Consider the following 115,343-nt stretch of genomic DNA (forward strand, 5'->3'; position numbering starts at 1 on the left):
GTAAATACAAGAAAAAGGAGAGGCCTGCCAAAAATTAGAAATGTCTAACTTCTGGCAGGCCTCTAACTGTAGCGTATCTATAGAACCACTACAAATTACAGGTTATAGATCAACACCTCGTGCTTTTCTATTTCGTTTTGCTATCCCCGCTGGCGCGAGCTCACAGCTTGCGCCTTTTCTTTTCCACTCAGCTATACCTGCAGCACGAGTAGTAGTAAGAGCTATAAGTTTGAAGGTAATATGGCTCCTTACTTATTCGATTTTTATTCAATATTCCAATAGTTTGAAGCGTCACCTTCAAAAGCAGTCTCAAATTCTTCTTGTTCCCAATCTTCCTTATACCTACTTGTGTTACCTGGTATTAGGTGATCATTAAAGTAGTAAAATATGCTACTCCAATAACGCTTAACAAAATCACTCATATAAGATTCTGGAGCTAAGTTCAAGAAATCTTTAATGTGAAGAGGGCGGTGTAGTTTTACATCCTCAAAAGTATAGTTGTTCGTTACAAAAAAATGGCGACTATAATGATAGTCTTGTTTATAAACGACCTCGTCAAATTCTTCATAGTATTTGACTTTATAATCGCCAATGAATTTAACAGTTGTTCCTCTCCAATATTGTAGTGGAAGCAAATACTCAATCCTAAAATCTTTCAAAAAGAAAACAAGTGCATATAGCTCTTTTAAATCATATTCTCGATCAAGATAATTTATATCTACACATAACATTATTGGCCGCTTAGGGTTCTCCACTACTACATTGTCAGGAATTAAATAAGGGACATTCAAACTTTCTAATTGGCTCTTCAATCTCGTGAATGTTGAAATATTTGGGTTTACCACTAAATTATTATCCTTGATAAAACTCAAAACTTTGCTTTCCATCTGAATTATATTTTTCATCTAATATACTTCAATTACATTCAATACCAACCTTTCCAAGCTGGACTGTGCGAACTCTCAACTATACCTTCCCCCGCTGGCGCGAACTTGTAGCTCGTGCCTTTTCTTTTCCACGTAGATACCTTCAGCACAAGTAACAGTACGAGCTACAAGCTCGCACTAGCGCAATACTACTAAAACCCGAAAGCTATTCTTATAAGTATGAGCCTCGCATGAGCCGGAAGTATAAATTTCATAACCAGGAAGGGCTATACTTTGTCAGCTTTGCGGTGGTGTAATGGATAGACGTGTTCACGCGCGAGGAGTACTTTGCCATCCTTACCGACAGCCTAGACTACTGCATCATGACCAGCCATGTGCACCTCATCTACAAAGCCAACAACACTAGCATACTGCTGAAGGAGCTGAAAACCTATACTTCCAAACAACAAACATCCTCCTACCCACTTCAAAGGGGCAGTTTCATTCTAAAAACAGACTCCATAATTACTGTTATTCTGTAAAGAATCTTGGTGGAAAGTGTGTTATATCTTCAAAGGGAGAGTTTTGAATAGTCTATTATCGGTCTGTTGACATGTCTCTGTCGCGTTTTTAGCGGGGTAGCTACCCGGCACAGCGTGGGCTTGCGGGCTTTGTGCTAGTGCCTGCCGGCTGTAAACTCGAACAACAGCTTTACGGATCCGCCCCAGTCGTTGTGGCGCAGGCTGCGGCGTGCACCGGCTACAAGCTCCCAGTTGCTGTTACCGTTCAGCACGAAGCCCGGCGCCAGATACCATTCTGCTTCCTTGTCCTGGTAGGTGCCGTTCAGCTCCAGCAGCGGGTGCCAGTGCCCCGAACCGTATACGGCAGCAGCGTTGTAGAACCACTCATATTCCTGCTGCTCTATTTCGGTACCGCCATTCAGGTGCAGTTGTGCCTTGCTGCCCAGCTGCCGGGCATAGATCAGCATCGGAGAAAAGGAGGTATTCACGCCGTCCACTTCCTCCCCTGCCAGCGCAGGTTTTTTAACCGGAATTTCTACGCTCATGGCAAAGCTGGCCGCCTGCCTTGCCGTGTTAAACACGCTGAACATGGTGCCAAGCTCCAGGTCATTGATGTTGTAGCTCTTTTGCACCGGGCGGTGCTGGTAATGATGCCCGTATTCAGCCGATACCTGCCACCAGTCCATTATGCCGTACTCTACCTCAAAGCTGAGGTTATTGCCAATGTACTCGCTGTTGTAGTCATGGTAATAGTTCAGGGTAGACTGTATTTCATGCTGGTCCTGCAGGTATACCGGCTCCGCAAACGGAAACTCCTGGATGGGTTGGGCAAATGTTTCTTTTTCTTTCTCCTGCTCCTGCGCAAAGGCAGGGAAGCAGGCGGATGCGCAAGTAAGCAGGCAAAGTAGCAGGATTTTATAGTTTAGTTTCATGGTATAGAAGTATGCGCTTCTATAGTACAAGAGCTGAAAAGAAAATGTTGTCCACTGGCTACCGCTGATTCCCCGCTGGTGTGGGCCTGCAGTACGTGCCTTTTCTGTTCTGGCAGCTATACTTCTGCACGATGAGTAACAGTACGAGCTGCAAGCTCGCATTAGCAGAAGATGAATGAGTGATATAAACTATAAAACGGGGCTATCAGGTTATGCACCAGCCCCGCTTTTATTTATGCTATTCAATATGATCTCTTTCTGCAGCTTACAGCCCTTACACCTCCTGTTTCTGAGAAGCCAGTAGTTGATCGAGGTTTTCCATAGCCATGGTCAGGCCTTCTTTAAAGCCCATCTGGATGGTGGTTTCGAGTTGTGCCAGGTCATCAAATGTGATCAGGTTCTCTACTAAAGTAACCTCCTTTTTAGGTGTAAAGCTTACCTCCCACTTCGACTGCGGCATTTCTGTATTTACCACTCCTTCCGCGTCTGCAAAGCCATCAAGAGCGGTAAAGCTTTTTTTAGGGTCAATGGTCTTGTAAGTAGCCAATGCCCAATGCTCTTCACCTTCGGGGCCAACCATAGCGTAGTGCCAGTAGCCGCCTTCTCTGAAATCCATCGTTTTGGTGCGGGCTTTCCAGGGTTTGGGCGCCCACCATTGGTCCAGGATCTCACTTTTGGTGTACGCATCCCACACAAGCGGGAGCTCTGCTGCAAACTCTCTTTTAACTTTGATCGTTTTGTTTTCCTTGTTCACGGAGAACTCGAATTCCAGGTCCTTTTTCATGGCTTATTTTGATTTATGTTAGAAAATATAGTGTCGAGTTGGTTAAAACGGTCTTCCCAGATCTTCCTGAACTGTTCCAGCCATTTGTCAATTTCTTTCATCTTAGTAACCTCCAGCTGATAGTAAATTTCCCGCCCCTGCTGTTCCTGTTTTACAAGCTGGCATTCTACAAGTATCTGCAAGTGCTTTGAAACCGCCTGTCTGCTAGTGTCAAAATGGTCGGCTATGGCATTCGGCGTCATTGCCTGCAAGGCAATTAAACCAATAATGGCCCTTCTGGTAGGGTCTGCTATCGCCTGGAAAACGTCTCTTCTCATACCTCAATTAAAATACGCAACCGTTTGTTTGCTAATATACGCGCAACTAATCGGTTGCGTATAATATTTTTAAAGTTTTTTTTTATAACGTGCTGAAAATTAAGCCCCTGGTGCGATCTTATCCTACCACGATCGATTGAATAATGCGTATAGATCAGTTTCACAATTTGCAACAGCTTAAAACCCACCTCTATAGCGCTACGATCGCTAGCTCAAAACGCACGTTCTGGCTAGTCCAGAGGAAGGGAATCTGGCTGTAGATTGGTAAAAGGTACTGCGCACGAGCTAACTGATAGTGGTATAATTTATATCTTTCCTTTGGCACGCAGCTATTCCTTAAAAAGTATGGGACAAGATAAGGCTGCAAGCTCGCGCCAGCATTAGGCAAACAGTAAGTAAATAAAATAGGATGTGCTACTTCTGTCCGTTTACTTAAACAGCCCTCTTTTGAGCTACTACTGGAATTCTTGCCAACCTATACCGGCAGGTAAACCCGGAAGGTAGTGCCCACGTTTGCCTTGCTCTCCACCTCTATCTTTCCGTCTGCGTTCTCCACTACTTTTTTCACCATATAAAGCCCGATGCCGGTGCCTTCCACATGGCTATGGAAGCGCTTAAACAAAGTAAAAAGACCTTTTCTCTGCGCTGGGGTCATTCCGAGCCCGTTATCGGCGAAGGTCAGCACCTGGTACTGGTCAGAGAGGTGACAACTGATTTGCACATGCGGGGTTCGGTGTGGGGAGCGGTACTTGATGGCGTTGGAGAGCAGGTTGTAGACCACGCTCCGCAGGTTCTTGCCAGAGAAGCGGATAGCCACATCCGGCGCCACGTTCACCTCCAGCTTAGCCTTAGTCGAGCTTATCAAAGGAGCCATGTCCAGGGACACCTCTTCAATCACCTCCCGTACATTCACCAGCTCGGCGTTGAACTCATAGGCCTGCTGCAGCTTAGCCACCTCCGTCAGGCTGTCAATGGTTTTCTTGAAGCGCTCCACGGAACCCTTCATCATTTTCAGTATCTCCTCGTTATCACTTTTCTCATCACCTGTGGAAGTTTGCTCATCAGACAAGAGCGATAGCAGGCCCTCTATGTTGATGATAGGCGCTTTGAGGTCGTGGGAAGCAGTATAGATGAAATTATCCAGGTCATTGTTGATACTGACCAGGTGCCTGTTTTTTATTTCCAATGCCTCCTGGTGCTCCTTGCGTTCGTGCACGTCAGTGGCTGTTCCGAACCATCTGGTTATTTTACCCTCGCAGTCGCGCTGGGGAAGTGCGCGGCTCAGGTGCCAGCGGTGGCTACCGTCCTGCATCCGCAGCCTGTGCTCTATTTCGTAGGTCATGCCTGTTCGCACGGCATTGTCCCAGGCTCCTTTGGTAGTCTGCTCGTCCTCTTCCAGAAGCATGCTCTCCCAATGCCAGTTACCGTCCGGTAATTTTACGGCTCCTGAAAACTCAGATACCCGTTCGTTGTAGTAGGTTACTTTTCCGTCGGGGTTGGCCATCCACACGATCTGCGGCATAGCGTCGGCCAGGTTCTGCAGGTCGCGGGCACTCTGCTCGATCTTTTTTCGGGCCTGTACCTGCTCTGTTACATCATGGGCTACGTGTATCACGCCGGTCACTTCTCCCTCTTCAAGGAGTGGAGTGTACGACAGGTTTAAATAATGCGGGGTTACCTCGTCGTTTTTCAGCAAATGCACCAGCTGTTCATTTGCCGTAATGGTCTTTCCTGTTCCCAGCACCTCTCCCACGATGTCCAGCACGGCCTGATTCTCTACCTCCGGCAGCGCCTCCACCAGTTTCTTACCGATCACTTCGTCAGCCGACGCTCTGCCCATGATCTGCAGCATATGGGCGTTCACGTTCTCAATTACCATCTCGTTGCCCCGTGTAAAGGCAATAGCTACCGGTGCCTGTTTGATCATGTTCCGGAATCGGGCTTCGCTCTCCTCCAGTCGTTTTTGGGCCAGCACCTCTTCGGTCACATCGATGGCGGTATGGTAGATGCCGTACACCTCTCCCTCTTTATCGAAGAGCGGCTTATAGGTATAGTTGAAAAAAGCGGATACCAGGCGACCATCTACCTCCAGCTCTGCTTTCTCTTTTACGCCAGTATAGGTCTGGCCACTAACATACACATTCTCCAAAAGAGCCGGGAACGGCTGATCCTCCAGCTCCGGCAAGGCGTTGCGGAAGGTTTTTCCGACTACCGTGTTGTCTTTTCCCCAGTAGCCCAGCATGATGTCGTTGGCATACTGTATGGTCAGGTCTTTACCCAGGTACAGGGCAGTGGCAACCGGGGCTTCCTCGATCAGGGTGCGATAACGCCGCTCACTTTCAGCCGCCTTCTCGCGGGCCAGGTTTAGCTCCGTCACATCCGCCCCGGTATTGATGACACCGTATACCTCTCCGGCTGTATTAAACAGGGGTGTAAAGCTCAAATCAAAGAAAAACGTCCGCAACTCTCCGCCGACTACCAGGTCCAGTTCATGATTTTTGGCATGAAACGGTATGCCCGTTGTATAAACTTCTTCCAGCTGCTCAAACACATGCTGGTTCTCCAACTCAGGCAACACGTCTTTGTAAAGCTTGCCTACAATGTCGTTGCCTTTGCCCAGGCCATCTTTGAGTGCCTGGTTGGCAAACTGTATGCGCATCTCGCGGCCCACGTAAACGCCTATGGGGTGGTGGGAGCTTTCGATAAAAGAACGTAGCTGCAGCTCGCTTTCTTCGACCTTCTGGCGGGCCAGCACCTGCTCTGTAACGTCATGCGCCACGCAAAATACCCCGGCAGCTACTGTGTCGCCGGGGTTTGCATAGTAGAGCTGGTAGACAAAATTGTAGTAGCAAAGTTCTTCTTTCCCGTCTTTTATCAGTTTTGCGGGATACTCCTTACCGTAATACGGCTGTCCTGTTGTACGTACCTGGTCCAGTAGTTCAGGAAATCCCGCTTTTGCGATTTCCGGAATGGATGCCACTAAAGGCTTGCCGATCATGTCGGAGGCTCTGCCTAGTAGCCTCAGCATTTCATCATTGGCGAACTCGACTATATTTTCAGGCCCGGTGACAATGTAAACGGCCACAGGCGCCTGCAAAAACAGGCTGTATTTCTTTTCAAGCTCCCGCATGGCGATCGCTTTCTTCTCGGCCAGCACTTGTGCTGTAATATCAACTGGCGTGTGCAGGATGTAGAGCAGGTTGCCTGCCGCATCTACTATCGGCTTGTTGGTTGCTTTCCAATACCGCTCTTCCATAACGCCAGCTTCGCTCTCCACATCGTACCGCATGGTCAGTATCTGGTCGGGCACTTTTTCCTGCATCACCCGCAAGAGAGAGGCCCGTAATTTGGAAAGATTGGTTGCATTGGCAGCTTCAGGGTTCTCGGGATAAACCTCAAACACATTTTTTCCCACCACCTCGTGGCGCTGGTGCCCTGTTATGTGCAACTGCTCGTCGCTTGCGGCCAGTATGGTAAAATGGGGTCCGTTGGGTTGCAGCAACAAGAAATTGCCTGATAAGGAGTTAAAAACTATCTGAAAGTCCGGAGCCGGAATATCTCTACCGACAGAATTAGCTTGATGCATGCTGTAACTGATGAGTAATGTTGTAAGTTACACATTTATGCAGCAAGATTAATTCCGCTCCTATAGAATTCCTGATTCCCCCCGCGGGCATTAGCGTCATTACTTATCTACAAACAACCTGCTCACAACCCGGAAGCTGCTGTTAGAAGTATATTTGTTCATGAGCAGGAAGTATAAATTAAATAACTAGGATGGCCTATTCTTGGTGAGTATGGCAGTGGTGAAGGGTTACAAGTATTCACGCGGGAAGAGAAACTGCCCTGCTACCCGACAGCCTGGACTATTGCCGCCCAAAATAAAACCATGTAGAGTTGTGCCTGGTGCTGCCGTTTTTACCACAGACACTCGCGGGTCGTGGAGACGCCGCGAGGTCTTTTGAGCCACAGCTATTGGTAAAGCACCTGTGGGCCGCCTTTGTGTCGGAGCCGGAGCACCGGAAGTGTAGCAGCGGTGCAGACTTTAGCGCCGGCGCAGGAATGTGTCGCCGGTTCTGCCTTTACGCAGCAACACGCATCAAAACCATACTTCGGCTTTGGTGCGTGTTGCTGCGAATGCTCCTGGCCCATGCTTTTAAGTTATTGCTTTTGGCATTGTTCTGTATGCTGGGTGATAAGGAGCAGCTATACTTAGCCACGAACAAAACTTTGGGGCTTTACTGCAATACGTTAAAGTTGATCCCTGCCCGCAGGCTCAGGTTGTCTTTTAGATAAGGACTACCCAGTTGCCAGCCCTCTGTTTTCCCGGCTACTGTTACAAAAGTAGCCAAATGGCTACCCAGGCTATACTTCATGCTGAGCTCGGCAGCCCCGCCGAGCTTGCTGCTTTCATCGTAAAAGCTTTGCTGCGCCGGCTGCTTCCAGCCGTGCAGTGCTACGCTGGTATGCCAGCGCCCCTGCGTGCCGAGTGGAAGATCCGCCAGGCCCAGGTTCAGGCCTGGGTACGTGTGCTCACGGTTTCGGTAGGTGTGCAGACCCAGCAGCAAGTTGTATTGTTTATACTTTGCAGGCAGTTGCAGGGCCACATCGCTACCGAAATGCGTGGGCACATACTGGCCGAAGAAGTTAAAGGAAAGATCGGGGCTGATGCGGATGCGGTTTACAAAAAAGATAGCCGGGTTGGCAAAATTGATCAGCGAGAGCCGTTTCTGTTTCTGCAGGAAATCCTGTGCCTCCTCCGATAAATCGCTATAGCCTACCCTGCGGTTAACGCCCTCCCCTCCCGGAAACAGGTCGCGGCTGGTATACGGCTGGTCAGAGTTGAACATATCGTAAGCCCAGGCAGTAAGGTCAGAGCCGGCATAGTCGCGCTTGCGTGGGTCAGCATGCTCATGCTGCGGCGCGTCCCGTTTTACATCGTCGCTGGCCGGGCTGGTAGAGAACTTCAGGTAATCCCAGGTATAGTAGGCATTGTAAAGGTATAGCGCGTTTTTATAGTAGCTGCGCTGATGGTAAAAATCGCTGATAACGTTGGTCTGGGTGCTCAGGTTCTCCGACTGCACCCCGGCCACATACGAGTAGAGCAGCCCGTTCAGGTTGTTTGCCTTCAGGTTTGCAAGTGCTGCGTCCGTAACGCCATACACGGTGCCGTCCCAGCGGTTGGGCAGCCAGTTACCGTTTTTAGACGAAACGCCGTTCACGCCCAGCACTGCCCGGTGGTACTCCTCATGCGCCCACACGCCCAGCGGTATGGGTAGTTCGCTGCCATACTTTACAAAGCCCAGGCTGAGCAGGTACTTCACCGAGTTGTTGAGGAAAGCGCGGCCCTTTGTGCTGCCGGCATGGTCCACTTTTACCAGTTTGTCGCCAAGGCTATGGATACCCCAGAAGCCGAGGTCGTACAGGTTGTTGCTGAGCTCGGTGCTCTGCAGCATGGACGGGTAGCGCTGGGGCAGGTCGGTTTGCTGCGGAAGGTCCAGCAGGGATAGTGACAGGCGCAGCTTATAGGTAGCGGTGGTGTCCTGTGCCTGCAGGCTTCCGGTGGATAACAGCAGGCATAGCAATAGCATGAGGCAAGAAACTTTTCTCATAGTAATAGCTTGTAAAATGGAAGTACGATAATCTAACATGACGCAAAAGAATGCATCTGCAGGCCAGAAAGCGTCTTATCCGCTAAGTCTGGACAGGTAGTTTGAGAAAAAAATGCTTGCAGGCAGAAGAATTCAGGCAGGATGTGCCGCGGAGGCTTTCTCTTGTGCCGCGTAAGCGGTCGGGGTCATGGCGGTAAGCTTTTTGAAGACAGCGTTGAAGGTAGCTTTTGAATTGAAACCGGCTTCCATGGCAATGGCTAACGTGGTGTAGTGGCTGAAATCCGGGTGCACCAGGAGGCGTTTGGCTTCATTTACCCGGTACTCGTTCACAAACTCAAAAAAGTTTTTCCCCAGCCGCTCGTTTATTACCCGCGACAGATGGTGCTTGGCCATACCCATCGCCTCTGCCAGCTCCTGTATCGTCAGGTCGCTGTTCCGGTAAGGCTTCTGTTCCTGCATGTATTCCAGCAGTTGCAGCAGGTAGGCATCCACAGCCGCTTCGCTAAGGCCGGAGCGTTCATACTTTGCCGAAACCGCTACTGGTGGTGCCGTATCTTCTGTTGCTTCAGGTTCCGGTACCACGGCAGTGCGGGGAACAGCGGTCAGGGCCAGGGATCTCTGGAAGATGGCAGGCTGCGACAGGGCTTTGTACCCGATCCAGTAAATACAGATGATCACGCCAAGGTAATGATAATGGTAAAACCCGGTCAGGAAAGGCAGGTCCCATTTACGGGCGTAGAAGATCGTGACGCCAAAAAGGATAGTGAAAAAGACCAGCCGGATAAACTGCTTTAGCCAGCGCAACCGCACCTTCCTAATCTCGGAGAAGTTATGCAGTATGCGCTGCTCGTGCCTGCGGATCAGCAGGAGCGCCGCCAGGCCGTAGCTCAGGTGCAACAGGTTCAGGAGCTGGTTCAGCATGCCAAAATCATCCTCCGAGGCTTTCTCAAAGTCATCGAGGTAAGCCATTTTTGCTTCTGCCGACTGCAGGTAATAAGGCAGCAGGTAGAGGAAAATGAGAAAGAACGGCGTGAAGTGCAGCCATTCATACCTTCTCCAGGCAGGGTTCTCGCTCGTCAGTTTTTTGGTGAACAGAAACAACAGGGGGCCGAAAAGGGAAGGCAACAGCCACCCCACCTTGCTCAGGTGCGGAAAAGCCATGAAAAATTCGCGCGTGTCGAACCCTGCCAGTACCGACTGGAAAGAAACCAGCAGGATGAGCATGCTCAGCAGCCTGTTTGCCAGCACATTCTTCTTGCGCGTAAAAAGTATGGCCGACAGTAAAAGGCCCTGCACAGCTCCCGCTACCAATATTACCTGTAAAGCGAACAAAGACATAACCGAATAAAATAGCAATGTACAACTTTTGCCACACAATATCTTAATTATTAACCAGATACCCGCTGAACCTGTGGATGTGAGGCCAGCACAACAGGAGCGACAGAATTCCTGTTGTGTTGCAGTACGAGCTACAGGTTTACCCTATTACAGCATTTGCACCGGTAGTATAGCAGCCTGCTTTATGCTTGATTTCTTTTCTGCAGTCATACTTTCAGCACGCGTAGCAGTACGAGGCGCAAGCCTACACCAACAACCTGCCTTAAAGTATGATGGGGGTGCCTGTAGCAGGCACCCCCATCATACTTTTTACGTTGCCCCAGGCAAGCACATTTACTTCTCGTTTGCCGTCAGGTCGAATTGTATGTCCACCTCCGGCAGGATGTAGTGATCGCCCAACGCAGGATCGGCTGCATAGGTCATGCCCCATTTGGTTCTGTCCAGTTTAAAGCTTGCCTCCAGCTCCAGTTTGCCGCCCTGCAGGTTAATTTTGGCCGGGAACGAGACCGGGTGCGTCTGCCCAATCATGCTAAAGTCGCCGGTGACGGTGTAGTTGGCCCCCTCCGGGGCGCTGGCAAGCGGCTGCACCTTCGTGATCTTAAAGGAGGCATTAGGGTATAGCGCCAGGTTAAAGAAGTCGGGGCTCTTGAGGTGATCGAGCAACACGGGCTTCACCTCGTCAGGCAGGTCGAAGTTCTCGATGGTCGCAATCGGAATGGTGAAGGTGCCGGCAGTTACCTTTCCATCCACTACCTGGATATCCTGGCTTTGCACCTGAAAGGAGCCGTCGTGATACAAAACCGGGCTGTAGCCTGTCCATTTCACAACAGAGCTGCTCTCCTCCAGGGCAAAAGTGCTTTTGCTAACCTCTTCGTCTTCGCAGCTGGAAAAGCAAAAGGCACTAAAAACAACACAAGCAGCTAACATTACTTTTTTCATAGTTTTATTTTGTTTGATTTTTAAAATGGTTTGGATTTCATATTTGAAGAAGCCTGAGCAATGGCCTTCTGCGGCCGCTGACAGCTGTTACACTTGTGTTGGTGCCTGAAGATTTCTCCTGGCCTGTAGCAGGTGCCTTTGGTTGTGAGCTATCAGAAACTGCAGCACATCGCCCAGCTTCAGGTGCAGCCAGCTTAAAACAGAGGTCGGTATCCGGATGCGGTTTAAGCTGATGTGCCGGCAGCTCCTCAGGCACAGAAGAAGCTCCTCCTGCTGCCTGATAAACTCCTGAACCACAGCATAAGCGTCCAGGTCTGCAGGCGGCAGGTGCGCGGCGATGGCTTTATACTTTCTGTTACCTGTAGCAGGGTCCATCATGCGGATGAAGAACCGCCCAAGCCAGCTGCTCCTGCACCTTGACTCCACCGGCTTTCCCTTCTGCCGCCCGATCCCGGCCTTTATGCGGGGCAGGTAATAGTCGCCATAGCTGTTGAGGTGCGCCAGGCACGCGGCTATACTCCACCCTCCGTTGGCGGCAGGTTTTAAAAGCTCATCTTCCGGCAGGTTCTGGAATATGCTTACCGTTTCCTGCAGGTGCTGCTCCACCATGTCTTCCAGGCGCCGCAGCAGCTGCTCCTTGCTTACAGCCTTCATCTACCTTGCTTTTTTGGAGGGTATGGCTTTTCTGTTGGCCAGCGCCAGGGCCAGGGCAAGTATAAAAAACACCGACTCTGTCAGTAGCCATTGATTTCCGAAGTCGCCCAGGGGCCCTTCCGAGAAAATGGTGATGGTGCGCGACAAGGCATAAAAGCCCCAGAGCAGGCACAAAAGCAGCAAGCCGCTTTGGGTGTCGCGCAGCATCAGGTAAAGCAGGCTCAAAACAAGCGTCATCCCTACCCCACCATACACCCCGCGTATCGAGCTAAGGGCATCGGTATTGTTCAGCTGCACATTCACCAGATCCATCACAGACTGCGGGTTGGCAAAAGCCATCACACTGACAGATAGAAGGCTGAGCGCCGAGAGAAGTATATAGCCTTTGGAGGCCAGGGTCATGGTTCTTTGCGTCTTCATAACATACCTTGTTTAAGTTTCTGTTACAAAGATGGCGTGCCCCGGAAAGACTATTCTTGGTAAATACCAAGATTTCAGATGCGTACTTTATTGAGGAGCTTGCTGAAGTTAGTGGGGTCGATGCCCAGGTAATTGGCCAGGTACTTATGCGGCACCAGCTGCAGAATGTGGGGGCTGCGCTGCAGTAGTTTCCGGAACCGCTCCTCCGAAGTATAACACTGCAGCTCCACCAGGCGCTCCAGCAAACCGGACAGGCTGTGCGACAGACCTTCCCTTATCATGGATTCGATAGCCGGCCGGGTCTGCATGAGCCGTTGCAGCTCCGGGAAAGGCGCTCTCAGAAAAACGGACGGGGTTAAGGTTTCATAGAAGTAACGGGAGGGCTGCTGCAGCATAAAGGAATCAAGCACGCCGCCAAAAGACGGGGAATAAGTGAACACAAGCGTCGCTTCCCGGTCCTGGTCATCAAAATAATACACCCGCTGCACCCCATCCGCTACAAAGTACAGGTAATGCTCCACCTCGCCGGCCAGGGTAAGGGGCTCTTTTCTTTTGGCGGCATGGCGGGCCCAGACCCCAGCGAAAGCCTGCCAGTCTTCTTCAGACAAGGGACGGATGCCCGTTACCAGTTGCTTTAGCTTCTGAAGTTCTTCCATGGTACCTGCGGGTGTTGCTGTTGCAATTTAACGCGACCTGGGTAATTTGTGAAGTATAAATTCACGATACATCCATAGTTATACTTCCTTCTATCGTTTTGCAGTGGCGATCACAACTCCTCAGAGCGTCGGACTCTCGCTCTCGCCGGATCTTTCTTTCCCCTTAGGCATGCAGCCGGATTTGTGCTTCTAAAGGGATAGTATAAAGTATAGTTGTCACGATGCTGCACAATGGATATATCTGAAAGAAGCAGAAAGTGTTTCAGCAAGCAGCTTTAGGAACCGCAGGCTATTATGGATGACTACAGTAGTTGAGGAGAGTGGAAGGTCGGCACCTTTTCAGGTAGCGGTTTAAAGTTCTTCCGCAGGCAGGAGATACCTATGATTAGCGTCATCAACATACGAGGTATATAAACAAACATCCACCAGCTTAAAGGTGTTAAACTGGTGGATGTTTGTTTATACTGCAGCTAAGCCTACTTGATGTTATAAGTCGTTAATGGCATTTTACCGAGCGGACCGGCATCGGTCAGGATAAGACCTACTCCTTTGGCCCAAAAGTAATCAGTCGGTAAGTCGAGCTCAACTTCTTCACCCATGAAGATATAAGTAGAGTTCATCTGCACATGGATCACGTCTTGGTAGGTTTTACCCTCCACAGTCTTTGAAAGACCTTTTGCAATAATGGTAAAGGTCATTTTTGTTTCGATGCCATTGATGGTATTCGTTTGATACCAGGGTTTGCCTTCCGGGGTCTCCACCTTTAGAAAGTCGATCGCAATGTTGCCCATTGTCGGGTGCATTCCAACGGCTGTGTATACGTCCTTCTCTTTCAGAAAGTATGACTTCCAGGTCTCGCTGTCTTGCTTCGTCTCAAACTCGGAAAACGTCTTTCCTTCAATCTCTTTGGTATTGCCGGTGGCGGTGATGGTATAAGGCTTATCTCCCCCGTAAGTCCAGGTAGAGCCTTTCGAGTATGGCTGGTAGTCGAGCTCAGCAGTAGTAGGGGAAGGATCTTCTTCCTTATCACCGCAGGAAACCAGAATGCCCAGTAATAGACACCAGATAATCGCAAATCTAAGTTTGTTCATAGGTATATAGTTATGTTTAAATAAAACTACAAAAATAATTTTATTTGCAAGTAATTTTCTCACCTACCCTCCGCTGCCGTGAGTAGGTCGCCCGCGGGTTTTCTATTCTAATTATCTATAAATCCTGCATGAGCTACCATCCCGCACTAGCTGGAGTGTTAAAGAGCCTATAACTACCTGGTAGCTGATAGGATAAAGCCTCTTCTTTACCTTCAACTACAAGAGCTAAAACCAGAATTCACGAATATCTTATATAGGATATTGTTTAAACAGCGGTTATAGCCAAGTATAAGGCCGGATTGCCTTAGTAAAGAAAGAAGAAAACCGCCAAAGGCTGCCGTATAAGTACAGGCTAGTCATAAAACTTGTATTAATCAATCTTAATTTTATTCTTTTCCAATCCATGAAAGCACCAAACAAAGCATATTTGCGCGAAATTAGAAGAGAGTTCGGCTACATACCTACCTGGGAGCCAACCAAGAAGATCGTATTGGGTACGGTGGGTGTGTTCAAGAAGAACGTGTTCACGAAACTACACGAGCTGAAGGAGCTGGGTATAAACTTCGAGATAGAGACAGACCACGCCCCCGGCAACCTGGAGTATACTTCGCCAAACGGTTTCTCCATCACAACCAAAGCGGCTGGCGCACCACGCATCCCCGGCAGCAGCATCCCTGACGACAAGGCGGGCGTAATATTCGATTTCCACCGGGAAAACACGATCATCTTTAAGGTAAACGACGCCAACACGCCTGTTATAAAAAATTTAGACCATATCCAGCACGAGGTTATCCGCCTGTACAAAGAGGGCCGCTGGAACAGAGAGTGGGTGTTGGTGACCGAGGCTGTTTATGCTAACCGCTGCACCCTGCTTATTTCAACGCACCGCAACGCCAAGGCCGAGCTGATTGCCAACAACGAGTTTAACGTGGGAGACATAGACCTGACCAGCGAGGTTTTCCAGAACAACCAGCATGCCTTCCGGGGCCTGGCTGTGAACCTGGTGGCACAGCAGAATATTTCGCCGCTCTTTAAGCTGGTGCAGCTGAAGAGCAGCAAGCGCATTGCGCCGGTGCTACGCTCTATGGATGTGGAGCCGATGGACCTGGTAACGCCTGCCACCTCCGACCAGTTTAACCTGTACCTGGGCGAGGTAACGTTCGAGGAAATTGTGAAGCAGGAAGAGGAGTTGCTGGCGCCACAGGACGTGCTGCAGCGTGCCATGCAGATTGACCCGCGCCGCGAAACGCAGCTCAGCAGCAGAACGGAAGGACAGCTGCAGTATAACATGCACTAATACCGCATCCGAGGCAAGATTCCAGTTTAAGGAAAAGCCCCCGCCGCACTTTTGCGGCGGGGGCTTTTCTTTTTGCAAAAAGCTTGAGTTGGGTAACGAGCGGGCATAAGTATAACAGCGCCTGAGCCTGAGGCAAGGGTGCTGTTATACTTATGCTGGGGTGAGCTATTGGGCTACGCCATCATCCTTTATCTTGGTCCTGATCTGCTCGGTCATTTCAGGCGTAACATCCACCCCATGTACAGCCTTGGCGTGTTTCCCTGCCTGCTCCAATACTTCCTGCTCGGTGTTGGCCCGTACTTCGGCATTGCAATTAAAACCTACGTCACTACATTTTAATGTTTTCATGTTTATGGAGTTTAGGTAAAACGATAGTCCGAAAATGGTATGGGCAGGTTCATCATCACCAATGTCCCTGGTTTATGTATACCTTGTGACAACCAAGTAGTTACACTTTTAAAATATTTTATACGCTTATTCCGATGCCGCTGACGCACTTGCTGCTAATGTCTCCTTTTTCAGGACATAGCACCACCAGCCCAATCGCTATACTTGTTAAACTATACTTTAGGCGGGGAGGGTACTTCAGGCTGCTACCAGAAAGATTAAAGCTTGGTGTATAATTACCTCTAAAGTAGCATGAAGAAGCATAGGCCAGATGAACTTCAGTTTGTTAACACATGAAAATCATATACTTGTTTGTTATAACTAATATATCTTTATATTTTAAAGCACCTATATTTTTACACTTATGCATAAAAACCTAACGTTATGCCTCTTAGCTATAGCTATGAGCACCTTAAACAGCTGTGATACAGACAAAGACTCTCTACCATCACCAAAGCCTCAACCAGTAATAGTCTCTGACATAGATTTTCGGTATGACGTTTCACCTAAAGAAGTACAAGAGTATGAATTTATCTTATCTCAGAAGGATGGTAAAGTATTACTCGACACGATACTCACCTCTCAGGCAGATCACTCACTTCGAGTAGAATCCACCGATACTTTGTTTGATGTCACCACCGTTATTTTTAACCCGAATAGCGACAACTATTATATTAAAACATATAGGCAGATAAATCCAGATGACTGGTATTTACGTGAACTTTCATCGTCCAAAAAGTGGGGAGAGTCAGAAAGGTCCACTGTCGTTTATAATAATCTTCCGTCCTACGACCGAGAGCTTCTATTCATGACCCTGGAGCCCGGGTTCTGGCTAAGTGAATTTGTTGGTAATACACTATCAGTTGAATTTGACAGACTATTACCCGTAGATACGGCCTATCTTCTGTTGCCCTCTCTTGGAAAGTACCTGTTCACTAACTTAAATTCAAAACACACAAATATAGACTTTTCAGCAGCCGCTAACACCGTTAAGCGCAAGTTTAACAAACCTGCGGGCATTTCTAAATTTAAACCGTATTTGAAAGGCTTTCTTAAAGCAGGCAATTACGATAAAGAATTGTGGCTTTATATGCCGCTCAGCTATCCGAGTGAGGACTACGACCTGCAGTTCCCGCCAACAGGTATAGAGGAATTTGAACTTACGATGGGATATTTGGCTGCCGACAAAAGTAGTCACAATTACTATTATCGAGGGCCAAGTATTCCTACTGATATTGAGCTGCTACCCAAGGCAGATTTTACAGTTACAAAAGAAGGTGATGATGGTTTTACAATCACCTTCGAAGAAGAAAAGCCAACATTTTACAGAGCGTACGGGAATTTTACGCTTGACGGCACCACTTCGAGGTGGAGTATTTACTCCCCGGTTACACAAACAAATTTAGCTCCTCAAGCCTTTTTAACAAGCTTAAAAAGTAAAATGATGGAAGGTAAAGCCTTATCAGAAGTCACAGTTTCCTTTGTCAGCTCTTATAAGTTTGAAGGCTATACATATCAGACATACCATGATTATTTGGCTAATCCTGCTGAACTCGCAAAAAGGCAGATGAAACAATCCAGAGTAGTATCAAAGTCAGTGGAAGATCTATAAGTCGTATTGTAGCCGCCTTAAAGGCGGCTACAATACGACTTGGAGTGAGATGAAGGCCAGCGCTCTTTTTCCCGGCAGTTATAAAAAACATACAGTAGCATAACTTGCACTCGCCATTGTTCTTCGCGGGCTCCACCACAGGACGCTTCACCTGGAAAGTATAAATGCTCAGTTGCCATCATTCCGGCTCCCCCAGCCAATCGCTACCGCCTATCTACGCCTGTGCTCGCAATGGGCTATAAAAGAGACCTACCTATCCCTGAATGTTTCAACCAAAGTATACCTGGCAGGCGATGTTTTTTGTACGATGAGCCACAGCCACTTCCATACTTTTTGCACTAAACTATTTTCGTTTGGTTAAACCCTGCCGCCAGATGCACGTACTATGGGGGCAGAAACTGTTCAAAACATAGTAAATTCCCTATCGACACACTTCTCCTCTATTTTACTTATTTCACCCAAATTGTATTTTTATGAAAAAGCTGTTATTTATACCGCTGTGTTTTTCCCTGTTCTTTACTTCCTGCAACAACGACGACGATGAGACGGTTATCCCGGTAGTTTCGGAAATTGACGCAGACATGCGCGGCGACTGGACGAATACCTCCATCGAAAGAGTATACTACTCAGACACTGATACCGTGATGTATGCCGATACGGTAGAGCGCAACGCTAATTTTTACTTCGACGGGCAAAAGATGACTGTTACCCTGCCCGGCAGCTCGGACAAAGACGTGTGGAACTATAGCTTCCCGGACGGAAACGACTCTACATACATCCAACTGCAGCAGGGCTCCGTTACCAATGATTACAAAGTGACTACCATGTCGGACTCTGTGATGGTGTGGGTTGACGAATTGCCTTGGGAGGGTTACCCGGCAGAAGCGCCTGACGCGGAGAAGACAACCTCTAAAGTAGGCGTTTATACCTGGACATTTGTTCGCAAGAAATAATACGGGTATTTACCTAAGCAATATAATGGCACGGGCTTAACAGTCCGTGCTTTTTGTTTAATAGGCTCCCATAGCCAGGGGCATTTGTATCCTGCCGCACAAAGCTCCCGTTGTAGTTACAACACCACACACCTAACAAGCTATGAAACAACTTAATAGTATACTTGCCATTGGCATTCTGGCCTGCTCGCTGCTGCTTGGCGGCTGCCAGCGCAATGCTACCTCCTCCACCAACACCGACACCGAAAGCGCCGCCTATAAGAGCCTGGCGCCACAGCGCGTAGACATCCGGGGCTCCGTTGTAAGCAGGCACTACAACCAGGGGCAGGTGATGCTGGAGGTAGAGGCTTTCGGCAGCTCCCCCGATTCCCGCTACGACAGGGCCTATGTACTTGTGCTGCCTACCGCCCAACTCACGGGCACCGATGGGCGCAGCATCAGCCTGAACGAATTGCAGATGGGCCAGCAGGTGGCCATTCTGCTGCGCGGCGGCGGCCGCGGGAACTTTGTAGGAATTGGGGTGGCCCGCAAGCTTTGGGTAGAAGAACGGTATTAGAACCGCTGCCTTACACCATTCGCCCGGGCTGCTTTTATACTTCAAAAACGGGTAAAGTATGCTTTGTGTGTTATCATACCAGGATCGATTGAATAATGCGTATGGATCAGTTTCACAGTTTGCCAACAGCCTAAAACCCACCCCTAGAGCGCTACGCGCGCTAGCTCAAAACGCACGTTTTGGCTAGTCCACAGGAGGGGAATCTGGCTGTAGATTTGTAAAAGGTACTGCGCACGAACTAACTGATAGTGGTATCATGCGCTGGTTACGCTAACAGGTGCGGCCATACTTCCTGCGGCAGGTTACTTATCTTCAAGCTCATATTTCTTCCACCCCTCATACTTTGCTCCTATAGCTTTATAAAATTGATTTCCTGTACGGATTCGCTTCTTTCTGTCCGATGCCCAAAGCATTTAACCTTCCAAGGCACTGCTGAAATTTTGCTCCATTTTCTTAACTTCACCTCCATCTCATCTTAAACAAAACAACCTGTGCATGAAAAACTTTAAGCTTTTGTGCCTGATTGGGCTGCTTCTGCTCGCTCAGGCCTGCTCCTCCCCTTCCGGGCAAACCGCCTCCACTGAAAACCCCGCACCCGACCAAAGCAGTTTCCTGGACTACTCCGGCCTGGAGTCTGAGTTAAGCGGCGGCGCCCGCATGATCCGGATCAGTACGCCTAAAGGCGAGTTTGACGTATGGACGAAGCGCGTGGGCAACAACCCCACCATGAAGGTACTGCTGCTGCACGGCGGCCCCGGCGGCACGCATGAGGCGTTTGAGTGCTTTGATAGTTACCTGCCCAAGGCTGGCATCGAGTATTATTACTACGACCAACTGGGCTCCCACTACAGCGACCAACCAAACGACACCAGCCTCTGGAACATTCCACGCTTTGTGGAGGAGGTGGAGCAAGTGCGCAAGGCCCTGAAGCTGGACAAGAGCAATTTTTACCTGCTGGGCCACTCGTGGGGCGGCATTCTGGCCACCGAGTATGCCCTGAAGTACCAGGACAACCTGAAAGGCCTGATCATCTCGAACATGGTGTCGAGCATACCGAGCTATAACAAGTATGCCGATGAGGTGCTGGGGCCGCAAATGCCAGCCGAGGTGCTGACAGAGATCAAGGCGATCGAGGTTAAGAATGACTTTACGAACCCGCGCTACATGGAGCTGCTGATGCCGCACTTTTATACCAAGCACGCGCTCCGCATGCCGCTGGAGCAGTGGCCGGAACCGGTGATGCGTATGTTCAACCACATGAACCAAACGGTATACGTGCAGATGCAGGGGCCCAGCGAGTTTGGCATACGGGGCAACGCGTCGCTGCTGCACTGGGACCGGTCCAAAGACCTGCCGCAGATAAACGTGCCTACTTTAACCATCGGCGGCGAGCATGATACCATGGACCCTAAGCACATGGAGTGGATGGCCAGCCAGTTTCCGCATGGCCGCTACCTCTACTGCCCCAACGGCAGCCACATGTCCTTCTACGACGACCAGAAAACATACTTTGCCGGCCTCGTGGATTTTATAAAAGACGTTGACCGTGGCGAAGAAATGTAATCGGAAAGGCGGCCGATCCGCAAACTAAAAACCGCAAAAAACTAGTTTAGCAGCACAGCACAGCGCTGCAGGTTGACCTGCAGTTCGGCCAGTAAAACCAGGGTTTATCAACCTAACTCCTGACCTCACTGGTCACCCTATAACAGGAAGAGCCGCTGAAATCAGCGGCTCTTCCTGTTGTGGTTTATCAAAAGCTGGGACGCTTAATAGTCATTGGCCCAGCGGCCTAGGCCACGGCGGTCTTCGTCGCGGCTGTACCAGTTTCTTTCCAGCGACCTATCCTCTCTGTGGCTGTGGCGCGCGGTTCTGTCGTAATCGCCGGAGCCGAAATGGAAGTCGCGGTCTGTGCGGTTTTCGTAGTTGCTGCGGCCATACATGCGGTCGCGGTCATAAGAGCCGTAGGGCTGCCCAAAGCTGCTGCGCTCTCGGTTTCTGTCGCGGTCGTTGCGGTACATATCCTCGTTGCTGTAGCGCCCGCTGTAGTCGCGGTTACGGTTCCAGTCATTCTCATCGTTATACCTGCTGCCGGTGCTGTAGCTTCTTCCGCTTCGGTTCATGCCATAGTCGCTCTCTTGCCCGCCCTCGTGGTAAGAGCGCCTGGGGTGATAGTCGCCGTGGCCCCTTTCGTGCTGGTAGTGCTGCTCAAAATCGTCTGTCAGGTTGCGGGCGTGGTGGTAATGCGTGTCGTCGTTGCGATAACCTTCATAACGGTCATAGTCTAAGCCATACGCGTTGCGGTCATAGCGATCTCTTTCTCGTCTGTCCATAGTTCTTAATTTTGGTTTAGTGCGAAAAACATTTTTGTATATAAACGACATCACAGCCTTACGGTTTTATTCAGGGAGGCAGGAGAAGGTGAGGCAGCGGGGAAATAACGATAGCCAGCTTTAAAAACGCTTTAGGCAAACGGTTTCCAAAGTATAAAACAGCCACCTGCTTATCTTGCACCTCCGTTTTATACTTTTCCTATTCCTGTGGTTCTGTGTCGCGCACGCGGCCGGCCAGTATTTTGAACAGGATGTAGAGCACGGCAAAGACAGCCATGGCGATGAGGGCCCAGCGCTTTTTGCGGTTCATCTCGCGCCAGTAGTCGCGGTCTGCCTCGGCCTGCTGCAGGCGCTCCCGAATGGCCTGGTTCGCCAGCTGCTCGGTTTTCAGCTCCCGCGTCAGCGAGTCCACCTGCACGGTGTCGGGTAAGTAAACGATCCGGTTCAGGACGGTTTGGGCTTGCGAAGCTGCCGCAACAGCAGGAGGAAGTACCCAGCTCCGCACCGTTAGTGGGTCGGGCACAAGTTTGCCGGCAAGGGCAGGCCCGGAGCTGTACACAGCCGGTGGATAGAACCGAATGGCGGGGTAGCCCGTGGCGGCTTTTACCTGAGCAGGCACGGGAGGGTTGGCGCCGTTCTGCTCTTCGGCCCCGCGTTGTGTGGCACAGCTGCAAAGCAGCATCAACAGGAATATCCGTCTCATTGGCAAAGGGTATAGGTTTGGGCGCACGCTTAGCTTGTACGGCTAATTCGCCAGAACTGCTGCCTGCACGCCATAAAGCTTGTGCCCGCCCCACAAGGCAGCTTTCGCTGCGTATAAAGCATGGGTAGAGCCAATCGGTTTGTGGCGCAGCACGTATAGCCTTGCTTAGTACTCATGGACCTCTCCAAAAAAATCATGTATAACCTGAACAGCATTCTGATCGTGGCTCTTCTGTTCGTGCTGATCCTGCTGGCCAACGAAGGCGGCTACTGGCTCGGGCACTACTTCCAGACCAGGACCGACGAGGATGTGAAGAACCACACCAACACCATTCAGGCCGGTACATTGGGCCTGCTGGCACTTATACTTGGCTTTACCTTTAACATGGCCCTGCAGCGCTACAACTCACGCAGCGAGGCCGTGATTGACGAGGCCAACGCCATCGGCACGGCGCTCCTGCGCACCCAGCTGTTGCCGCAGCCCTACGACAGCCTGACGCATGCGCAGCTGCAAAAGTATATTACCTTGCGCCTGGCAGTCAGCAACACCGGCACCGCCTCCGTAGACGAGCTGCAGCGCCTGAACCAGGAAACCCGCAAGCTGCAGAATGAGATCTGGATTAGCGCCGTAAAAGCCGCCCGCCTTGACCCCAGGCCCGTTACCACCGGCTACTTCATCAGCTCGCTCAACGGCATGATCGATACCTACGGCTTGCGCAATGCGGCCCTGCAAATGCACGTGCCTGAGATCATCCTGTACCTGCTTTTTATCGTGTTTGCCATGTCCGGGGCACTGATGGGCTACGCCAGCGGCCTGGGCCGCAAAAGAACGACCCTTCCCACCATGACGATGTCTTTCCTGATCTGCCTGGTGGTGTTCATCATCATCGACCTGGACCGGCCCAAGCGGGGCATCATTAAAGTGAAACAGGAAAGCATGCAGCAGCTGCAGCAGGAGTAACATACTTGCTTATGCTTAAAAGTATACATTTAAGGGCTAAATAGCCAGTCCCTTTTACTTGCCACGCGGCAGCTGCCCGAGTTTTGATCTTCAGGCATATTTCAGAACTTTACGCATACAAGCACCACACCCCTACCCTGTACCGCATGAACCGCTTCTTTACGCCAGAACAGACTGCTGCTTTGCTGCAAACCCTCGAGCAAGCACACGTGCCCACCGCTTACGACCATGCCAAACACCGGCTGGCCCTGCTGGATGATAACGGAGAGGAGCTGGCGTTCCTACGGTTGCCCATTACCCAACAGTATGGTAACGGGCTTGCGGAAACAAAAAAGACGAACTACGTTATCCTCCTGATACAGGCGGGCAACTGCGCCATGGGCTATTTTGAGAATGGCGTGAACCTCGACCACAAAGTATACCGCTCTTACATGGTGCGCAAAAAGCAGGGCAAGAGCCAAATAAAGTACCTTAAGACAAAAGGGAAATCGAGGGCGGGCTCCAGGGTGCGCTTAGGCGAAACGGCGGAGTTTTTTGAGAACATCAACGGCCGGCTGCAGGATTACTTTGAGGAGCATGAAATTGACCGCATTGCCATCAGCTGCTCCAAAACGCTGCTGCCATACTTGTACAGCTCTAAAGTGCCCACCCCTTTCCAGAAGCAGGACCCGCGCCTGCTCAAAATCCCGAAGCACATCCACACACCCATTTACGAGGTGCTGCTGGACGCCAACCGGTATTTGCAGCGGGGCGAGTTGGTATTTGAAGAAGCACAGCTAAGTATGGTGGAGCGGCTTATTGAAAGTGCCCGGCTAGGGCCAGCCGATGCCGAAGAGGAGGAAGAAAATGAGTGAGGAGCCTAACGGTTTATACTTCCCGCCACGCTCCCCAACATGATTTATACTTGTATTAACTTAACCTGAGTTGCTTACTCTTCTTTCCGCAGCTTTTCCAGTTCCCGCATGTCCTCATCCGTCAAATTGATAGAGGCAGCTTTAACGTTTTCTTCCAGGTGCTTTACCTTAGAGGTACCCGGAATAAGCAGGATATTTGGGGATTTGTGCAGCAGCCAGCTGAGCGCCACCTGGTAGGGCGTCGCCTCATGCTTTTGCGCCACGCGGCTCAGCGGCTCCAGCTCCCCGATGTTGCCGGCGTTGATGGGGTTCCAGGGGATAAAAGCCATGTCCTGCGCTTCGCAATAAGCCAGCTCATCCTCCCACTTCCGGAAGTCCACGCTATACTTGTTCTGCACCGACACCACCTTTACATACTCCTGCGCCTTCTTTATCTGGTCCACATCCACCTCCGACAGGCCAATGTGCTTCACAAGCCCCTCTTCCTGTACCTGCTGCAGAAACTCCAGCGTTTTCTCATACGGCACCTCCGGGTCTACCCGGTGCAGCTGGTAAAGGTCTATCCTATCGAGCTTTAGCCGCTGCAGGCTGCCTTCCAACGCCTTGCGCAGGTGGTTGGGGTGCGCGTTAATGGGCCATACATTAGGGCCGGTTCTTGTTAAGCCGCCCTTGGTAGCGATCACCAGGTTTTTAGGGTACGGGTACAGCGCCTCGGCAATCAGTTCTTCGGAAACGTTGGGGCCGTAGCTATCGGCTGTATCAATAAAGTTGATGCCCAGTTCCACCACGCGCTTCAGCACGCGCAGCGCCTCGTCTTTGTCTTTGGGTGGCCCCCAGATGCCTTCGCCGGTAATGCGCATGGCCCCGAAGCCCATTCTTTTCACTTCCAGGTCGTTGCCAATCTTAAAGGTTTTCGGATTGGATACAGTTGTGTTATCTGCCATAGTTAATTTTCTTCCAGTAAGTTTATACTTTGATCACGCAGCATAAAGCCTGCGCTAAGAAAAAGGCCATGGCCCTTTTTGTAGTGACCATGGCCTGTTAAAGATCAGTCGGCTTTGCGGCGCAACAGCAAGACAGCGGCGGTGGTAACGGCCGCCATCACAGCCATTTTTTCCAACAGCCCTTTGCGGTTATACTTCCACTCGGCCTTCATGCCTTTTTCGGCAAAAATATTAGGCACATGCCCTTGCTTCAGGTCATCGATGATGCCTTCCACCTCATCTACCCTATCTGCCAGTATGAGCGGCAGCCAGTGCGCAAACCTGCCCTCGCCATACTTAAAGGCCAGCCGCCGCAGCTGTCCGCTCAGGCCCTTTGGCGGCATAGATGTGCCGAATACAGCCGTTACGTTTGGTCGTTCTATGGAGTGCAGCACCTCCATGTCGATGGGCTGCTGTGGCGGGCGCTCCCAGTTATACCCCTCGTGGGTTTCGTTTGAGCGCTTGCGCATGGGGTAAGTCGGGTCGTTTTTTGGGTCCGCGTCTATGCCCCAGCCGTTAATGGTGTTGTAGTCTATTCGTTTGTTTTCCATGATTCTTGCTTTTAAATTCTGGCAGATGGCGGAATCAGCACAGGCTTGATGCAGTTATCCAGTTTATCGGAGAAGATACGGTAGGCATCCGCCACCTCTTCCAGCGGTATGTGGTGCGTTATCAGTGGCTTGGGCTTGATGATGCCGTTCTGCACGTGCTCTATCAGCCTTGGCAGCAGCCGCTTTACCGAAGCCTGATTGCCCCGGATGGTGAGGCCTTTGTTCAGGGCGTTGCCAATGGGCACCAGGTTTCCGGTTGGCCCGTACACGCCCACCACCGACACGATGCCGCCCTTTTTGGCGGAGTTGATGGCCCACTGCAGGGCTGTGGCAGAGCCTGCCTGCATCAGGGTTTTGCGGCCGGTTATAGTCTGCAGCGCATCGCCGGCGGCCTCTGCGCCTACCGCGTCAATGCACACGTCCGCTCCCAGCGAGTCTGTTGTCTTTTTCATGAATACCACCGGGTCCTCAATAGAGCGGAAGTTGTAAGCTTCGCACTGCGCATAGTTGCGCACAAACTCCAGCCTGTACTCTTCCTGGTCGAACACGATCACGCGGCCAGCCCCGAAAAGCCAGGCACAACGTGCGGCCATAATGCCAATCGGCCCTGCACCGAACACAGCCACTGTATCCCCTTTCTGAATGCCGCCCATCTCGGCGGCCTGGTAACCTGTTGGCACCACGTCCGTCAGGAGCACGGCTTCGTCGGGGTCCATCCCCTCTGGCATCACTACTGGGCCCACATCAGCATACGGCACGCGCACATACTCAGCCTGGCCGCCGTTGTAGCCGCCCGCAATGTGCGAGTAGCCAAAAATGCCGCCCACGGCAGTGGCCTGCGGGTTGGCCTCGTGGCAGTTGCCGTACAGTTCCTGCTTACAGAAGGTACATTTTCCGCACGCGATGTTGAACGGCACGATGACCTGATCTCCAACTTTTAGGTTGTGCACATTGGGGCCTATCTCCTCTACCACGCCTATAAACTCGTGGCCAAAGGTTTCTCCTACCCGTGTGTCGGGCACGTTGCCGTTGTAGAGGTGCAGGTCTGATCCGCAGATACAGGCGCGGGTTACCCGAACGATGGCATCCTGCGGGTGCAGGATCTCGGGCATGGGTTTGTTTCGGTCCAGGCGCACCCGTTGGGGACCCCTGTAGTTCATTGCCAGCATATTAAGTTTGTCTCAAATTTTTAGTGGAACATAAAGCAGACGTTGCCGAGGCCTTTCATCTGCGTTTAAGTAGATACTTGTATGCCCCTTCAAAGTTTCAAAAATGGTACTACTATCAGATATACTTATACTTCAATAATTCTATACTTCAAGTATAAAACAAGCCCGGAAAGTGGGGAGGCAATTAGCAGCCTGGGTGAACTATACTTGCTCCAGGTATACTTGGAGCTGCCAAAAAGATATCGGCTAAAATCCAGCCGCCGCATCGTCACCGCGCGGGTCGGCGCCTCCCTCCAGCCTGCCATCGGGCAGCACCAAAATACCGGCGGCACGGCCAATGCCACCCGGCTTAGGCGCTATCTTATGGCCCATTACCCACAGCCCCAGCCCTGTGCCGAAGCCCAGCGCCCCCCACTCCGACAGCACCCAGTCGGGCTTCCATTGGTGGTGAAAGCGGCCGGCGCTAATGGCTCCCTGCATGCTAAAGCCGTGGCGGGTCACGTTCAGGATGATCTGGTATACGGTGGTGATGATGGTGGAGCCGCCCATGCTTCCCACGGCCATAAAGAGCTGTCCGTCCTTTTCCAGGATAGTGGGCGACATGGAGCTGAGCATGCGCTTGCCGGGTGCAATGGCGTTGGCTTCTTCTCCTATTAAACCGTAGCTGTTCGGGTAGCCGGGCTTCACGCTAAAATCATCCATCTCGTTGTTTAGCAGGAAACCGGCCCCGGCCACAAACACTTTAGAGCCGAAGCTGCTGTTCAGCGTGGTCGTTACCGAAACGGCGTTGCCGGCCGTGTCCACCACGGTGTAGTGGGTGGTGTGCGGGCTCTCAGCGGGGGCGGGCACGCCGGCAGACACATCTTCGCTGTCGGTTGCCTTCTCCAGCGACACCCCTTCCATCCTGCTCATGATGTAGGCGGAATCCAGCAATTCCGCTACCGGCACTTCGTAAAAATCAGGATCGCCCAAATGCTCCGCCCGGTCGGCATACACGCGCCGCTCCGCCTCAATCATAAGGTGCGCGGTCTTCAGGGTGTTCCAGCCCCACTCGTGCAGCGGGTAGTTTTCTGAGATGGTCAGGAGCTGCACCAGGGCAATGCCGCCGCTGGAAGGTGGCGGCATGGAGATAACCTTATACCCTCCCACTTGCCTGCTAATGGGCCTGCGCCACATGGAGCGGTAAGCCGCCAGGTCTTCTTTGCTGATGATTCCCCCGCCCCGCACCATCTCTGCCACGATAAGGTCTGCCGTGCGACCTTCGTAAAAGCCGGCGCGGCCCTGGTCGCGGATGCGGATAAGTGCTTGCGCCAGTTCCGGCAGCCGGATGGTGTCGCCCTCTTCCCAGTTCTCCCGAAGTATAAAGTCAGGCCGTTGGGTATTGTATTCCAGGAAATCCTCCTGCTGCCTGTTCAGCTTTGCGGCTTCCTTTGCTGTGAGCGGGAAACCATTGGAAGCCAACGCTATGGCCGGCTGCACGAGTTCGCGCCAGGGCATGCTGCCATACTTCCGGTGCGCCGCCACCATGCCATCCACGGTGCCGGGCACCCCGGCTGCCAGGTGCCCCTTCAGGCTCAGGTCCTCCACCACCTCCCCTGCCTCATCCAGGTACATATCCCGACTGGCGGCTGCCGGGGCCTTTTCGCGGTAATCCAGGGCGTCGGTGCGGCCGTCTTTTTGCCGCAGCACCAGAAAGCCGCCTCCGCCAATGTTCCCTGCATCGGGGTATACCACTGCCAGGGCAAACTGCACGGCAATGGCCGCATCCATCGCGTTCCCGCCACGCCGCATAATGGCTGCGCCCACCTCCGAGGCCAGCGGGTGCGCCGACACCACCATGGCCTGCTCCGTCACCAGCCCCCGCTCATGGAGGTCAGGCTCGGCGCAGCGGCACAAAAACAGGATCAGAAGCAGGGGTATAAAATTATTTCGGATCAAAACTTCTCTTTTATGGTCTCTCCTGCATACCCGCACACCCAGCCTGGGGTTATCCTTTGGTTTTTGATTTTTGGCTGAACAGGCGAGCGGCGCTAAAACCGTATCAGCGCTTTATCGTTTTTACCTAAACACAATGGCTACAACTATGGGCTTTAAGCTACCACCTGTACGATACAACGAAAAAGGAGCGCTGCGCACCGCTGGCTTTGAGCTGGAATACAGCAACCTGAGCGTGGAGGAGTCGGCCAGACTGGTGCAGCAGCTGTATGGCGGGCAGGTGCAGAAGGAAAACAGGTTTAAGCACAAAGTGAAAGGCACTGCCCTCGGAGACTTTACCGTGGAGTTTGACCTGCAGCTGCTGACCGAGAAGAAGTATAAAAGCGTGTTCGAGGCCCTCCACATTAAGGTTGAGGATGTTAAAATGGGCTCTGCTACGCTGGAGGACGAGGTGGAGGAAAAGCTGGGCAGCCTTATCTCCAAGGTTTTCCCGAACGAGATAGCCTGCCCTCCTGTGCCGATAACGGAGCTGGAGAAACTGGAAAAGCTGCGGGAGGCACTCTACCAACATCATGCGCAAGGCACCCAGGCCTTCCTGACGAATGCCTTTGGCACCCACATCAACGCAGAAGTGCCCGCCACCGATACCCAAACGCTGCTGACCTACCTGCGGGCTTTTCTGCTGCTCTACCCCTGGCTCCTGCAGAAAGGTCATACCGACCTGGCCCGTAAAGTCAGTCCCTTTATCAATGCCTATCCCGCCGACTATACAGAACTGGTGCTTCAACCTGCTTATACTCCCACCCTGCGGGAGATGGTGCAGGATTACCACGCCTACAACCCCGACCGCAACCGCCCCCTGGACTTTTACCCGCTCTTTGCCGCCCTGGATGAGGAGGCCCTGCGCCCGTACAGCAATCTGGGCAAGGTAAAGGCCCGCAAAACCTTTCATTACCGGCTGCCGAACAGCTCTGTGGCCCAGCCCGGCTGGACGCTTGCCGAGGAGTGGAACAATTGGGTAACGATAGAAGAACTGGCGCATGACTCTGAAAAAGTAGCCCGCTTGAGCCAGGAGTACCTGCAACTGAAACGCGACACCCTGGTGGGATTTGAGGGCAGATGGGCAAAACGAACCGAACAATGGCTGCATCACGGAGACACAAGTATAAAATAGATCGCAAGCGCCCCACCATAGGCATAACAGGTCCGGATAAAGGCGGCGGGGCAGCCTGGTTCTTCACCGCGCTCTCGGTGCTGCTGGCCGGCGGGTGGCCCGTGCGCATCACCCCTTCCCGGCCGCGCACCGCCGACGGCCTGCAGGCCCTCATCATCGGGGGTGGCGCCGACGTGGACCCCAGCACCTACGAGCAGGACCACATATTGAAGGATTACCTCAACAGCACCATCCGGAAGCCGGACAGGAGCTTTTTGAAAAGAGTCGGAAGGCTGGTGCGGTGGGCATACTACCCGGCGGTTTTTTTCGTGCGAAAGCTGCTCAGCCGTAAGCTTACGTTTGGGCTGGACAAAGCACGGGACCATCTGGAGTTTCAGCTGCTGGACCAGGCGGTGCGGAAAAGCTTGCCCGTACTAGGCATCTGCCGTGGGGCACAGCTCATGAACGTATACTTCCGGGGCACGCTTTACCAGGACCTGAACGCCTTTTATCTGGAGGAACCGAACCCTGCCAGCCTTTTTCCGGTGAAGAAAGTATACATAAAGCCGGGCAGCAAGCTGGCCCAGGTGCTGGGCACACAGCAGCTGGAGGTAAACGCCCTGCACAAACAGGCGGTAAAAGCCCCCGGACAAAGTATAGAAATTGTGGCGCGCGAGCCCAACAGCGTGGTGCAGGGCATTGAGCACACGGCGCAGGATTTTATGGTGGGGGTGCAGTGGCACCCCGAGTACCTGCCGCACCTGTACACGCACCGAAAAATTTTCAGGGCGCTGGTGCAACAGGCTGGCCAGGTACACCAGCAGATAGAGGAAAAAGACATGCAACACGCCCTGGCCCAGCCGCAGGCAACCGAATTGCAAACCCTGGAAGAACAGGCAGAAAAACACAGGTAGCCCTACTTGCCACAGCGCAGCTCAATGCCGGATAATCCGCCCGTCCTCCATCTCGATAATGCGGCCTGAGCTTTCGGCAAAGCCCGAGTCGTGGGTTACGATGAGCAGCGTCTGGTTGTGCACTTCCGTCAGTTCCTTAAATATGTTAAACACGACGTCGCTGTTGCGCTTGTCGAGGTTGCCCGTGGGCTCGTCGCCCATGATGATGTGCGGGTCGTTGATGAGGGCGCGGGCAATGGCCACACGCTGTTTCTCCCCGCCCGAAATCCTATAGGCCAGCTTGTTGGCCAGATGATCTACGCCCAGCATTTTCAGGCGCTCCATGGCCCGGTGCTCTACCTCCTGCTCGGTATACTTTTGCAGCTTCAGGCCGGGCAGCATCACGTTGCGCAGCACCGTAAACTCGTTGAGCAGGTAATGAAACTGAAACACAAAGCCTATCTTTTCGTTGCGGATGTTGGCCAGTTCCCGGTCAGTTCGCCCTGTCATCAGGTCCCGGTCAATCAGCAGCTCCCCCTCATAGTCGGTATCCATGGTGGAGAGAATGTAGAGCAGCGTGGACTTGCCGCAGCCCGACTTACCGATAACAGACACAAACTCACCTTTATTCACGCTAAACGTAATGTCGGTGAGCACCTGCACCGTTACCGGGTCATGAAACTTTTTATTGATGTGCCGCGCCTCAAGTATGATATCGCTCATGTATGCTCCTAAAGTATAGCCTTTTCTAAAGTATAGTTCTGCCGCTTCTTACTTACCCCTGATGATCTCCACCGGGTCCACCCGGCTTGCCTTGCGGGCCGGGAAAAAGCCAGCAAAATAGGTTGTGATGACGGAAAAGGTGCCGCCAATGAGGTAGAACACGGGGCTGTAGTTGATGGGGTACGTTTTGATGGTAGGCAGGGCGGCCGTGTTAAACGGAATGTTATCAATGATAACCGAGAATAAAAAGCCAAACACCAGCCCCACCGCGCCGCCAAAAACGCCGATGCTCAAGGCAATGACCAGAAAGATCCGGTTCACGTCGCTGCCCGAAAAGCCTGTGGCCTTCATGATGGCGATGGAGTCCATCTTCTCGTAGATCATCATGTTCAGAATGTTAAAGATGCCGAAGCCCGCCACGATCAGCAGCACAACGCCCACCGAGTAGGAAATAAGCGAACGGATGTTGCTGCCCGTCTCAAACTGCGAGTTAGCTGTCTGTATATCCTCTGCGTCGATGTCGAAGGTTTGGGCAAACTCCTTCCCCACCGCCGGCGCCGTCTCCAGGTCGTGCAGCTTCACCTGTATGTCGGTGATGTAGTTGGCAGGCTTGCCCAGCAGCTTTTGGGTAGTGCCGATGGAGGCGTAGCTCTGTACCTTGTCGATCTCCTGTATCCCGGACTGGAAATAGCCCACCACTTTCAGCGGGAAGCGCTCGCCCTGCGCGGTTGTTACCTGCACCACGTCGCCGACATCCGCCGCCAGTATCTCGGCCAGGCCTTTGCCCAGGATGATGCTGTTGGCGGTATTCTTGGCATCCAGGGCGTTCCCGGCCGTCACGTAGTCTCGGAAGTTGAACAGGCGGCTCTCCTCCTCCACGTCAATGCCGTTGATCACGCCGGTAATGTCGATGGTGCCCTCGTTGAAGAAAACCTGGGCAGTAAGCTTGGGGGCCACGCCCAGCACGCGGGCATCCTGCCGCAGCGCCTGCATGATGGGGCCGCTGTTGTAGATCTCCTGCCGGGTGATGCCCGATTTGATGGAGGAAATGAAGTTGTGGGAGTTCCGGAACTCAGCGGCCCTGTTTATGGGCTGGTCCAGGCTTGGCTTAATCTCATTGTAGAGGCGCACGTGCGGCGTCCGGTTCAGGATAAGGCCGTCCAGGAGGTCATTCAGGCCGTTCATAAAGCTCAGCAGCGTGATAAACATGGCGATACTGAACGTTACCCCAATGGCCGCCACCAGCGTTTGCCGCCACCGGGCCAGCAGCAGCGACCTGGCAATACCGATTATCAGCTTCGTGTTCATTGCGCCGGCTTCACGATCACGTCCTCTTTCCGCAGCCCCTCCAGTATCTCCACCTTCTGGTAGTCTTTCAGGCCGGTTTTCACCTGTTTCCTCTCCTCATCCTCCGTCAGCACATACGTCCCGTCCACCAAATACTCGCGCGGTATGGTAAGGGCGTTTTCCTTTTTCCGGATGATAATGTTGGCCTCGGTGGTAAGGTTCGGGAACAGCGAAGGCGGCGCCGAGACAAAACTGGCCTCTACGGTAAAGGAGCGGGTTCTCTCGTTCATGGCGGGGTTTACTTTGTATACTTCCGCCTCAAACACCTGCCCTTTGTAGCTGTCCATATTCAGGAGCACCCGCTGCCCCGGCTTCACCCGGGCAATGTCATACTCATCCACCTGCAGCTCCACTATAAACTCGTCGGCAGCGCCGATTACCGCCACCGGCGTTTGCGGACTCACCATCTCCCCTTCCTCCTTCAGCACGCTGTATACCTTCCCGCCCGTCTCGCTGCGGACGGTATAGTCCTCGGCCAGGTTCTGACTTATCTGCAGGTTTTTCTGTGATTGCCTGGCCGCCAGCTCCAGTTGCTTTTTCAGGTCCTGGTAGCGCAGCAAAGCTGATTTGTAAGCCGTCATGGAGTTTTCGTAGTTCAGCTCCCGCTGCTCCAGCTCCACCCGGGTACCGATCCTGTTTTTCCAGAGGTTGCGTTGCCTTTGCAGCAGCATTGAGTCGTTCTGCACCCTGCTTTTGGCCAGGTCGATCGTCTCCTGCAGTTCACTCAGCTTTTCGCGGTTGGCACTCACGCGGGCATACTCGGCGGCGATGCGGGCGTTCTCCGCACTGAGTCGGGCTGTTTCGTTTTCCACCTTTAACAGGGCCGCGCCCTTCCGTACCGTATCGCCCTCGGTTACCATAATCTGTTGCACCGTACCGCTCACGGTAGGGAACACCTGGTGCTGGTCCTTGCTTTTCACAATCCCTGACGCGTACACGGCCTCCGTGATGTCTTCTACGGTCGGTGAAGTCTGCTCTTGGTTGCGCTGGCAGGCTACCAGTATAAGCTGGGCGAGGGCGAGAAGTAAAAGAGGCGCTCTAAAGTTGGTGCATCGGGGGGTCATGGATAGCTACAGTTAGGTGTACATGCGTTGCCAGTGCGCGTTAAATTACTTTGTTTTACAGGTAACACAAAAGACTGCCGCCAAATAAAGCGTAAGGCACTCTGTTATACGTACCTGAAGCGCCGCGAGCGGGTGCTTTGGTCAGCGGCTCCCTGCCCTTTGCAAAAGATTGATGCCATTCCGGCCCAACCCCGGCGGCTGGTTTACCCGTACAACTAAAGAGCCGGGAAGCACCCGGCTGTGTAATTTTTACCATCAAAAAGAAAACAAGCTATGGCTGATACAAGAGATAACAGTTCCGATCGTAAAGGAGAAAACAAAAGAAACACACCACCCGCTGCTGGCGCGGTGAACAAAGGCACTGATGGCAGAAGAGATAAGGTAACGCCGCAGGACCCGCACGCAAACCTGTCCACCACCTCCCGTGGCGCCGACAGCACCGACAAGGAGTTCCGCAACGACCAACCCAACGCCAGCACGCTAAAGAGCCACAAAAGCAGTGCAGACATCAACAAGAAGAAGTAATTTTATACTTATAACCAACAGCAAAGGCCCGGAAACCCCGGGCCTTTGCTGTTTACAGGTTGTCCGTTCGGCTACTTTAGCTCATCCAGCACCTGGTACATTTTTTTAACCACCGAAGCGGCCGAGCCGTTGTAGTTGTTCACCAGAAACGAGAAAACGTACTCCCGGCCGTCCTTGCCTTTGTGGTAGCCGCAGTAGCCCTTTACGCCACGGATGGTGCCGCTTTTCATTTTCATGCCGTTGTACACGGGCAGCGACGTATAAAACCCCTGAAACCACGGCTGCGACCTGGCATGCTGCAGCAGTTGTACCTGGGCATGCGTGGTGACGCGGTTTAGCGGCGACAGCCCCGATCCGTCAACCATACTCAGCTCCGTTTCCGGGATGCCGCGCTGCTTCCAGTAAGCCCGAATTTCTTTTAGGCCGTTACCTGTCTGGCTGTCAGAAGTATGCTTATAGGCGATGGTTTTCGTCAGGGCCTCACCATAGAGATTTATACTTTTGCGGTTGAACCAATAAATGATGCTGTCCAGTGGCGGCGAGGTTACGGTGTGAAAAACGGTGTATCCGTTCGGCAGCGGATTGTTTTGCGCCGCGGGTTGCTGCGGCAGCTTGATCTTGAGCGTTTGCAGCGTATCGGATAAAGTGCCTATGAACTGGCGTGCCGCAGAGGGCATGGCACCCGATATTTTAAAGCTGCTTTCGTTTACCGGAATTGTGCCCCGAATGGTGGCGGTTGGGGTGCTGAGCGGAAAGTAGATGTAGGCATTGTCGCCGGTACCCGCTGCTGCCGATGTCAGCTCCGAGTGCAGGCCGTAGCCATTCAGTTCCGGCACCGTCTTCACCACCGCCACCGGGTCGCCAATGCGCGCGCCGGATCTCAGAATCACGTCGTACTGGTTTTCGCGCCAGTTCAGTTTGGCCGGCCCGGCCCCGTAGTAGTTGGCGATGTCCTGCCACATCCAGCCATCGGGCACGGTTTCATCGTTCCAGCCATTGTTGTCTATGGTCACCTGGCTAAACGATTTCAGGCCCGTCCGCTGCAGCGACTTGGTGAGCCCCGCCAGCACCTGGTCTTCTTTGGTTTGGTCCCAGCGCCAGCTGCCAAAGGTCGGATCGCCGGAAGGAAGTATGATCAGCTCGTTGTTGCCTTTGCTCTTGCGGTAGGCAAACTTTGTTTCATACTTAAAATCCCTGCCCAGCAGCTCGTAGGCGCTGATGCTGGTGATTATTTTCTGAGTAGAGGCTGGCGCCAGCCCCACCTGGCTGTTCCTTTCAAATACAACTTCACCGGTTTTCGCGTCAATGATGTAGAGCGAGGAAATGGCGTTCTGCAACTGTGGGTCCTGCTCAAACTTCTGGAAGGCAGCGGCTATTTTTGATGGCACCGTCTGCGACCAGGCAAGCGTATGGAGCATCAAAAAGGCTAGAAAAAGGGTGACTTTGGGTGTAGCGTGTTTCATAGCCAAAATTTAAGCATTTCAGCTGATTTATACCTATCCCGCGCCTGATTCAGCTCACTTATCCCTGCCAAAGACAAAAAAAAACAGCCGCTTGGGTTTAACAAGCGGCTGCTCCTGATTAAAGTATAAAGTATGAATTACCAGTTCTGGCGTCTGTTGCGGTTGCGCTCGTTATAGCGGCGCTCGTCCTCTTCCTTGCGGTAGTCCCTGTTGCCGTAGGCGCTGCGCAGGCGGTCTTCGTCGCGGTTGTTATAGCCTGTGGTGCCATAGCCAGTGCTGCCGAAGTCGCGGTAGCCGCGGTCGTAGCCGGTGTTTTCACGGCCGGGGTTTCCGAAGCGTTGGTTGCCCTGGAACCCTTCGTCATAGCGGCGCTGATAGCCTTGGCTTCTGTCTTCATTCACGTAGCCCCCGTCGCTGGTGCGCCCAAAGCTGTCGCTGAAGCGGTGTCCGCGGTTGCGCTCCGCATCGCCGTAGGCATTGTACTGCCTGCTGTCAGGCCAGTTACCCCTGTCGTGCTGCGTGATGCGCGGTCCCTCTTGGCCAGACATGCCATAGTAGGAATGGCCGTAGGCGGAGCCTCCGCCCCTATAGCTGCCGCCTTCGCCGTAGCGGGTGCCGCGGCTCATGTCGCCGTAGGCGCGCGCGGCATTAGAGGCATCATCGCCATGGCGGCGCTCGTCTCGTGCATACCTGTCGCTGCCGAAGTGCCCTCCCGGGTTATAGCGTGAAAGGCTGTTCCGGTTGCCGGTCAGCGGGTTGCCGTGCTCGTCGAAGTCGGCATAGTGATTTTTGCGCAGGTTGTCGTCGTTTTCATAGTCTCGGTTCATAGCGTCAGTTTTTAAGGTTTTATACTTTTCCTACTAACGCAGCGGGCCGACACTTGTTCTTTTGACGCCGCATCTGCCTAAACGCCAACAGGTTTATACTTGCCGCTATAGCTTGTGTAACTGGAAGTAGCCCAGGTGCAGATCGTCTTCTGCGGTGCTGTCGGTTTTGGTAACCTGCAGGCTATACTTCTGCTTCACGGCTTCGGGCAAAATATCCTCCACCTTGTAGATGTCATCCACATCCACGCCAAACTTATCATCGATGTGCGAGGTGGCGCCTTTAAAGCCGGTGTGCTTGTAAAAGGCTGTCTGTTTGGCCTGTTTCACGGCTCCGGCGGTATCTGGGGCTACGGCCAGCATCTTGTAATGGAACTCATCAAACTCACCCGGCTTATAGCCACCCAGGTTCAGGAAGAAAAGTTTATCCGCTGCCTCGGCTGCCTGCGCTTTGGGCACTACAGTTATACGATGGCCGTTTACCTGCGTCACTTCGCGCCAGGCATCTATGTGGATTTTGTCTTTAGCCTCTGGCCAGAAAGCCTTGATTTCCGGTACCATGTCTTTCACCGTCTCGGCCAGGCTGAAGAAGATGTCGTGCTGCTCGGTGTTTCTGCCGGGGGGCGTGCAGCCCAGCATCAGCATAAAGAGTTTAGGTGTTTGCATACGGCAAGATAGGCAAACCAAGTATAGCATCCACCTCAGCCAGCTACCCGCCTCAATAAATCATGTTTCGCTCGCCATTTCCGGGTAGTACATTTTTCCGAAGAATGGTAAAGTATACTTAATCAAACCTGAGGTTGGCAACCGGATTGGCGGAAGCAGCTTTGAGCGCCTGGTAGCTAACAGTTAGGAAGGCCACTGCCGCTGCCGTTGCCCCAGCTGCCAAAAACACCCACACCGGCATCTCGATACGATAGGCAAAGTTTTGCAGCCACTGGCTCATGGCATACCAGGCTAGCGGGAAGGCGATAAGTGCGGCAATGATAACCAGCACCAGAAACTCTTTGGAAAGCAGCGCCACGATGGAAGCGTTTTCTGCTCCCAGCACTTTGCGGATTCCGATCTCTTTTTTCCGGCGCTCTGCGGCATAGGCAGCCAACCCAAACAAGCCCAGGCAGGCCACAAAAATAGCGATGCCGGTAAATATCCAGAGCAGTGTTTTCAGCTTGTCCTCAGCCTTATACATTTTATCAAAGTTCTCATCCATAAACACATACTCAATAGGGTAGTCCGGTGAGAACTGGCACCATACTTTCTTTACCTGCTCAATGGTGCCGGCTATAGCTGAACCGTCCAGTTTCACGGCCACTTTCCAATAAGCGTCCGGAAAGATCTGCAGCACCGTCGGCTCCACCTTTTCATACAGGCTCTTGAAGTGGAAGTCCTTTACCACGCCAATGATCTTGCCTTCTTTCAGAGAATCTGTGAATTCTTTATTCCAAACCGGCCAAAGCAAAGGCTGTCCTATGGCTTTTTCAGGGGAACCGTAGCCCAGCTCTTTCACCGCCGTTTCGTTGATCATGAACGCATGGTCGGCATCAGTGGCATACTTTTTAGAGAAATCCCTTCCGGCAATCACTTTTACATCCAACATCTTAATGTAGTCAAAATCTACCATTAACATCGATGTACCGTGGTGTACTCTTTCACCGTTTTTAGGCACAATAATCCGGTCGCCAGCGGTGGCATCACCCGGGAAACCATATCCTATAGATACATTTTTTACACCTGGTGCTTTCGTTAATTCATTCTTAAAGGTCTCATAGTTCTCGAACATGTTATCGCCGCGCAGCTGGAAGAACATGATCTGGTCTTTGTTAAAGCCGAGGTCTTTGTCGTGCAGGTAGGACACCTGCCTGAACACTATGAAAGCGCAGATGATCAGAAAAATAGACAGGGCAAACTGTAGCACGATCAGCCCATGGCGCAGCCACTGTATCCGCCACACGCTGGTGTCTACCACCACGGCACTCTTCAGCACTTTAACCGGCTGGAAACCCGACAAAACCAGCGCCGGATAAAAACCCGCCAGGATGCCTACCACCACGGTTAAGGCCAGCAGCAGCAACAGCAGCGAAGGGCTGGTGAAGATATTGAAGGCCATTTGCTTGCCGGTGAAGGCATTGAGCGAGGGCAGCAGCAGCGAGGTTAGCGCGGCCGCGAAGATGACGCTGATGAGCGTGAGCAGCAGGGTCTCAGTCAGGAACTGCACTACCAGTTGGCTGCGGCTGGCGCCCACGGCTTTTCTTACCCCCACCTCCTTGGCCCGCTGCACCGACTTGGCCGTGGCCAGGTTTACGAAGTTAAAGCAGGCAATCAGAAGTATAAAAACCGCAATTACACTTAAGGCCTTTACATACGTGATGTTTCCCCGGATTGCCTGGTCATACTTAAAGCTGGCAGAATGCAGGTATACTTCCTTGAGTGGCTGCAGGAAGGGCAGGTAGTCGAAAGGCTTATTGTTGTCCGGATCGATCTGCTTTTTAACAAGATCACGGAATTTTGCCTGCACTAACGCTGGATCTGTCCCTGGCTTAAGCTTAACATAAGTATAAAACTGTTGCCAACCCCAATTATTCATCCGCTCTGCTGTAAACCCTGTAGCCTTCAGCGAGATCACAAAGTTTACCGGCAAATGAAACTTCTCTTGGGTAGTGAATACGCCTCTTACTATGTAGGGCTCCTTATTAACCATTACCTGTTTGCCTACAGGATTTGAATCGCCAAAGACCCTGTCAGAAAACTTATCTGATATGACGATGGAAGAAGGATCAGCCAGGGCTTTTTCAGAAGATCCATATTTAAATGGCAACTGAAATACTTCGAAAAAAGTAGGATCGGCATAGAAGCTCCCGTTTTCGTAGATCTTCTTCTCCCCTGCCTCTACCAGGTTGTTGGCATCAAACTGGACCATAAGTATCCGTGCGATCTTCTCTACTTCAGGAAAATTTTGCTCTAAAGTGGTTCCAAATGGCGGAGGCACAGGCGCTATACTTTCACTGGTTCCACTTTCTGATCTTGTGTTATAGATGCGGTAGATGCGATCCCCGTCAGGCAGGAACTTATCATACTGCAGTTCGTCGTGCACAAACAGGCCGATGAGCAGGCAGGCAGTAAGGCCCAGCCCCAAGCCGGCAATATTGATCATGGAGAAGGCCTTGTGGCGGATCAGGTTTCGGTAGGCGGTTTTAAGGTAGTTCCTTAACATAGTTTTACGAAATAAGAGCTTTGACTGTAACAGCAGTGTAAGCGCAGCCTGTTTGCGCCCATCCGCCACAAAGCTGGCTTGCACACGCAGTGCCAAAACAAAACAACCTTGTTAATCAGCGTTTTATAGCGTATTTATACTTATACGCCGTGCAAAATCGCGCAGCAGGTGTGCGAAATCGCACGCTTCTACTGCTGCAAAAGCATCTGCAGATGCTTGTAATCAGCAGGTTGTATGAGTGGCACAATTATAGTTTATTTATGTTCTATAAACATAAGTGTATGCAGTTAAAAAAGGCCTCTGTACTGGTAGTAGATGATGACACCGATGTGCTGACCGCTGTCCGGCTGCTGCTGCGGCCCCATGTGCGGGATATCGCGGTGGAGAAAAACCCAGATGCCCTCCCGGCCCTGCTCCGGCAGCAAGGCTTCGACCTAGTGTTGCTGGACATGAACTTTAAGAGCGCCCTGAACACAGGCAACGAAGGTTTGTACTGGCTCCGGAAAATCAAGGAGCTGAAACCCGAGGTGGCGGTGATCATGATCACGGCCTACGGCGATATCGACCTGGCCATCCGCTCTCTGAAGGAAGGCGCCGCAGACTTTGTGGTAAAGCCCTGGCACAACGATAAGCTGCTCACGGTTCTGGCTGATGCCGTGGGAAAGAAAAGCAAAGGCGGCACCGCAAGTGTGGCCGACACCACGACAGCTGATGACTTTTTTGGCGCCGAGCTTTTGGGTACCTCCGAGGCCATGCAGGATATTTTCCTTAAGATCCGGAAAGTGGCTCCCACCGATGCCAACATTCTGATTCTGGGAGAGAACGGCACTGGAAAGGAACTGGTGGCTAAGGCGATTCACCATTACTCCCTCCGGGCCAGCAAGCCTTTTGTAAAAGTGGATGTGGGCGCCCTGACAGAGTCGCTGTTTGAGAGCGAGCTGTTCGGGCACAAGAAAGGCGCCTTTACCGATGCCCGCGAAGACCGGGCCGGCAGGTTTGAGGCGGCCAATGGCGGTACGATCTTTCTGGATGAGATCGGCAATATTTCGCTGCACCAGCAGGCCAAACTGCTCAGCGTGCTGCAAAACCGGCAGGTCATCCGCCTGGGCACCAACGAGCCGGTGAACATAGACGTGCGCCTGCTCTGCGCTACCAACGTGCCGCTGGCCGAGCTGGCGAACGAGTCCCGTTTCCGCAAGGACCTCATCTACCGTATCAACACCGTGGAGATCACCATCCCGCCGCTGCGAAAAAGAGGCAACGACATTATACTTCTGGCCCGGCATTTTGCCACCGTATACGCCGATAAGTACATGAAGCCGGTGCCTGAACTCAGCAAACCCGCCCTCGAAAAGCTGATGACCTACCACTACCCCGGCAATGTGCGGGAGCTGCAGTATGCCATCGAACGCGCCGTGATCATGGCCGACAGTTCTGTGCTGCAGGCCGATGATATTCTTTTCTCGCCTATAGAGGCTGCCCCCGCGGAGGAAAAGCTGGCAGAGGAAAGCAACCTGGAGGAACTGGAGCGGACCACCATCAACCGGGTGCTGCAAAAGCACGGCGGCAACCTCACCAGGGCATCCAAAGAGCTGGGCATTACCCGCACCGCCCTCTACAGACGGTTAAGCAAGTATGGGCTCTAACGGTTTTGACTGGCGCATCGTGCTGCGGGTGGCCTTCCTCCTTATCACCCTGAGCACCCCGGCCATTGTCATCCAGCATGGTTGGTCGGAGGCGCTGGTGTTTATGCTTCCCATCATAGTCTACCAGGTGGCTGACCTGATCCGCTACGTCAGGAAGGCGCAGGAGGAGCTGAGCCAGTTCATTGAATCGGTGCACTACCGTGATTTCTCCCGCTACTACAACGAACACTATTCCAATGCCGGGCTGCAGCTGCTGCACAAGGGTTTTAATGAGATCAACGCTACCCTTAAAAGCATAAACAAGGAGAAAGAAAGCCAGCACCTGCACCTGCAGAAGATCATGGAGCTGGTGGAAACCGGCATCCTCTCTTATGATACCGACAGCGGCGAGGTGGTGCTGATGAACGACTCCCTGAAAAAACTCCTGCACCTGCCCTTCATGAAAACGATCCAACACCTGGAGAAGCGGGACCAGGAGCTATACCAGGCCGTGCAGCAGCTGCAGCCCGGTCGCTCTAGAATTGCCACGGCTTATACTTCTAACTTCGAGAAGAGTACCCTGAAAGTACTCCTCTCGGCCACGGCCTTCCGCAGCGAGGGGCGCACCTATAAGCTGGTGGCTTTCCAGAACGTGAGCGAAGCGCTGGACGAAACCGAATCCAGGGCCTGGCAGAAGCTGCTGAACGTGATGACGCACGAGATCATGAACTCGGTGGCTCCCATCGCCTCGCTGGCCGATACCTTGAAGACCCGCCTGCACGAAACGGCCTCCGCCGGGCCATCGGCACAGGACATGGAGGACTTTGAGGTGAGCGTGAGCACCATTAAGAGCCGGAGCGAAGGCCTGCTGCGCTTTGCAGAAGTTTACCGTAACCTGAACCGCATCACCAGGCTAAACCTGGCTGATGTGGCGGTAAAAGAGGTGTTTTCTAACCTGCAGCACCTGATGCACCCGACTATGGCGCAGAAAAACATAGCGCTGGAGATTTCGCTGGAGGACCCAACCCTGCGCCTGCAGGCCGACCGGAACCTGCTCGACCAGGTGCTGATCAACCTGCTGGTGAATGCGATGGAGGCGGTAAAGGAACAGCCCGAGCCAGTCATTGAGCTGTCGGCTTATACTTCGGGAGAGAACACGTTTATCAAAGTGGCGGATAACGGCATCGGGATGTCGCGGGAGGTGCAGGAGAAGATCTTTATCCCTTTCTTCAGCACCCGCCGGAACGGCACCGGCATTGGTCTGAGCCTTTGTAAGCAGATCATCATGCTCCACCGTGGCTCTATTCAGGTGCAGTCGGCGGAGGGGGCGGGCACGGCTTTTCTGCTGCGTTTTCCCAACAACCCATCGTTTATACTTTAGCCTATCGCAAGTTTATACCTGCTTGGCCATACTTTATTGACTACCTTTGCAGCAGCAACGCACACAAGTATATGAAGCTGATCGGAAACATACGCGACATCAAGCACGCGCGCGAGAACAAGAACCAGGACATTGAACTGCACATCAGCCGGGTGGAGTATATCACGCACAAAAAGGACGGCCGCTTTTTTCAGCCATTCGACCTGGAGGTGGAGCTGGAGGAGCCAATCATAATTACCGGCGACCGCCTGGCCCGCGTGCAGAACAAGCTGCTGGAAGAGGGAGAGTATGAGTTTGAGGTGTATGACAAGGAGGACGAGGCGTATGTGCTGAACCCTGACAAGCAGTTATCCCTAAGTATAGAATATGACTTTGATGCCGATATCACAATCCTTTCATCGCTGTATTATACTGTCACGGTTTCCAACGAGGAGTTTAAGGAGCTGAAAGCCAAAGCGCACAAAGACCGGAAAAAGAAAGGCCGCCGCTAAGTATAAAGTATGGGCACAGAAGCGCCGGCCAATGTCCAAACCCCTCCGTGCCCGAGACCTTAAAGGTTTATTTATTTGTCCGGCCCAGGTAGATGCCGTAGGCAATTAACCCGGCGGCGGCGGCAAAAATGATGTACTGCTGCTCCTTTACCGTGAGGTTTTTATAGAAGTCTATCCCGCTCTTGGGGTCCTTTATAATGTCGGCCAGCTGCGAAGGGTTTGAAATAAGGCTGCGGAGCGAGGTATTTGCTAATTCATTTTCCATGTGTCTTGCTTTTTTGAGTTTCCATACTAGATACGTCAGCTCTCGCACATTTGATATTGCCCCCCACGGCCTTAGCCTTTTTCAGTGCGGGCCAACTAATCCAGGCTCATACTTGTTATGCCTGCATAAAACGCCAGCTGGCTCAGGGCCAGGCCAGCGTCATACTTTACCAGCTACACTTATGAAGCTCCTTAGCTCAAATAACTATAAAAAAGAATTCGTAACGGCTTTTCCCGGCGACGATAGCGGCAACCTGACACCCCGCCAGACACCGGGCGTGCTCTACAGCAAAGTCATCCCCACCCCTGTTGAAAAAGTAACGCTGCTGGCCTGGTCTGCGGAGTTGGCGCAGGAGCTCGGCATAGCAAACCCGGACGACGAGCTGAGCCTGGCTATACTTGGCGGCAACCACGTGACCGATGCCATGTATCCTTATGCCGCCTGCTATGCCGGCCATCAGTTTGGCGGCTGGGCCGGTCAGTTGGGCGACGGTCGCGCCATAACCCTGGGCGAGTGGGAAACCCATAAAGGAAACTCCTGGGAACTGCAGCTGAAAGGAGCCGGACTTACCCCCTACTCCCGCCGCGCCGACGGCCGCGCCGTGCTGCGCTCCTCGGTGCGCGAGTACCTGATGAGCGAGGCCATGCACTACCTGGGCGTGCCCACCACGCGCGCGCTGAGCCTGGTAGCTACCGGCGAGCCTGTGCTGCGCGACATGTTCTACAACGGCAACGCGGCATTTGAGGCTGGCGCCATTGTGATGCGCGCGGCCCCGAGTTTTCTGCGTTTCGGCAATTTTGAGCTGTTGAACTCTCGCAAGGAAACCGACAACCTGCGCCAGCTTGTGGACTGGACCATCAGCCGCTATTACCCGCATATCCAGGGGGAGGATAAGATAATTTCCTTCTTTAAGGAAGTAGTAGAGCGCACCGCCCACCTGATGGTGGAGTGGCAGCGGGTAGGCTTTGTGCACGGCGTGATGAACACGGATAACATGTCCATACTTGGGCTTACGATCGACTATGGCCCCTATTCATTCCTGGACGACTACGACCCGGATTTCACGCCTAACACCACCGATTTGCCCGGCAGGCGCTATGCCTTTGGTAAGCAGCCCAGCATCGCCTACTGGAACCTGGGTTGCCTGGCAGCGGCCCTGCTCCCCCTGGCCGATAAAGACGCGCTGGTAGCCGCCCTGGAAACGTTTAAGCAGCAATACTGGCAAAAGTACTATGCCATGATGGGCACCAAACTCGGCCTGGACCAGGTTAGCCGCCTCGACACAGACTTGATCTTGCAGGTTGAGAAGACGCTGGCCACTCTCAAGCCAGACATGACGATTTTCTTCCAGCTCCTCATCGACCTGCCGCTGTACATGGGCAGTGCCGAAGAAGTGGCCGCTTATTTTAACGAGAGCCTGTATGAGGAGCTGACAGAAGCGCAAAGCGAGCAGCTTTATACACTGATTTCAGCATACCTGGAGCGGCTTAACAAGAACACCATCAAGCGGCAGGCTTCGCAGGAGTTGATGCGCAAAACAAACCCTCGGTTTATACTTCGCAACTACCTCCTGCACCAGGCCATCGAGCAGCTGAACGAAGGGAAAACAGAGCTTTTTGAGCAGCTGCAAGAGGCTCTGAAAGATCCTTACTCCACTAAGCATAACGCATTCTTTCAGAAGCGCCCAGAGTGGGCTACCCAGCAAGCTGGCTGCTCCATGCTGTCGTGCAGTTCGTGATCACGGCACATTTGAGTATAAAAGCCGCTGCAGGGTTTAAGCTGCAGCGGCTTTTATACTTAGAATCATATGGCAAATCAAACCAAACTATATTTCCTAACCTACAATATTTTAAACAGTTATGTAGCTTTTATTCCAGCAATAATTTCCACTCTTCATATCCATACGTTTACGATACATTTTAAAACATCTGCAATTAAACCTTTATAGTGGGTAACAGGTCAAACTACCCTTCGTATTGTAAGTATACATTAATAATTTAGACTAAATCAATAAATTGTTTTTTAAGGTTTAAAAATACAAGCTGTACGAAAGACAGGATTAGAGTTTATTCAAAGAAATAATTTGATAGAAAGTACTCTGTGAATTAAGTTTTACCACACAATCTTATGTCCAGACATAAGCGCAACCCATTAAGATACAACACAGCATACCCAGGCCATCACCCTCATCGATTTATAAAGTGAGTAGTAGCTGCTCATAAATAGATTTTTACCTCCGCTCAACCCTTTTTTACTATGCCAAGCTCAGAAAACAATATATTCTCATCCCTGCTGTACAAGTACCTGCCGTACTGGCCTTTGTTTGCTTTACTACTATTAATCTCATGCCTTGGTACTTGGGGTTACCTCCGCTATTTCGCCATTCCTTCTTATGAAACATCAGCTTCATTAATCATCAAAGATGAAAACAAAGGGGTCAACGATGCTAAAATGACAGAGTCTATTGATGCTTTCACCTCAAACAAGATTGTGGAAAACGAAATTAAGGTTCTTTACTCCCGCACATTGTTGAAAGAAGTTGTTGAAGATCTAAAGCTATATGCACCTGTGTTTGAAGAAGGGAAATTCAAAACTACATCAGCTTATATAACATCGCCTGTTCAAATAGAAGTTAAACACCCTGAGGCACTCAAGGAAACAGCAAAAGTGTACTTTCATTATAACAGGGCTAGCAAACAAGTAATTATCAACAATGACGAATATTCAACAGGAAAATGGGTACAAACCCCATATGGTATTATAAGGTTCTCCCTGAACACTAGAAAGGAAGGCATAGCAAAGCATCCCCTTTATTTTTCGTTAATTAGACCAAAAAAAATCGTAGAGTCTTTAGAGAAAAACATCAAGATAGAAGCTGAAAACAAACTTTCCACAGTTGTAAATTTCACGCTCTACGATCAAATCCCAGCTCGGGGTGAAGATATTTTGAATACCCTGATTTATACCTACAATAGCATAGCCATAAACGAAAGAAATAAACTTGCTGCTAACACGCTTGAATTTGTGGAAGACCGAATCAAACTTGTTGAAGAAGAGCTAAAGGACCTAGAAAATAAGGTGGTAAAGTATAAGTCATCAGAAGGAGTTGTTAATCTAAGTGAACAGGGCAAATTATATCTAGAAAGTGTAGAAGGCAGAGACCTAAAAATGAGTGATATTGATCTCCAATTGGCAGTTCTGGATAAAGTAGAAAATTATGTTATTGCAAAAGAAAAAGCTAGAGGCATTGTACCATCTACCTTAGGCCTCAATGACGCCGTCTTATCCCAGCTTCTGCAGAAACTGTATAACGCTGAGATAGAGTACCAGAAACTAAGAAACACAACTGCTGAGAACAACCCCATGCTTCTTACGCTGGCTGAAGAAATCCAGAATGTTCGTCCTGGAATACTAGAAAATATTCAAAACCAACGAGAAGCTTTGCAAGCCAGCCGCTCAAAACTTGCCTCCACTAACAGACGATACCAGGCTGAGTTGAAGTTTATTCCAAAACAAGAGAAGGAGTTGATGGAAATTAGCAGACAACAGGCTATCAAAAACAATGCGTATAGCTTCCTTCTTCAGAAAAGAGAAGAAACAGTGCTTTCTTATGCTCCAAATGCTGGAGACAGCAGAGTTGTTGACATGGCTGAATCGTCATCGCTGCCTGTTAAACCCAGGCCGCTGTACTTTTATTTGATAGCAGTAGCACTGTCTTTTGCTTTGGGTATCGCTTTTGTTACAAGTAAAGATTTGTTTAACAGGAAGCTATTATTCAGATCAGAAATTGAGGCTAACACAAATACTCCTATTGTGGCAGAGCTTTCTTTAACAAAACGCAGGAAAGGTAAATCTTTTGTTGAGCCTGCCGAAACATCTATTTTAGAACAGTTCAGAAAGCTAAGGGTAACCCTTGGCTTGTACGGTCATCATAACAAGAAAAGAATTATGATCACCTCTAACATTCCAGGCGAAGGTAAAAGCTTTGTATGCTCTAACTTAGCTTACATTCTGGCGACATCGGGTCAGAATGTAGTACTAGTAGATTTCGATCTTAGAAATCCCAATGCCTCTGTTCTCTTTGACATGTACAAGCAGGAGGGGGTAACCGAGTTTCTGCTTTGTAAGTCAACACCTGAGGCAATAGTCAAAGAAACAGGTTTTCCTAATTTAAGAATAGTACCAGCCGGCATTGCTATAGGTGACTACACAGACTTTATGTTAAATGGGAAATTTAGTGCACTTCTGGATTCTTTGGAAAAAGATTTCGAATATATAATAATAGATACACCTCCTGTGGACTTGGTTACTGATGCTTATTTAATTTCTAAGCATTGTGACATAACCCTTCTAGTGATGAGGCACGCCTATACTCCTAAAAACCTGGTGCAAGACCTGTCTCAAAACCATGTATTACAATCTCTAAAAAATGTTGCGATTGTCTTCAATGGCGTTAGGCCAAGGGGCTTTGTTAGAGGCCAGTACGGTTATGGTTATGGCTACGGAAATGTTAGTATGTATGATGACAGGACTTATCATGCACGAAGGGTAAAAGCAAGAGCATAAAGCTACTCCTTTATAATAGAAAACGACACCCTCGTTTACTTCTAACCTGGTACAAAGTATCTTACTTCCCCCAACTATGCTACGCTTTTCAGGAGGGCTGACTTCCTGTTGAGCAAGAAAATTAATTCTTAATCATCCAGTCCCGCTTACTGAATGTAACTGAGGTAGGCGAAGCCTTACCATAAGGTATTAAAAAGCAAAGAGTGATAAACATAACCTTATCTCCAAATGCAGGATAGAACTTTCAATACAGCATTAGAAATAGGGAGAGCAGAACCTGAGCTTAAACATGATGTTTCTTATGATCTTCTCCTGAGCACTATAGACGCATTTTTAGCTAATCAAAACATCTGCTATGCCATAAAAGAGATGTCTAAAAACTCCGCCGAAGAACAACGGGAAAAATGCATCGACCTGTTCGTTGCGTGCGGAGACTACAAGAAAGTTATCAATGGCTTTGGCAGTATATGTACAAGTATAAAATTCTATACGATACATGAAAACAACCTCTCGAGATCAGCGTCACAGTTCGTGCTGGTTTACCAAAAGCTTAATGATAATAGGTTTACTGCAGTTAAGCTATGCATATACAGTAGCTACAAGATCAATAATTGGCTATACTTCTCCTCGGAAGAATTGTTAAAGACACGAGTGTATTCGACAAGTAAAAATTACTGGACGTTGAATTACTCTAATAGTTTCATTTATACCCTGTCAAAGGCTATTGAAAACAAGCACGCAGAAGAAGAGCAATTCCAAGATCTTTGTGAGTGCTGCAAGAGGGCCAGTAACGGTATTAAGTCTCATCTAAGGAGATTCTTATGTGACGACAGCATCAACATGTTAATAAATGCCCTAAATAGCCAGAGCTCAGACTGTCTAAACGATAACGTGGAACTGTTATCAAAAAACTTAAGGAATACTGACGGGAACAAAATCAGTGATTTTTTGCCTAAAAGTATAGACTTAGTAAGATCCATCTTAAAACCTCCTGGTTTAGTTGTGGGCATACTGGGGAGAGATGGCTCCGGAAAGAGCACCTTTGTTAACGAGATCACCAAAACCTTAGGAGGCTGCTTTAGCAACACCATAACTTTTAAAAGACACCCAAAGATCTTTTACAAAGAGTTGATTTTTAAGAAGGGAGAAGACTATCACTTTTCTAAACCCCATCTATACAAAGAAAGAGGCTACATGGCTTCATTCCTGAAGCTAAACCTCCTCCTTGTTGAGTTTCTAGTAGGTTATTGGCTAAAGGTGTTTCCGTTAAAAAGGAAAGCCTTTCTGATACTTTATGACCGCTATTTCATAGATGTTCTGGCAGACCCTCTCCGCTATAGAATTAAAGGCAACAAACTATTCATCAAGATGATTCACTACATCCTTCCACAGCCGGATATATGGATCATATTAGACTTATCAACAGAGGTTTTGATGCAACGAAAGCAAGAACTCACTTTTGAGATGTCCGAAAAGCTTAGGCAGGAATACCTGAACCTTCAAAAAATCCTTCCTAACTGTATGGTAGTTAGCAATGAAAAAGAACTGCAAAAGACTGTTGATAATGCTACAGCGCATATTTTGTATACCATGAGGCGAAAGCTTCTAAATATCAGCTAATGAATTGTTATGGATATACGCCAGATGTTCCCGGATGAAAGAGGAAAGCCTACTACACGCCTAAAGCAGTGCCATGCAGTTTTGTTCAGGATGTTCAGAATATTCGATTTTTTATGCAAGAAACATAACATTGAATATTTTTTATGTAGTGGCACATTAAAGGCTGCTGTACTTTACAAAGGATTTAAGCCTTGGGATGACGACTTTGATGTGGGCATGACACGGGAAAACTTTGAAAAGTTTGAGCAGTACGCTGTTCCGGAGCTTCCTGATGACATCTTCTTTCAGACCCCCGAAACAGATGCCTTCTACCCTGCTTGCCATGTGGTCGAAGCTAAATTGAGAGACAAGTACAGCAGCTATGTACAAGGAGATACCCTGGTCAAATGGCATAATGGTTTGATGCTGGACCTATTGGTTTTTGACCGTGCTTTCTTGCCACACAATATATTCATTTTTCTTCAGAACAGAGTCCTAAGGGTTTTTCTGAAACACAAGGGCAACAAAGCAAGAGCCAGGGTACTTAAATGGATTGCAGAGCACACACCTTTTCAGTTAGTATATGCAAGCAGTTACATCAGCGTGCTCAAGACACTGATGAGGGGGAACAACTATTTTAGAGAAAAAGAGATTTCGGATTTGGTAAAGACACAGTTCGAGGATATGGAGGTTTCAATTCCCAAAGGTTGGGACAGCTACTTAAAAAGGCGATACGGCAATTATAAGCAAGTCCCACCACCCGAACAGCAAAACGGCCATCATGGCATAGACATCCCTGCTCCTTTTACTCCATGCAGCCACTCCAAGGTTCTCTTATGGAAGGAGGAAGATAAACAAGGAGCTCAAATCTCAAAATAAAGCACAGCTGAAATGTATAAGAATGTATATGTTATCGGAGTCTTTGACCTGTTTCATAAAGGCCATTTAGAGCTGCTCAGAAAGGCTAAATTATTAGGTCATAAGCTAATAGTAGCAGTTAACGGCGACGATATGGTCTCAGAATATAAAAGGACACCTCTTTATTCGGAAGAAGATCGTTTGGAGATCATCCGGAACTGCAAATACGTGGACGAGGCTTTCATTATCCGAGGGTATGACAACAAGGAATACCTGGAAAAATATAACATTGATGCTATTGTACATGGTGATGATTGGGAAAAAGGCAGTTATTTGGAACAGATTCGGGTAACTGAAGAGTACCTGTTTACCCATAACATTGATATAGTCTTAGTTCCATATACAAATGGAGTAAGTACATCAGGTTTAATTAAGCATATAAAGGAGACAAGGGACTGTCATAATGTTTCAGTCCAACTGCCAAGCATTTTTCAAGTAAATGAAGGAAACGTTACTAAGATCTCAAACATCCTTCAACAGAATAACTATACTTTTAAGAATATTGCCATTGTTTCTGGTAATAGCACTTCTTATAAATATGCTGAACTTATTTTGAACTCAATGCAGGCATGTAGCTATATAGTTCAGAAAAGTGACGATGCCACAGTTGAGGCTCTAAGGGAGTTCTGTTTGAGCAAAAAAATAGATTTACTAGTTGGTGTAGGAGGAGGCTCTATACTTGATGTTGTGAAAAGAGTAAGCCTTTTAGCCAACATCGAGAATTTACTCGTGCCTACTATTATATCAAATGACGGTTTGGTTTCACCTATCTCTGTTATTAAAGACCAAAACGATCAGACAGTGAGTTTGCCCGGCAGAACACCATTTGGTGTGGTGGTGGATATGGACATCATCCGCAATGCTCCTTTTAAATTCTTACAAGCTGCTGCCGGAGACATTTTGTCAAACATTTCGGCTACTAACGACTGGAGCTTATCTTTTAAACACAAAGGTGAACCAATCAATGACCTTGCATTCATGCTTTCAAGGAGTGCAGCCTATGCTCTTATCCATCATGAGTCAAAAGACTTAAAGAACAGAAATTTCCTTAAACAGGTTATTTACTGCCAGATCAGTTCCGGTCTTTCTATGGCACTTGCAGGAACAAGCCGCCCCTGTAGTGGAAGTGAACATTTATTAAGTCATGCCATAGATTTTCACTCTCTGTCAGAGAAAACTCTTCATGGGTATCAGGTTGGCTCCATCAGTATATTTTGCCTGTACCTACAGAAAAGGTTAGATGCCAAATGCATTAATTATGCCCAAGAACTTAATATACCACTTGCATTTCACAATCTAAGCGACGATTTAAGTAGAAATTTATCAATGATCTACGAAACATCTGGCAAAATGCGTCCTGGCAGGTATACAGTTTTGGACACCATCAAGGGAATAAAGTTTGAAGATGTGTACAGTGAGTTCCTGTTCTTTTTGGAGCGGTTTAAAGTACAAAACACATTCTATCAGTATCAGTAGCACCGAAGCTGCTCCACTTGCAGAACTGTTTTATCATAACTCCCAGTACAGGCAGGTACTGAATACTAGAAATGATTTCCGTTAACATTTTACCGGTAAAACATGGACTTTAATCAATTATTCCCAGACAACAGAGAGTACGGAGAGACTTTGACAAGGCAGTGCCAACTTGTTATGTTGCGTATGCTTAAAATTCTGGATTACTTGTGCCAAAAGCATCAAATAGAGTATTTCTTATACGGAGGTACACTTATAGGAGCCATTCGCCATCAAGGCTTTATTCCTTGGGATGATGACCTGGATGTGGGTATGACGCGAGAGAACTATGAAAGGTTTGTACAGTACGCCGTACCTGAGTTGCCTCACGACATCTTCTTCCAGAGCGATGAAACCGACCCTAATTTCCCGGCCTGCCACAGTATAGAGGCAAAGTTAAGAGATAAATACAGCCGTTATAATGGTAAACCCAAGGTATGGCATAATGGATTACAAGTAGATATTTCAGTGTACGATAAAGTATACCTGCCTCACAACTTCTTTATATTAATAATGAATCGCCTCTTGATTTTATTGTTCAGACGAAGAGGAAACAAGAAGAAGGTAGAGTTTCTAAAGCTAATTTCTAGGCACTCACCTGTACCACTGGTCTACTCTAGTGGCTTTATCAATGGTTTTAAAGTGATGTTTAGACTTGGCACAAATTACTTCCGGCCGCAAGAGATATCAAGTTTGGTAAAAGCAAAGTTTGAGGATGTTGACTCCTGGGTACCGATAGGTTATGACTCTTACTTAAAGAGACGCTACGGTAACTATATGCAGTTGCCTCCTGCATACAAACAAAAAGGGCATCACAGCACAAATAACATTTTGCAATACTTTTCTCCTGATGACCCAAAGGAAGTCTTAGATATTGATAAGCCGGACCCTTTTACACCTTGCAATCATAAGGAGGTACTTCAATGGAAGAAGAGGCAGGTTTATACCACCAGTTAATTCATCATCGATTTCTAATGAATATAACTTTCCCTCAAGCCCGACTCAGTCTGAATTATGGGCGCGTACAGACAGTTAATTGAACTATAGCCAATGTGTTGTGCTATATGAAGAAAGATATAAGATTGTCATCAATAAGACTAGCTGGTATCTTATTAAGCTTTGGAATACAGGTAGTTCTAGTTAAAGTGGTTGGAGCTGCAGAATACGGCGTTTTTATACTTTTCACAACATGGTCTACCATCTTCTCACAAGTTCTGATATTAGGCTATGATAGGTTCTTAATCAAAGAACTGAGCTTTTTGTTTCTTCAGAAAGAGATCAGTAAGTTCAGGTACTCTTTAGACAAAGTCATTATATTAATCTTCTTAAATTCCTTCATTTTCACTTTACTGGCTTTTTGTACTCCGTTAAGCTTTCTAAGAGGCACCTTTTTCTCTTCAGATTTACTTCTTAGTACTTGGATATTAATTGCAATTGGATCAGCATTCTTTACAGCCTTTCAATTAATTGGAAAAATATTAATAACTATACAGCAGATAGAGTTGTCTTATGTTAGGTCAGAGATAATCTATAAATTTCTTTTGCTTATCTCTGTGCTTGTGTTCTTCTACTTCTTTAGAAGAACTTTCGGCTTAAACATTATTTTGGCTGGAGCCATAATATCTTATTTCATCACTATAGTGCTGTTTGTTTTTCTCGACAGAGAAAAGCTTATAAAATATTTAAAGGTTAAAAAAGAAAAAGTAACGTTAGGCCGAGAGAACTACATTTTCTTCTTTATAACACTTAACTACTTTTTAATAAGCCAACTAGACAAAATCCAGCTAGGCAGAGTGGCAAATATGCAGACACTAGGGATATATGGTCTCGCTGCCACTTTATGTAGCATGACAGGTTTCTCTGTGGTTGGATATACCAGACTTATTCCCAAGATATCTAACTACATTAATCAGGACTTGATGGCAGAACTAGAAAGTGAATTTAAAACAGTAGTTAGAAATGCTGTCATTATAGCTTTGCCGGTTATGATGTTTTTACTTGTTTTTGCGGAAGATTCCCTTCTGTTTTTCGGCGAAAAGTATATGTTGGCAGCGGATGCCTTGAGGATACTGTTGATCGGGCAAATGTTTTACTATTTTACTGGCCCTAATGGGAATTTGTTAAATAATGGAGGGCACGCTAAAATAGACATGATCAATTCTGTTGTAGTGTTAGTTTTAACTGCTTTCTTAAATGTAATAGGCTATCAATTATATGGCTTTATTGGAGTAGCTATAGCTACAAGTATAGGTGTTACAATAATGAATTTACTGAGAGTAATACAGGTAAAAATCTTCCTAAAGATTTTCCCCTACGATATAGAGAATGTAGTGTTAACTCTTATAGCTTTTACAGCATTTATATCAGTAAGAATGTTCAACTTCAATCCAGGCATTTTAATACTAAAGCTTGGCCTTAATTTTATTATAGGGACAGTTATTGCTGCAATTCTGGCTTCAGCTTTTTATAAGCTAAGAGGACAAAATTTTATCAAATTAAACAAAGGGAAAATTATGGGTAAGCTAAAAGCTTAGATTAACCCAATTTACATTTAACTCTTTCTTTTATCAGATCACCCTCCAGAGACAGCTAAGCTTTTTCATTCTGAAAAGTTACTGAAGAAACCACTGCAATCTTAGAATAATAGCAGCCAACGCGATCGTGGTTAAAGGTCTCTTTTATTGATGCCGTAAATTTTATTTCTTAATATTTTGATGGATAGAAGTTTAATAGGCAAAGTAACGTTTATTGCTTTGCTGCCATTCTTTTACTCCTGGTATTTCATTTCAGGTATAATACCAAGAGATAAGAAGTTATGGGTATTCGGGTCTTGGAATGGAGTAAGGTTTGCAGACAACTCTAAATGGTTATTCCACTATTGTAACTCCCAAGGCTGTCCCAACACCCACTATATATGGATCAGTAAGAAAAAAAAGATAATAAAAGAGTTAGAAAGCAGTGGTTACAAATGCGCTTTCCTTTACTCACTCAAGGGGCTGTGGTATGTGTCAAGAGCTGGTGTTTACGTTTTCGACATGTTTTCAAGCGACATCTCATACTGGACCTCTCGAAAAGCGGTGAAAGTTTTGTTAATGCACGGGATTCCAATTAAAAAGATAGGCAGAGACATTGATAACAAAAATAACTATATGTACAGGTGCTATCATGGCAGTAATCTTGAGAGGCTACTTTACAGAGTAGTTAGGCCATGGTGGGTTGAAAAATACAATCTTGTCCCAAGCACTTCTGCTTATACCTCTGAAAGATTCAGAACAGCATTTGCCTTAACTGATAAAGAAACACCAATAACCGGATTTTCCAGGAATGACATTTTGTACAGTATCAATCAAAACGAGAAAAAAGTAAGCACAACCTGTGACAGCTATTCTTATAGTAAACAGGTTATCTATATGCCCACGTTTAGGGACTCTGACAGAGCCAACAGGAATATACCGATCGACTGGAGCAGGATTAACAATTTATTCAAGGAGCACAAGTCCCTTTTCCTACTTAAGCTCCACCCAAATGAAAAGTTTGATGTAGACCTTTCTGATTACAATCACTTGAAAATTGTAGATAAAGATGTTGATGTATATCATCTATTAAAAGAATCAGATTTATTGATAACAGACTATTCATCTGTCTCCTTAGATTTTATAGGTACCAGAAAGCCTGTTCTTCTCTATACCTATGATTTAGTAGAATATTGTTTAAATGACAGAAGCCTTTATATAGATTTTGAAGACCTCTTTAAAGAGTTACCTATAGCCAAAACTTTTGAGCAACTTTATAAACAGCTGCAGCATTACTTAAGTAAAGGGCTAAGTGACTTTGGTAATTTTGACGCCCTACTGAGCCAGTTCCATACTTATACCGACCATTTAGCCTCACACAGAATCAGGCAGGAAATAGAAAAGTGTACCGGTTAAAGCTTATTAAACCTTAAAGATGCTCTATGAGGACCCAAGTAGATAAACTCCTGTACAAATTTTACTGGATCTGGTGGATACTTGGGCTCCATTATATTTCCTTATACTATCTTTTCTTTAAAAACTTAAAGAAAGTTCTCCTTAAGAAGGTATCAGAAGATGCTTATTTTTTAGTTTTAATAATATTTTTCTTTTTTCAGTTGCTTTCCTCCTTATTCTCAACTATTTCAGATTACTACTCGCTAAACCGTCTCATAGCTATTCTTCATAATGAGGTCGTTTTCTTATTCATAATAGTCGGATATGTGATTTATGAAGACAAGAAGACAAAACAAATTATTAAATCTAACACTCTACCACTGTTATTTTGGGTTTCCACTGTCGTTGCTGTTACAGGTCTTGCTTCATACTTTCTTAACAAGGACCTGTACTTTGATAATTTTATATCAAAATTTGTATCGAGTTACCCACAAACAGTTTTTACAAAAACTGGATGGTATGAAGGAGAGAAACAGGTCCGTAATATGGCTTTCACAATTTATCCGAACTCAACGGCTATTATGCTCATGTTATTGTATGCTATAGCCTATGAAGACTTAGTAAAGCGGAATTTTATAGTAAGATTTATCATAACTGCTTTAATACTCCTCGGGGTAGTATTTACTGGATCAAGGATTGTGACCCTTTTTGCTTTAGTTAATATAGTTTTCCTTTTCTTTAAAAAGCCTCTAAGTTTTAAAGCCGTTGTAGTAGCCTCAGTAATAATCATTATTCCGCTGGCACAATATTTCATTGATCAACTAAATGAAATCTACTCGGCGAGAAGTTCTTCTAATGACACGCGATATTATATCCAATCTTTCTCATGGAATCTTATGCTCAAGGAAGCTCCTATTATTGGCCTTGGTCTTAAGCCGCGTCTTAATGAACTTTTTGGGGGTGAGTATCCTGTAGGCTCTCACTCAACATACATTGGCTACTATGTAAAAAATGGATTAATCGGAGGCTCTTTTATATTTTTATTTTTTTTAAAGCTATTCTCTACCTCTGTGTTAACAGTATTAAAAGAGAATTTTAGCTACATAAAACTGGTTCTTAATATTTTATTCATCGAGATACTTATCATTCTGTTCTTCGAGGACATAGATGCATATGAAATGAATGGATTGCTATTCGGCTTCTTTATAGCAAATGTAAAAAGCACTTCAGGTAAGAGCTTTTCAGAGATGGAAGAGAAGCCACTCTATGCATCAAAAACTAAAACTGATAAAGCTACAGAATCTTATTTGCAGGTTTAACTATTCGCTGATTTCTCACTATCCACTCAATTTATAACAGTACTTGTTGAGCTTAGTTGGCTTACTGCATGGGTTCAAGTCTATGGAAACATACGCTCTACTTATGTTCTGTTCATTATTATAATGGGTTATAGAAATAATAGCTACCATATCGCATGCTCCCTGCAAGGCCATCATTTCCTTGCTTACTGTTACTTCCATATTAAATGGCTTTCCAACAAACTAAGATCAAAGGTCCTTCCTTGTTGGAGCCTTTACTCCACTAGTAGCCATATCTGCTACAATACCTACTAACTGATAAAAGTGCTACCCAACACTCCTGAAAGGCTAAATCAATATGGAAAAGGCCCCCTGGAAATCTATCTCACAAAAAGTAAAGAATTTTGAGTTAAAAAAAGGGATAACATCATTTGTAAATCCTTACTCTATGCTGCTGTTAAAAAATGAGACAGGCATAGTAGAAGGGGTAAACCAATGGTGCATTGATGGTATTTCTTTTGTTAAAGCCTTCAACGCATCATTCAAAAAGAATATTTCGAGATATAGCTTTGATGATACTTCTGTCGCTTCAATTGTGATTCCTGTTGCTAAAAGAGACAATCTGAAAGTGGCTGTTGTCGGAACAGAAGAACGCTATATCAAAACTGCAGTATCTAACATTGAAGAAAAGTACAGCATAAAGATATCACTCTATAGAAACGGCTACTTCTCTAGCTCTGAAGAACGGAGCCAGTACTTACAACAACTGTTCGACTCCAAAGTAGATATGGTGATATGTGGCATGGGAACACCTCATCAAGAAAAATTTTTAATAGATCTTAGGAGCATGGGATGGGATGGATATGGATTTACCTGTGGAGGTTATTTGCATCAGATTGCAAAGAAGAAAAATTATTATCCACCTATGATAGATAAGTGGAATTTAAGATGGGTATATAGGATAGTTGATGAACCTAAACTTTTTAAGCGATACATCCTGCATTACCCTGTATTCTTTTTAGAGTTTTTATTATCAATAAAATCATTTACCAATCCAGATTATCCTAAAAGCAGCCTACAGACTGGGAACTGTAAAAGTTTTAACCAAAGAACCTAACCTGTCCCCAATATGAATTGTTCCAAATTAAATTAAAACAGATATAACATAGCTTTTAGGAGTTCTTTTGCATCAAACCCGTCTTTGAAAACATTTTCACATATAACAACATGCAAAGTGGATGAGTTAATTATGAATTATCTATATTTTGCTTGTTTAGATTCAACGTCAACACTGCTTCTGTTTGCACAGCTGCGGCGAACGCATCATGATAATCTTTTAAGACTCTTATAGAAGTATTTGCTATAAACTTTGATGCCTTTTTTTCAGCTCTCAACTTCGACTCTGCTCTTTTATATTTTGCTATGTTTTTTTGAATAACAATATTTACCTTTTGGAGATCAATTATATTCTGGACTTAGAGGACGGGACATCATAGATAAACTGGCCTCAGATGGGACATACGTACTGTCTCAAGCTCTCTCAGATTGCTTACACCGGCAAATAACATAACCAGTGGGATATAGCTCCTTCTTTAACTTTAGCGTGAAGCAATTCTTCAGGCACAAGTTCCTATCAGACTCAGGTATCGGCCGCTTCAAATTTAGGGATAATTGTTTTCCATGGGGGTGTCGCCAGCACATGTGTTAGCATTCAGGCTTAGCGTTTCATACCAACTATAAACGGCGTGCAAAGGCTGTTAACACAACAGGTTTAGTGATTGGTCTTCTGCCTGGAGTTTTAAGCAGCAACTATACCAAATTCTTCAACGTAGGACCCGATGCCCTTGCCGAATTTAAGTGGCCTTCTTTTCTTCTGCACTTATTTGTCTCTGGTAGTCCTCTTAGGTATCTGCGCCCTTATCAAGCGCTCTCGCAGCTCTATTTTGGTGCTCTTCCAGTCTTATCCCTAGTGTCAGTGATCACTACTTTAGGCCTTCCAACTTCAGTAGATTAAGAAACTCAAGAGCTTCGCCAATCAGGCACATTTGGAACAACAAGCCCCGCCCACATCACAGGAAGTGCAGGTTAATGGGGTACTTTATCAAAATGAACTCTCTTTCACTATTATTAATAATGCATCATTGAACATGATTTGTCATTTAAGCAGTCAATAAATACTCTTACACTGGTCTGTTAACCACTGCCTAAAGAATCAAAGTTTTAAAGTCTTAATTTTATAAAATAAGTATAAATAATCATGTTAATCTTCGATTAAGATTTCATTATCAATGTGTTAAGTAATTAACAGACTTTTAATTAAAAGCATTTCACCGTTGCACCTTTTACTATTCTAATCTTAATAGTTGTTAGTGCTAGTATCTGTTCTCTTACGTTACCTGCAGTCATTCTTTAAGAGACCCTGTTATGCCAAAGAAGTACACTATCTTATTTAAATGGATTATTGTCATAGTTGACTATTTGCTTCTCAATATTTCTTTTTTACTATCCTTCCTTGTTATCAATCGCAACTTGGAGGCAATGAGCATCTATGACTTTAGGTTAATACTGCTGCTATCAAACCTATCTTGGTTTTTCTGCTCGAATATTTTTGACCTTTACAACAATATCCTGAAGCGGGAAGCTGTGCCTACCATGACGTCAAACATAGCCTCTTTGGGCTTATACTTACTGTTATTGGTGAATATGAAAATTATTTTACCTTATCTTAATATCTCTATAGTCTCCTTAGCTTCTTTAGTTGTTATCTTTTCTTCCTTGCTGATGCTGTGGAGGTTCAGCTTTCTGCTGATGAGAAAGTATAGACGCCAGTTCTGGATCGAGAACACTAATGTAGTGATTGTGGGAACCGGCCCCGTAGGCATTAGCTTGTACAACTACATTAATTCTAACCCGCAGCTGGGGTACAATGTGCTGGGAATATTCGGCGACAAAGGTGCTCAACCCGAGCCAGGCCTGGTGTATTTAGGGAGAGCAGAAGACTGCATGGATTATGCTTCTACGCAGGGCGTGCACGAGATTTACTGTGCGCTACCCACTGGCGAGCCTGACAGAATAGAAAGACTTATGCAGGAGGCAGACAACCATTTGATCCGCTTCAGATTAGTGCCGGACGTAAAAGGCTCGTTTGAGCGAAATTTCATGGTGGAGCTCTATGGATTTATGCCTGTGCTCATCCCCCGCCAGGAGCCACTGAACAACAAGGCCAATGAGGTGGTAAAAAGAGTATTCGACGTCCTCTTCTCTTCTCTTGTTGTACTCTTCCTATTAAGTTGGCTGATTCCTTTTCTAGGCATTATCATCAAGCTAGATTCCAGAGGCCCCGTTTTTTTCAAGCAGCTGCGTTCCGGAAAAAATAACAAGCCCTTCTACTGCCTAAAGTTCAGGAGCATGGCAGTTAATGACGAAAGTGATATTTTGCAGACAAAACGCGGTGATACAAGAATAACACGAGTTGGGAAGTTTATCAGGCAAACCAGTATTGATGAATTACCACAGTTCCTCAATGTACTTATGGGTAATATGTCTGTAGTTGGCCCCCGCCCTCACATGCTAAAGCACACGCAGGATTATTCACCCATCATAAACAATTATATGGTGCGACAATTCTTGACACCTGGTATAACAGGATGGGCACAAGTTAGGGGGTACAGAGGAGAAACCTTAGAAACCAATGCTATGACGCATCGTATACAGGCAGACTTGTGGTACCTGGAGAACTGGTCAATGATTCTTGATCTTAAAATAGTTTTCCTAACAATTTGGCAAGTGTTTAAAGGAAATGAGAATGCGTATTAATTAAGTTTCATTCTTGTCATGCGCAGAAAGCCGGCTGCTCCATGCTGTCGTGCAGTTCGTGATCACGGCACATTTAAGTATAAAAGCCGCTGCAGCGTTTAAGCTGTAGCGGCTTTTATATTTAATTCCTATACCTTCAAGTATAGCCTCTACACCAGCAGATTCAGGAAATCCTGTTTGCCGTTGAGGTACTCGTAGGCAAAGCCCTCCTCCTGCATCCGCCGCTTGATGTTCTCCACATCGTGCGGCTGCTTTACCTCCACCCCGATAAAGACAGGCCCTTTTTCCTTGTTGTTTTTCTTGATGTACTGAAAGTGGATGATGTCATCCTCCGGGTGGAGCACCTGGTTCACGAAGGTGCGCAGCGCGCCGGGCTTCTGGTTGAAGGTTACCATAAAGTAGTGTTTCAGCCCCTGGTGCTGCATCGCCCGCTCCTTGATGTCCTCCATGCGGGTAATGTCGTTGTTGCTGCCACTGATCACGCAGACCACGCTTTTGCCGGCAATCTTATCGGCGTATACCTGTAGCGCCGAAACGGTGAGGGTTCCGGCCGGCTCCAGCACGATTCCTTCCTCGTTATACATTTTCAGGAGGTCCACGCACACCTGTCCCTCCGGCACCAGCACGATGTCGTCCAGCAACTCGCGGCACAGCTCAAAAGTCAGCTCGCCGGGGCATTTCACGGCAGCGCCGTCCACAAAGCTCTCTATACTTTCCAGCGCCTGCCTTCTGTCCTCACGAATGGAAGTATACATGGACGGCGCGCCCATGGGCTGCACGCCCACGACCTTGGTCTTCGGGCTGAGTTGCTTAAACACGCTGGCCAAACCGGAGGCCAATCCGCCGCCGCCTATCGGCACAAAGCAGTAATCGATGGCAAAATGGGCATCCTGCAGCACTTCCAGCCCCACGGTGGCCTGCCCTTCCACAATGGCCATGTCGTCAAAAGGATGTACAAATACAGCATCTTGACTGTCGCAGAAGCCTTTGGCGGCGGCATAGGCCTCGTCAAAAGTGCTGCCGGTGAGCACGACCTCTACCATCTCTTTTCCGAACAGGCGCACCTTGCTTACCTTCTGGGCAGGGGTGTTGGCAGGCATAAAGATGTAGCCTTTGATACCGAGCAGCTGGCAGGCATAGGCCACCCCCTGGGCATGGTTACCTGCACTGGCGCATACCATCTCTTGCCCCGCCTGCGAGGCCGGCAGTGTAGAGATTTTATGGTATGCCCCCCTGATTTTGTAGGAACGCACAATCTGCAAATCCTCGCGTTTCAGGTAAATGTCGGCGCCATAGGTTTGGGAAAGCCAGTGGTTTTGCAACAGAGGCGTTTTGTAGATCACGCCCCGCAGGTTCATGGCCGCCCGCTGCACCCGCTCCAGGGCCACTACGGTATGCTCTACAGCTACATCTTTATCCATAGTACTTTATTTTGAGCGGAGCTTCCGCACCGTCGCCCCCGTTTGCCATAATTCTGATTCGCGCAGCTCAGCCAGTTCCTCCTCCAGTTCCTGCCGGTAGCCTGGGGTGGAACCGCGCTGTATGGTGCGCTCCGCCTCTTTGCCCGAAGCCACGCTGTCGTACAGTTCGTTCAGCACCGGCATGGTTGCCTCCCGGAACTTGCCTTTCCAGTCCAGGGCGCCGCGCTGTGCGGTAACGGAGCAGTTGGAGAACATCCAGTCCATCCCGTTTTCGCCAACCAGCGGCACCAGGCTCTGGGTTAGCTCCTCTACCGTTTCGTTAAAAGCCTCCGAAGGAGAATGTCCCCGCTGGCGGAGCACCTGGTACTGCGCCTCGATGATGCCTGCCAAGGCACCCATCAATACGCCCCGCTCGCCGGTCAGGTCGCTGTATACTTCTTTTTGGAAATCCGTTTCGAACAGGTAACCCGAACCCACACCGATCCCCATGGCTATTGCTTTCTCATAGGCCTTGCCGGTGGCATCCTGGTACACGGCGAAAGAAGAATTCAGGCCGCCGCCGGCCAGGAACAACCTGCGCAGGCTCGTACCGCTGCCTTTTGGCGCTACCAGTATCACATCCACATCGGCAGGAGGCACAATGCTGGTATGGTCTTTAAAGGTGATGCCAAAGCCGTGGGAAAAGTATAACGTCTTGCCTGGCGTTAGTCTCGCTTTCAGGGTTGGCCACACGGCAATCTGCCCGGCATCCGAGAGCAGGTTGGCGATGATGGTGCCACGCTCTGCCGCCTCCTCAATTGAGAAAAGGGTTTGGCCTTCCACCCAACCGTCGCTTTTTGCTTTCTCCCAGGAGGCCGAGTCTTTGCGTTGCCCCACGATCACATTAAACCCGTTGTCACGCAGGTTCAGTGCCTGGCCCGGGCCCTGCACGCCATACCCGATCACAGCAATAACCTCGTTCTTCAACGCTTCTCTGGCCTGTGCCAGCGGGAATTCCTCGCGGGTTATTACGGTTTCGTCTACTCCTCCAAAATTGATAGTTGCCATTTTTTAGTTGTTTTAAGGTTAGAGATTTTAAAGAGATACTAGATGTTAGATACTAGACATTATAGTAGGCGCATTGGTACTTGCATTAATAAATGATGTCTTGCTACTTGCTACTTGTGTCTTGCTACTTGTGTCTTGATACTTGATACTAAAAACTACATAGTAAAGACTTTCTCGCGGCTGTTGAGGTAAGCATTCTCCACCACCTCATCGCCGGGCTCGCTTTGCTCAAACTCCTGCAGTTTCCGGTGGAAGCCGTCGCTGGCCTTGATGATGGCGATGCGGGCGCTGCGCACGAACTCGATCAACCCATACGGTTGCAGCACGCGGACCAGGTTGTCGGTTTCCTCGCGCTGGCCGGTTGTTTCAAACACTGTATAGTCTTTGCGGATCACCACCGCCCGGGCACCGTTCTCGCGCAGCAGGCGCTCCACAATGGCGCGCTCGGCAATCACATCGGTAGGAACTTTGTAGAGCGCCATCTCCTGCCAGATCACGTCGTGGTTGGTGTTGAAGTATACTTTCAGCACCTCCACCTGCTTTTCTAGCTGCCCTGCAATCTTGCGCACCACCTCAGCCGTTTCGTTGATCACGATATTAAACCGATGGATGCCCTCAATCTCGGAGGGGGAGCTGTTCAAGCTCTCCACATTGATCTTTCTGCGGGAAAAAATGATCGCAACGCGGTTCAGGAGCCCGATGTGGTTTTCGGTATACACTGTGATGTTGAACTCCTGCTTTTCGGTATGGGTCTCGCTGTTCATACTTATACGTTTATTTGCTGTTACTATTTCAGCCTGATCTCACTTACACTACAGCCCTGCGGCACCATCGGGAACACGTTGTTCTCTTTCGTCACCATTACTTCCAGCAGGTAAGAGCCCTTATGCGACAGCATCTCCCTCAGCGCACTGCTTAGTTCGTCCCGCTGGCTGACGCTCCGGCCGCTGATGCCATAGCCGCTGGCCACTTTCACAAAATCCGGGCTGGTGATGTCTACAAACGAGTAGCGGCGCTCATGGAAAAGCTCCTGCCACTGCCGCACCATGCCCAGGAACCGGTTGTTGAGGATCAACATTTTAACCTCCACCCCGCTCTGCATGATCGTGCCCAGTTCCTGCAGGTTCATCTGAAAACCGCCGTCGCCGATCACCGCCACCACTGTTCTCCCAGGGGCTCCAAACTTGGCCCCAATGGCAGCCGGAAGGGCAAAGCCCATGGTGCCCAAACCGCCGCTGGTAATGTTGCTGCGGGTATGATTGAGTTTGGCGTAGCGGCAGGCCACCATCTGGTGCTGCCCCACATCCGTCACCACAATGGCATCGCCGGAGGTAAGCTCGTTCAGCTGCTGCATCACTTCTCCCATAGTCATTTCTTCCGTGGTCGGAAAAAGCTCGTCCTGGATCACCACCTCAATTTCTTTGTTGTTGTAAGTGCGGAACTGCTGCAGCCACTCCCGGTGCTCTTGGGCCTCTACCAGCTCGGTTAAAAGCGGAAGCGTTTCTTTGCAATCTCCCCATACAGGCACTGTTACCGGCACGTTTTTGCCGATCTCCGTGGGGTCAATATCCAGGTGGATGATCTTGGCCTGCCGGGCATACTTGTCCAGCCGCCCGGTAACGCGGTCATCGAAGCGCATACCGATCGCTATCAGCACGTCGCACTCATTGGTGAGCACATTGGGGCCATAGTTGCCGTGCATGCCCAGCATTCCCACGTTCTGCGGGTGGTCTGTTGGCAAGGCGCCGGCGCCCATAATAGTCCAGGCAGCCGGTATCCCGCTTTTCTCAACAAAGGCCCTAAAGTCTTTTTCTGCCGAGCCCAGCATCACGCCCTGCCCCCAAAGTATAAAAGGCTTCTTGGCCTGGTTGATCAGCTCCGCCGCCTGCGCGATATACTCCTGCCGCACATGCGGCTTCGGCCGGTAACTGCGGATGTGCTTACATGGCTTATAACCGGTAAACTCAAAAGGCTGCAGCTGCGCATTTTTGGTGATGTCGATCAGCACGGGGCCCGGGCGGCCGCTTTTGGCAATATAAAAGGCTTTGGCCAACACTTCCGGAATCTCGCTGGCATCCGTTACCTGGTAATTCCACTTGGTAACAGGCGTGGTGATGTTGAGAATGTCTGTTTCCTGAAAGGCATCGGTACCCAGCAAGTGCGCGAACACCTGCCCCGTGATGCAAACCAGCGGCGTGCTGTCGATCTGTGCGTCGGCCAGTCCGGTAACCAGGTTGGTGGCACCGGGGCCGCTGGTGGCAAACACGACGCCTACCTTACCCGATGCCCGCGCATAGCCCTGCCCGGCATGGATGCCGCCCTGCTCGTGGCGCACCAGCACATGCCTTAACTTATCTGTATAATCATACAGCGCGTCATACACCGGCATGATAGCGCCGCCGGGGTAGCCGAAAACAGTTTCTACATTTTCCTCCAGTAAGGCAAGTATAACGGCCTCTGCCCCGGATATAGTTTTCGCTTTTTCAGGCGATGCTGGCGCTGGTTTCTCTTTCGTTAACATGGGTTTCCTCTAAATCGGTGATACATCCGTTGCTGGCGTCGCTTACAGTGCGTCTGTACTTTAGCAGCACCCCCTGCTGCACGTTAGCTTCCGGCCTCCTCCAGTTTCGGCGGCGCAGCTGTAGCAAGGCTTCGTCCACGTGCAGGTGAATGGAGTTGGTGATGGCATCCAGGGTGATAAGGTCGCCGTTCTGCACCAGCGCGATGGTACCGCCGTCATACGCTTCCGGACACACATGGCCGATCACAAAACCGTGCGTGCCACCCGAGAAGCGACCATCGGTGATGAGCGCCACTTTATCGCCCAAACCCGCGCCCATAATGGCAGAGGTTGGCTTGAGCATCTCCGGCATGCCTGGCCCGCCCTTCGGCCCCACGTAGCGGATGACGACCACATGCCCCGGTTTTATACTTCCCTGCGTGATGCCTTGGTTAAGTTCTTCTTCAGAGTCAAACACAATAGCCGGCCCCTCGAACCGATGGCCTTCCTTGCCTGAGATCTTAGCCACAGCACCTTTCGGGGCCAAATTGCCATACAGCGCCTGGATGTGCCCGTCTGCTTTGATCGGGTTAGACAGCGGCCGGAGCAGATCCTGCTCCTCGCCCAGCGGCTTTATACTTGCCAGGTTCTCTGCCACCGTCTGGCCCGTTACTGTAACCAGATCGCCTGCCAGCAGGCCCTCATCCAATAACGTTCGCATCACGGCAGGCACTCCGCCCAAGGCAGACAGGTCTTCCATCAGGTACTTGCCGCTCGGCTTGAGGTCGGCCAGCACCGGCACGCGGTTGCTTACCTCCTGAAAGTCCTGCAGCGTTAGCTTTACGCCTGCTGCATGGGCAATGGCTATCAGGTGCAGCACAGCATTGGTAGAGCCGCCCAGTACGGTAATCAGCACCAGCGCATTTTCAAACGCCTCCCGCACCAATATGTCTCTTGGCTTGATGTCGCGCTCCAACAGGCGCAGCAGGTACTGGCCTGTGCTAAGGCACTCCGCCTGCTTTTCAGCGCTAACCGCCGGAGATGAGGAAGAGAACGGAACTGACATACCCAATGCCTCGGCTGCCGAGGCCATGGTATTGGCCGTATACATGCCCCCGCAGGCCCCAGGCCCCGGGCAGGCGTTCCGGATGATGCCTTTGTAGTCTTCGTCGGAGATGGTGCCGTTGAGCTTTTTGCCGTAGGCCTCAAAGCAGGACACGATGTTCAGCTTCTGCCCCTTAAAATCGCCGCCCTTTATCGTGCCGCCATACACCATCAGCGACGGGCGGTTGAGGCGGGCCATGGCCATAAGCGAGCCGGGCATGTTTTTGTCGCAGCCTACCACGCAGGCCAGGGCATCGTAGTTGTGCGCCCCGGTTATGGTTTCTATAGAATCTGCGATCACTTCGCGCGAAACCAGGGAATAACGCATGCCCGGCGTGCCGTTGGTGATCCCGTCGCTCACGCCGATGGTATTAAAGCGCAGCCCCACCATCCCCAGTTGGTTCACGCCCTGCTTTACCTCGTCAGCCAGGCCATTGAGGTGCATGTTACAGGTGTTTCCGTCGAAGCCGGTGGAGCAGATACCCACAAAAGGCTTTTGCAGGTCCGCCTCCGACAGGCCGGCGCCAATCAGCATGGCCTGCGAAGCCGGAAGGCTTTCGTCCTGGGTGTAGATGCGGCTGTGTTTTTTTAATGACATTGCTTTAAAGAGATTTGGGGTATAAAGGCCCTCCGGAGAGAAGCCGTTTCTTGTGTACATCCAGTGCTTGCCACCGCTGCAGTTTTGCATAACTGGTGACATTTGCTGCACAAGTTCAGGCATTTAGCTCATAGCCAGAAGTATAGTTTCGCTTTTCCCATACTTTCTTACTTGGAGCTATTTATACTTAAACTGTTGATTATCAAAAAGATAAAAAATACTAAAATACGATCTCTAACAGATGGAATTTCCTGTATTTGCGGCACCCGCAGCTTAGGCAGGCACCAGCTTTCCGGTAACCAGGTCGGTGTAGCGGCGCGCTAGCAAGGCACCTATACTTTCCTCAAAAGGCTTTGGAAAAACGTGCGCATCAAGCGACTGCACACCTACCACTTCGGCCGCCGTTCCGGTCATAAAAGCCGCGTCTGCCTGCAGCAGCACTTCCGGGGTAAAGAACTTTTCGTGCACTGCTATACCTGCCTCTTTTGCCAGGTCGATGATGGTGTTGCGGGTAATGCCGGGCAGGATATTGCCTGGAGGAGCAGTGAAAAGCTCGCCGTCTTTTTCATAAAAGAAGTTCGCGCCCGGCCCCTCTGCCACAAAGCCGTTCATATCGAGTAGCAGCGCCTCGTCATATCCCTTGGCTTTGGCATCCGAGCAGGCGATGGTGGAGTTGACGTAGTGGCCGGAAGCCTTTGCCTCCACGGGTACCGCTTTGGGGTTTGGACGCTCATAGGAAGAGAGCATTACGCGCAGCGTTTTATCGCCCAGGTACTTGCCCCACTCCCATGCCGCGATCAGCAGGTTGCTTCCCTGCGGCGTCGTCAGGCTCATGTTTGGCGAGCCCGCATACACCAGCGGGCGAATGTAGGCATCCTGCAGGTTGTTCAGGTCCAGTAGCCTGTAGGTCAGTTCGATGAGCTCTTCCACGGAAACCTGCAGCGGAAGCCCCACGGCGCGGCAGGAGAAATGGAGGCGCTCATAGTGCTCTTTGGCCTTGAAAATGCGGGTGCCGTCAGGCGTCTTATACGCTCTGATCCCCTCAAAAACAGAGTAGCCATAGTGCATGGTTTGTGCAAAAACAGAGCAGGAGGCCTCGCTGGCCTTCACAAAGCTCCCATCCAGGTAAACGAGCGTGTCGGTGTTGAAATACATTGTTTTAAGTGTTTAGGTTAGATACTCAGGTAACAAAAAAGCCTTTCTAACCGGGTGGTCAGAAAGGCTCCTGCAGACAATAACAGGCCATTCCTTCAACCCGGGGGTGGAAGACGAAATAGAATAATAATAAAGACCACTGGAAGCAGTGATTTCATACTTGTAGATTTTAATTCCGTGTAAAACAAAATAGCCATCTCTTTGGGGAGATGGCTGCCGTTATATTGAGCTACTTTATCGCGTTCAGAATCAGCATACCACCTCTACCCCACGTAGAATGACCACGTGAATAAAAATAATAAAGGATAGGATCTGCTCTTTCATTCAGGTTAAACAGGTATTGCTACTTACAAATGTATAGGCTGCAGTTAAAGAAGCAAGCTGTTGCGCAAATATTTTTTCCGCAAACGTTTGCTTTTCAAGCAGAAGGGCGGGTTGTTTATACTTTATATGTGCTCTGCACCATTTCCTCCTCCAGTTTTACCAGGTCGGCCAGCAGCGTGCGCGTCACTTCGCCCGGCTTACCTGTTCCGATCACCTGCCCGTCCACCTGCACGATGGGCAGGATGCGCTTGGTGGTGCTGGTCAGGAACACTTCTTTGGCTCTGTACAAGTCGTCCAGCGGAACGGTGCCCTCTTCGGTTTTATACTTTCTGCCCGCCAGCTCCAGCACGTTACGGCGCGTTACGCCCAGCAGCACGTTCTCGGCAGGCGTTACCACGGTGTCATCCTCCCGCACCATAAACAGGTTACACCTCGGAAACTCTGACACCACGCCGTTTTGCCGGTACAGCACATCGGAAGCCCCCCTGCTTTTAATTTCCTCTATCAGCCGGATGCCCATGGTGTAGTTGATGGTTTTGGCCTGTGGCAACTCCCGCACATATTCGTGTGTGATGATCTTGATGCCCTTCTCGACCAGCTCCAGCCCCGGAAGCGTCAGCGGCTGCTGCAGGATGACCAGGCTCGGATCGGCTGGCTCATATCCGTTGGCAGAGTAACCGCCCGTCAGGATCATCTTCATACCGGACCTTGGCATGCTGTTTTTATCAATCACTTCCTCAATTACCGCTCTGAGCTCTTCGTCGGAGATGGGCAGTTGCAGGTGCAGCGCGGCTGCCGAGGCGTGAAAGCGCTGCAGGTAGTCATCCAGAAAAACCGGCGTGTTGCCAAACACCCTGAAATAGTCGAACACACCGTAGCCGCGCTGTATGGAAAGATCGCTGATGTGCAGCGTGGCCTGCGCCAATGGCAGCACCTGGCCACGCACGTAGGCATAATTAGTTGGTTGCATGGTATTTTTTTAACAGCTTTTGAACCTTGTTTAAAGGGAGCGCCTCCACTTTTCTGCCGCCTTTGCCGGTGGTTGTTTCCGCCATGAACAGCGAGTTGATAATGGCTTCTTCCGTTGCCTCTATTACCGCCATAAACAGCGGCGACATGTCATCGTTGCGCAGGATTGGCGCTGCCTGCGTTTTAGTTTGGGAAGTATACGGGATGCGCAACGCTTCATTTGTGGAAAAAGCGATCACGTAGTCGCCGCTGCCGTTGGAGGCGATGCCGCCGGTTTTGGCCAGCCCCATCATGGCGCGCTTTGCCATACGCTCCAGGTTTCGCGCATCCACAGGCGCATCTGTGGCCACCACCATCATACAAGAGCCGTCGGCACTGTCTTTTACTTTCTGGTTCATGTAGTACTGGCCCAACTCCTCGCCCACCGGCACGCCTTTTACCTGCAGCACGCCGCCAAAGTTTGTCTGCACCAGCACCCCTATCGTATAGCCGCCCGCACGCTCCGGCAACTTGCGCGAAGCTGTTCCGATGCCTCCTTTCCAGCCAAAACACACGGTCCCGGTGCCGGCTCCCACATTCCCCTCCAGCACTGCTCCGCCTTGCGCCTGTTGTATAGCCTCCAGCACATGCTCCTCTTGCACATGCCTGCCCCGGATGTCGCTCAGGTAGCCGTCGTTCGTCTCGCCCACCACCGCATTTACCGACTGCACCTGCTCGTTTCCTGGCAGCTGCAGTGTGTACTCCACCACCGCGTTCAAGGCTGTGCCTACGTTTAAGGTATTGGTAAGTATGACAGGCGTTTCAAGGTTGCCCAGTTCCTGTACTTGCGTGGTACCGGCCAGTTTGCCAAACCCGTTTCCCACATACACCGCCGCCGGCACCTTCTCCTGAAACACATTGCCTGGATGCGGAAGTATGGCCGTTACGCCTGTCCGGATGCTATCGCCTTGCACCAACGTTGTATGCCCCACGCGCACGCCCGGCACGTCGGTGATGGCGTTATACTTGCCCACAGGCAGCACACCTATTTTTATGCCGTACTCTCTGGCCCGCTTGCGCTCCTGCCCCCAACCTTTGGCAGTAATCCCAAGAAGAAGCAGTAACAGTAGTATGTTTCTCATTCAGAAATAGTGTTAGTGAGCAAGTTAGAGTAAATATAAGACACTGCGGGGAAAAAGCGAGAAGCAACTGCCAAACAAAAAAGGCCGCCGGTCTTTTTTCCGACAGCCTCACCTGTAGTATTTTTTCCTTTAACCAACGAGCCGAATGGGCATAGGATTAGCATCTTCAGAAGTGAGGACACTGCTGAAGTATAACATGCACCGGCTGAGCGGCCTACCAGTAATGGTCGTAGTGCTTGCGCTTCGGTTTTTGCTTACCATAACAATAGTAAATGAAGTAAGCTACCCCATACAGCGCCAGAACCAATCCTATGATTAACGTTTCCATGCTTCAATATACGTAAATGTTTCAATCGGTTATGGTGTAAGTAGCTGATTTGTATTGGCTACCTGCCTATAACATGGGGTAAAATAGCTATAAAACAAATAAAAACAATAACTTTTATTAAAAAATATATAAAAATTTATCTAAATATTATACCATATTTAACTTACCCCGTATACAACCTTAAAATTCATTTCTTCACCCAGGTCAAATAAAGGAGGTACCTATGGGCACTGTAAGACACATTCTGCAAAAGAAAGGGCACGAGGTTCTTTCCATTGAACCTTCCGCTACAGTTTACTCTGCCCTGGAGTATATGGTCGAAAAAAATGTAGGCGCTTTGCTGGTGATAGACAAGGCACGTTTTATGGGTATTTTTACAGAGCGCGACTATGCCCGTAAGGTCATCCTGAGAGGAAAGGCTTCTAAAGAAACCTTGGTGAGCGAGATCATGAGCGAGCATCCCGTTGCGGTAACACCAGACGACACTGTGGAGAATTGCATGAAGCTGATGACGGCCAAATACATCCGGCACCTGCCCGTGATGGAGGGCGGCAACCTTATCGGCCTGGTTTCTATCGGGGATATTGTAAAGTACATCATCGAAGAGCAGAAGTTCATCATCGATAATTTAGAGCATTACATAACCGGCACCTAACCGGACTTTCCTGACGTTCGCCCTTATACACAGAAACCTGTTTTTATACTTTAACTATTCGCAGGGAGGCGAAACAACTTGAACGCTTCAGGTGAAACAACCACATTATTTTGGCCTATGTTGGTCTACGGCGCCATTGTGCTCAGTTTGGTGGGGCTTATACTTGGCCTGTCTTATGTGCTGGGCCAGCGGCATAAAGACCGTGCCACCGGCGAGCCCTACGAAGGCGGCATCGTGAGCGCGGGCGGCGCGCGTATGCGTTTCTCCTCGCAGTTTTACCTGGTGGCCATGCTGTTCGTGATCTTTGATGTCGAGGTGATCTTTATACTTTCGTGGGCCATCGCCTTTAGGGAACTGGGCTGGTACGGCTATGCCGGTGTGGCGGTGTTTGTGCTGATGCTGGTGGTGGTGCTGGTGTACGAGTGGCGCAACGGCGCCCTGGACTTCGGCCCTAACGGGAATAAGATTCTGGCCGCCTACAAGCGCCTGACACAGAAACCGACTGCCTAGCTAGAGCAGACAAAAGACTATTTGATAAAGAACAAAAGATATTTAAAACGATCAGCCCATGAAATGGTGGCTAAGCAAACCCGATGACCCGGTGAAGGCAACGAGCGGCACCAGCTCTTACGAGGAAACGGTGCAGCAAAGCGTTCTGCTCACTACGGTGCAGGACCTGGTGGCTTGGGGCCGGAAAAACTCCATGTGGCCTTTCCACTTTGGGTTGAGCTGCTGTTTTGTGGAGATGGCCACCAGCATGACGCCAAAGTATGATGTGGCCCGCTTCGGGGCTGAGGTAATCCGGGGCACGCCCCGAGAGGCCGATGTGATGATCATTGCCGGTACGGTTTTCATCAAAATGGCCCCGATCATCAAGCGCCTGCACGAGCAGATGATGGAGCCCCGCTGGGTGATCTCGATGGGCAGCTGCGCCAACTCGGGCGGCATGTTCGATATCTATAGTGTAGTGCAGGGCGTGGACAAGTTTTTACCGGTGGATGTATATGTGCCTGGTTGCCCTCCCCGACCCGATGCCTTTATGGAAGGCCTGATGCTGTTGGCAGAATCGGTGGGAAAAGAGCGAAGGCCGCTGAGCTGGACGATCGGCGAACAATGCGTGATTAGGCCTGAGAAGATCGACGTGAAGGAAAGGCGCCAGGAAGCCCGCTCCAAAATGACGGAGTTCCGCTCGCCGGATGAAGTATGATGCAGAATGACCTCATAGTGTCTTACAGACCTGTGAGTGTCTGAAAACTATAAATATTAACTATAATATAAACGATTACAGAAGGCATAGCATGAGGTAGCGTATAGTACGGGCATTTTTCAGAATTCACCCATGGAAAACGGGAACAGTACATTAGAGCAACTGCAGGCGCGGTTCGGGGCAGATACGTTTACCCCGCAAACAACAAAGGATGAGGTCCTCACCCTTTGGATGCCGCACGATAAGATCAAGGAGGTACTCACCTTCTTGAAAAAGGAAATCTCGCAGCCCTTCCTCCTCCTCTACGACCTGACCGCCATTGATGAGCGCACCCGCAAGCCCGAGAACGGCCACATCCCTTACGCCTTTACCATCATTTACCATCTCTTTTCCTTCGACCGTAACAGCTTTATCCGCTTAAAGGTCGGCTACCGCGACGAATTTCCGACAGTGCCAAGCATCAGCAGCCTCTGGGCCAACGCCAACTGGTACGAGCGCGAAGTATACGACATGTTCGGCATCCGCTTCGAAGGGCACCCGCACCTCTACCGCATCCTGATGCCGCGCACCTGGGTAGGTCACCCGCTGCGCAAGGAACACCCGGCCCGTGCCACCGAAATGGGGCCTTTCGCGCTTTATGACGATAAGGTAGACCTGGAGCAGGCGGCCCTGCAGTTCAAGCCGGAGGAGTGGGGCCTGCAACGGCAGAGCGACGACAGCGACTTCATGTTCCTCAACATCGGGCCGCAGCACCCGGGCACGCACGGCGTACTGCGCATCGTGCTGCAGCTGGACGGCGAGGACATCGTAGATGCCATACCCGACATTGGCTTCCATCACCGGGGGCAGGAAAAAATGGCCGAGCGCCAGTCGTGGCACACCTACCTCCCCTACACCGACCGCGTGGACTACCTGGGCGGCACCATGAACAACCTGGCTTACCTGATGGCAGTGGAGAAATTGGCCGGCATCCAGGTGCCGGACCGCGTGAAGGTGATCCGGGTGATGCTGTGCGAGCTTTTCCGCATCGCTAGCCATTTGGTATGGTATGGCACCTTTGCACAGGACGTAGGCCAGCTCTCGCCGGTGTTTTATATGTTCACCGACCGCGAAAAGATATTCGATATAGTAGAAGCTGTTACCGGCGGCCGCATGCACCCCAACTGGTTCCGCATCGGTGGCGTGGCGCAGGACCTTCCCAAAGGTTGGGAGACACTGGTGCAGAACTTTATCAACTACTTCCCGAAACGCCTGAAAGAGTACGATGGCATGGTGATGAAGAATAGCCTGTTTAAGGCGCGCACCAAAGGCATCGGCATTTTTACCTTAGATGAAGCTATAGAATGGGGCGTAACCGGTCCGAATCTGCGCGCCTGCGGCTTTGAGTGGGACTTCCGCAAAAAACAGCCTTACTCCGGCTACGAAATGTTTGATTTTGACGTGCCCACCGCTGCCAACGGCGACTGTTACGACCGGGCCGTGGTACGCGTGGCGGAGATGCGCCAGAGCCTGCGCATCATCGACCAGTGCCTGAAAAACATGCCATCCGGGCCGTACAAGTCCGACCACCCGCTCACCACGCCACCAATCAAGAAGCACACGATGCACGACATCGAAACCCTGATCACTCACTTTTTGGGAGTGAGTTGGGGACCGGTGATGCCTGTGGGCGAGGCCATGAGCTGCATCGAAGCAACTAAAGGTGCCAACGGCTACTACATCACCAGCGACGGCAACACTTCACCCTACCGCCTGCGCATTCGCACTCCATCGTTCCCGCACATGCAGATGCTGCCTTATATTACCAAAGGCTATACTGTGGCAGACCTGCTGTCTATACTTGGCGCGATGGATTATGTGCTGGCGGATATAGATAGGTGATTGAAGTTAGAGAGTTTAGGAATATTTAAAATGTAGGGACAGGTCGCGACCTGTCCGAATGGTGCACAATACTATTTATCAGAATCAGGATTTACAGGATTAAAGGATGAACGAGATTATAAATGATTTGTAAAACATCAATCCTGAAAATTCTAAAATCCTGTAAATCCTGATTCTAACAAAAAGATCAAAAATTTAACAATTAAACAGATGCTCACCACAGAGGAAAAACATCAGATAGACCACGAAATCAGTCTGGTGCCATCGCCGAAGAATGCCTGTATCGAGGCCTTGAAAATCGTGCAGCAAAGCCATGGCTGGGTGTCGGATGAGAGCCTGAGAGACGTGGCTGATTATGTGGGCATGTCTACTGCCGAGCTCGATAGCGTGGCGACCTTCTACAACCTGATCTTCCGCAGGCCGGTGGGGCGGCATGTCATACTTGTCTGCGACAGCATCAGTTGCTACGTGATGGGCTACGAAGACATCCGCAATCAGCTTTTTGAAAAACTGAATATCAAGTATGGCCAGACAACTGAGGATGGCCGCTTCACCATACTTCCCAACTGCTGCCTCGGCACCTGCGACTGTGCCCCCGCCCTTATGATTGACAACGATTTGTACCGTAACCTGACGGTGGAACAACTGGATGAGATACTGACGAAGTATACCTAAAATTAAAAGCGGGCCTATGGAAAAGCCGCTTACCCAACACATCGTACCCGGCCGCAAACCACTCAGCTTGAAAGAGTATGAAAAAGTGGGAGGCTACCAGTCTGTGCGCAAGGTGCTCAAAGAGATGACGCCCCAGGAGGTGCAGACGCTGGTGAAAGACTCTAACCTGCGCGGCCGTGGCGGGGCTGGTTTTAACACCGGACTGAAGTGGAGTTTCGTGCCCATGGGCCCCGATGCGGCCACCCCAAAATACCTAGTAGCCAACGCCGACGAAATGGAGCCCGGAACCTTTAAAGATCGCTTGTTGCTGGAAGGGAATCCGCAGCAGTTGATCGAGGGCATGATCGTGGCAGCCTATGCCATACAGGCAAGTATAAGTTACGTGTTCCTGCGCTGGGCCTATAAAGTGGCCGCTCAGGAAATCACCCAGGCCATACACGAAGCTTACGCGGCAGGATACCTCGGTAAAAACATATTGGGCTCAGGATTCGATCTGGAGATGCACCTGCATACTGGTGTAGGGCGCTATATGTGCGGCGAGGAAACCGCCCTACTCAACGCCCTCGAAGGCAAGCGCGCCAACCCGAGAGCCAAGCCGCCTTTCCCGCAGGTGAGTGGTTTGTTTGGGAAGCCAACGATCGTGAACAACGTGGAGACACTCTGCAACCTGCCGCACATCATCAATAATGGTGCGGAGTGGTTTAAAAAACTGGGTTTAACAGAGGATGCCGGCACCAAACTTTATGGCGTGAGCGGCCGCGTGAAAACGCCCGGCTGTTGGGAGCTGCCGATGGGCACCACCATCCGCGAGATTCTGGAAGAACACGCCGGCGGCATGCAGGATGGTTACCTGTTCCGTGGCCTTTTACCCGGTGGTGCCTCCACCGATTTCCTGGTAGAAGAGCACCTCGACCTGCCCATGGATTATCCTTCCATACAAGCGGCAGGCAGCCGTATGGGCACGGGCACGATGATCATCCTGGACGACCAGACCTGCCCGGTTGGTTTTACGCTGAACCTGCAGCACTTCTTTGCGCAGGAGTCCTGCGGCTTCTGCACGCCTTGTCGCGAGGGGCTGCCCTGGGTGGAGAAAATCTTACTCGCGATAGACAAAGGCGAAGGCAAACCTGAACATCTCCTGACACTCGATTTTCATACCAAATACCTTGGCCCAGGCAACACGTTTTGCGCCCTCGCACCCGGCGCCATGGAACCCCTGCAGAGTGCTCTGAAATATTTCAGAGAGGATTTTGAACGGCACATTCACGAACACCACTGTCCCTGGAGCAAAAGCAAAGCATGGCAACCATCTATATAGATAACAAACCCTACGAAGTAAAAGCGGGAAAGAACCTGCTCGAAGCCTGCCTCACCCTCGGCAAGGATCTGCCCTATTTTTGCTGGCATCCCGCCATGGGCTCCATAGGTGCGTGCCGCCAGTGCGCCGTCAAGGTATACAAGGACGAAAATGACACCAAGGGCAAGCTCTTTATGTCGTGTATGGAGCAAGTGCGCGATGGTATGCGCATCTCTATTGCGGATTTGGAGGCGAAGGAATTCCGGGCGCACATCATTGGTTGGCTTATGACCAACCACCCCCACGACTGCGCCGTGTGCGACGAGGGCGGCTCCTGCCACCTGCAGGACATGACCGTGATGACGGGCCATAACTACAGAGCTTATACTTTCCAGAAGCGCACCTACCGCAACCAGTATCTCGGCCCCTTCCTCAACCACGAAATGAACCGCTGCATCCAGTGCTACCGGTGCGTGCGCTACTATAAAGACTATGCCGGCGGCAAAGACCTCGACGTATTCGCAGCCCACAACCATTTATACTTTGGCCGCGCCGAAGACGGCGTGCTGGAGAGTGAGTTCAGTGGCAACCTGGCAGAGGTTTGTCCGACGGGAGTGTTCACCGACAAAACGCTGAAACAGCACTACACCCGCAAATGGGACCTTACCTCTGCCCCATCCGTTTGCCACCACTGCAGTTTGGGTTGTAATACCATAGCCGGAGAAAGGTATGGCACACTGCGCAACATCACCAACCGCTATAACGGCGAAGTGAACGGCTACTTCCTCTGCGACCGCGGCCGCTTCGGCTACGAGTTTGTGAACAGCGCCGGCCGTGTTAGAAAGCCGCTTGTGCGTAGCCAACTGCCCGAAGCTACCGACAAGTATACTGCCCTTAAAACCGCAGCCTCTACTATAAAAGTTGGCCGTACCATTGGCATCGGTTCGCCCAGAGCCTCCCTGGAATCAAACTATGTACTGAAGAAGCTGGTGGGCGAGGATAATTTCTACCACGGCGTGTCGGATGTGGATCATGATTTGGTGGAGATGGCGCTGCATATACTTCGGGATGGAGCAACCAGAACCCCATCTTTAAGAGAAGTAGAGAAAGCCGACGCTGTATTTATACTTGGGGAGGATGTAACGAACACCGCCCCCATGCTGGCGCTGGCCGTACGGCAGTCGGTGCGGCAGGAGCCGCTATTAGAAGAAGTATCGAAAGCCAAAATTCCAGTGTGGCAGGATGCGGCCGTGCGGGAGCTGGTGCAGTCGGAGAAAGGCCCCCTCTTTATCGCCCACTATACCCCAACCAAGCTCGATGAGCTGGCCACCCATACTTTCTTCGACTCGCCGGATGCCATTGCCCGTTTAGGATTTGCCGTGGCCAACCTGATTCACGAGGGATCACCGGATGTTAGGGGGATAAGCGAGGAAGATCAGGCCCTGGCGCAGCGGATTGCGGACGCTTTGATGAAGGCTAAAAACCCGCTGATCATCTCCGGTACTTCGTCTGGAAGCGAGCGGGTGCTAAAAGCCTCCGCCAACATTGCCCATGCCTTGGTGGCCAGGGAGAAAGCGGCAGGTATAACCCTGGTAATGCCGGAGTGCAACAGCATGGGACTTGCCATGCTGGGCGGCCACAAACTGGAATCAGCTTTTGAGGCGGTGCTGAACGGCTACGCCGATAACGTCATCATCCTGGAAAACGACCTGTACCGCAGGGCCGGCGCAAGTATGGTGGAGCGATTCCTGGATAGCTGCAAACAAGTCATCGTGCTGGACCACCTGCACAACGCCACAACAGAGAAGGCAGCTATACTTTTGCCAGCCGCCCCATTCTCCGAAGCCGATGGCACACTTATAAACAACGAAGGCCGCGCCCAGCGCTTTTTCCAGGTGCATCCGGTGCCCGAGGAGATACAGGAAAGCTGGCATTGGATCGCCGAAATGGGTACCATCATGGCAGATGAAGAGATCAGTAGCTGGCATGGCTACGATGATATTGTAAAGGCCATTGCCAAGGATTATCCCCAGTTGGAGGGTATCACCAAAACAGCGCCACCATCTGATTTCCGGATTGCCGGCCAACGGATTCCGCGCGAGCCGCACCGTTTCAGCGGCCGCACGTCCATGCTGGCTAAGATCAACGTAAGCGAACCCAAACCTGCCGAAGACCCCGATTCTGCGCTTTCCTATACCATGGAAGGTTACCGCGGACAGCCGCCTTCTTCTATGATTCCGTTCTTCTGGTCGCCGGGCTGGAACTCGAATCAGTCCACCAATAAATACCAGGAGGAAGTAGGCGGCCACCTGAAAGGCGGAGACCCGGGTGTACGGCTCTTAGCACCCGCTGGCACCTTACCGTTCTCCGAGGCCGTTCCGCAAAAATTCGTTCCGCTGGAGGGGCACCTGTACATGCTGCCGCTACACCACACGTTTGGGTCGGAGGAGTTGAGCAACCAATCGGCCTCTATTAGGGAGCGGATTCCGGAGCCTTATGTGGCCATAAATGCCGATGATGCTCTGCGCATAAAGCTGGACGAGGGCCAATTGCTGAGCTTCTCCATCGAAGGACAAATCTATCAGTTACCAGTGAGACTAAGCCAGACAATCCCGAGCGGCACCGCCGGCATGCCCAACGGCTTACCTGGGGTTCCTTTTGCCGAATTACCCGCCTGGGCCATACTTAACCGAGACATCAAATGGAAACAGCAACCCCAAACTACTTACTGATCATCGGCGGCGTATTGTTCGTCATGCTGAACGTGGCGGCACTACTCATTTGGGTGGAGCGTCGTGGGCTCGCCTTGTTTCAGGATCGTTACGGCCCGAACAGAGCCGGGCCGCTTGGCCTGTTTATAGTTGCCGCCGACTCCATTAAGCTATTCTTTAAACAGGATTGGATTCCGCCTTTTGCCGATAAGCCGGTGTTTATACTTGCCCCGGCCATTGTGGTGGTGACGGTGCTGATGAGCTTTGTGGTGATCCCGTTTGCCCCCGGAATTATAGTTGCCGATCTGAATATTGGTTTGCTGTTCTTCCTGGCTATGTCGTCGATGGGCGCTTATAGTATCATCCTGGGTGGCTGGGCCTCCAACAACAAGTATAGTTTGCTGGGCGCGATGCGTGGCGCGGCGCAGATGATCTCTTACGAGGTGTTCATGGGCCTTTCGCTGATGGGTGTGGTGTTGCTCAGCGGCTCTTTCAGTTTGGTGGAGATTGTGGAGGCGCAGCGGGGGCTATGGTTTTTCATTCCGCAGATCGTGGGCTTCGTGATCTTCTTTATCGCGGGCATCGCCGAAACGCACCGCCTGCCCTTTGATATTCCGGAGGCGGAGAGTGAGTTGATCGCCGGCTTTCACTCCGAGTACTCGGGCATGAAGTTCGGCATGTTCTTCATCGGGGAGTACATGGGCATCACGCTCATCTCCTGCATGATCGTGACCTTATACTTCGGTGGCTGGCTGGGCCCGGACTTCCTGCCGCCTATTGTGTGGTTTATCCTAAAGACACTCTTCTTCCTGCTGATCTTCGTCCTGCTCCGCGCCTCCATGCCCCGCCCAAGGTATGACCAGTTGATGGAGTATGGCTGGAAGGTGCTGCTGCCACTGACGCTACTGAACCTGATGGTGACGGCAGGGGTGGTGCTTTGGATGAATGAGTGATTGAGGAGTTTAAGAGTTGGGGAGTTTAGGAGTTAAAGAGTTGACTCCCAACCACCGCTCTTTCGGATTTGTAATCCGAAAGTATAGTAGCCGCGGATTTGTAATCCGCATTGCAAAGGCGGTGGCTAATAGCAAGCAAGCGGGTTACAAACCCGCATTTAGCAAGTTCCGGATTGCAAATCCGGAACAGCGACAAGTAATTTAATTTGAAGTATGAATAAGGAATAGACCAGTGCTAAAGAAAAACTCAAGTTAATAAGTAAGAAAAACTACCCGCCTTGGACTACCGAAAACGCGAGTTTGAAGGTAGCGAGCACAGCTCTGAGGGGTTAGGGGTGGTTGGACCCGGCACAGCCAAAAGTAAAAGAAAACACCTGACCTCATAGCGTCTTTCAGACCTGTGAGTGTCTATAAACTATAAAACGAAAGGAGCGGCTATGTTTAGTTTGTTGCGCAGTATGTGGCTCACATTTCTGCACGCATTTCACAAGCGGGAGACCATACTTTACCCGGAGCAGAAACCAATACTCCCGACACGTTGGCGGGGCCGCATCGTGCTGACGCGCGACTCGGACGGCGGCGAGCGCTGCGTGGCCTGCAACCTCTGCGCCGTGGCCTGCCCCGTTGACTGCATCTCGCTGCAAGCCACCGAGGACGAGACCGGCCGCCGCTATCCGGATTTTTTCCGCATCAATTTCTCGCGCTGCATCTTCTGCGGCTACTGCGAAGAGGCCTGCCCTACCTACGCCATCCAGCTCATCCCTGACTTTGAGATGGGCGAGTACAGCCGCCAGAACCTGGTGTATGAGAAAGACAACCTGCTCATCAACGGGCAGGGCAAGTACCACGGCTACAACTACTACAAAGTGGCGGGCATGGCCATCGGCGGAAAAGACAAAGGCGAGGCTGAGAACGAGCTGCCTCCTGTAGACATCAAAAGCTTAATCCCCTAGCCTATGGAACTGACATTTTATATCGCTGCAGCCGTTGCCGTGCTTTCCACCATCATGGTGATCACGCGCTACAACATCATCCACGCCTTGCTTTACCTGGTGGTCTCTTTCCTGGCCGTGGCCACTGTTTTCTTCACTATGGGAGCTCCGTTTATGGCGGCTTTGGAGATCATCATTTACGCTGGAGCCATTGTAGTGCTCATCATTTTCGTGATCATGATGCTGAACCTGACACAGGAGGATGTGCAACAGGAAAAGGAATGGCTGAAGCCCTCGATCTGGGTGGGTCCAGCCATACTTTCGGCGGTGCTGCTGGCGGAGTTGGTATACGTCGTGGCCGCCGGTACGCCACCGCAACCCGAGGCTGTGGTAGCTGTGGATGCCAGGCTGGTGGGCTTATCGCTGTTTGGGTCTTATATCCTAGGCGTACAGCTGAGTGGCATTCTGCTCACGGCTGGCATTGTGGGCGCTTACCATTTGGGTAGGCAGAAGAAGAAAGTTATTCACCGGTTTTTACAGGAAAGGAGCGCAGCCGCATGAATGTATCCACCATGGAAGCCGCCTTATTGCTGGCAGGCGTCCTTTTTATGCTCGGTCTGATCAGTGTGCTCATTCGCCGCAACGTCATCTTCATGCTCATTTCCGTGGAGATCATGCTCAACGCCGCCGGACTGGCCTTTATAGTTGCCGGCTCCAAATGGGTGCAGCCGGACGGGCAGGTGATGTTCATTTTTATACTCACCATGGCCGCTGCGGAGGTGTCGGTGGGGCTGGCGCTCATCCTGCAGATCTACCATCAACTTAAAACCCTCGACAGCGACGCTGCCAGCTTTATGAAAGGATAAAACTATGGAAAACTACATCTGGCTCATACCGGCCCTGCCTTTTTTAGGGTCGCTCCTGCTCATCCTTTTCGGCACCCGCTTGTCGCGCACTGCCGTGGCCATACTTGGCGTAGGCAGCGTAGGCATCTCGGCACTCATCACAATACTTTTGGGACTGCAGTTTTTGTCTGAAAAACCAGCTTTTTACCATCAGGAAGTATGGCAGTGGTTCAGTGTGGCAGGCTTTAACCCATCCATCGCCTTTCACCTGGATGCCTTGTCTACAGTTTTCATTTTCGTCATCACTTTTGTTGGGTTCCTGATCCACCTGTACTCCACCGCTTATATGGCCGACGATTCGGATTTCCCCCGCTTCTTTGCCTGCATGAATTTGTTTGTGGGCTCTATGCTGAAGCTGGTGATGGCTGATAACCTGCTGCTGTTATACCTGGGCTGGGAAGGCGTTGGCCTCTGCTCCTACTTATTGATCGGCTTCTGGTATAAGGAGCCCGCCAACGGCTACGCTGCCCGTAAAGCCTTCATCATCACGCGCGTGGGCGATACAGCCATGGCCATAGGATTATTTATACTTTTCCAGACGTTTGGTACGCTGAACATACAAACTATACTTACGGAGGCTCCGGAAGTATGGAGCGTAGGAACGCAGATGGCGGTGCTGGTGGGGCTGCTGCTTTTAGGCGGTGCCGTAGGAAAATCCGGTCAGTTGCCGCTGCAAACCTGGCTCCCGGATGCCATGGCAGGCCCTACTCCGGTTTCGGCGCTCATACATGCGGCCACCATGGTAACGGCAGGCGTGTACCTGATCGCGCGCATGTACGTCATATTCGACCTGGCCCCGGTGGCGCAGCTGGCGGTGGCTATAGTTGGTGCTGTTACCTTGCTTTTGGCTGGTTTCTCCGCCCTCACGCAATACGACCTCAAGCGGGTACTCGCCTACTCCACCATCAGCCAGATCGGGTATATGTTTCTGGCATTGGGGGTGGGTGCCTGGTCAGCGGGTATCTTCCATTTCATGATCCATGCCTTTTTTAAAGCACTGCTTTTCCTTTGTGCCGGCGCCATTATACTGGCCCTGCACCACGAACAGGACATGCGCAAAATGGGAGGCCTCCGTAAACGTATGCCGGTCGTGTTCTGGACCTTCTTAATTGGCGCGGCCTCGCTGGCGGCGCTGCCGGTCATCACTTCCGGCTTCTACAGCAAAGACCAGATATTGTGGTATACCTTAGCTGGTCCGCAAGGCAGTATCTGGCTCTATATGGCTGGTTTGGCAGGTGCTTTTATCACCTCGGTTTATACTTTCCGGATGGTGTTTATGACCTTCTACGGCGAGGAGAAAACGCATGTGGCGCATCCGCCCGGCAAGGTCATTACTATACCTTTGGTTATACTAGCCATACTTTCTTTGGTAAGCGGATTTATAGAACTGCCGCACAATTTTGCGCATGTGGCGCTGTTCTCCGGCTTGATGGCGCCGGTGCTACCGGGCATTACAGCTAACGAACTGCTGGCGGCGAACGAATGGATGTTCCAGCTAATTGCAGCTGTTATATCCCTGGGAGGCGTGTTTGTAGCCTACCTGTTTTACCAGAAGAGTCCGGCATTGCTGGCAAGTATAGAAAACTCTTCTTTTGCCATGGCGCTGCATCGCTTTTGGTTCTCGGGCTGGGGCTTCGACGCGCTCTATGATAACCTGTTCGTGCGGCCGTACGTGTTCCTGGCCAACCTCAACAAGCGCGATATCATCGACAGCTTTTACACCGGACTGGCTCAGATGGCCGAGGGCTTCCATGTAATGTTCTCCCAAACCCAAAGCGGCGTGCTACGCAACTACGTGGCCGGCATCGTGGTCGGTGCCATTATGATTCTCACCATAAGTCTACTGCTATGATACTGCTCTGGATGATCGTGATCCTGATGGCTGGCGGTCTGCTGGCCTGGCTTTCCAAGAAGTGGCACCCCGTGCTGCCCCGCTGGATTGCCCTCTTCGCTGTGCTTACCGATTTTATACTGGCTGTATACTTGTGGCTGAGCACACCAGCTGCCACTTTAGGTGCTTCTCCCTGGCTGGTGCAGCTGGAGATTCCGTGGGTGCCGCAGTGGGGCGTGAACTTTATACTTGCCCTCGATGGCCTGAGCCTGCTCATGCTGCTGCTCACCTTCTTCATTGGTATTCTGGCTGTGCTCATTTCGTGGCGGGAGATCAAGGTGAAGACCGGCTTCTTCCACTTTAACCTGCTGTGGGTGCTGGCGGGCATCACAGGCGTTTTCCTCACCATGGATCTGTTCCTGTTCTACTTTTTCTGGGAGGTGATGCTCATTCCGATGTACTTCCTGATCGGAGTCTGGGGCCACGCCAACCGCAACTACGCTGCCTACAAGTTCTTCCTCTTCACGCAGGCTTCTGGGCTGCTGATGCTGCTGGCCATACTTGGTCTATACTTTATCCACGGCTCCCAAAACGGAAATTATACTTTCAATTACTTTGAGCTGCTGGGAACAACCCTGGCCCCGGAAGCGGCGCGTTTGCTGATGTTCGGCTTCCTGGCCGCTTTCCTGGTGAAGCTGCCGGTGGTGCCTTTCCACTCCTGGTTACCCGATGCACACTCCGAAGCCCCAACTGCTGGTAGTGTTATACTTGCAGGCTTGCTGCTGAAAACAGGTGCCTATGGCCTGCTGCGTTTCGTGCTGCCATTGTTCCCGACGGCAACGGTAGAGTTTGCCCCTTGGGCGATGCTGCTGGGTGTTGTCGGCATTATCTACGGTGCCATCCTCGCCTACTCCCAAACTGACCTGAAACGACTGGTGGCTTATACCTCAGTGAGCCACATGGGCTTTGTGATCCTGGGCGTGTTTGCCTTTAACGAGTGGGCGCTGCAGGGCGTAGTAATGCAGATGATCGCCCACGGCCTGAGCACCGGCGCCTTGTTCATCATCGCCGGCTTTCTGTACGAGCGCCTGCACACCCGCGACATCGGGCAAATGGGTGGTTTCTGGGCCAAAGCGCCAAAGATGGGGGTGATTGCCTTGGTATTTGTGATGGCTTCTCTCGGACTACCGGGCTTGGGCAACTTCATTGCGGAGTTTCTCACACTGGTAGGCAGCTGGCAGGCAAACAATTGGCTCACAGTTTTTGCCACCATCGGCCTGGTGCTGGCCACAGCCTACTCGCTGCGCATCATGCAGAAGGTATTCTACGAGCCCGCCCCCACCGATCACCCATTGGCGGATTTGAACGTCCGTGAAATGCTGATCGCCGTGCCGATGGTCGTGCTCATACTTTGGCTGGGCCTCTACCCGCAACCTGTGCTGGATACCGCTACACCAAGTATAAACCAGCAGCTGCAGGCCTATCAGGAGCTGGAGGTGAAGGAGGAAAAAGTGGCCGTGGTGGAAGAAAAGGCTGAAGAACAAAGTATAAAGCAAACTAAAAGAGAGAACACAAAAGTCCCCCTTTGAAGGGGGCAGGGGGATGATATTTTTTGTTTGCTGGCGCGGGCTAGCAACCCGTGCCTAACTATAAAGCCGGATTTGCAATCCGACTGGGCCGGAGGCCCAAACTATAATGCGACACGAGCGCGGACGCTCGCGCCATAAACATAAAATTTGAGAGCATCTTCAAATCTTCAAATCTCCAAATCACAAACGCCATGACCCAAACAGACTTCCTGTACCTGATGCCGCTCATCATACTTACGGTGGCTGCCCTTGTGAACATGCTGGTGGTAGCGGCCTGGCGAAACCACAAGATCATCTATGTCATCACGGCGGTGTCGTTTGTGGCGGCTTTCCTCTCGCTGTTTGAATTGCGGGGGATTACAGCCTATACGATAGACCCGCTTTTCGTAATCGATAGCTTTGGCGTGTTTTACATTGGCCTGATCCTGGCGACGTCTTTGCTCATCAGTATGCTCTCTTATGCCTACTTCGAACAGCGGGAGGAACAGAAGGAGGAGTATTACATCCTGTTGATCCTCTCTACTTTGGGCGCCTGCACGCTCGTCATCAGTACGCACTTTGCCTCGTTGTTCCTGGGGCTGGAGGTCCTGAGCGTGGCTTTATACTCACTCATTTCCTACTTAAGGGGCCGCGAGCACTCCGATGAGGCAGGCGTAAAATACCTCATACTGGCTGCCTTCTCTTCTGCCTTTTTGCTCTTCGGCATGGCGCTGGTATACTTCAGCCTGGGCACCATGAGCTTTGGCGGCATTGCCGCAGCCATCACCGACTTGCCGACGCTCCCCCTCCTGCTGCTAACAGGCTTTGGGATGATGATCGTGGGCATCGGCTTTAAGCTGAGCGTGGTGCCCTTCCACATGTGGACGCCGGATGTATACGAAGGTGCCCCGGCACCGGTCACGGCTTTTATCGCCACCGTTTCCAAGGCGGGCGTGCTGGGCATCCTGATTCGCTTTTTCATGGAAGTGGACGGTTTTCGCTATCCCACCCTCCTTACTATTTTTACCATCGTAGCCATCGCCTCCATGATCGCGGGTAACCTGCTGGCGCTGATGCAGACCAATGTGAAGCGTATTCTGGCGTACTCCTCTATCTCACACCTGGGTTATCTGTTGGTGGCATTCTTGGCTGGCAACCAAATGGGTGTGGAGGCCATTACTTTTTACCTGGTGGCATACTTCATCACAACTGTGGGGGCCTTTGGCGTAGTGGCCATGTTATCCGACACTGAGCGGGATGCTGAGCTGCTGGAGGATTACCGCAGCCTGCTCTGGCGCCGCCCCTGGACCGCTACGGCTTTCACTGCCATGCTGCTCTCGCTGGCCGGCATTCCGCTTACCGCCGGGTTTGTGGGCAAGTTCTACATTCTTGCCGCCGGCGTCAACACCCAACAATGGCTGCTCGTTTCAATGCTGGTGCTAAACAGCATTATCGGCTTATACTATTATATTAAGATCATTGCGGTGATGTTTCAGCAACCGGAGGCCGAAGCTGAGCCGCGCGAACGTCTTCGTCCGTCCATATACCTGGCCAGTGTGGGTACGCTGGCTGTGCTAACGCTGCTGCTGGTGCTGGTGGGGGTATACCCGGCCGCGCTAGTAGATGCCATCCAGAACATTTTTTCATCGGCACCGGCATTCGTGGCAAAGTAGCGGCTTGATGCTCTGTAGCTGCACCGGCCCTGCAGCAATTTCAGCAAGTGTTCAAGGGCATGATCTGTTGCAGGTCAAGGTCTTCTGCCGTTTATTCGGCTCCCCTATAGCGAGCTGAGAGCACAAGCTCTGCGCAGCAACATCACCTTCTCCTTGCTTTTTCCGTACGCAGTAGCTGCCGGGGATGCTCTTGCCATAGCTTGTATAGTAGCGCCTGAATATGTAGCTTTAAACATCAATCAAATAATCTAAAACAAATAACTATGAAGCGTATCAAACCAATTCTGCTGGCTTTCCTTTTTATCATCCCGTTTCTGTATTCCTGCCAGGAAGGAACAGATGTTGTAGAATCTGGTACTTACCAGGGCACCATTGATGAAGTAGAGCCGGAGAAATCTGAGATATACGTAAAAACAGACGACAACCAGCGCCTGGAATTATACTTTACCGAGAGCACCACGCTTACCAGAAACGGTGAGACTGTAGCCTTTGACCAGCTGAAAGAAGGTGGAAAAGTGGAAGTGGAAGTAGAGAAAGTAGGCCAGCGCCTGGACCCTATTGCCGTGAGAATTCTGGAATAGCATGACCGAACCGACATTCTGGCGAACCGAAGTATGGCATCCGCTGACGGTGCACTTCCCAGTTGCGCTGCTCACGTTTGCCACCCTCGTAAAATTATTCGCTATCTTTTTAAAGCCCGCTTCTGCTGATTTCTGGCAGAAGACGGGCTCTTTCTTGCTATACTTCGGCACCCTGGCAGCCTGGCTAAGCCTGTTTACCGGCGACATGGCTGATGGCGTCGTTTCCCGGAAGCTCTGCGACCCGACTGTGCTGAAGGACCACGAGATCTATGCCCAACTCCTAACGTATACTTTCACGGCAGCTGCCCTCGCCGATGTAGCGCTCCGAAGCGGCCTGCTCAAATTTAAGCCACGGCTTTTGCAAGTACTAGTGCTTTTGCTGATGCTGGTAGGCACTGGCTTATTAACCTATGCCGGGCACCTGGGCGCGCGCGTAGTATACCAGCAGGCAGGCGGAGTTTACGTGCCAACAGGCGACTGCGCAGAGTTTAACTAAGGAGATAATTTTCAAACCATTGCAGGGGCTGCTTACGGCCCACAAGCTCAAATTCTATAAATCTTTTTGCTAATTTTGTAACACATCTTGCCACACAGGGTTTACCTTTGTAGCATACCTTGTAACACATGAACCTTTACCGCCGGATCATATTGCTCACGCTCACGCTGCTGGTGCTCGTCTCCTCGACGGGTATGGCGGTGGGTATGCATATTTGCGGCGGCGAACTGCGCGATGTGACCTTCTTCGGGGCTGAGGCAGATTGCCCGATGGATGTGCCCAAGGCGGAGCTGCCTGCCTGCCACGCCTCCTCCCAGAAATCCAGCGATGACTGCTGCAAAGACCATCAGGTAAAGATTGAGCGCCACGACGCGGCCTCAGACCACAAGTCTGTTACGCTGAATAAGCTGCAGGACATAAAGTTTATCGCAGCCGTTAAGGTGTTGGTACTGCAGTGGTTTGCACCGGAAGCGGATTTCAAACCGACTTACGCCCTTTACGAGTCTCCCCCACTGGCCCGCGACATACCCGTGCTGGTGCAGTCCTTCCTTCTATAAACCTATCCTTTTTCGATTTCTGCCTGCCGCTGCGGCTGGTGTAGTTTGTTGCTGCCCTTTTGGTAGCCATACATCTATGTTTTCAATCGAATAAGGCATGTTAAACAGCATTATTAAGTTTTTTCTGGAGCAGAAACTCGTTACGGTGCTGCTCCTTCTCCTCATCGTTGGCTGGGGCATCATCGTGGCGCCGTTCAACTGGAATGTTCCTTTTCTGCCCAACGACCCTGTTCCCGTAGACGCCATTCCGGATATTGGGGAGAACCAGCAGATCATTTTTACCGAGTGGATGGGCCGCTCTCCGCAGGACGTGGAGGACCAGATCACCTATCCGCTTACCACTTCCCTATTGGGTATGCCGGGTGTAAAGACCATCCGCTCAACCTCTATGTTCGGCTTTTCCAGCATCTACGTCATTTTTGATGAGGACACGGAATACTACTGGAGCCGCTCCCGCATTCTGGAGAAGCTCAACTCCCTACCCGCCGACCTGCTGCCCGAGGAAGTGACGCCAAAGCTTGGTCCGGATGCCACGGCATTGGGACAGGTATACTGGTATACTTTGGAAGGGCGTGACGAAAACGGCAAACCCGCCGGTGGCTGGGACCTGCACGAGCTGCGCACGATCCAGGATTTTTATGTGCGCTATGCCCTGTCGGGTGCCGAGGGGGTGGCAGAAGTGGCCTCTGTGGGCGGCTACATAAAAGAGTATCAGGTAGACCTGGACCCTGCAGCCATGAAGGCCAACAACATCTCGATGATGGAGGTGATGAACACGCTGAAAAACAGCAACCAGGATGTAGGCGCCAACACCGTGGAAATAAACCAGGTAGAGTACCTGGTGCGTGGCCTGGGCTATGTAAAAGACCTGGAGGATATTGAGCAGGCGGTCGTGAAGGTAACAAACAACGTTCCGATCCGCATCCGCGACATTGCCCACGTAAACATCGGCCCGGCCGACCGCTCTATGCTCGGTATCCTGGACAAAGGCGGTGCTGAGGCTGTGGGAGGCGTGGTCATTGCCCGCTATGGCGACAATCCGCTGGCCGTGATCAACAACGTGAAGGAGAAGCTGGACGAGATCGCCGCCGGCTTGCCTTCTAAGAAACTGGCCGACGGACGCACCTCCAAAGTAACCGTAGTGCCGTTCTACGACCGCACCCAGCTCATCCACGAAACGCTGGGCACCCTGAACGAAGCGATCATACTTCAGATACTGATCACCATCATCGTGATCATCGTGATGGTGTACAACCTGCGCGCCTCGCTGCTCATTTCGGCCCTGCTGCCATTGGCTATGCTCATGACCTTTATCATGATGAAACAGTTTAACGTGGATGCCAACATTGTGGCGCTGTCGGGCATTGCCATTGCCATAGGCACCATGGTGGATTTGGGCATTATTCTGAACGAGAACATCCTGCGCCATCTGGACGAGGCCCCGCCGGAACAGCCGTTGATGAAAACAGTTTACAATGCCACCACAGAGGTAGCCACAGCCATTATCACGGCCGTTTCCACCACCATCGTCAGTTTTCTGCCGGTGTTTACCATGCAGGCCGCCGAAGGAAAACTGTTTGGGCCGCTGGCCTTTACCAAGACCTTTGCCCTTGTGGCGTCCCTTATCTTCACCATCCTGATCATGCCGGCCTTTGCTCATGCTGTGTTCGGGCTAAAAGCTGGCAATAAGTCACGGGTAAACCTGCTGAACTGGTTCCTGCTGGCATTGGGCGCAATCGCCTTGTTTATACTTCCGCTGGCGGGCGTGGTGCTTATACTGGTGGGGGCCAATAATTTGCTGGCATACTTTCGCCCTATGCCGTTTGCAAATTATAACACGCCGGTGATGGTAGGCATTGCCGTGCTGGCTGTCTCGTGGCTGCTGGCCGAGAACTGGATGCCGCTGGGCGCCTCCGTTAGCCTGATCGTCAACTTTCTTTTCATCCTCATCGTCATCGGACTGGTGCTGGGCACCTTTGCCTTGTTTATCGGGGCCTATCCCCGCATACTTATGTGGTGCCTCCACCACAAAGCAGCCTTTATGCTCCTGCCCGCCTTTATTATGCTCCTTGGGCTAAATGTATGGCTGGGCTTTAACGGCGTGTTCGGTTGGGTGGCAAGCGGGCTGGACAAAACCGGCCTTAACGTTCGCACTACTTCTCTGTGGAGCGGAATTGTGCATACTTTCCCCGGTATGGGCGAAGAGTTTATGCCGTCGCTGGACGAAGGTGCCTTCCTGCTGATGCCGACATCGATGCCGCACTCGGGAGTGGAGGCGAACAGGCGCATTGTGCAGCAGCTGGACCTGCTCATCTCGGCCATACCCGAGATAGAAATGGCAGTGGGCAAGGCTGGCCGCGCAGAAACGGCGCTGGACCCGGCCCCCATGTCGATGTATGAGAACATTATCCAGTATAAATCAGAGTATAAAACCGATGCCAAGGGCCAACGGCTGCGCTTTAAGGTAGATGAAGACGGCAAGTTTGTGCGGGATGAGGCAGGCGCGTTGATAGAGGATGAAAAAGGGGAGTACTTCCGGCAGTGGCGCGACCACATCCAGAGCCCCGATGACATCTGGAACGAGATCGTGCAGGCAGCCAACATTCCGGGAGTTACCTCTGCCCCGAAACTGCAGCCCATCGAAACACGGCTGGTGATGCTGCAGACAGGCATGCGCGCCCCGATGGGCATAAAAGTATACGGCCCGGACCTGCAGACCATCGAGGATTTCAGCCTGCAGTTGGAGCGTTACCTGAAAGAGGTGCCATCGGTTAAGCCGGAGGCCGTGTTTGCGGACCGCTCGCTGGGTAAGCCATACCTGGAGATAGAGCTGGACCGCCGTGCCATGGCCCGCTATGGGTTGAATGTGGCCGATGTGCAGGAGTACATTGAGGTAGCAATGGGCGGTATGGCCTTGTCTACGACCGTGGAGGGCCGCGAGCGCTACGCCATCCGTGCCCGCTATGCCCGCGAGTACAGAAACACCCCGGAGGCAGTAGACCGCATCCTGATCTCCACGGCCGGCGGTGCGCAGGTGCCGCTGGGAGAACTGGCCAAAGTAGTATACCGTCCGGGCCCGATGATGATCCGGGGAGAAAATTCCTTTTTGACCGGCTACGTGCTGCTAGACAAGCAGGACGGTTTTGCCGAGGTAACGGTGGTGGAGGATGCGCAGCGCTACCTGAATCAGAAGATCGCTTCCGGAGAGCTGCAGGTGCCGGCGGGGGTAAGCTATAAATTCTCGGGCAACTACGAGAACCAGGTACGGGCATCGCAGCGCCTGGCCCTGATCATTCCGCTCTGCCTGCTCATCATCTTTCTGATTTTATACTTCCAGTTCCGCTCCGTCTGGACGTCCTTGTTCATTTTCACCTCCATTGCCATGGCCTTTTCGGGAGGTTTTATGATGCTGTGGCTTTATGGGCAGGATTGGTTCCTCAACTTCTCCTTCGGAGACACTAACATGCGGGAGCTCTTTCAGATGCGCACTTTTAACCTGAGCGTGGCTGTGTGGGTGGGCTTCATCGCCCTCTTCGGCATTGCCACCGACGACGGCGTAGTGATGGGCACTTACCTGAAACAGCGCTTTGAGAATTTCAATCCCGAGTCGCGGAAACAGGTGCGCGAGGCGGTGCTGGAGGCAGGCATACGCCGCGTAAGGCCTTGCCTGATGACCACTGCCACTACCCTACTGGCCCTGTTGCCCGTGCTCACCTCCACTGGCCGTGGGTCTGACATCATGGTGCCGATGGCCATCCCTACGTTTGGGGGCATGACAGTGGCCCTGATCACGCTGTTTATTGTGCCGGTGCTGTATAGCTGGCGCGAAGAACTCAAATTAAAGAACGAGACGTTATGAAAAAGAGCATCCTGAGTATACTTTTTCTACTGGCGATCAGCGCTTTGACGCAGGCACAGACGCTGGAGGAGTACCTGGTGACGGCAGGCGAAAACAACCCGCAGTTGAAAGCCCGCTACGCCGAGTACCAGGCGGCACTGCAGAAAGTGCCGCAGGCCGGCTCCCTCCCCGACCCGGAAGCCACCTTTAATGTGTTGCTAAAGCCGATGGAGCGGTTTATGGGAAAGCAGGTGGGCGATGTGTCGGTAATGCAGATGTTCCCGTGGTTCGGGTCGTTGGAGGCAGCCAAAACAGAGGCAGAATATATGGCCCAGATGAAGTTCGCCTCTTTTATCGAAGCCAAGCTTAACCTATACCACACCGTGCGCAGCACCTGGCTCTCGCTGTACCAGATAGACGAGGACATAAAGCTACTGGAGCGGGAGCTGGAAATAATGCAGGCACTGGAGCGGGTAGCGCTGGCCAAGTATAAAGCTGCCCCCGCAGACAACGCTTCCGGCGCCTCCCGCTCCGGCACTGAGGCACCGGCGGCACCAGGTAGCGGCAATAGCACTTCTTCCGGCATGGCCGGCATGGGAAGTGGCGCTGCAGGCGGCAACACAGCAAGTACTTCCGGGCAGGCAAGTATGAGCAGCGGAAGTATGGCCCTGATGGCTTCGTCGTCGGGCACCTCGATGGTGGATGTGATACTGATACGGGTGCAGGTAAAAGACCTGGAGAACCGGCTGCAACTGCTCCGCGATTCCAAAAAACCGAAAGAGGCAGCCTTCAACAGCATGCTTAACCGCGACCTAAACCAACACGTGCAGCTAGCGGATACGCTGGAGCCTGTGGCCCTGCCAGCCTCCCTGGCCCTTATCCAGGACTCGATCAGGCAGAACCACCCGATGCTGAAGATGTATGAGTGGGACGAGAAGGCACGTGAGGCGCAGTTGCGCATGGCCAGGCTAATGGGAAAGCCGATGATCGGGCTTGGGCTGAGCTACATGGTGTACAAGCCCCGCACCGATGAAATGACGCAAATGCCCATGGGCGGCGACAACATGGTGATGCCCATGGTTTCCGTGACGCTGCCGATCTACCGTAAAAAGTATAAAGCGGCCCAAAAAGAGGCGGAATTTGCACAGGCTGCCGCCGTGGCTAACCGGGAATCAGCAGAGAACATGCTGTTAGCGGAGCTGAGCGGGCTGTTGTATGACTACCAGCGTGCCAGCAGCACGCTCCAGTTATTAGAAGAGCAGATCAGGCTGAACGAGCATGCCATCCGGCTGCTGACCACCAACTACAGCGTGGCAGGCACCGGCATAGAGGAAATACTGCGGCAGCGGCAGGCCATACTTGGTTACAAGCAGCAGCTGCTGCAGGCCGTTACCGATCAGCATATAGCCGTATCGGCCATTAACCGCCTGATGAACAGCGACAACTAAAAAATACACCCCTGCAGTTCAGGGAGCTTTCTAAACCTTTATCTACTGGATAAACAGATGAAACCACGAAATAAACAACTTGTTACATATTTGCTCATCGCGCTGGGCGGCCTGCTGGTGGGCTGGCTGATCTTTGGAGGCAGGGCCGCTGAGGAAAGCCACAGCCATGCCGCTGAAACAGCTGGCGTCACGGAGTATACCTGTTCCATGCACCCGCAGATCCGGCAGAACGAGCCCGGCAAATGCCCCATCTGCGGCATGGACCTGATTCCGGTAACGGCGACAGGCAACAAAACTGCGCAGGCCAGCCCCTACGTGCTGGAAATGTCGGCGGAGGCTGTGGCGCTGGCCAACATACAGACCACGCCCGTACAAGCTGCAGACGCCGCGAGTGAGCTGATGCTGACCGGCACCATCCAGCAGAATGAAAAAGCAGTGTCATCCATCACGGCCAAATTTCCGGGACGCATCGAGCAACTCTACGTAAACTTTACCGGCCAGGAAGTGCGCAAAGGAGAACGTTTGGCGTCAGTATACTCCCCGGAGCTGGTAACGGCACAGCGCGAGCTGCAGGAGGCGGCCAAAGCCAAAGACATTATGCCCGAGCTTTATGAGGCAGCCAAAGCCAAACTGCGCCTCTGGAACCTGAGCAGCAAACAGATTCAGCAGATCGAAAGCACCCGGAAAGCCCTGACCAGTTTTGATATTTATGCCGATGTGAGCGGTGTGGTAACCGGGCGCATGGTGGCCGTGGGCGATTACGTAAGCACCGGCTCGGTGCTGTTCGAGGTAAGCAACCTGTCGTCGGTGTGGGTGGTGCTGGATGCCTATGAAACTGACTTGTCGCGGGTGCAGGAAGGTGCGATGGTAGACTTTACCGTGCCTGCTATACCGGGCCAGGAGTATAGCGCCAAAGTGCAGTTCGTGACGCCGGTGCTGGACGCCGGTACCCGCGCCGTGCAGGTAAGAGCCGAGGTGGCAAATCCGGATAGGCAGCTGAAGCCCGGCATGTTTGTGAACGCCCGTATCAAATCATCAGCCAAAACCGCAAAAGCCACCAAAGGCCTGGCCGTGCCCCGCACCGCCGTGCTCTGGACCGGCAAACGCTCTGTGGTGTATGTAAAAGCCATCGACCATGAAACGCCTGCCTTTGAGATGCGCGAAGTTACGCTGGGGCCAAGCCTCGGCGACACGTACCTCATCCAGTCGGGCCTGCAGGAGGGTGAGCAGGTGGTGACCAACGGTGTGTTTGCCGTAGACGGGGCCGCCCAACTGAGCGGCAACTATAGTATGATGTCGTCGCCGGAGAACAAACAAATGAAGGTGCCTGCTGCTTTTCAGGAACAGTTGGGGGCGCTGGTAACGTCATACTATACACTGAAGAACGCCCTGGTGGCCTCTGATGCGACAGCAGCCCAAAAGGCCGCCGCTGACTTGCAGCAGACGCTGGGCCAGGTAGACATGAGCCTGCTGGACGGCAGCACCCACGCCAAATGGATGGAACTGCAGCCAGCCCTGGCCGCAAACACAGAACAGATTCAGGAAAGCAGCACCCTGGAAAAACAACGCGCTGCCTTTTCGCCGCTTTCTGACCGCCTGATAGAGGCCGTGGAAACTTTCGGCACGAACAAAGAGGTTGTGTACAAGCAGAAGTGCCCGATGGCGCTGGGCGACAAGGGCGCCTACTGGCTGAGCGAACAAAAGGATATCCGCAACCCATACTTTGGCGAGGCCATGCTGAGCTGCGGCGAAACAGAGCAGACGTACCGGCCAAACCAGACGGCCCCGCAAGCGCAGCCGGCACCGGTACAGAGCCACGCGCATTAAATGATAGGACACCATGAAGGAATGCTGCCAAACCGAGAACGATAACCAGCCGCGAAAGCCATGGCTGCGGTGGATACTGTATGCCACACTTATACTTGCGCTCGCTTTTGTGGCGCTACAACAACTCAATCTGTAACTTTATACTTCTAAACTTTTAAAATCCAGACGATGAAAAAGACACTTTTTGCAGCCGCTGTGCTAGCAGCCTTTACCTTTACCTCCTGCTCCGAGAGCAAAACTGAGAACGCTGAAGCCACAGCCGGGCAGCACGGGGAAATGCAGCACGAAGACATGGCTGCCGAAGAAGCCAGCGCCGCTGTAGTGGAAACACCGGATTTTGCCCACATGGCGGAGCCGGTGAAAACACAGATAGGCCAGCTGATCAGCGAGTACTTGAATTTGAAAGATGCCCTGGTAGCCGCTGACGCAAATGCCGCGAAAACTGCCGCAAACCAGGTACTAACTGTTGCCAAAGCCATGCCTGTTGCCACGCTCTCTGATGCGGAGGCTAAAACGTATGCAGAGGAAAAAACCGCCAGCATTGTGAGCAGCGCGACAAGTATAGCCGGCGCCGGCGATGTAGAGGCCCAGCGCGAAAACCTGGAGGCGCTGTCGGAGGCGATATTTTCTATGGCCAAGGCATTTAACGCAAACGACCAGAAACTATATTACCAGCACTGCCCGATGGCCATGAATGATAAAGGCGCTTATTGGCTAAGCTCCAACGAGGAAATCCGCAACCCATACTTTGGCGACAAAATGCTGAAGTGCGGCAGCACCGAAGAAGTACTGGACTAAGTATAAAATGCCTGAAAAGCAGAAGCGAAGGGTTCTCAGAGCCTTTCGCTTTTTTGTTTTTATGCTGACGCCATACTTTGCAAGAACCTCACTTTCAAAGCCATCAGCTATCCTCTCCCCTTTTTTCTTCATCCCCAGGCAACCATTTGCGGCGCCGGGCCATCTGTAGGGTATAGTCCGTTTCAGGGCTGCCCCCAAAAGAAAAATTTTAACGCTTACGGCAGGTGTTGGAAGACAAAAACCTCCGGTTCGTCGAAAAGACAAGAGAAAACCAAAACAGTACCTTGCTATACAAAGTACTATAGAGTAATTTTACAGCACGATCCATTTATCAACACTACACAAAATAAAACCATGAAAAGATTTTACGTTTACCTCGCAATTCTCTTTTTCCTCTGTAGCAGCCACACCTTTGCACAGTCTGGCGGCATGCTGACGGGCACCGTGCAGGACGACCAGGAGCAGCCGCTGGGCTTTGCAAATGTGGCGGTGCTGGAGGCAGCCACAGCCAAGGTGGTAACAGGCGCCATCGCCGACATGGACGGAAACTTCCAGATCATGACGCCGGCAAAAGGCAAGTACCTCCTGAAACTTACTGCCCTTGGTTATGTAGAGCTACAGACACCGGCTTTTGACGTAACGGCAGCAAACTTTTCCAAGGACTTTGGCAAGCTGCAACTCAAGCAGGATGTAAAAACACTGAAAGAGGTGCAGGTGCAGGCTATGCGCCCCACGGTTATCACGGAGCCGGATAAAATGGTGGTGAGCGTGGAGGGTACCGCCCTGGCCAGCGGCGCGACGGCTTACGAGGTGCTCACCAAATCGCCGGGCGTGTGGGTGGACCAGGACGGCAACATCCAGCTGAACGGCAAGTCGGGGGTGCAGATGATGATCAACGGCAAGCGCAGCTACCTGTCCGGCAAAGAGCTGCAGACGCTGTTGCAGGGCATGTCTGCCGAGAACATCAAGGACCTGGAGCTCATCACAAACCCCTCTGCCAAGTTTGATGCAGAAGGCGCCAGCGGTGTGATTAACATCAACCTGAAAAAGGCTGTGGACACCGGCATGAACGGCAGCGTGTACGCCGGATACCAGTATAACAACGTGAACACTTATACTTCCGGGGCGGATATGAGCTACAAGAGCGGCAAGTGGAACTCCTTCGGCAGCCTGGACCTGGCCCGCCGCAAGCGCTACCGCGACATGGAGATGAAGCGCATCTTCCTGAACCCGGACGGCAGCACCAGCAAGTTCGACCAGACCGGCCGTGAAGAAAACGAGCGCTTTGAGCCCTCGCTGCGCATCGGCACCGACTACGACTTTAACGAGAAGCACAGCATCGGGGCCATGGCCAACGTTATCACCAACAGCACTGACTTCTTTTTCCACACCGAATCATACCTGCGCGACCCGAACGTGGCCGATGATCTGTTCATTGATGCCATGAACAAAGGCGAAGGCACCTACAGCAACGGCACGTTTAACCTGCACTACCTGGGCAAGCTAGACACGATCGGCACGACCCTCTCCTCAGACCTGGATTATGTGCACATCAGCAGCCACGACAAAGCCGGTTTTGATAACCAGTACTTTACGCTGCCTGCCACCACCCCTGACTCGGTGCAGATGCTGAGCAACAACAACCCGACCAAGTATGACATCTACTCTGCCAAGGTAGACTTTACCAAGCCGCTCTCGAAAAAAACCAAACTGGAGCTGGGCGCCAAGGCCAGCCATGTGGTGTCGGATAACGAGCTTTTGTTTTACGAGGAGGCAGATACCCGCAAAACACTCGATCCAAAGCGCAGCAACCACTTCATCTACAAAGAGAATATTTATGCGGCTTATGCGAACCTAAACACCAGCCTGGGCGAGAAGTGGACCCTGCAGGCAGGCCTTCGAGCCGAGCAGACCGACTCCAGGGGCAACTCCCTGACCAAAAACGAGAAGACCGACCGCAACTACCTGAATCTGTTCCCAAGCGTGTTCCTGCAGCAGAAGGTGAGCGACAACTACCAGATCGGCTACAAGTATAGTCGCCGCATTAACCGGCCAAATTACCAGGCGCTTAACCCGTTCATCTTCTACCTGGACCCTTATACCTCGGCGCAGGGCAACCCGCAGCTGAGACCGCAGTACACGAACTCCTTTGAGGTGACGCAGACGCTGAAGCAGACCTATAACCTGATCCTGGGCTACTCCATCACCGAAGACTTTATAGCCGAGGTGCCGGAGCAGAATCCGGAGGATAACACCACCGTGTTCCAGCAGCAGAACGTGCGCAACATGAAGAGTGCCAGAGCCACGCTGGTGGCCCCGATCAAGGTCTCCAACAACTGGGATGTGAGCAACAACATCATCGTGATGTACCAGGAGTTTACCCACCCCCGCAACGGTGAGATGGTGGTAAACGACCAGGTAACGGCCATCGCCCAGACCACGAACAACATCATGCTGCCGCACGGCATTCGGATGGAGGTTGGCGGCAGTTACCAGAGCCCTGCGGTATACGGCCTTTACAATGTAGGCGAGCAGTGGTGGGTGGATGCCGGCCTGAAGCGCAGCTTCCTGGACGATAAGCTGACCCTGAGCATGAACGTGACCGACATCTTTAGAAGCCGCATACTGAAGGTGGACACCGAGCTGAATGGAAACGTGAACGCCATTGAGCAGTACCACGGTGCCCGCGGCGTACGCTTCAACATCCGCTACCGCTTCAACAAAGGCTCCGAGTTCGAATCGAAGAAGCGTAACGTAAACCTGGATGAGCTGAACCGCACTGGCGGTAACTAACAGCTATTTTGTGTAATGTAAAAAGGCCTGTCGCGCTTGCGGCAGGTCTTTTTCGGTTTAGGGACTTTATACTTCTATAGGTTTCATTGTAGTGTGATTTTTACATTTTTAGTGCTTCAGTAATATCTTCCAAGTCCTAACTCCTGAAACAAGTAAATATGCAACATAAGAAGCACTGGGAATAAAACAATGGAGATCATCTTGTTCAGCATTACTTCATTTTTATCCTTTACTATTGACCATACTAGTAAACCAAAAGCTGGTATTGCTCCAATAAGTAAATAAAGAAGAACCAAACTTTGCCCTACATTATCATGCATTCCATCCGAATATAACTTTATTCCGATGTCATTCAATGCGATAAGCCAAATGATAAGTATAGTTTTCATGTAAGGCTTTAGTCCAAAAGTAAAGTGCCCAGTGATTATAGTCACAGCAATAATTACTGCAGGAGTGAATGTGATTCCGCTTGGACCGTAGTAGTGACCGATCAAGTTGTTTAGCAGCACTATACCAATTGATATCGGTATACTTTGTTTTGCTTTCATAAATTCTGATACACAACAAATCCTATAAGGTGGCATCGCTACCTTATAGAATTTGTTGTGCGCTGTTTTTCTTTCATAATTAACTCTACTTCTACTTTCACTAAAGAATCAACGTCTTCATTAGTGAAATCAACAAATCCGATGGTATGTCCCAGATCCTTAAGTTCCAGTTTGCTGCCAATTTCATAGAACTTGTAAAAAGGCGGTCCGGCCAGTACTAAGCTTCCTATCAAATGGTTAATAGAATCTGGTTCTGGATTTCCTATTTCGTTGAAGCCTTGCACATATTCAATGTTTTTGTTGGAGACTATATACAAATAGTAACCAGAGTTGCTCCTCGGATCCGTTCCTGCTGGTATCAAGATGTCATTGATTCCGTCAAAGTTGAAGTCACAAAACTTAATTTTTGTCTCCTTCTCTGCGGCAGGATGATTCCTCGAAAATAAAGAATCTGCTAACACAGTATCCACCTTGCCACTCAGGTTTCTGATGAGCCGAAGAACAACTGTTTTTTTATCTACATCATATGAGTCTGTAGTGTCAATAGTTGTCAGAGTTAAAAGATAATCTTCATCATCAAACAACTTATACTTGCTGAAGTAGGCATTATTAGGTTCATTCAATAACTCCTCAAATTCATTTCTGAAGCGACTACTGCACGAGGCAATGATCAATACAAAAATTACGATGGTCAGTCTTTTCATTAAATGTTTCGCACAACTACCAGACATACGTGCCAACAGCGCCCGCTCTTAACAGGGTCGTTGCCTGTTTGCCCTCATGGCTGATGTTAAAGTTCTGCGCCGATGCACCAGTATTCAGCACAATGAGTACCGTTTTTCCCTCAGGTGTTTGGTAGGCCACGTTTGGCAGGGCCTCCGGTGTGTTACTTTTGATGCGCACAGAACCCGGGCGGGCGAACTTTGCGGCATGCGCCACAATGTAGTAAGCAGGGTTACGGGTCACCAGGTCACCATCAATTGTGACGGCGCCGAGGCACTCGGTGCAGCCGCCTGGCGTATGCGGGTTCTGCTCCGGGTCGGCGGCCAGATTCCACTCCAGCACGGTTTTGGCCCAGTTGCGGGGCGCTCCGATGATCAGGTTCTCCGTGTGCCACTTCAGGTCCTCCGGGAAATTGCCCGGAGCTCCGATCCACTGCTCGGTAAAGTATAAATTCTTGTCCGGGTGCGCCTCATGCACTTTCGAGAGCGCGTCTATGGTGCCGCCGTACAGGTGGAAAGCCGCTCCGTCTACATACTTTTTCGCTTCTGGGTCGTCAAGTATGGAAATCGGGTAGTCGGGGCGGTCGGCGTTATGGTCGTAGATCACGATCTTCGTATCCAGGTTGCCGGCCTCGAAAGCCGGGCCCAGACTCTTCTTGATGAAAACAGCCTGGTCTTCGGGCAGCATCAGCAGGCTTGGGTTGTTGCCGGGGTGCAGCGGCTCGTTCTGAATGGTTATCGCATCAATGGTGATTCCCTCTTCCGCCATCCCTTGCACGTACTTTACGAAATACTTCGCATAGGCATCGTAAAACTCCGGCTTCAGGCTGCCCCCTTTGGAGTTGTTGTTCGTCTTCATCCAGGTAGGCGGCGACCAGGGCGAGCCCATGATCTTGATGTCCGGGTTAATGGCCAAGATCTCCTTCAGCACCGGGATCAGGTGTTTTTTGTCAGGTGAGAGGTCGAACTTTTCCATCTCCACGTCCGTCTCGCCGGCCGGCAGGTCGTTGTAAGAGAACACCTCTGGGTCCAAGTCGGAGGCACCTATACTTAGGCGCAGGTAGCTAATACCAATGTTGTTGCCTTCGGTGCCGAACAGTTCCTGGAGCAAAACAGCGCGTTGCTTCGGGCTCATCTGGTGGAGCAGCATGGCACTGCCGCCCGTAAGCGTAAAACCGAAGCCATCAATACTTTGGAAGGTCTCTGCCCCATCCACCTCAATGGTTGGGTAAGAATTCTTGTTTTCGCCGAATTGCAGGTCTGCCTCCTGCCGCTCGAACAGGGCCGACTTGTCTGGATTTGTCAGCCACAGCGTGGCGGCTGGTGCGTTGGTCTCTGTTTGGCTGATGCCTCCTTCTTTGCAGGAAGTGAAGCTGGTAACCAACAGCGACAGCGCCAGTGTGCGGTAAAGTACCTTCCTGATAGGGTCTCGTTTTAGCATTATAAGGTTAGGTTTAGAATGATGTTGCGCATCTAAATTACAAAAACACGATATGAAAGCTAGCGAAAATAACCCGGCAGCCCGGAAAGCTGTTATAAAACTACAAATTATACGCCCTGCACCACTCTTCCATACTTTAGCGTAAGCACGTACATGATGGCAAACCAAACCGTACCTACAGACCACTTCACCCTTACCGTTACCGGCATCCGCCAGGAGCGGCCGGACTTCAAGACTTTTGTATTGGAGCCAGACCGGCCCATCGACTATAAAGCCGGCCAATACCTGACGCTGGTGCACACCGACAAGAACCAGGACATCCGCCGTTCCTACTCCATCACCTCCTCCCCTGCCCTGCAGGAGCCGCTCAGCATCGGCGTGCAGCGCATCCAGAACGGCTTTTTCTCCAGGAGGCTGGTGGATGACGTACAGGTAGGTGACAAATTGCACGCTGCCGGGGCCGCCGGCCTGTTTATACTTCCTGATGACATGCAGCACTACCGGCAGGTGTTTCTACTGGCTGCCGGCAGCGGCATCACGCCAGAGCTCTCGCTGCTCAAAACCATACTTTATACTTACCCGGATGTGGCCGTCACGCTCATCTACAGCAACAGTAATCCGCAGAAGGCGATCTATAAAGAAGAACTAGAGCAGCTGGCCCATACTTTTCCGGAACGTTTCCGGCTGCAGTTCCTGTTCAGCAACTCGCCTAACCTGGCGCAGGCGAGGCTGTATAAAGATTTGCTGCAGCAGCTGGTGCGGCAGTATGCCGTGGCACCGCTAAACCAGGTGCTTTTCTACATCTGTGGCCCCTACAGCTACATGCGCATGTGCTATTGGGCGCTGCGGCAAATCGATGCCCCAAACGAGAACATCCGCAGGGAGAACTTCAACACCACCAAAGTTGCCGTAAAACAAATGCCCCCGGACACCGATCCGCACGAGGTTATACTTTTCCATAAGGATCAGGCGTATGAGCTGACGGTGGAGTACCCCGATACCATCCTTCGGGCGGCACGCCAAGCCGGTTTGCACCTGCCCTACAGCTGCGAGGCCGGCAAATGCGGCAACTGTACCGCCCGCTGCACCAGCGGCAAAGTATGGATGTCGTACAATGAGGTGCTGACGGAGCGCGACCTACAGCAGGGGCTGGTGCTTACCTGCGTGGGCTACCCGGTGGGCGGACCTGCGCGGCTGGAGTTGAAGTGATAAGAGACCCCCGCTGCCCCTGTTTTTCCGGCCGAAAACCGTAACTTTAAGCCAGCGGCTATTGCTGCATTAAAACGGAAATTAAAACAACATAAACTATGAGCACTGAAGTACGCAGCCTGGAGCCGAAGGCCCTTTGGGAAAATTTTGCTGACTTAAACGCTGTGCCACGCCCCTCTAAAAAGGAGGAGCGCGTGATACAGTTTATACTTGACTTCGGTCAGAAGCTTGGGCTGGAGACTTTTAAGGATGAGGTGGGCAACGTCATCATCAAAAAGCCTGCTACCCCGGGCATGGAGAACCGCCAGGCCGTGGCCATGCAAAGCCACCTGGACATGGTGCACCAGAAAAACAACGACACCAACTTCGATTTCGACACGCAGGGCATCGATATGTATGTGGATGAGGACTGGGTAAAAGCCCGCGGCACCACCCTGGGTGCTGACAACGGTATCGGCGTGGCCACGATTATGGCCATACTTGCTTCCAAAGACATTTCGCACCCGGCCATTGAGGCTTTGTTTACCGTGGATGAGGAAACAGGCATGACCGGCGCACTAGGATTGAAAGGCGGTTTGCTAGATGCCAGTATACTTTTGAACCTGGACACCGAGGATGACCGCGAACTGACCATCGGCTGTGCCGGCGGCGTGGATGTAACCGCGACTGGCAACTATGAGCTGGAGGCCACTCCGGCAGGTATGGCGGGCTACAAACTGTCGGTAAAAGGCCTGACTGGCGGCCACTCCGGCATGGATATTATACTTGGTCGCGCCAACGCCAACAAACTGATGAACCGCCTGCTGCACCACGCTTCCAAGCAGTTCGACCTGCGCATAGCAAGTATAGACGGGGGCGGCCTGCGCAATGCCATTCCAAGAGAATCTGCTGCCGTAGTAGTGGTGGCTGAAGCTGATAAAACCTCTTTCGAAAAATTTGTAGAGGAACAGCGCGAAATAATTGCACAGGAGTATAAAACCACCGACCCGAATCTGCAGGTGCAGTGGGAAACCGCTGAGGCACCGGCCCAGGTAGCCACGAAAAACTTTACTTCTACTTTAGTGCGCGCCATCTACGCCACGCCAAACGGCATTTACCGCATGAGCCCGGAGATCGAGGGGCTGGTGCAGACCTCCAACAACGTGGCGCGCGTGGAACTGAAAGACGGAAAGTATAGAATCCTCTGCCTCACGCGCAGCTCCGTAGACTCTGAGAAAGACGATCTGGCCGCGGCTATACAATCAGCATTGGAATTGGCGGGGGCTGAGGTTACCCTGAACGGCTCTTACCCCGGCTGGGCTCCTAACCCGGACGCCTCCATCATCAAGCTCATGAGCGATTTGTACCGCAGCAAGTTCAACAGCGAGCCGGACGTGAACGCCTGCCACGCCGGTTTGGAGTGTGGTATACTGGGCTCCAACTACCCGGGTATGGAAATGATCTCCTTCGGCCCTAATATCCGCGGCGCCCACTCTCCGGATGAGAAAGTACAGATCAGCTCGGTACAGAAATATTGGGATTACCTGCTGGAGACGCTGCAGCGCATTCCGGAAAAAGTATAAATATGAAAAAGTTAAAGAAGCCGCTCAGAATTGGGCGGCTTCTTTTGTTTTGGCGGGAGTTTTGTAGTACCGGGTCCAACCACCCCTGCCCCTCCTTGTCTAAGGAGGGGAATTCTGATTTAGCCGTGGCTATCGAAGCTTATCCCAGTCCTTGGGCTGAGCGCCTTGTGAGATCCGGTGCCCGCCAAGGGCATGCCGAGCGGTAGTGAGGCAAGGAGGGAACACAGCGCGATGCCAGAGGACGAGCCCTCGCGGGCTTGGAGGGCACCAAAGTATGAGGTGAAACTATGCGCAAGTAAGACTGAGGATGAATGGCAGCTATTAAGTATAGCTTGGTTCAAGTTGCAGGAAGCGGCGGCTAAAGCAGGAGAAGGCACCCCGAAAGCCTTCGGGGCGTCATGGAAAGTTTAAAGTATAAATTATAAAGTATAGCGCAAGTATAAAATACGAAAGCCGCTCATCTGTAGAGCGGCTTTCGTATTTTATATCATCAACTGCAGCACCATTAGCTGTTAAACAACTCCTCATAATACTGGTGCGCCATACGGTTCGACTCGAACTGCGGCACCACCGTGCGCATACTCTGCTTCATGATGTGGCACCATCGGTCGTGGTTGTGGTAATAGATGGGGACAATCTCCTTCTCCAGGAGCCGCATCAGGTTGTTGTGGTCCTCGTTATCCTGCACCTCGTTGGGCTGACTGGTATCCGCAATGGGCAGCACGAAACTGTTTTCGCCGTTGCGTGCATACTCGGGTAGCCACCCATCCTGCACCGATACATTCACGCCGCCGTTCATGGCAGCCGTCATGCCGCTGGTGCCCGAGGCCTCGCGCGGGCGCCGTGGTGTGTTCAGCCAAATGTCGCAGCCATGTTTCAGTTTCCGCGACAGCTCAATTTCATACCCCGTCAGCACCGCCACATTGTCCAGCTGCTGCGATATTTTCACGAGCTTGTTAAATACGTTGATAGCGCCATAGTCAAACGGGTAAGGCTTGCCAGCCCAAATCACTTGCACCGGCATTTCCTTGTTCGATACCAGGTCCACGAACCGCTGCATGTCGCGCACCAGCAGGTCGGCGCGCTTGTAGGCGGCAAAGCGGCGCGCCCACACAATGGTCAGCACATCGGGCCTGAAAAGCTTTCCGGCCTGGTTGGCCACCACCTTAAATAGCTGTCGCTTCAGCTCCTCTTTCCGGCTGGTGAGGGCCTGGTTATCGTCGCGCTCCTGCGCCTGCCACAGCTTGCGGTCCGTCCAGAAGTTAAAGTTCTGAGCATTGGTGATGGCCTTGATCTCGCAGACGCCTTCGTTGTCGTACCACATTTCGCGTGCCACCTGCCCATGAAGCTGCGATACCCCGTTAGCCACCTTTGCCAGCCGCAGTGCCGCCAGGGTATGGTCAAACATTTGCCCGTGCATGGCGGTCAGCTCCCGCACCTCCTCCAGCGGAATGCCGTTAAAAAAGCTCATGCGGTGCAGCAGGTGTATGTCGTGCTCCTCGTTGCCGGCTTTCTCTGGGGTATGGGTGGTAAACACCAGGCGCTTCCGTATCTCGTCCAGTTTGCCGTAATCCTCGAAGAGCTTAAAGGCCAGCGGCAGCGCATGCCCCTCGTTCATGTGATAAATTTCAGCGCCGCCCAGGGCCTCCACCACTTTTGCCCCGCCAATGCCCAGCACAATGCTCTGGGCAATGCGCGCCTGCGGCTCCGGGTCGTAAAGGCGGTGCGTGATGGTGCGGGCCAGGTGGTCGTTGTCAGGGATGTCGGTGGTGAGGAAATACATGGGCACGGTTCCGAAAACCTCAGGCTTCAGGACCAGCGCCTTTACCAGCACCGGATGCTCGTTCACCAGCACCCTGACCGTAATGCCCGGATCTTCCAGAAACGAATAGAACTTCTGCTGAAAGTGCGGGCGCATGGTCTGGTCTTCGTTGCGCTCCTGGTCGTAATAGCCATACTTCCACAGCATGCCAATCCCGACCATATTCTGCCGCAGCTCAAAGGCGCTGCGCATGTGCGAGCCCGCCAGAAAGCCAAGGCCGCCGGAGTATACTTTCAGCGCCTGATCAATGCCATACTCCATGCAAAAGTATGCCACACGCTTTTTATACTTGTCATTTATCTCGTACGGATGATACCATCTGTTATATTGTGAAGCCATACTTAGCCAGAATTTATACTTTAAATTTATGATCCCGGAGACATGGCAAGAGCTACAGCACCCAAGCCCCGGAATACCAAATATACCTTAACCTCCTACGCAGGTTTCAGAATTATAGATAGATACCGGTAAAAAGGCTAATCGAGAGGCCTCTGTGTTATAACATCCGGGCAATCAAAAATAGATAGCGAAAGTTTAGTTCTCAAAATTAGGAACCAACAGAACTTTATACTACCTTTGCAGTGTTGTTAAGATAGAAAGACAAAAATTAACACATGATAAAGCTAACCGAAAAGCAACAGGCACTGATAGAACGCATTGGCATTTTCCAGGAGAAGACCGGGATGCAGCCGGTGGCTGGTCGCATTGTCGGTTTGCTCTACGTTTCCGATAAGCCGGAGCTTACGTTCGACGAGATCCGCGAAGTGCTGGGCATCAGCAAGAGTGCCACCAGCAACGCCCTGAACCTGCTGCAGCACCTCAACCGCCTCGACTACATCACCTATAGCGGCGACCGCAGGCGCTACTTCCGCCTGAAGCTGGACAGGTGGCGCGAGCTGGTAATGCAGGAAATCGACTCTGTGACAGAGTTTTCGGCTACCCTGCAGGAGGTGGTGGCAGAGCGCACCAAGGAAACGCCGGAGTATAACCGCGACCTGCTGGACCTGGCCGATTTTTTAAAGTACCTGCACCGCGAGCTGCCCAAGCTGATGCAACAGTGGGAGGCGCAGCGCAAATAATTTTTTTAACTAATTGGTTCTCAATACACAGAACAAAATAGAACTACAAGAACTTAAATAAACACTATAACCGTGATCAAGAAATATTTTTTAGTTGGTATGATGGCTGTTTTCCTGAGGCCGGCCTTTGCCCAGGAGCCTGCCACTGGCACGCAGGAGCTGTCGCTGCAGCAAGCCATAGAGTATGCCCTGAGCAATAACCAGGACGTAAAGAAGGCAACCTACGATGAGGAGATCGGAACGCAGCAGATCCGCCAGGCCCGAAGCCAGGGCTTGCCACAGGTAAACGTTTCCGGTGGCCTGGACTATTACCCAGCTCTGCCTACCCAGCTTATGCCGCCTGAGTTTGGCGGCCTGGTGGGGAGACCCGGTGAGGCTTTGCCGGTAAAGTTTGGTAAGGACTACAACGCCAGCGCCAACGTCCGCCTAACACAGCTGCTCTACAACCAATCATACTTTGTGGGGCTAAAAGCTGCCAAAACCACACAGGACCTGTACCGCCTGCGCAAGGAGATGGCCAAAGAGGACCTGATCTACAACATCGGCACCGCATACTACCAGACCTTGCAGACAAAGGAGCAGTTCGAGACGATAGAGGCTAACCTGGAACGCCTGACGGAGTTGGCGCGCATCATGGAGCTTCAGTACAAAAACGACCTGGTGGCGAAAGTAGACGTAAACCGCATCAAGGTAAACAAAACCAACCTGGAGAACCAGCTGCAGTCGCTCACAACCGCTTACGAGCAGCAGAAGAACATCCTGAAGTTCTTTATGAACATGCCGCTGGATCAGGAGATAACATTAACCAGTGCGGAAGGGAGCCTGGATAATGTGGTGACAGAGGCCATTACCGTGGCGCAGGCCACAACCCAGAAAACGCAGTACCAGTTGCTGCAAACCCAGAAACAGCTGCAGGATTACAGCATCAAGAACACCCAGGCCGGCTACTACCCTACGCTTTCCGCTTATGGGCAGTATGGCTACAACACACAGCGCGACGAGCTTTTCGGCTCCGAGGTACCTTGGTTTAAAACCTCTGTCGTGGGCCTGCAACTTAATATCCCGATTTTCGACGGGTTCCGAAAGGATGCCCAGGTAAAGCAGGGGCAGCTGGAAATGCAGAAGATAGAGCAGGACATGTCGAAGCTGGAGGCGAACACAGCCGTTGAGCTGACCAATGCCCTGGCCCAGTTACAGAACAGCCAGCGCTCTATTGAGGTGCAGCAGCAGAATGTGGACCTGGCACAGGAGGTGTATAACACCACCAACGAGCGCTACAAAGAAGGCATCTCGCCTCTGACGGACCTGCTGGAGGCGGAGGTAAGCCTGCGCGAGGCTAAGACAAACCTGAACAACGAGAACTTAAAGTATAAAGTAGCCCAGCTTAACTACCTGAAAGCTAGAGGCGAGCTAGATAAATTGATTCAATAAAACAAGCAAAAGACCATACCACACAAAAACATGAAGAAGGTAATTTATATCATCGCTGTACTAGTAGCACTTGGTGCCATTGGCTTTACACTGATGAACAATAAGAAAGAGATGGCTGCCACCGCCGCCATTGCCGAGCGCAAGAGCGAAGCGATTCCGGTGGTGCTGACGGCACCAAAGATGGGTGCGGTAGACAAGTCTTTCACGGCGCAGGGTACTTTTGTGCCTGAGCAGGACTTAACCCTGCTCTCTGAAACGCAGGGGCAGGTAACGAAGCTCTATAAAGACAACGGCGACCGCGTGCGGGCCGGCGAAGCGCTGGCGCAGGTAGATGCCCAGCTGCTGCGTGCCGAGTTGGTGCGTGCCCAGGCAAACTATACCAAAAGCAAGCGCGACCTGGAGCGTTTCGAGAACCTGGCGGCCGGCGATGCCATCACCAAGCGGCAGCTGGAAGAGGCAAGGCTGGGATTTAGCAATGCCGAGGCAAACCTGATCACCGCGAAAAAGCGCCTGGCAGACGCCACCATCAAAGCGCCGATCTCCGGCAAGATCAACGAGAAGTTTATAGAGGTGGGCTCTTTCCTGAACCCCGGCACTAAGCTGTTCAACATCGTGAACGTGGACAACCTGAAGATGAACGTGAAGGTGTCGGAGGGCCAGGTACTGCTTATCCGTGAGGGTGAGAAAGTAAAGGTAGCTGCCGATGCCGGAAACGGAGAAGCGTTTGAAGGCACTGTAAAGGCTATCGCTGCCAAAGGCGACAACTCGCTGAACTACAACGTGGAGCTGCAGATAAGCAACACAGCCGGAAACCCGCTGAAGGCGGGCATGTATGGCACTGCCTTTTTTGAAGTAGCAGACCAGGGCGAGGCCCTGCTGCTGGAGCGCGAGGCGCTGGTGGGCAGCATTCAGCACCCGCAGGTATATGTCGTGAAGAACGGAAGCGCTTTCCTGAAAGACATTAAGGTAGGCAGCACCCACGGCAAAAAAGTAGAAGTAACCGGCGGCCTGGAAGAGGGCGAGCAGGTGGTGCAGTCCGGTCAGATCAACCTGAAGAACGGCACCAAGGTAACGGTGCTGAAATAAGCCCAAGCAGACTTCTTTAACCTAAGAAAACTGATTAAATGAATATCACGAAATTATCCATACAACGCTCAACGATCGTGGTGGTGATTTTCGCCATTCTCACGCTGTTGGGCCTGGCGAGCTACTTCTCGTTGAACTATGAGCTTCTTCCGAAGTTCTCCCCTCCCGTGCTCACCGTGTCTACCTTCTACCCCGGCGCTTCGCCTTCAGAGGTAGAGAACTCGGTGACAAAGGAGATAGAAGACGCCCTCTCCTCGCTGGAGAACGTGAAAGAGGTGAAAAGCACCTCGCAGGAGAGTTTCTCCGTGATCGTGATCCAGCTGAACCAGGGCACTGACGTTGACCTGAGCCTGCAGGATGCGCAGCGAAAGATCAATGCCATTCTTGGCCAGTTGCCCGAGGATGCAGACCCGCCTGCCATCAGCAAGTTCGACTTCAGCGACATGCCTATCATGCAGGTGGGTGCCACGGCGAACATGTCATCCACCGCGTTCTACGACCTGATCGAGAACAAAGTGAAGCCGGAGCTGTCGCGGGTGCCGGGCATGGCCCAGATTAAGATATTGGGTGGCCAGGAGCGCGAGATCAAGATTAACCTAAGCGCCGAGAAGCTGCAGGCCTATGGCTTGTCTATTCCGCAGGTGCAGCAGAAAATACAGTACTCTAACCTCGATTTCCCTACAGGCAAGGTAAAAGACCAGGCCGGGCAGACCACCATCCGACTGGCCGGAAAGTATGAATCGCTGGAGCAGCTGCGCAGCCTAGTGCTGAAAGAGACCGGCGATGGTAGCCTGGTGCGCCTGAGCGACGTGGCCGAAGTACAGGATGCGGAGAAAGACACCGAGGTGATTACCCGCGTGAACTCCGTTTCGTCTATCGGCCTCTCTATTCAGAAGCAGACAGACGCCAACGCCGTGGAGGTTAGCGAACTGACACGCCAGGCTTTAAGCACCCTGGAGCAGACGTATGCCGAAGAAGGGCTGAAGTTTACGGTAGCCAAAGACAGCTCTACGTTTACGCTGGAAGCCGCCGACGCCGTAATCCATGACCTGTTCCTGGCGATTGTGCTCGTAGCGGCCGTAATGCTGCTGTTCCTGCACTCGCTGCGCAACGCCATCATCGTGATGATCTCGATCCCGGCCTCGCTCATTGCCACCTTTATTGCCATGAACCTGCTGGGCTACTCGCTCAACCTGATGACGCTGCTGGGCCTCTCGCTGGTAGTGGGTATCCTGGTGGACGACGCCATTGTGGTGATTGAGAACATCTACCGCCACATGGAGATGGGCAAAAAGCCCGCGCAGGCTGCTTACGACGGTATCCGTGAGATTATGGCGACGGTTACTTCCATCACGCTTGTAATTGTGGTGGTATTCGTGCCGATTGCGCTGTCAACCGGGCTGGTGTCAGACATTCTGCGTCAGTTCTCGGTAGTGGTGGCCATCTCCACTATGCTGAGCTTGTTTGTGGCCTTTACGCTGATTCCGCTGCTGGCCAGCCGCTTCTCCAGACTGGAGCACCTCTCAGACAAGAACTTCTTCGGAAGGTTTATACTTGGTTTCGAGCGCTTTCTGGACCGCGTGATTGATGGCTTTACTGCCGCTTTGAAATGGGCCTTTAACCATAAGTTCCTGACCATGGTGGTAACGCTGGTGATGCTGGTGGCTTCTGTGGCCCTGGTGCCGGCAGGCTTTATCGGTAGCGAGTTTGTGAGCGCCGGCGACCGTGGTGAGTTTATTGTGCAGGTGGAGCTGCCTAAAAACGCCACCGTGGAGCAGACAAACTTTGCCGCCCGCCAGGTGGAGGGCTACCTGGAACAGTATCCGGAAGTAACCAACCTGTTCACGACCGTAGGTACCACGTCATCCGCACAGTCGGGCCAGAACACGGCTTACCTGGCCGAGGTGAACGTGAAGCTGGTAGATGCCACTGAGCGCCTCATGACAACCAATGCCTTCTCGCGCGAAGTGAAGATCGGGCTGGAAGAGACCATACCGGGCGTGAAGTTTACCATGGTGCCCGTAAGTATGGTAGGAGGCGGTAACCAGGCCCCTATCCAGGTAATCCTGTCCGGCTCTGACCTGGACTCGCTGATGACCTTCTCGGACAGGGTGTTGGCCGAGGTGGAGCAGGTGCAGGGCACGGCTGAGGTGAAGAAGTCTGTGGAAGACGGTAACCCGGAGATTGCCGTGCAGGTGGACCGCGACAAGATGGCGAGCCTGGGGCTGTCGCTGGAGCAGATTGGCATGGGCATGCAAACAGCCTTTAGCGGTAACACCGACGCGCAGTTCCGCGGACCGGAGAACGATTACGACATCAACATCCGGTTGGATGACTTTGACCGCCGCAACATCAACGACATCCGCAACCTGACCTTTATGAACAACAAAGGACAGCTGATTAAGCTGAGCCAGTTTGCAGCTGTAGAACAGTCTTCAGGCCCATCTAAGCTGGAAAGGCAGGACCGCGTGAGCTCGGTAAGTATAAACTCGCAGGTGATAGGCCGTCCGTCGGGCTCTGTGGGTGCCGATATTCAGGAGCGCCTCGCCAAGCTGGATACGCCTAAGGGCGTAACCGTGAGCTACGGCGGCGACCTGAAGAACCAGTCAGAAGGATTTGGTACGCTGGGGCTGGCCTTGCTGGCATCCATCATCTTTGTGTACCTGATCATGGTGGCCCTGTATGATAGCTATGTGTACCCGCTGGTGGTGCTGTTCTCTATACCGCTGGCTATTATTGGCGCTATGCTGGCGCTGGCCTTGTCTGCCTCTACGCTAAGCATTTTCTCCATACTTGGTATCATCATGCTGATCGGTCTGGTGGCCAAGAACGCCATTATGGTGGTAGACTTTACCAATAACCTCAAAGCCGAAGGCGTGGAGGTGAAGGAGGCCCTGACAGAGGCGGTGAGAATCCGATTCCGCCCGATTCTGATGACAACGCTGGCGATGGTGATAGGCATGCTCCCGATTGCCCTGGCCAGTGGCCCAGGTGCCGAGTGGAAGAACGGCTTGGCCTGGGCGCTGATCGGTGGCCTTAGCTCCTCCATGTTCCTGACGCTGATCGTGGTGCCGGTGATCTACTACCTGTTCGACCGCCTGCTGGCGAAGCTGGGCATGGACAAGAAAACGAAGATCGAGCTCGTTGACAAGTCGCTGGAGGAGTTGGAGCATGAAACAGCTATGCTGGAAGAAGAAAAGATGAAACACGCACATGCCTGATAATCTTTTGTGAAGAGAACCGTTTAGAGGCAGGATGGCAGGAGTCTTAGGCTGCTGCCATCCCTTTAGCCACACCGCTGCCTGGTACATTTGTTGCGGGCATCCAGCGGCACCCTATTTTCAACTTTACCCTTACTGCTATGCAGAACACAATCGTAAACACGCAATCTGTTCAACATGACGTGGTAAACATTATTACCCGCGTCACGAGAATAAACCCTAACCGGCTGCTGCAGGTACAGGACCTGTCAAAACTGGGCCTGGATCTGATAGATGTGGTAGATATTATCCTGCAGTTGGAAAAAACCTACCGCATCACGATACCGGATGATGTGCCGGTGTACAGGGTGGATGACTTAGTGAACTATGTTCATTCCCATACTTTAAAGCAGGCAGGCTAAGCCCTTGAACCTGTCCGCCGGAAGAGAGCCGTAGTGTTACAACTACGGCTCCTTTTTTATTGGAAAGGATTAAAAAATTTAACGCCTCATACTTTACTAAAATAATCTAAACGCGTATTTTTAATATGTGAAACAACCTGTGGCCATATTGCTCTTGTTGGTGTACCTTTTTACAGGCACAACGCTGCAACAGCTGCAGCGGGCGCCTGTGCTACTGGAGCATTACCAGGAGCATAAAGCCATGACACCGCATATCTCCATTGCCGGCTTCCTTAGCATGCACTACCTGAGTGGCGCTGTGAAAGACGCAGACTACGCCCGCGACATGCAATTGCCTTACAAATCGGCAGACCAGGTAAGCGCCCCCGGTCCGGTAGTTTTCATTCCGCCTGTTTTAACGGAGCTCACCCTGCGCGAGCCGCAGTTCTCCTTAGGCCCCTTCCCTATTCCTAACGACGTCGGAAACCCAGTGAAGGTCGCCGGCTCCATCTGGCAACCGCCCAAGCACTGCTAATATATCCTGAGCTAATCTTTTAAAGAGCCATACTTGCGTGTCCCCTTCAACCCCGAAGTGAGGCAGGCCTAGCGTGGCTTAGTATCTCATTTTATTCGTTAGCAGAATGAAT

Annotated in this window: 94 protein-coding genes; 55 read left to right on the top strand and 39 right to left on the bottom strand. The window is 51.2% G+C overall.

Going from position 1 to position 115,343, the window contains the following annotated elements; genetic code table 11:
- Positions 1–263: 263 nt before the first annotated feature.
- Positions 264–887, bottom strand: a complete 624-nt coding sequence (locus FJM65_RS14920) for a hypothetical protein (RefSeq protein WP_140622356.1) — start codon at positions 885–887, stop codon at positions 264–266.
- A 305-nt stretch (positions 888–1,192) separates the two neighbouring features.
- Between FJM65_RS14920 and FJM65_RS21320 the strand changes: the two genes are divergently transcribed.
- Positions 1,193–1,408, top strand: coding sequence for a hypothetical protein (locus FJM65_RS21320; protein WP_181163737.1), 216 nt, complete (start codon positions 1,193–1,195; stop codon positions 1,406–1,408).
- 134 nt (positions 1,409–1,542) lie between these two features.
- Here the strand turns inward: FJM65_RS21320 and FJM65_RS14930 are convergent, their stop codons facing one another.
- The 11 genes from FJM65_RS14930 to FJM65_RS14980 all read right to left on the bottom strand — a co-directional run bounded on the left by FJM65_RS14930 (position 1,543) and on the right by FJM65_RS14980 (position 14,130).
- Entirely contained in the window at positions 1,543–2,319 is a 777-nt protein-coding gene (locus FJM65_RS14930) for a transporter family protein (RefSeq protein ID WP_140622357.1), read from the bottom strand.
- A gap of 274 nt (positions 2,320–2,593) precedes the next feature.
- Entirely contained in the window at positions 2,594–3,103 is a 510-nt protein-coding gene (locus tag FJM65_RS14935; RefSeq protein ID WP_140622358.1) for an SRPBCC family protein, read from the bottom strand.
- Complete coding sequence (locus tag FJM65_RS14940; RefSeq protein ID WP_140622359.1) at positions 3,100–3,420, bottom strand: ArsR/SmtB family transcription factor; 321 nt, start codon at positions 3,418–3,420, stop codon at positions 3,100–3,102. The genes FJM65_RS14935 and FJM65_RS14940 overlap by 4 nt, the downstream gene beginning before the upstream one ends.
- Positions 3,421–3,895: 475 nt before the next feature.
- Positions 3,896–7,006: a PAS domain-containing sensor histidine kinase gene (locus FJM65_RS14945; protein WP_140622360.1), complete on the bottom strand. Its 3,111-nt coding sequence runs from the start codon at positions 7,004–7,006 to the stop codon at positions 3,896–3,898.
- Positions 7,007–7,658: 652 nt separating this feature from the next.
- Positions 7,659–9,032, bottom strand: a complete 1,374-nt coding sequence (locus FJM65_RS14950) for a hypothetical protein (protein ID WP_140622361.1) — start codon at positions 9,030–9,032, stop codon at positions 7,659–7,661.
- A gap of 132 nt (positions 9,033–9,164) precedes the next feature.
- A complete protein-coding gene (locus FJM65_RS14955) occupies positions 9,165–10,370 on the bottom strand; it encodes a helix-turn-helix domain-containing protein (protein WP_140622362.1) in 1,206 nt (401 codons plus the stop codon).
- 333 nt (positions 10,371–10,703) lie between these two features.
- Positions 10,704–11,309, bottom strand: a complete 606-nt coding sequence (locus FJM65_RS14960; RefSeq protein ID WP_140622363.1) for a YceI family protein — start codon at positions 11,307–11,309, stop codon at positions 10,704–10,706.
- 87 nt (positions 11,310–11,396) lie between these two features.
- Positions 11,397–11,963: a DinB family protein gene (locus FJM65_RS14965; protein WP_140622364.1), complete on the bottom strand. Its 567-nt coding sequence runs from the start codon at positions 11,961–11,963 to the stop codon at positions 11,397–11,399.
- Positions 11,964–12,383 (bottom strand): DUF4345 domain-containing protein, encoded by a 420-nt coding sequence (locus FJM65_RS14970; protein ID WP_140622365.1) that lies wholly within the window; start codon positions 12,381–12,383, stop codon positions 11,964–11,966. It lies immediately after the preceding gene.
- 74 nt (positions 12,384–12,457) lie between these two features.
- Positions 12,458–13,039, bottom strand: a complete 582-nt coding sequence (locus tag FJM65_RS14975) for a Crp/Fnr family transcriptional regulator (protein WP_140622366.1) — start codon at positions 13,037–13,039, stop codon at positions 12,458–12,460.
- A 476-nt stretch (positions 13,040–13,515) separates the two neighbouring features.
- A complete protein-coding gene (locus tag FJM65_RS14980) occupies positions 13,516–14,130 on the bottom strand; it encodes a hypothetical protein (RefSeq protein ID WP_140622367.1) in 615 nt (204 codons plus the stop codon).
- Between the two features lie 403 nt (positions 14,131–14,533).
- Here FJM65_RS14980 and FJM65_RS14985 point away from each other — a divergent pair, with 403 nt between their 5' ends.
- Positions 14,534–15,427 (top strand): hypothetical protein, encoded by an 894-nt coding sequence (locus tag FJM65_RS14985; protein ID WP_181163738.1) that lies wholly within the window; start codon positions 14,534–14,536, stop codon positions 15,425–15,427.
- Between the two features lie 165 nt (positions 15,428–15,592).
- On the opposite strand, the gene FJM65_RS14990 is transcribed toward FJM65_RS14985, so the two are convergent.
- Positions 15,593–15,775 (bottom strand): DUF1059 domain-containing protein, encoded by a 183-nt coding sequence (locus tag FJM65_RS14990; protein WP_140622369.1) that lies wholly within the window; start codon positions 15,773–15,775, stop codon positions 15,593–15,595.
- A 442-nt stretch (positions 15,776–16,217) separates the two neighbouring features.
- Here FJM65_RS14990 and FJM65_RS14995 point away from each other — a divergent pair, with 442 nt between their 5' ends.
- The 4 genes from FJM65_RS14995 (at position 16,218) to FJM65_RS15010 (ending at position 20,498) form a co-directional block, all read left to right on the top strand.
- Positions 16,218–17,426, top strand: a complete 1,209-nt coding sequence (locus tag FJM65_RS14995; protein ID WP_140622370.1) for a hypothetical protein — start codon at positions 16,218–16,220, stop codon at positions 17,424–17,426.
- A 473-nt stretch (positions 17,427–17,899) separates the two neighbouring features.
- Complete coding sequence (locus FJM65_RS15000) at positions 17,900–18,379, top strand: hypothetical protein (protein ID WP_140622371.1); 480 nt, start codon at positions 17,900–17,902, stop codon at positions 18,377–18,379.
- A 142-nt stretch (positions 18,380–18,521) separates the two neighbouring features.
- Positions 18,522–18,935 (top strand): hypothetical protein, encoded by a 414-nt coding sequence (locus FJM65_RS15005; protein ID WP_140622372.1) that lies wholly within the window; start codon positions 18,522–18,524, stop codon positions 18,933–18,935.
- A 495-nt stretch (positions 18,936–19,430) separates the two neighbouring features.
- Positions 19,431–20,498 carry a proline iminopeptidase-family hydrolase gene (locus FJM65_RS15010; RefSeq protein WP_140622373.1) on the top strand — a complete coding sequence of 356 codons (1,068 nt, stop codon included), beginning with the start codon at positions 19,431–19,433 and terminating at the stop codon, positions 20,496–20,498.
- Between the two features lie 203 nt (positions 20,499–20,701).
- Here the strand turns inward: FJM65_RS15010 and FJM65_RS15015 are convergent, their stop codons facing one another.
- Positions 20,702–21,265 carry a hypothetical protein gene (locus FJM65_RS15015; RefSeq protein WP_140622374.1) on the bottom strand — a complete coding sequence of 188 codons (564 nt, stop codon included), beginning with the start codon at positions 21,263–21,265 and terminating at the stop codon, positions 20,702–20,704.
- 199 nt (positions 21,266–21,464) lie between these two features.
- Positions 21,465–21,968: a hypothetical protein gene (locus tag FJM65_RS15020; protein ID WP_140622375.1), complete on the bottom strand. Its 504-nt coding sequence runs from the start codon at positions 21,966–21,968 to the stop codon at positions 21,465–21,467.
- A gap of 174 nt (positions 21,969–22,142) precedes the next feature.
- Here FJM65_RS15020 and FJM65_RS15025 point away from each other — a divergent pair, with 174 nt between their 5' ends.
- Complete coding sequence (locus tag FJM65_RS15025) at positions 22,143–22,928, top strand: bestrophin-like domain (RefSeq protein ID WP_239022973.1); 786 nt, start codon at positions 22,143–22,145, stop codon at positions 22,926–22,928.
- 146 nt (positions 22,929–23,074) lie between these two features.
- Positions 23,075–23,782: a hypothetical protein gene (locus FJM65_RS15030; RefSeq protein WP_181163739.1), complete on the top strand. Its 708-nt coding sequence runs from the start codon at positions 23,075–23,077 to the stop codon at positions 23,780–23,782.
- A gap of 74 nt (positions 23,783–23,856) precedes the next feature.
- On the opposite strand, the gene FJM65_RS15035 is transcribed toward FJM65_RS15030, so the two are convergent.
- From FJM65_RS15035 to ggt, 4 genes are all read right to left on the bottom strand, one after another.
- Positions 23,857–24,726, bottom strand: a complete 870-nt coding sequence (locus FJM65_RS15035; protein WP_140622376.1) for an aldo/keto reductase — start codon at positions 24,724–24,726, stop codon at positions 23,857–23,859.
- 104 nt (positions 24,727–24,830) lie between these two features.
- Complete coding sequence (locus tag FJM65_RS15040) at positions 24,831–25,316, bottom strand: hypothetical protein (RefSeq protein ID WP_140622377.1); 486 nt, start codon at positions 25,314–25,316, stop codon at positions 24,831–24,833.
- 11 nt (positions 25,317–25,327) lie between these two features.
- Positions 25,328–26,485, bottom strand: coding sequence for a zinc-dependent alcohol dehydrogenase (locus FJM65_RS15045; protein ID WP_140622378.1), 1,158 nt, complete (start codon positions 26,483–26,485; stop codon positions 25,328–25,330).
- Positions 26,486–26,731: 246 nt separating this feature from the next.
- The gene (gene ggt / locus FJM65_RS15050; RefSeq protein WP_140622518.1) at positions 26,732–28,324 is read right to left on the bottom strand and encodes a gamma-glutamyltransferase; all 1,593 of its coding nucleotides are present in this window, start codon (positions 28,322–28,324) and stop codon (positions 26,732–26,734) included.
- Positions 28,325–28,556: 232 nt separating this feature from the next.
- Between ggt and FJM65_RS15055 the strand changes: the two genes are divergently transcribed.
- Positions 28,557–29,594, top strand: a complete 1,038-nt coding sequence (locus tag FJM65_RS15055; RefSeq protein WP_239022974.1) for an amidoligase family protein — start codon at positions 28,557–28,559, stop codon at positions 29,592–29,594.
- The gene (locus FJM65_RS15060; protein WP_140622379.1) at positions 29,561–30,487 is read left to right on the top strand and encodes a gamma-glutamyl-gamma-aminobutyrate hydrolase family protein; all 927 of its coding nucleotides are present in this window, start codon (positions 29,561–29,563) and stop codon (positions 30,485–30,487) included. The genes FJM65_RS15055 and FJM65_RS15060 overlap by 34 nt, the downstream gene beginning before the upstream one ends.
- Positions 30,488–30,508: 21 nt before the next feature.
- Here FJM65_RS15060 and FJM65_RS15065 read toward each other — a convergent pair whose 3' ends face one another.
- Genes FJM65_RS15065 through FJM65_RS15075 form a run of 3 tightly spaced genes read right to left on the bottom strand, consistent with a single transcriptional unit; the run spans position 30,509 to position 33,600 of the window.
- A complete protein-coding gene (locus FJM65_RS15065) occupies positions 30,509–31,189 on the bottom strand; it encodes an ABC transporter ATP-binding protein (RefSeq protein ID WP_140622380.1) in 681 nt (226 codons plus the stop codon).
- 48 nt (positions 31,190–31,237) lie between these two features.
- Positions 31,238–32,497, bottom strand: a complete 1,260-nt coding sequence (locus FJM65_RS15070) for an ABC transporter permease (protein WP_140622381.1) — start codon at positions 32,495–32,497, stop codon at positions 31,238–31,240.
- Positions 32,494–33,600, bottom strand: coding sequence for an efflux RND transporter periplasmic adaptor subunit (locus FJM65_RS15075; RefSeq protein ID WP_140622382.1), 1,107 nt, complete (start codon positions 33,598–33,600; stop codon positions 32,494–32,496). Before FJM65_RS15075 ends, FJM65_RS15070 begins: the two co-directional genes overlap by 4 nt.
- Positions 33,601–33,873: 273 nt before the next feature.
- Here FJM65_RS15075 and FJM65_RS15080 point away from each other — a divergent pair, with 273 nt between their 5' ends.
- Complete coding sequence (locus FJM65_RS15080) at positions 33,874–34,125, top strand: hypothetical protein (RefSeq protein WP_140622383.1); 252 nt, start codon at positions 33,874–33,876, stop codon at positions 34,123–34,125.
- A gap of 71 nt (positions 34,126–34,196) precedes the next feature.
- Here FJM65_RS15080 and dacB read toward each other — a convergent pair whose 3' ends face one another.
- From dacB to FJM65_RS15100, 4 genes are all read right to left on the bottom strand, one after another.
- The gene (dacB, locus tag FJM65_RS15085) at positions 34,197–35,588 is read right to left on the bottom strand and encodes a D-alanyl-D-alanine carboxypeptidase/D-alanyl-D-alanine endopeptidase (protein ID WP_140622384.1); all 1,392 of its coding nucleotides are present in this window, start codon (positions 35,586–35,588) and stop codon (positions 34,197–34,199) included.
- A 137-nt stretch (positions 35,589–35,725) separates the two neighbouring features.
- Positions 35,726–36,415, bottom strand: a complete 690-nt coding sequence (locus tag FJM65_RS15090) for a hypothetical protein (RefSeq protein ID WP_140622385.1) — start codon at positions 36,413–36,415, stop codon at positions 35,726–35,728.
- A gap of 105 nt (positions 36,416–36,520) precedes the next feature.
- Positions 36,521–37,078, bottom strand: a complete 558-nt coding sequence (locus tag FJM65_RS15095) for a DUF1543 domain-containing protein (RefSeq protein WP_140622386.1) — start codon at positions 37,076–37,078, stop codon at positions 36,521–36,523.
- A 118-nt stretch (positions 37,079–37,196) separates the two neighbouring features.
- On the bottom strand, positions 37,197–39,623 hold the full coding sequence (locus tag FJM65_RS15100; protein WP_140622387.1) for an ABC transporter permease: 2,427 nt from the start codon (positions 39,621–39,623) through the stop codon (positions 37,197–37,199).
- 281 nt (positions 39,624–39,904) lie between these two features.
- Between FJM65_RS15100 and FJM65_RS15105 the strand changes: the two genes are divergently transcribed.
- The 3 genes from FJM65_RS15105 (at position 39,905) to FJM65_RS15115 (ending at position 43,120) form a co-directional block, all read left to right on the top strand.
- Positions 39,905–41,269, top strand: coding sequence for a sigma-54-dependent transcriptional regulator (locus FJM65_RS15105; RefSeq protein ID WP_140622388.1), 1,365 nt, complete (start codon positions 39,905–39,907; stop codon positions 41,267–41,269).
- On the top strand, positions 41,259–42,629 hold the full coding sequence (locus FJM65_RS15110; RefSeq protein ID WP_140622389.1) for a sensor histidine kinase: 1,371 nt from the start codon (positions 41,259–41,261) through the stop codon (positions 42,627–42,629). The genes FJM65_RS15105 and FJM65_RS15110 overlap by 11 nt, the downstream gene beginning before the upstream one ends.
- Positions 42,630–42,700: 71 nt before the next feature.
- Positions 42,701–43,120, top strand: coding sequence for a hypothetical protein (locus FJM65_RS15115; protein ID WP_140622390.1), 420 nt, complete (start codon positions 42,701–42,703; stop codon positions 43,118–43,120).
- Positions 43,121–43,187: 67 nt separating this feature from the next.
- Here the strand turns inward: FJM65_RS15115 and FJM65_RS15120 are convergent, their stop codons facing one another.
- Complete coding sequence (locus FJM65_RS15120) at positions 43,188–43,385, bottom strand: hypothetical protein (protein ID WP_140622391.1); 198 nt, start codon at positions 43,383–43,385, stop codon at positions 43,188–43,190.
- 181 nt (positions 43,386–43,566) lie between these two features.
- On the opposite strand from FJM65_RS15120, the gene FJM65_RS15125 reads away from it, so the two are divergent.
- The 11 genes from FJM65_RS15125 to FJM65_RS15175 all read left to right on the top strand — a co-directional run bounded on the left by FJM65_RS15125 (position 43,567) and on the right by FJM65_RS15175 (position 61,002).
- Positions 43,567–45,123: a protein adenylyltransferase SelO gene (locus FJM65_RS15125; protein WP_140622392.1), complete on the top strand. Its 1,557-nt coding sequence runs from the start codon at positions 43,567–43,569 to the stop codon at positions 45,121–45,123.
- Between the two features lie 518 nt (positions 45,124–45,641).
- Positions 45,642–47,951 carry a GumC family protein gene (locus FJM65_RS15130; RefSeq protein ID WP_140622393.1) on the top strand — a complete coding sequence of 770 codons (2,310 nt, stop codon included), beginning with the start codon at positions 45,642–45,644 and terminating at the stop codon, positions 47,949–47,951.
- Positions 47,952–48,179: 228 nt separating this feature from the next.
- Entirely contained in the window at positions 48,180–49,571 is a 1,392-nt protein-coding gene (locus FJM65_RS15135) for a nucleoside/nucleotide kinase family protein (RefSeq protein ID WP_140622394.1), read from the top strand.
- Positions 49,572–49,580: 9 nt separating this feature from the next.
- The gene (locus tag FJM65_RS15140) at positions 49,581–50,429 is read left to right on the top strand and encodes a LicD family protein (protein WP_140622395.1); all 849 of its coding nucleotides are present in this window, start codon (positions 49,581–49,583) and stop codon (positions 50,427–50,429) included.
- Between the two features lie 12 nt (positions 50,430–50,441).
- The gene (locus FJM65_RS21325) at positions 50,442–51,944 is read left to right on the top strand and encodes an iron-containing alcohol dehydrogenase (protein ID WP_181163740.1); all 1,503 of its coding nucleotides are present in this window, start codon (positions 50,442–50,444) and stop codon (positions 51,942–51,944) included.
- Between the two features lie 102 nt (positions 51,945–52,046).
- On the top strand, positions 52,047–52,937 hold the full coding sequence (locus FJM65_RS15150) for a LicD family protein (protein ID WP_140622396.1): 891 nt from the start codon (positions 52,047–52,049) through the stop codon (positions 52,935–52,937).
- A 107-nt stretch (positions 52,938–53,044) separates the two neighbouring features.
- Complete coding sequence (locus tag FJM65_RS15155; protein ID WP_140622397.1) at positions 53,045–54,514, top strand: MATE family efflux transporter; 1,470 nt, start codon at positions 53,045–53,047, stop codon at positions 54,512–54,514.
- Positions 54,515–54,694: 180 nt separating this feature from the next.
- Positions 54,695–55,909, top strand: coding sequence for a CDP-glycerol glycerophosphotransferase family protein (locus tag FJM65_RS15160; protein ID WP_181163741.1), 1,215 nt, complete (start codon positions 54,695–54,697; stop codon positions 55,907–55,909).
- A gap of 26 nt (positions 55,910–55,935) precedes the next feature.
- Positions 55,936–57,207, top strand: coding sequence for an O-antigen ligase family protein (locus tag FJM65_RS15165; RefSeq protein WP_140622399.1), 1,272 nt, complete (start codon positions 55,936–55,938; stop codon positions 57,205–57,207).
- Positions 57,208–57,544: 337 nt separating this feature from the next.
- Entirely contained in the window at positions 57,545–58,303 is a 759-nt protein-coding gene (locus tag FJM65_RS15170; protein ID WP_140622400.1) for a WecB/TagA/CpsF family glycosyltransferase, read from the top strand.
- Positions 58,304–59,610: 1,307 nt separating this feature from the next.
- A complete protein-coding gene (locus tag FJM65_RS15175; RefSeq protein WP_140622401.1) occupies positions 59,611–61,002 on the top strand; it encodes an undecaprenyl-phosphate glucose phosphotransferase in 1,392 nt (463 codons plus the stop codon).
- Between the two features lie 149 nt (positions 61,003–61,151).
- Here the strand turns inward: FJM65_RS15175 and ilvA are convergent, their stop codons facing one another.
- The 8 genes from ilvA to FJM65_RS15215 all read right to left on the bottom strand — a co-directional run bounded on the left by ilvA (position 61,152) and on the right by FJM65_RS15215 (position 71,241).
- Positions 61,152–62,423, bottom strand: a complete 1,272-nt coding sequence (gene ilvA / locus FJM65_RS15180) for a threonine ammonia-lyase IlvA (protein WP_140622402.1) — start codon at positions 62,421–62,423, stop codon at positions 61,152–61,154.
- 6 nt (positions 62,424–62,429) lie between these two features.
- Complete coding sequence (ilvC, locus tag FJM65_RS15185) at positions 62,430–63,470, bottom strand: ketol-acid reductoisomerase (RefSeq protein ID WP_140622403.1); 1,041 nt, start codon at positions 63,468–63,470, stop codon at positions 62,430–62,432.
- Positions 63,471–63,625: 155 nt separating this feature from the next.
- A complete protein-coding gene (gene ilvN, locus FJM65_RS15190) occupies positions 63,626–64,234 on the bottom strand; it encodes an acetolactate synthase small subunit (RefSeq protein ID WP_140622404.1) in 609 nt (202 codons plus the stop codon).
- 23 nt (positions 64,235–64,257) lie between these two features.
- A complete protein-coding gene (gene ilvB / locus FJM65_RS15195) occupies positions 64,258–65,991 on the bottom strand; it encodes a biosynthetic-type acetolactate synthase large subunit (RefSeq protein ID WP_140622405.1) in 1,734 nt (577 codons plus the stop codon).
- Entirely contained in the window at positions 65,954–67,672 is a 1,719-nt protein-coding gene (ilvD, locus tag FJM65_RS15200; RefSeq protein WP_140622406.1) for a dihydroxy-acid dehydratase, read from the bottom strand. Before ilvD ends, ilvB begins: the two co-directional genes overlap by 38 nt.
- A gap of 273 nt (positions 67,673–67,945) precedes the next feature.
- Positions 67,946–68,827: a branched-chain amino acid transaminase gene (locus tag FJM65_RS15205; RefSeq protein WP_140622407.1), complete on the bottom strand. Its 882-nt coding sequence runs from the start codon at positions 68,825–68,827 to the stop codon at positions 67,946–67,948.
- 439 nt (positions 68,828–69,266) lie between these two features.
- Positions 69,267–70,121: an aminotransferase class IV gene (locus FJM65_RS15210; RefSeq protein ID WP_140622408.1), complete on the bottom strand. Its 855-nt coding sequence runs from the start codon at positions 70,119–70,121 to the stop codon at positions 69,267–69,269.
- Positions 70,108–71,241: a DmpA family aminopeptidase gene (locus FJM65_RS15215; RefSeq protein WP_140622409.1), complete on the bottom strand. Its 1,134-nt coding sequence runs from the start codon at positions 71,239–71,241 to the stop codon at positions 70,108–70,110. Before FJM65_RS15215 ends, FJM65_RS15210 begins: the two co-directional genes overlap by 14 nt.
- Positions 71,242–71,792: 551 nt before the next feature.
- On the opposite strand from FJM65_RS15215, the gene FJM65_RS15220 reads away from it, so the two are divergent.
- The 22 genes from FJM65_RS15220 (at position 71,793) to FJM65_RS15325 (ending at position 100,195) form a co-directional block, all read left to right on the top strand.
- Positions 71,793–72,224 carry a CBS domain-containing protein gene (locus tag FJM65_RS15220; RefSeq protein ID WP_140622410.1) on the top strand — a complete coding sequence of 144 codons (432 nt, stop codon included), beginning with the start codon at positions 71,793–71,795 and terminating at the stop codon, positions 72,222–72,224.
- A 117-nt stretch (positions 72,225–72,341) separates the two neighbouring features.
- On the top strand, positions 72,342–72,734 hold the full coding sequence (locus FJM65_RS15225) for an NADH-quinone oxidoreductase subunit A (RefSeq protein ID WP_140622411.1): 393 nt from the start codon (positions 72,342–72,344) through the stop codon (positions 72,732–72,734).
- 58 nt (positions 72,735–72,792) lie between these two features.
- On the top strand, positions 72,793–73,431 hold the full coding sequence (locus FJM65_RS15230) for an NADH-quinone oxidoreductase subunit B (protein WP_140622412.1): 639 nt from the start codon (positions 72,793–72,795) through the stop codon (positions 73,429–73,431).
- Positions 73,432–73,563: 132 nt separating this feature from the next.
- A complete protein-coding gene (gene nuoC / locus FJM65_RS15235) occupies positions 73,564–75,312 on the top strand; it encodes an NADH-quinone oxidoreductase subunit C/D (protein WP_140622413.1) in 1,749 nt (582 codons plus the stop codon).
- 210 nt (positions 75,313–75,522) lie between these two features.
- On the top strand, positions 75,523–75,987 hold the full coding sequence (gene nuoE / locus FJM65_RS15240) for an NADH-quinone oxidoreductase subunit NuoE (RefSeq protein WP_140622414.1): 465 nt from the start codon (positions 75,523–75,525) through the stop codon (positions 75,985–75,987).
- 16 nt (positions 75,988–76,003) lie between these two features.
- Positions 76,004–77,305 carry an NADH-quinone oxidoreductase subunit NuoF gene (gene nuoF / locus FJM65_RS15245; RefSeq protein WP_181163742.1) on the top strand — a complete coding sequence of 434 codons (1,302 nt, stop codon included), beginning with the start codon at positions 76,004–76,006 and terminating at the stop codon, positions 77,303–77,305.
- On the top strand, positions 77,287–80,016 hold the full coding sequence (gene nuoG, locus FJM65_RS15250; RefSeq protein ID WP_140622416.1) for an NADH-quinone oxidoreductase subunit NuoG: 2,730 nt from the start codon (positions 77,287–77,289) through the stop codon (positions 80,014–80,016). The genes nuoF and nuoG overlap by 19 nt, the downstream gene beginning before the upstream one ends.
- Entirely contained in the window at positions 79,986–80,948 is a 963-nt protein-coding gene (gene nuoH / locus FJM65_RS15255) for an NADH-quinone oxidoreductase subunit NuoH (RefSeq protein WP_140622417.1), read from the top strand. The genes nuoG and nuoH overlap by 31 nt, the downstream gene beginning before the upstream one ends.
- Before the next feature lie 437 nt (positions 80,949–81,385).
- Positions 81,386–81,901, top strand: a complete 516-nt coding sequence (nuoI, locus tag FJM65_RS15260) for an NADH-quinone oxidoreductase subunit NuoI (RefSeq protein ID WP_140622418.1) — start codon at positions 81,386–81,388, stop codon at positions 81,899–81,901.
- Positions 81,902–81,904: 3 nt separating this feature from the next.
- Positions 81,905–82,441, top strand: coding sequence for an NADH-quinone oxidoreductase subunit J (gene nuoJ, locus FJM65_RS15265; protein WP_140622419.1), 537 nt, complete (start codon positions 81,905–81,907; stop codon positions 82,439–82,441).
- 11 nt (positions 82,442–82,452) lie between these two features.
- The gene (nuoK, locus tag FJM65_RS15270) at positions 82,453–82,746 is read left to right on the top strand and encodes an NADH-quinone oxidoreductase subunit NuoK (RefSeq protein WP_140622520.1); all 294 of its coding nucleotides are present in this window, start codon (positions 82,453–82,455) and stop codon (positions 82,744–82,746) included.
- Positions 82,747–82,750: 4 nt separating this feature from the next.
- Positions 82,751–84,637: an NADH-quinone oxidoreductase subunit L gene (gene nuoL / locus FJM65_RS15275; protein WP_140622420.1), complete on the top strand. Its 1,887-nt coding sequence runs from the start codon at positions 82,751–82,753 to the stop codon at positions 84,635–84,637.
- Complete coding sequence (gene nuoM / locus FJM65_RS15280) at positions 84,634–86,205, top strand: NADH-quinone oxidoreductase subunit M (RefSeq protein WP_140622421.1); 1,572 nt, start codon at positions 84,634–84,636, stop codon at positions 86,203–86,205. The genes nuoL and nuoM overlap by 4 nt, the downstream gene beginning before the upstream one ends.
- A 191-nt stretch (positions 86,206–86,396) precedes the next feature.
- On the top strand, positions 86,397–87,857 hold the full coding sequence (locus FJM65_RS15285; RefSeq protein ID WP_140622422.1) for an NADH-quinone oxidoreductase subunit N: 1,461 nt from the start codon (positions 86,397–86,399) through the stop codon (positions 87,855–87,857).
- Positions 87,858–88,120: 263 nt separating this feature from the next.
- Positions 88,121–88,438 (top strand): hypothetical protein, encoded by a 318-nt coding sequence (locus tag FJM65_RS15290; protein WP_140622423.1) that lies wholly within the window; start codon positions 88,121–88,123, stop codon positions 88,436–88,438.
- Position 88,439: 1 nt separating this feature from the next.
- Positions 88,440–88,934: a DUF2231 domain-containing protein gene (locus FJM65_RS15295; protein ID WP_140622424.1), complete on the top strand. Its 495-nt coding sequence runs from the start codon at positions 88,440–88,442 to the stop codon at positions 88,932–88,934.
- A gap of 128 nt (positions 88,935–89,062) precedes the next feature.
- A complete protein-coding gene (locus FJM65_RS15300; RefSeq protein ID WP_140622425.1) occupies positions 89,063–89,491 on the top strand; it encodes an HYC_CC_PP family protein in 429 nt (142 codons plus the stop codon).
- Between the two features lie 97 nt (positions 89,492–89,588).
- A complete protein-coding gene (locus FJM65_RS15305; RefSeq protein WP_140622426.1) occupies positions 89,589–93,350 on the top strand; it encodes an efflux RND transporter permease subunit in 3,762 nt (1,253 codons plus the stop codon).
- Positions 93,347–94,777 carry a TolC family protein gene (locus tag FJM65_RS15310; protein WP_140622427.1) on the top strand — a complete coding sequence of 477 codons (1,431 nt, stop codon included), beginning with the start codon at positions 93,347–93,349 and terminating at the stop codon, positions 94,775–94,777. Before FJM65_RS15305 ends, FJM65_RS15310 begins: the two co-directional genes overlap by 4 nt.
- A 57-nt stretch (positions 94,778–94,834) precedes the next feature.
- Complete coding sequence (locus tag FJM65_RS15315; RefSeq protein ID WP_140622428.1) at positions 94,835–96,604, top strand: efflux RND transporter periplasmic adaptor subunit; 1,770 nt, start codon at positions 94,835–94,837, stop codon at positions 96,602–96,604.
- Positions 96,605–96,772: 168 nt separating this feature from the next.
- Entirely contained in the window at positions 96,773–97,402 is a 630-nt protein-coding gene (locus FJM65_RS15320) for a DUF3347 domain-containing protein (RefSeq protein WP_140622429.1), read from the top strand.
- 354 nt (positions 97,403–97,756) lie between these two features.
- Positions 97,757–100,195 (top strand): outer membrane beta-barrel family protein, encoded by a 2,439-nt coding sequence (locus tag FJM65_RS15325; protein WP_140622430.1) that lies wholly within the window; start codon positions 97,757–97,759, stop codon positions 100,193–100,195.
- A gap of 116 nt (positions 100,196–100,311) precedes the next feature.
- Here FJM65_RS15325 and FJM65_RS15330 read toward each other — a convergent pair whose 3' ends face one another.
- Genes FJM65_RS15330 through FJM65_RS15340 form a run of 3 tightly spaced genes read right to left on the bottom strand, consistent with a single transcriptional unit; the run spans position 100,312 to position 102,906 of the window.
- Positions 100,312–100,743 (bottom strand): hypothetical protein, encoded by a 432-nt coding sequence (locus FJM65_RS15330; protein ID WP_140622431.1) that lies wholly within the window; start codon positions 100,741–100,743, stop codon positions 100,312–100,314.
- Positions 100,744–100,781: 38 nt separating this feature from the next.
- Positions 100,782–101,447: an XAC2610-related protein gene (locus tag FJM65_RS15335; protein ID WP_140622432.1), complete on the bottom strand. Its 666-nt coding sequence runs from the start codon at positions 101,445–101,447 to the stop codon at positions 100,782–100,784.
- Between the two features lie 16 nt (positions 101,448–101,463).
- Positions 101,464–102,906 carry a glycoside hydrolase family 30 protein gene (locus tag FJM65_RS15340; RefSeq protein ID WP_140622433.1) on the bottom strand — a complete coding sequence of 481 codons (1,443 nt, stop codon included), beginning with the start codon at positions 102,904–102,906 and terminating at the stop codon, positions 101,464–101,466.
- Positions 102,907–103,059: 153 nt separating this feature from the next.
- Between FJM65_RS15340 and FJM65_RS15345 the strand changes: the two genes are divergently transcribed.
- On the top strand, positions 103,060–104,115 hold the full coding sequence (locus FJM65_RS15345) for an iron-sulfur cluster-binding domain-containing protein (RefSeq protein ID WP_239022975.1): 1,056 nt from the start codon (positions 103,060–103,062) through the stop codon (positions 104,113–104,115).
- A 98-nt stretch (positions 104,116–104,213) separates the two neighbouring features.
- Positions 104,214–105,677 (top strand): aminoacyl-histidine dipeptidase, encoded by a 1,464-nt coding sequence (locus FJM65_RS15350; protein ID WP_140622434.1) that lies wholly within the window; start codon positions 104,214–104,216, stop codon positions 105,675–105,677.
- Between the two features lie 505 nt (positions 105,678–106,182).
- Here the strand turns inward: FJM65_RS15350 and glgP are convergent.
- Entirely contained in the window at positions 106,183–107,838 is a 1,656-nt protein-coding gene (gene glgP / locus FJM65_RS15355; RefSeq protein ID WP_140622435.1) for an alpha-glucan family phosphorylase, read from the bottom strand.
- A 275-nt stretch (positions 107,839–108,113) separates the two neighbouring features.
- On the opposite strand from glgP, the gene FJM65_RS15360 reads away from it, so the two are divergent.
- The 6 genes from FJM65_RS15360 (at position 108,114) to FJM65_RS15385 (ending at position 115,231) form a co-directional block, all read left to right on the top strand.
- On the top strand, positions 108,114–108,578 hold the full coding sequence (locus FJM65_RS15360; RefSeq protein ID WP_239022976.1) for a GbsR/MarR family transcriptional regulator: 465 nt from the start codon (positions 108,114–108,116) through the stop codon (positions 108,576–108,578).
- A 72-nt stretch (positions 108,579–108,650) separates the two neighbouring features.
- Positions 108,651–110,009, top strand: a complete 1,359-nt coding sequence (locus FJM65_RS15365) for a TolC family protein (RefSeq protein WP_239022977.1) — start codon at positions 108,651–108,653, stop codon at positions 110,007–110,009.
- Positions 110,010–110,039: 30 nt separating this feature from the next.
- A complete protein-coding gene (locus FJM65_RS15370) occupies positions 110,040–111,095 on the top strand; it encodes an efflux RND transporter periplasmic adaptor subunit (protein ID WP_140622436.1) in 1,056 nt (351 codons plus the stop codon).
- A gap of 38 nt (positions 111,096–111,133) precedes the next feature.
- Complete coding sequence (locus FJM65_RS15375; RefSeq protein ID WP_140622437.1) at positions 111,134–114,316, top strand: efflux RND transporter permease subunit; 3,183 nt, start codon at positions 111,134–111,136, stop codon at positions 114,314–114,316.
- A 140-nt stretch (positions 114,317–114,456) separates the two neighbouring features.
- Entirely contained in the window at positions 114,457–114,717 is a 261-nt protein-coding gene (locus tag FJM65_RS15380; protein WP_140622438.1) for an acyl carrier protein, read from the top strand.
- A gap of 127 nt (positions 114,718–114,844) precedes the next feature.
- Entirely contained in the window at positions 114,845–115,231 is a 387-nt protein-coding gene (locus FJM65_RS15385; RefSeq protein WP_140622439.1) for a hypothetical protein, read from the top strand.
- Positions 115,232–115,343 lie beyond the last annotated feature (112 nt).

The organism is Pontibacter mangrovi (assembly GCF_006385705.1).
GTDB lineage: Bacteria > Bacteroidota > Bacteroidia > Cytophagales > Hymenobacteraceae > Pontibacter > Pontibacter mangrovi.

Bases quoted from the DNA above. Each gene is read 5' to 3' on its own strand.
- nuoM (WP_140622421.1), top strand. From the start codon at position 84,634: ATGATACTGCTCTGGATGATCGTGATCCTGATGGCTGGCGGTCTGCTG.
- FJM65_RS15165 (WP_140622399.1), top strand. From the start codon at position 55,936: ATGAGGACCCAAGTAGATAAACTCCTGTACAAATTTTACTGGATCTGG.
- ilvC (WP_140622403.1), bottom strand. From the start codon at position 63,470: ATGGCAACTATCAATTTTGGAGGAGTAGACGAAACCGTAATAACCCGC.
- FJM65_RS15305 (WP_140622426.1), top strand. From the start codon at position 89,589: ATGTTAAACAGCATTATTAAGTTTTTTCTGGAGCAGAAACTCGTTACG.
- FJM65_RS15130 (WP_140622393.1), top strand. From the start codon at position 45,642: ATGCCAAGCTCAGAAAACAATATATTCTCATCCCTGCTGTACAAGTAC.
- FJM65_RS15090 (WP_140622385.1), bottom strand. From the start codon at position 36,415: ATGAACCGAGACTATGAAAACGACGACAACCTGCGCAAAAATCACTAT.
- FJM65_RS15345 (WP_239022975.1), top strand. From the start codon at position 103,060: ATGATGGCAAACCAAACCGTACCTACAGACCACTTCACCCTTACCGTT.
- FJM65_RS15170 (WP_140622400.1), top strand. From the start codon at position 57,545: ATGGAAAAGGCCCCCTGGAAATCTATCTCACAAAAAGTAAAGAATTTT.
- nuoE (WP_140622414.1), top strand. From the start codon at position 75,523: ATGCTCACCACAGAGGAAAAACATCAGATAGACCACGAAATCAGTCTG.
- ilvA (WP_140622402.1), bottom strand. From the start codon at position 62,423: ATGGATAAAGATGTAGCTGTAGAGCATACCGTAGTGGCCCTGGAGCGG.
- FJM65_RS15225 (WP_140622411.1), top strand. From the start codon at position 72,342: ATGTTGGTCTACGGCGCCATTGTGCTCAGTTTGGTGGGGCTTATACTT.
- FJM65_RS15375 (WP_140622437.1), top strand. From the start codon at position 111,134: ATGAATATCACGAAATTATCCATACAACGCTCAACGATCGTGGTGGTG.
- FJM65_RS14950 (WP_140622361.1), bottom strand. From the start codon at position 9,032: ATGAGAAAAGTTTCTTGCCTCATGCTATTGCTATGCCTGCTGTTATCC.
- FJM65_RS15120 (WP_140622391.1), bottom strand. From the start codon at position 43,385: ATGGAAAATGAATTAGCAAATACCTCGCTCCGCAGCCTTATTTCAAAC.
- FJM65_RS15095 (WP_140622386.1), bottom strand. From the start codon at position 37,078: ATGCAAACACCTAAACTCTTTATGCTGATGCTGGGCTGCACGCCCCCC.
- FJM65_RS15315 (WP_140622428.1), top strand. From the start codon at position 94,835: ATGAAACCACGAAATAAACAACTTGTTACATATTTGCTCATCGCGCTG.
- FJM65_RS14970 (WP_140622365.1), bottom strand. From the start codon at position 12,383: ATGAAGACGCAAAGAACCATGACCCTGGCCTCCAAAGGCTATATACTT.
- FJM65_RS15350 (WP_140622434.1), top strand. From the start codon at position 104,214: ATGAGCACTGAAGTACGCAGCCTGGAGCCGAAGGCCCTTTGGGAAAAT.
- FJM65_RS14965 (WP_140622364.1), bottom strand. From the start codon at position 11,963: ATGAAGGCTGTAAGCAAGGAGCAGCTGCTGCGGCGCCTGGAAGACATG.
- FJM65_RS15005 (WP_140622372.1), top strand. From the start codon at position 18,522: ATGAAACAACTTAATAGTATACTTGCCATTGGCATTCTGGCCTGCTCG.
- FJM65_RS15105 (WP_140622388.1), top strand. From the start codon at position 39,905: ATGCAGTTAAAAAAGGCCTCTGTACTGGTAGTAGATGATGACACCGAT.
- FJM65_RS14935 (WP_140622358.1), bottom strand. From the start codon at position 3,103: ATGAAAAAGGACCTGGAATTCGAGTTCTCCGTGAACAAGGAAAACAAA.
- nuoI (WP_140622418.1), top strand. From the start codon at position 81,386: ATGTTTAGTTTGTTGCGCAGTATGTGGCTCACATTTCTGCACGCATTT.
- FJM65_RS15290 (WP_140622423.1), top strand. From the start codon at position 88,121: ATGAAGCGTATCAAACCAATTCTGCTGGCTTTCCTTTTTATCATCCCG.
- glgP (WP_140622435.1), bottom strand. From the start codon at position 107,838: ATGGCTTCACAATATAACAGATGGTATCATCCGTACGAGATAAATGAC.
- FJM65_RS14995 (WP_140622370.1), top strand. From the start codon at position 16,218: ATGAGCACCTTAAACAGCTGTGATACAGACAAAGACTCTCTACCATCA.
- FJM65_RS15110 (WP_140622389.1), top strand. From the start codon at position 41,259: ATGGGCTCTAACGGTTTTGACTGGCGCATCGTGCTGCGGGTGGCCTTC.
- FJM65_RS15220 (WP_140622410.1), top strand. From the start codon at position 71,793: ATGGGCACTGTAAGACACATTCTGCAAAAGAAAGGGCACGAGGTTCTT.
- FJM65_RS21325 (WP_181163740.1), top strand. From the start codon at position 50,442: ATGTATAAGAATGTATATGTTATCGGAGTCTTTGACCTGTTTCATAAA.
- dacB (WP_140622384.1), bottom strand. From the start codon at position 35,588: ATGAAACACGCTACACCCAAAGTCACCCTTTTTCTAGCCTTTTTGATG.
- FJM65_RS15010 (WP_140622373.1), top strand. From the start codon at position 19,431: ATGAAAAACTTTAAGCTTTTGTGCCTGATTGGGCTGCTTCTGCTCGCT.
- ggt (WP_140622518.1), bottom strand. From the start codon at position 28,324: ATGGTGGTGTCGGCGCACCCGCTGGCCTCGGAGGTGGGCGCAGCCATT.
- FJM65_RS15065 (WP_140622380.1), bottom strand. From the start codon at position 31,189: ATGAGCGATATCATACTTGAGGCGCGGCACATCAATAAAAAGTTTCAT.
- FJM65_RS15060 (WP_140622379.1), top strand. From the start codon at position 29,561: ATGGCTGCATCACGGAGACACAAGTATAAAATAGATCGCAAGCGCCCC.
- ilvD (WP_140622406.1), bottom strand. From the start codon at position 67,672: ATGTCATTAAAAAAACACAGCCGCATCTACACCCAGGACGAAAGCCTT.
- ilvN (WP_140622404.1), bottom strand. From the start codon at position 64,234: ATGAACAGCGAGACCCATACCGAAAAGCAGGAGTTCAACATCACAGTG.
- FJM65_RS15295 (WP_140622424.1), top strand. From the start codon at position 88,440: ATGACCGAACCGACATTCTGGCGAACCGAAGTATGGCATCCGCTGACG.
- FJM65_RS15330 (WP_140622431.1), bottom strand. From the start codon at position 100,743: ATGAAAGCAAAACAAAGTATACCGATATCAATTGGTATAGTGCTGCTA.
- FJM65_RS14930 (WP_140622357.1), bottom strand. From the start codon at position 2,319: ATGAAACTAAACTATAAAATCCTGCTACTTTGCCTGCTTACTTGCGCA.
- FJM65_RS14960 (WP_140622363.1), bottom strand. From the start codon at position 11,309: ATGAAAAAAGTAATGTTAGCTGCTTGTGTTGTTTTTAGTGCCTTTTGC.
- FJM65_RS15380 (WP_140622438.1), top strand. From the start codon at position 114,457: ATGCAGAACACAATCGTAAACACGCAATCTGTTCAACATGACGTGGTA.
- FJM65_RS15000 (WP_140622371.1), top strand. From the start codon at position 17,900: ATGAAAAAGCTGTTATTTATACCGCTGTGTTTTTCCCTGTTCTTTACT.
- FJM65_RS15360 (WP_239022976.1), top strand. From the start codon at position 108,114: ATGATAAAGCTAACCGAAAAGCAACAGGCACTGATAGAACGCATTGGC.
- nuoG (WP_140622416.1), top strand. From the start codon at position 77,287: ATGGCAACCATCTATATAGATAACAAACCCTACGAAGTAAAAGCGGGA.
- FJM65_RS15155 (WP_140622397.1), top strand. From the start codon at position 53,045: ATGAAGAAAGATATAAGATTGTCATCAATAAGACTAGCTGGTATCTTA.
- FJM65_RS15055 (WP_239022974.1), top strand. From the start codon at position 28,557: ATGGCTACAACTATGGGCTTTAAGCTACCACCTGTACGATACAACGAA.
- FJM65_RS15140 (WP_140622395.1), top strand. From the start codon at position 49,581: ATGGATATACGCCAGATGTTCCCGGATGAAAGAGGAAAGCCTACTACA.
- FJM65_RS15030 (WP_181163739.1), top strand. From the start codon at position 23,075: ATGAACCGCTTCTTTACGCCAGAACAGACTGCTGCTTTGCTGCAAACC.
- FJM65_RS15300 (WP_140622425.1), top strand. From the start codon at position 89,063: ATGAACCTTTACCGCCGGATCATATTGCTCACGCTCACGCTGCTGGTG.
- FJM65_RS15210 (WP_140622408.1), bottom strand. From the start codon at position 70,121: ATGCAACCAACTAATTATGCCTACGTGCGTGGCCAGGTGCTGCCATTG.
- FJM65_RS15100 (WP_140622387.1), bottom strand. From the start codon at position 39,623: ATGTTAAGGAACTACCTTAAAACCGCCTACCGAAACCTGATCCGCCAC.
- FJM65_RS15135 (WP_140622394.1), top strand. From the start codon at position 48,180: ATGCAGGATAGAACTTTCAATACAGCATTAGAAATAGGGAGAGCAGAA.
- FJM65_RS15150 (WP_140622396.1), top strand. From the start codon at position 52,047: ATGGACTTTAATCAATTATTCCCAGACAACAGAGAGTACGGAGAGACT.
- nuoK (WP_140622520.1), top strand. From the start codon at position 82,453: ATGGAAGCCGCCTTATTGCTGGCAGGCGTCCTTTTTATGCTCGGTCTG.
- FJM65_RS15310 (WP_140622427.1), top strand. From the start codon at position 93,347: ATGAAAAAGAGCATCCTGAGTATACTTTTTCTACTGGCGATCAGCGCT.
- FJM65_RS15370 (WP_140622436.1), top strand. From the start codon at position 110,040: ATGAAGAAGGTAATTTATATCATCGCTGTACTAGTAGCACTTGGTGCC.
- FJM65_RS15205 (WP_140622407.1), bottom strand. From the start codon at position 68,827: ATGTATTTCAACACCGACACGCTCGTTTACCTGGATGGGAGCTTTGTG.
- FJM65_RS15230 (WP_140622412.1), top strand. From the start codon at position 72,793: ATGAAATGGTGGCTAAGCAAACCCGATGACCCGGTGAAGGCAACGAGC.
- FJM65_RS14990 (WP_140622369.1), bottom strand. From the start codon at position 15,775: ATGAAAACATTAAAATGTAGTGACGTAGGTTTTAATTGCAATGCCGAA.
- FJM65_RS15215 (WP_140622409.1), bottom strand. From the start codon at position 71,241: ATGAGAAACATACTACTGTTACTGCTTCTTCTTGGGATTACTGCCAAA.
- FJM65_RS14985 (WP_181163738.1), top strand. From the start codon at position 14,534: ATGAAAGCACCAAACAAAGCATATTTGCGCGAAATTAGAAGAGAGTTC.
- FJM65_RS15080 (WP_140622383.1), top strand. From the start codon at position 33,874: ATGGCTGATACAAGAGATAACAGTTCCGATCGTAAAGGAGAAAACAAA.
- FJM65_RS15175 (WP_140622401.1), top strand. From the start codon at position 59,611: ATGCCAAAGAAGTACACTATCTTATTTAAATGGATTATTGTCATAGTT.
- FJM65_RS14980 (WP_140622367.1), bottom strand. From the start codon at position 14,130: ATGAACAAACTTAGATTTGCGATTATCTGGTGTCTATTACTGGGCATT.
- FJM65_RS15045 (WP_140622378.1), bottom strand. From the start codon at position 26,485: ATGCTGGCAATGAACTACAGGGGTCCCCAACGGGTGCGCCTGGACCGA.
- FJM65_RS15320 (WP_140622429.1), top strand. From the start codon at position 96,773: ATGAAAAAGACACTTTTTGCAGCCGCTGTGCTAGCAGCCTTTACCTTT.
- FJM65_RS15070 (WP_140622381.1), bottom strand. From the start codon at position 32,497: ATGAACACGAAGCTGATAATCGGTATTGCCAGGTCGCTGCTGCTGGCC.
- FJM65_RS14955 (WP_140622362.1), bottom strand. From the start codon at position 10,370: ATGTCTTTGTTCGCTTTACAGGTAATATTGGTAGCGGGAGCTGTGCAG.
- FJM65_RS15340 (WP_140622433.1), bottom strand. From the start codon at position 102,906: ATGCTAAAACGAGACCCTATCAGGAAGGTACTTTACCGCACACTGGCG.
- FJM65_RS15160 (WP_181163741.1), top strand. From the start codon at position 54,695: ATGGATAGAAGTTTAATAGGCAAAGTAACGTTTATTGCTTTGCTGCCA.
- nuoF (WP_181163742.1), top strand. From the start codon at position 76,004: ATGGAAAAGCCGCTTACCCAACACATCGTACCCGGCCGCAAACCACTC.
- ilvB (WP_140622405.1), bottom strand. From the start codon at position 65,991: ATGTTAACGAAAGAGAAACCAGCGCCAGCATCGCCTGAAAAAGCGAAA.
- FJM65_RS15035 (WP_140622376.1), bottom strand. From the start codon at position 24,726: ATGGCAGATAACACAACTGTATCCAATCCGAAAACCTTTAAGATTGGC.
- FJM65_RS14920 (WP_140622356.1), bottom strand. From the start codon at position 887: ATGGAAAGCAAAGTTTTGAGTTTTATCAAGGATAATAATTTAGTGGTA.
- FJM65_RS15335 (WP_140622432.1), bottom strand. From the start codon at position 101,447: ATGAAAAGACTGACCATCGTAATTTTTGTATTGATCATTGCCTCGTGC.
- nuoH (WP_140622417.1), top strand. From the start codon at position 79,986: ATGGAAACAGCAACCCCAAACTACTTACTGATCATCGGCGGCGTATTG.
- nuoJ (WP_140622419.1), top strand. From the start codon at position 81,905: ATGGAACTGACATTTTATATCGCTGCAGCCGTTGCCGTGCTTTCCACC.
- FJM65_RS15015 (WP_140622374.1), bottom strand. From the start codon at position 21,265: ATGGACAGACGAGAAAGAGATCGCTATGACCGCAACGCGTATGGCTTA.
- FJM65_RS15325 (WP_140622430.1), top strand. From the start codon at position 97,757: ATGAAAAGATTTTACGTTTACCTCGCAATTCTCTTTTTCCTCTGTAGC.
- FJM65_RS14940 (WP_140622359.1), bottom strand. From the start codon at position 3,420: ATGAGAAGAGACGTTTTCCAGGCGATAGCAGACCCTACCAGAAGGGCC.
- FJM65_RS15125 (WP_140622392.1), top strand. From the start codon at position 43,567: ATGAAGCTCCTTAGCTCAAATAACTATAAAAAAGAATTCGTAACGGCT.
- FJM65_RS14975 (WP_140622366.1), bottom strand. From the start codon at position 13,039: ATGGAAGAACTTCAGAAGCTAAAGCAACTGGTAACGGGCATCCGTCCC.
- FJM65_RS15020 (WP_140622375.1), bottom strand. From the start codon at position 21,968: ATGAGACGGATATTCCTGTTGATGCTGCTTTGCAGCTGTGCCACACAA.
- FJM65_RS15115 (WP_140622390.1), top strand. From the start codon at position 42,701: ATGAAGCTGATCGGAAACATACGCGACATCAAGCACGCGCGCGAGAAC.
- FJM65_RS14945 (WP_140622360.1), bottom strand. From the start codon at position 7,006: ATGCATCAAGCTAATTCTGTCGGTAGAGATATTCCGGCTCCGGACTTT.
- FJM65_RS15025 (WP_239022973.1), top strand. From the start codon at position 22,143: ATGGACCTCTCCAAAAAAATCATGTATAACCTGAACAGCATTCTGATC.
- FJM65_RS15040 (WP_140622377.1), bottom strand. From the start codon at position 25,316: ATGGAAAACAAACGAATAGACTACAACACCATTAACGGCTGGGGCATA.
- FJM65_RS15285 (WP_140622422.1), top strand. From the start codon at position 86,397: ATGACCCAAACAGACTTCCTGTACCTGATGCCGCTCATCATACTTACG.
- nuoC (WP_140622413.1), top strand. From the start codon at position 73,564: ATGGAAAACGGGAACAGTACATTAGAGCAACTGCAGGCGCGGTTCGGG.
- nuoL (WP_140622420.1), top strand. From the start codon at position 82,751: ATGGAAAACTACATCTGGCTCATACCGGCCCTGCCTTTTTTAGGGTCG.
- FJM65_RS15075 (WP_140622382.1), bottom strand. From the start codon at position 33,600: ATGACCCCCCGATGCACCAACTTTAGAGCGCCTCTTTTACTTCTCGCC.